This window comes from Sphingosinicella sp. CPCC 101087, assembly GCF_004151485.1.
GTDB lineage: Bacteria > Pseudomonadota > Alphaproteobacteria > Sphingomonadales > Sphingomonadaceae > Allosphingosinicella.
On the sequence record NZ_SBFF01000011.1, the window covers coordinates 8036 to 123378 of the forward strand.

Genomic DNA, 115343 nt, shown 5'->3' on the forward strand with positions numbered 1-115343 from the left:
GCTGGGCTTCGATCTTGCTGCGTCGGGCCCTCCTGAGCCGTGCCGCGGCGCCGCCTCGTGTCCATCCGGTAGACTGGGTGGCGCACCGCGCCGACCTGCTGCTGCGCATGGGGGAAGCGGACGGCGCGCGCCTGCTGGTCCAGTCGATCGACCAGCCATTCTACACGCCTCGCCTGATCGAGGTGGCGGCGCGAACCGCTCTCGCCACGGCCGATCCGGCAGCCTTGTGCCCGTTGGTCGAGCCGGCGGGGGCGTCCGGGACGGTGTGGACGCTGGCCGACGCGATGTGCGCTGCGCTGGAGGGAGAAGCGGCGCGGGCATCCGCCTTGGTCGACGATGCGCGCCGCGAGGGCGATATTCGGGGAATCGACTTGGCTTTGGCCGAGAGGGTGATCGGCGCCGGCGCCGAAGCTCGCCGCTCCGCAACTCTCGACTGGGAGCCGGTGGTCACGCTGAATGCGTGGCGTGTCGGCCTCGCGAGCGCCACCGGCGCCCCGATCCCCGATCGATTGCTTGACGCGAGCGCACCGGCGATGCGGGCCTGGCGGGCCCGGGCGCCGATGGTGCCGCTCGAGCAAAGGCTCGGCGCCGCCTCGGTCGCCGCCTCGCTCGGCGTCTTCTCGTCGCGATCCCTGGTTGAGATATATAGTTTGATGCTCGATCGGACCGACCCTGCCGAGGCGGCCGGAACCGTGGGCGCGCGGCTTCGCACAGCCTGGGCGGGGACCGATACGGGCGAGAAGATGGAGGCGATGCGAAGCCTCTGGCAGGAAGCGGACGGGCCTCACGAACAGCATGCGCGGCTGATCCTCACGGCCCGGGCGGCCGCGCGGATCCAGCCCTCGGCCGAGCACGGCGCCGATACCGCGAGGCTGATCGCCTCGATGCTGACGGCCGGACTTGATCGCGCCGCCGCGCGTTGGAGTGCGGTCGTAGAGGAAAGCGGCGATAGCCAGGCTTGGGCGCTGCTTGCCGTCGGCGCCCCCGATGGCTCGGTCGAGGTCGGCACCGGCTCCATCGAGACGTTCATCGAGGCCGATGAGGCCGACCGCCGGCGGGCGCAGATGCTGGTGGCGGCGCTCGCGGGCCTCGGCCGCTTGAACGAAGGCGACGCTTCCCGGCTCGCTTCGAATTTGGGACTCGCACTCGGGGGCACCGGTGGACGCTGGGCGCAGTCGCTCGATCGCGCTGCGCGCAATCGCGAGACCGGCACAGTGGCCCTCCTCGCCGCCGTCGGGATGCAGACCGCCGGCTGGCACGGCGTGCCCCCGGACCACTTGTTCCGCATCGTCCGCGCGTTGCGCACGGCGGGGCTCGAATATGAGGCGAGGATGATCGCCGCCGAGGCGATCGCGCGGTCGTGAGCGCGTCGGCGGACCGCCGGCTGGTCGATGCTTTTCTTGAAATGCTTGCGGCCGAAGCGGGCGCGGCGCGCAACACCTTGCTCGCCTACGAGCGCGACCTGATCGGCGCTTCCGAGCTGCTCGGGGGTGAATTGGGCGAGGCCTCTCCCGAAGCGCTTCGAAGGCTCGCGGAGGCCTGGATGCCGCTCAAGCGCTCGACGGTTGCCCGAAAGTCGGCGGCGCTTCGGCGCTTCTTCGGCTTCCTGCAGGACGAAGGTATTCGACCCGACGATCCCTCGCCCGCGCTGCCGCGGCCGGGCGCCGATCGCCCGCTGCCGAAGATCCTCGATCACCGGGCCGTCGACGCACTTTTCGCCGAGGTCGAACGCCGTAAGGCGGAGGGCGGTATCGCGGCCTTGCGACTGTCTGCACTGGTCGAACTGCTCTATGGCTCCGGCCTGCGCGCGACCGAGCTCGTCTCGCTTCCGCGCAACGCGGTCTCTCCCGACAAGCCCTTCCTGATCCTCAAGGGCAAAGGCGGTCGCGAGCGCCTGGTGCCGATCTCCGACCGCGCCCGCGCCGCTGTGTCCTCCTGGCTGGCCCAGGTTCCGCGCGATTCACCTTTCCTCTTCCCCTCCGGCCGCAAGCACCTCAGCAGGGTGCGGCTCCACCAGCTGATCAAGGCGCTCGCCGCCGATGCCGGCATTCCGCCCGAGCGGATCAGCCCGCACGTGCTGCGCCACGCCTTTGCGACCCATCTCCTCGAAGGCGGCGCCGATCTGCGCGCCGTACAGATGCTGCTCGGCCACGCCGACATAGCCACGACGCAGATTTACACCCACGTCGATTCACGGCGCCTGATCGACCTGGTGAACAGCCGTCACCCCTTGGCGGATTCCCGCTCCGTTGACGCGCGCCGGAAGCCGGCCTAACCCGCCCGGCTCATGCCGACCTTTCTCGATTTCGAAAAGCCGATAGCGGAGCTCGAAGCGCGGGTTGCAGAGCTGCGCGAGACCGCCTCGGCCGGCGAGCTCAACATCGAAGCTGAGATCCAGCGGCTCGAAGAGCGCGCCCAGCGCCTGCTGCGCGAGACCTATGCCAGGCTGACGCCCTGGCAGAAGACCCAGGTCGCGCGGCACCCCGAACGTCCGCACTTCAAGGATTACGTCGCCGCCCTCGTGGACGACTTCGTGCCGCTGGCCGGCGATCGCCATTTCGGCGAAGACCAGGCGATCGTCGGCGGCCTCGGCCGCTGGCGCGGCCGCAAGGTCGTTCTGATCGGCCATGAGAAAGGCGACGACACCGCCAGCCGGCTCAAGCACAATTTCGGGATGGCGCGGCCGGAAGGCTATCGAAAGGCGATCCGGTTGATGGACCTCGCCGACCGATTCGGCCTGCCTGTGGTGACCCTGGTCGATACGCCAGGCGCCTTTCCCGGCGTGCAGGCCGAAGAACGCGGCCAGGCGGAGGCGATCGCCCGCGCGACCGAACAATGCCTCGCTCTCGGCGTGCCGCTCGTCGCCGCCGTGGCCGGCGAAGGTGGCTCCGGCGGCGCGATCGCCATCGCCGCCGCCAATCGTGTGCTGATGCTCGAGAACAGCGTCTATTCGGTCATCTCGCCGGAAGGCTGCGCCTCGATCCTATGGCGCACCGCCGAGAAGGCGGCCGATGCAGCCGAAGCGATGCGAATCACCGCCGGGGATCTGCAGCAGCTCGGTCTCGTCGAACGGGTCATCCCTGAGCCGGTCGGCGGTGCCCACCGCAATCCCGCCGAAGCGATCGAGACGCTGGGCGCCGCCATTTCCGAGGAGCTCGAAGCCCTGGCGCCGCTTTCGCGGGAGGAGATACGCGCTCAGCGGCGGGCGAAGTTCCTGGCGGTCGGATAGCCGAGCCTTCCCCCGCCGCACGACGCGGGGAGAACGATCCTTATCCTCGTCCCAGCAGGTGATCGACGAGCTGCCCGAGCGTCCGAAAGCCGGACAGCCTCATCGCGCCCTTCTCTCCAGCCACGGCAGCCGGGACGAAGGCGTTGCCGAATCCGAGCTTGGCGGACTCCTTGAGACGCAGCGGGGCATGCGCCACGGGGCGCAGCTCGCCGGACAGAGCGACCTCGCCGAACGCAACCGTTTCCGCCGGCACGGGCCGCTCGGCCAGTGCCGAGACCAGGGCGGCCGCCACGGCAAGATCGGCGGCGGGGTCGGTGACGCGATAGCCGCCGGCGACGTTGAGATAGACTTCGGCGGTCGAGAAGCTCAAGCCGCAGCGTGCCTCGAGGACCGCGAGGATCATCGCCAGCCGCCCGGAATCCCAGCCGACCGCTGCACGGCGCGGCGTTGCGCCGCTGGCCAGGCGGACGGTCAGCGCCTGGATCTCGACGAGCACCGGCCGCGTGCCCTCCAGCGCCGGGAAGACCACGGCTCCCGGAACCGGCTCGCCACGATCGGTGAGGAACAGGGCGGACGGGTTGGCGACTTCCTCCAGCCCTTCCTCCGCCATGGCGAACACCCCGATCTCGTCGGTGCCGCCGAACCGGTTCTTGGCGGCACGAAGGATCCGGTACTGATGGCTGCGCTCGCCTTCAAAGCTCAGCACCGTATCGACCATATGCTCGAGGACGCGCGGCCCCGCGATCGCGCCGTCCTTGGTGACATGGCCCACCAAAACGATTGCCGCGCCGCTCTCCTTGGCGAAACGGATCAGCTCATGCGCCGAGGCACGAACCTGGCTCACGGTTCCGGGCGCGCCTTCGATCAGGTCGGAATACATGGTCTGGATCGAATCGATCACCACCATGGCGGGCGGCGCGGAGTCGGCCAAAGTGGTCAATATGTCACGGACCGAGGTCGCGGCGGCGAGACGCAGCGGAGCCGCGGCAAGACCCAGGCGGCGGGCGCGCAGGCGCACCTGATCGGCCGCTTCCTCGCCTGATATATAAGCAACGGCAAGTCCTTGCGACGCAACCTTCGCAGCCGCCTGGAGGAGCAACGTCGACTTGCCGATTCCAGGATCGCCGCCGATCAGGGTCGCCGACCCGGCGACAAGACCGCCGCCCAGCGCGCGGTCGAACTCGGCGATCCCGGTGCCGATCCGATCCGGCAGCCTGGTTTCCGCGTCGAGCCCGACCAGCTCGATCCGCCGTCCGCCGCCGCGAAGGTCGTGGCGCGCCGAAAAGGGGGTCACTACGCCCGCCTGGTCTTCCACCAGGCTGTTCCACTCGCCGCAGTCTGCGCACTGGCCGACCCAGCGGCTGCTCACCGATCCGCACAGCTGACAGACATATCGCTTCTTCGGCTTCGCCATAGCCGCGGAGGCTAGCGAAACGAAGCGTGAACATCCAGCGGAAATCGCGCATCGGGAACGACCGTCCCTTCCGCGGCATTATCGCTTCATCCAATCAAGCGAGGAGGCCGCCTTGTACGTCCAGATCAATACCGACAATCAGATCAAGAGCGACGCGGAGGCGAACGAGCGGCTGGAGCAGCGCATCCGCTCGCGGCTGCGCCGGTTCGAAAGGCGGCTGACCCATGTCGAGCTGCACGTCTCCGATATCAACGGCACCAAGGGCGGCGACGACAAGAGGGTGAGCCTGGAGGTTCGCCCGACGGGACACGACCCCATCGCCGTCCATGCGGATGCGCACCGCGTCGAGGACGCCGTATCGGTCGCGGCGGAAAAGGCGGCCCGCGCCCTCGATCACGCGCTGGGGCGGATCGCCGACGTGAGGGGGCGCTGATCTCCGCGGGCAGATCCGAGGTATCGCGACTTGGAGCAGCCCCGGCGTCGCTATAGCCCGGCGCCTCGCCGTCGGCTTGCCCTGCGCCATCCCGTTGGGCACAGCCGCCGGCGATGATCCGGGTTGCGAGCTACAACATGCGCAAGGCTATCGGCACCGATCGAAAGCGGCGGCCGGAGCGGACGATCGAGGTCCTCAACGAGCTCGATGCGGACGTCGTTGCCCTGCAGGAGGCCGACCGGCGGTTCGGCTCGCGCGCCAGCGCCGTGCCTCTCCACCTGATGGAAGAGCATAGCGACTACCGGCCGGTGCCCCTCGATATCCGAGCCGGCAGCATCGGCTGGCACGGCAATGCGCTGCTCGTGCGCAAGGGAGTCGAGGTGCTCGAGCGGCACCTCTTCCACCTGCCCTCGCTCGAGCCCCGTGGCGCGGTGCTGGCGGAGGTAGCGTTCGGCGGGATGCGGCTGCGCGTCGTCGGAATGCACCTCGACCTGTCCGGACTCTGGCGCCGCCGGCAGGCCCATGCCATCCTCGCCCACCTCGCCGAGCGCGAAGACAGGCTGCCGACGGTCCTGATGGGCGACCTCAACGAATGGAGCAGCCGAGGCGGCTGCCTGCGCGACTTCGCGACGCATCACCAGTTCGCCCCTTGCGGGCGCAGCTTCCACGCCCGCCGGCCGATCGCCCAACTGGACCGCATCATGGTGTCGCCGGACCTGGAGATCGTCGACAGCGGGGCGCATGACAGCGCGACCGCCCGGCGCGCCTCCGACCACCTTCCGGTATGGGCCCAGCTTCGGCCCGCGGCGGAGATTCAGCCGTTGCCGCCCTCGTCCGCCGGGACGTCCTCCGGCACGGGTTGGGCCGCAAGGCTGCGATCCTCGATCGCGAGCCAGTCGCGGAAAGGCAGGCGATAGATCATGTCCATCACCTCATATTCGATTCCGTTCGGTCGCGACGTCGCGCTGTTCCACAAAGCGACGATCCCGGCCCGCCGCTCGGGATCGAACATCATCATCGAACGATAGCCGCGCACGCCGCCATGGTGGCCGATGACGTTGCGGCCGGAATAATCGAGCACGCGCCAGCCGAGGCCATATGCCGAGCTCGTGGTCCGCTCTCGATACTTCCGGCGCCGTGAAGTCTCGCGCGGCGTGTTGACTCGCGGGGTCTGCACCGCCGCGATGACGGGTTCCGGCAGCACCTCTTGCGCCTGGCCCATCTGCGCCATCATCCAGAAAGCGAGATCCTCGATCGAGCCGTTGACTCCGCCTGCCGCCGGCACGCGATAATAGGAATCGGTGACCTCGACCGGGCGCGAATTGCGTCCGCCGACATGTGGGCGCGCCCAGCTGCGGGCGCGGAACAGGTCCTCTCGCGTGACGCTGGCGGTTCGCATCCCCAAGGGACCGAACAAACGCTCGCGCACCGCCTCCCCATAGCTTCGGCCGGTGACCCGCTCGACGATCTCGGAGGCGGCGTCATATGCGACGTTCTGATAGGCATGGCAGCTGCCGGGCGGGCAGATGCTGTCGAGGGTCGCGAGCGTTCCGCGCAGGTAGCGCGGGTCCCAGCCATCCTCCAGCTTGAGGTCGTAAGCATGGGCGAACAGGCCGAGCTGATGGGACAGCAGGTCCGAAACCGTCGCCGCCCTTTCGCTGCCGCCGGGAAGGCGCAGCGAGACGGCGTGAAGGCCTACCGGCTCCATCAGCGAGAGACGCTTCTCGTGGGCCAGGAGGGCGACCATGTCGGCGGCCACGCCCTTGGAAAGCGACGCCCAGCGGAAGACGGTCGACGTGGTCACCGGATCGCCGCTCCCGGCGATGGTCTCGCCATAGCCCTTGGCGAACCTGATCTCGCCATCCTCGACCACGGCGACGGCGAGCCCGACCATGGCCGGATCCTCCATCAGGGCCTGTAGCCGCAGGTCCAGCCTTCTATAGTCGACCAGGCTGGGGCGCTTCGCCTTGGCCTCGCCGACCACCAGCTCGAAGCGGGGCGGTCCGTCCTCGCGGGGGATCGGCGCAGCGCGGGTGAAGATCAGAGTGGCCGCCAAGGCCAGGCCGAGCAGACCGAGCCCGACCAGCATGAATGTGAACAGACGCCTCAGATACACGACACCGGTAGTCCAGCTCCTCCCCCGGCAGTTCCAATGCGGCTCCGGTTGTGCCGCTTTATCGCGGCCCGGCGGCGAATGACAGCGATTCGAACGTGTTCCGTCCTTCGCTCGACATCGACTCGGCTTGCTGTCAGGTTCCGCACCGATGCGGGAGAAAGAGCTTCGAATTGCGCTGGTCTGCTACGGGGGTATCAGCCTCGCCGTCTACATGCATGGTGTCACCAAGGAGATCTGGCGCCTCGCCAAGGCGAGCCGCGCCTTCACCGGCGGGGACGCTCGCGGGCCGGACAGCGAAGGAGTCTATCATGACCTGCTTCGCCGCATGGCCGAGCATGGCGAGACCGAGCTTCGCGTCCTCGTCGACATTCTCGCCGGGGCCAGTGCCGGAGGGATCAATGCCATCTTCCTCGCCCATGCCATTGCCGGCGGCCACTCGCTCGATCCCCTGACCGACCTCTGGCTCGAATCCGCCGATATCGACCGGCTGCTCGATCCCGAAGTGAGCTCCGTCTCGCGCTTCGCCAAATCGGCGGCGGTTCCCTTCGCCTGGGCCTTTTCGGCCCGCTCGGGGACGGTCGAGGAGACGGTCGAGCCGGCCCATCGCGCCGAGGTTCGCAGCAAGCTCGCCAATTTCGTCCGCGCTCGCTGGTTCGCGCCGCCGTTCGGCGGCCCGGCCTTCACCAACCTCATTCTCGACGCGTTCGACGCGATGGAGGCCGAGCCGAACGAAAGGCCCCTGCTCCCGGCTTCCCAGCCGCTCGACCTGTTCGTCACCGTCACCGACTTTCGCGGCCATCCAGTGCAATTGCGGCTGAACTCGCCGTCCGAAGTCACCGAGCGCGAGCATCGGATCACGCTCGCCTTCCATGACGCGCCGGGCGACGAACGGCAGCTCGGCGACGCGGTCGAGCTGACCTATGCCGCCCGCGCCACCGCCAGCTTCCCGGGCGCTTTCCCGCCCTTCACCGTCGGAGAGCTCGACGAGGTGCTGAAGCAGCGCGGCCGCAGCTGGCCGGGTCGCGACGCCTTCCTCGCCCGGGCGCTGCCGCGCCACGCCGCCCTCGGCGACGCCGAGGATGCGGTCCTGATCGACGGCTCCGTCCTTGCCAATGCGCCGTTCGGACCGGCGATCCGCGCGCTGGACCAGAGGCCGGCGCGACGCGAGGTGGATCGCCGTTTCGTCTATATCGATCCCAAGCCGGGCCTGAAGAGCGTGCGTCTGACCGGCGGAGGCGCGTCCGAACCGCCCGGCTTCTTTTCGACCATCATCGGCGCGCTTTCCGACATCCCGCGCGAGCAGCCGATCCGCGACAATCTCGAGGTGATCGAGCGGCTGTCCGGCCGAATCCGGCGCCTACGGCGGATCGTCGGAGCCATGCAGCCGGAGGTCGAGGCGGCGATCGAGGATGCCTTCGGCTCCACCTTCTTCCTGGTGCGGCCGACGCCGAAGCGGCTCGCGGCCTGGCGTGCCCGCGCCAACGAACTGGCGGCGAAGTCGGCCGGCTATGCCTACGCTTCCTACGCCCATCTCAAGATCGCGACGGTGGTGGAGGAAGCGGCCGACAGCGTCCTTCGCCTTGGCGGCCGCGAAAGCGGCGACCGGGTCGGGCGCGAGCAGGTCCGCGGGGCGATCTGGGCCTATGTCCGCAATCTCGGCCTGGTCGAACCCGGCGCGGTGTCGGCGCGAGGCGCGAGCCCCGAGGTGATCCGCTTCCTTCGCGACTTCGACGTCGGCTTCCGCACGCGGCGGCTTCGCTTCATCGCCAAGGGGGCAGCGCAGCTCATCGAGGATCGCGACGCGGCGGCGAAAGTGGGCGCGCTGCTCAACGATCTGCTCGAACGCTATCAGCGCCGCACCCCGGATCAGGTGGATGAACGGATCCGCCAGGCGCTCGCCGCCGCCGCGACCGAGCCGGCCGCCGCGATGGAGGCGCTGGCACGCCTGTGGGACCTGCGTCCGCTCGACGAGTTGACCGATCTTCAGCTGACCGAGACCATTTCCACGCTCGACAAGCCGGAGCGGCGGCGGCTGATCCTCTCCTATCTCGGCTACCCCTTCTACGACGTCGCCACGCTGCCGCTGCTGCAGGGCGAAGGACTGGACGAATTCGATCCGATCAAGGTCGACAGGATCTCGCCCGACGACGCGGTTGCGATCCGGGCCGGCGGGACGGCGGCGACCCTGAAGGGGATTCAGCTGAACAGCTTCGGTGCCTTCTTCAGCCGCGCCTATCGTGAGAATGACTATCTCTGGGGCCGCCTGCACGGTGCCGACCGGCTGGTGGACATCCTCCTGTCGACGCTGCCGGAGCCGAAGCGGCTCCCGCAGATCGAGGTGGCCGCGCTCAAGCGGCAGGCCTTCCGCGCCATCCTCGCCGATGAGAAGTCGCGCCTCGGCTGCATCGCCTCCCTGTTCGAGACGCTGGAGCGCGAGGTCGGCTGAACGCAATGCCCGCGACATGGCGGCAGGTCTGGACCTGCGCGGTTTTTTGAGAGAGGGAGGCGGGAACGTGGGAAAGGGCCTTTCATGCAGTTCCTGAAGACCCTGTTCTGGGTGATCCTAGCGGTGGTGCTGGTCCTGTTCGCCCATGCCAATTGGAACGTGGTGACGATCAGGCTCTGGGGCGGCCTCGCTGCGGACGTGAAGCTGCCGGTGCTGGTGATCGGCGCCTTCCTGCTTGGCTTCCTGCCCACACTCGTCCTCTATCGCGCCAGGATCTGGTCGCTGAAGCGCCGACTCGAGGCGCCGTCGCACGCCCATGTCGCCAACGCGCCCGGGCCGGTGGCGGCACGGCCTCCCGCGCCGGAGGCGGAGCGGCCGGACGCATGAGGGGACCCATCTTCGTCGCTCTCGATACCACCGATCCCGAACAGGCCCGGCGAATCGCCGGCGCGGTGCGCAACCATGTCGGCGGGATCAAGCTCGGCCTGGAATATTTCTGCGCCAACGGGCCCGAAGGCGTGCTGGCGATGGCGGACCTGGGGCTGCCGCTTTTCCTGGATCTCAAGCTGCACGACATACCCAATACGGTCGCCAAGGCGGTGCAGGCGCTGCATCCGCTCGCGCCGGCGGTGCTCACCGTCCACGCCGCCGGGGGCCGGGCGATGATGGAGGACGCCAAGGCGGCGGCGCCATCCGGCACGAAGGTGATCGGGGTATCGGTGCTCACCAGCCTGGATGCGCAGGATCTGGACACGGTCGGCGTGCGGCCGGACGTGCACGCTCAGGTCGAGCGGCTGACCGGGCTGGCGCGCGAGTCCGGCCTCGACGGGGTCGTCTGCTCGGGACGCGAGGTCGCCGCGGCGAAAGCGCTCTGGCCGGACGGCTTCTTCGTCGTGCCGGGGGTCCGCCCGGCCGATGGCGATCAGGCCGATCAGAAAAGGATCATCACCCCGCGCGAGGCGCTGGACAATGGCGCGTCGATCCTCGTCATCGGTCGGCCGATCACCCGGGCGGCCGCTCCGGACGAAGCGGCGCGAGCCATCGAAGCGACGCTCTAGCTCCGTTCCACGGGGAGGATTCTGGACTTCCCTCCGCCCGCGGCCTATCCGCCCCGCCAAGGAGCATGAGATGAGTTGGCTCAACCGGGTTCGCAACAAGATCCCCTTCCTTCCGAAGCGCGAGACTCCGGAAACGCTCTGGCACAAATGCCCGGAATGCGGCGCGATGGTCTTCCTCAAGGAATATGAGGAGAATCTGTTCGTCTGCCCGCGCTGCGAGCATCACGGCCGGATCGGTCCCCGCCTGCGTTTCGAGATGCTGATGGACCCGGGCTATACGGTCCTGCCGCCGCCGCAGGTCAGGGAAGACCCGCTCAAGTTCCGCGATTCAAAGCGCTATAGCGACCGTCTGAAAGCGGCACGCCAGTCGACCGGGGAGCCGGACGCCCTGCTCAACGCCCGCGGCGCGATCGACGGCAGGCGCGCGGTGGTGGGCGTCCAGGATTTCGCCTTCATGGGTGGGTCGATGGGCATGGCGGTCGGGGCGGCCTTCGTCGCCGGCGCGCGTGACGCCATCGCGAACAGGTGCCCCTACATCATCGTCACCGCCGCCGGCGGGGCGCGGATGCAGGAAGGCATATTGTCGCTGATGCAGATGCCGAAGACGACGGTGGCGATCGCGGAGCTCAGGGAAGCCGGCCTGCCCTACATCGTCATCCTGACCGATCCGACCACCGGGGGAGTCACGGCTTCCTACGCGATGCTCGGCGACGTCCACATCGCCGAGCCCGGCGCGTTGATCGGATTCGCCGGACAGCGGGTCATCGAATCGACGATCCGGGAGAAGCTGCCCGAGGGCTTTCAGCGCGCCGAATATCTGCTCGAGCACGGCATGGTCGACATGGTCGTCCACCGCCGGGACCTGCGAACGCGGGTGACGCTGCTGCTCGACTATCTGGCGCCCCAGCAGCAAGAGGCGGCGTGACGAGCCCCTCTCCCCTCCAGGGGAGAGGGTCGCCAGCAGGGACGTCGGGCGTCGCAAGCCTCGTCCCGGACCCCTCTTCCTGCCCCTCCCCTTTTCCGCGTCCCGGCGACGACGGCGGAAGGAACTGATCATGGACTCCGCCGTCTCCGCGGATCCCGAGGTCCAGCGTCAGCTCGACCGCCTGTCCCGGCTCGCGCCGGTCGTCGACGGGCTCGGCCTCGAACGCATCTCGATCCTGCTCGGCCGGCTCGGCCATCCCGAGCGTTCGCTGCCGCCCGTCCTCCACGTCGCCGGCACCAACGGCAAGGGCTCCACCTGCGCCTTCCTGCGCGCCGCGATCGAGGCGGCAGGCCTTACCGCCCATGTCTATACCAGCCCCCATCTCGTCCGCTTCAACGAGCGGATCCGGCTGTCCGGGCGCCTCATCGACGACCCCGCTCTCGCGGCCTATCTCGGCGAAACGCTCGACGCCGCGGCCGACATGGAACTGAGCTTCTTCGAGGCGACCACGGCCGCCGCCTTTCTCGCCTTTGCCCGCACTCCCGCCGATGCCCTGGTGCTCGAGGTCGGACTGGGCGGCCGGCTCGACGCGACCAACGTCGTCGAAGCCCCACTGGTGTGCGCAATCGCCCAGCTCGGGCTCGACCATGCCGCCTTCCTCGGCGACCGTCTCGAGCAGATCGCCGCCGAGAAAGCCGGGATCGCCAAGGCACGCGTGCCGCTGGTCACTCAGCACTATCCCGCGCGCGTTGCCGAGCAGGTGGCCCGAGCCGCCGCGGCGGCCGACGCCCCTTGGCTGCCGCGTGGCAGTCGGTGGGACGCGACCCTTCGGAGTGGGCGGATCCATTATGTCGACGCGCGCGGGGAGCTCGACCTGCCCGCCCCGCGCCTCCCCGGCGCGCACCAGGCGACAAACGCGGCACTCGCCGTGGCGATGCTCCGCCACCAGGACGTCCTCGCCATACCCGACTCGGCGCTCAAGGCGGCGATGGGCTGGACCGACTGGCCGGCGCGACTGCAGCTTCTCGCCCCCGGGCCGCTGCGAAGCCGGTTGCCTGCCGGCGCCGAACTCTGGCTCGACGGCGCCCACAACCCTTCCGCCGCGCGCGTGGTCGCCGATTTCTTCCGCGGCCGCCTGCCCCCGGGCCGTCCGTTCCACATCGTCCTCGGCCTGCTGTCCAACCGCGACGTCTCGGGCTTGCTGCGGCCGTTCCGCGGCCGCGCGATCATGCTCCACCCCGTCCCCGTGCCGGGTCACGACCATCACTCGCCGGAAGCCTTCGCCGCAGCCGCGCGCGAAGCGGGGTTCAGCGCGATGCCGGCCACCGGCGTCGAGGGGGCGCTGGATTGGATCGGCCGTCATACCGACCGGGAGCATCCGCCCGTCGTGCTGATCCTCGGCTCCCTCTACCTGGCGGGCGACGCGCTCCGGCGGAACGATCAGCTGCCGAATTGACTTCTATTCTGCGGGAAGGCCTTGGGCGTGCTCCGGCGCCACTACGCCCGACGCACGACCTTGGCGAATTTCGCGAATCCATTCGAGCACACACAGCACGACCGCGATCACGCCGATCAAGGCGGTGAAGACGAACACGAAATAGTATCCGCGCTCCTCGATCATCTGGCCGAGCGCGCCGCGACCCAGCGTTCCGACCAGCAGAGTCAGCGAGGCGAGCAGCGCATATTGCACCGCGCTGTACCCCTTGGCGACGATCGAGGAGAGCCAGGCGATATAGGCCGCGCCCGCAATTCCGATGGCGAGGTTCTCGCCGCCGATCGTGATCATCAGCCGGGCCAATCTCTCGCTGCCGCCGAACTGCTCGACCGCCCAGGTGAAGCCGATCGCATTGCTGACCGCGGACATGGTCGCCCCGCCCACGGCCAGGTCCGCGTAGAGCAGGTTGGTGGCCGCCGAGAGCGCTGCGCCCAGCGTCAAGGTCAGCATGCGACCGAGCACGACGATCAACCAGCCGCCCACCGCCAGCCCGAGGATGATCGCGCCGATGCCGAAGAACTTGGAGGCCAATGCGACCTCGTCGTTCGTGTAGCCGAGCTCGCCGAGGTAGAACGGATAGGCGAAGGTCCCCCAGATCGAATCGCAGATGCGATAAGTCAGCACCAGGGCGAGGATCAGCACCAACGACCAGCCCATCCGGCCGACGAACTCGACCAGCGGCAGCACCAGAGCGCGGTAGAAATGATCGGTCACCTGACCGGCGCGCGACTCCGGTCCGCCCCCCGCCGGGATCACGTGGCGCCCTTCGCGACGAAGCTTCACCAGCCAGGCGGCAACGAAGGCCGGCAGGACGATCGTGGCGATGACGATCAACGGCCCATAGGTGGCGGTGAACTCGGTCGGGTTGGGACGGTCCTCGGGCAGCGCGGTCATCGAGCGCACCATGAACACGAGAACGGTGCCGATCGCCCAGGCCCACAGCAGGCCCACGGCCAGAAGACCCCATTTGCGGATGTTCGGCAGCAATTCGCCGGGCTGGTAAAGCTCGTCGATATCGTCGCCCGCGGCGATGATCGTCCGAAACTTCCCGGCATCGGGCGCAAATAGCCCCACGATTCCGATCGCCAGCAGGATCATTCCCAGCATGACGTAGGTCTGCGGCCAGCCGATCCGCGCGGCGATGATCAGGCCGAGCGCCCCTCCGACGAGGGAGGAGAGGCGGAAACCCATCTGATACACCGTAGAGAGAATGTCGATCGTCGCCTCTTCGTCGGCGATGTCGATGCGCCAGGCGTTGATGGCGATGTCCTGGGTGGCGCTGGCGAAGGCTCCGATGCCCGCGAGCAGGCTGAACAGGCCGATCGCGCTCCTCGGGTCGAGCAGGCTCATCGTCATCAAGATGATTCCGAGCAGGAGCTGCGCGGGCGCGATCCACTGCTTGCGCTTCCCCAGCCGCCGCAGGACCGGAATGTCCACCTTGTCAACCAACGGCGACCATAGGAACTGGAACGAATAAGCGAGGCCAATGAGCGAGAAGACGCCCATCGTCTCGAGATCCACCTCGGCCTCGGTGAACCAGGCGTAGAGCGTGCCGAGGAACAGCGCGAAGGGCAGCCCCGAAGCGAATCCAAAAAGCGCCATGAAACCCGACTTCGGATTGCGCAGCGACCGCGCCAGGGTGCGCCAGCCGGGCCTCTTCGCTGCTGTCGTGACCATGGGTCGTTTCTCCTGCTCGCCTGGCCGCGAACCTAGCGCCTCATCGCGCCATTGCTAGGCCGATGAACGAAGCCGCGGTGGCTCGACGCGATCCCCTGGCGCGAGCGAAGGCCCGCGGCCAACGGGTTGATCATGTCGCTGCGAGACTCCAGTCATGCCGGGGGTGGCCGGCACTGAACCTCGGCACGCTCGAATCCGGCATCCGGCATTTCCATGACCAGGTCGAGTGAGCGCTGGCCTGAGCGAGTGGCGCCGGGGCGCCATGGCGCCATCACATGCCGCGATGCTTTCCCCCTCGGTGAAGGGCGGGCGTACGGCGCCGCCACCCGTTCACCAGAAGGGCCAACCGGAAGCCTTTTCCGGACATCCAGCTTTCCTCCGCATCCTGCTCCCGCCCGCCGCCGAGCGGGAGGTGCCGTGGAAGGCCGTGGGGGGACCGCCGCGGACGATGTCCTCTCCCAAATCCGGCCCCTTCGTTCGGGTGAGATCGTCAAAGCCTTTCTCTTCTTCTTGGGCGCAACGATAAAGGGTGGCCTTCGACGAGCTCAGGTCAAACGGGGAGAAGACCAGACAGACGCCGCTCGAAACCTGCCCGCCTCGCCTAGAACGGGTTGCCTTCGCCTTTTCCCCGGCACATCTTCTAGGCCGTAGACTCATTAGCTCGGAGCCACAGGCGTATTGAAGCGAGTTGGACCATGGCAAGGAAGTTGGCTGCGAGCTTGTCGTAGCGCGTAGCGACCCTGCGGAAGTGCTTCAGCTTGGAGAAGAACCGCTCGATCAGGTTGCGTTCGCGGTATAGGCGCTTGCTGAAGCACGATTTCCAGCGCCGGTTGCTCTTGGGCGGGATGTTGGGCGTGGCGCCCTGGTTCTGGATCAGCTCGCGGATGCGGTCGGCGTCGTAGGCTTTGTCAGCCAGCACGATGGTGCGCGGGCCGAGTTGGTCGAGCAGAGTATCCGCGATCTGCCCGTCGTGCGTCTGTCCTGCCGTCAGGCCGAGCCGGATCGGGAGGCCCTGCGCGTCGACGACGACGTGGATCTTGGTCGTGAGGCCGCCCCGTGATCGACCGAGACAGTGATCTGCACCCCCTTTTTTGCCGTCGCAGCCTGCCTGCTGGGCGCGAACGGAGGTGCTGTCAATCATCTGGATCTCGCCGTCGCGCGCGGCGGTGATGGCGTCCATCAGCCGGTCCCACACACCTGCCTTCCGCCATCGAACGAAGCGGTTGTAGCAGGTGGTGCGTGGGCCATAGCGCTCGGGCAGGTCTCGCCACGGCGCGCCAGACCGCAGAACCCAAAATATGCCGTTCAGCACGCGGCGGTCATCAACACGCGGCACGCCTCGCAGCTTGTTGGGCAGCAGCGGCTCGATCACGCGCCACTCGAAGTTTGTCAGATCGTATCGGCTCATGGCGAGCCCGAATCACACTCGAGCCCTTCGCGAAAGCGACTACTTGATGTAGCCTCGCGCCATGGCCTTCATGCGCATCGTTCTTGTAAGCGTCCTTGCTGCTGTTGCGGCTTGTGCTGTCGCGTCGCTGATCCTCTTCGGAAGCATTGAGCGAGCAAGCTTCATCCCCTTGATGTTCGCTGTGCCCGGTTCGCTTCTGCTCCTCGCGACTGCAGACGGGGCTCTGGCAGAACAAGGCCGTCCACTGATCTGGCGCTATGCCGCACTGGTTGCCATCGGCGTCGTCGGTGGCGGTCTGATGCTCGGCTTCATCTCCAGCGGCGACGGGAAGAATATTGCAATCGGCAGCTTCTATGGTCTGACCACCGCCCTGTGCTGGATCGCCTTGCACGTACTCACGCGCTCAAACGTGCGTTCCACCGTTAATGAGTTCACGACTTAGTCATGGACATGCCAACGCGGCAGCGCCCCACCGAGGGCCAGCTCCAGCTTGCCCGGCTGCTCGCCGGGGGTGAAGGCACGAAGGGCGATCGCGTCACCACCGTCCCGGCGAGCGTCTACACCGATCCGGTCCGCTTCGAGGCCGAGAAGGCAAGGCTGTTCGAGCGGATCCCGCAGGTGATCGCCCCGTCGGCGCTGCTGCCGGAGCCGAGCATGGCGGTGACGCATGACGGCTTCGGCCTGCCGCTGCTGCTGACCCGCGACAAGGAAGGGCGCGCCCACGTCTTCTGGAACGTCTGCCGCCATCGCGGTACCCGCCTGGTCGAGGCCGAGGACGTGCAACGCGCGGCCCGAATCACCTGTCCCTACCATGCCTGGACCTACAAGGCGGACGGAATGCTGGCGGCATTGCCGCGGCCCGATTCCTTCCCCGGGCTAGACAAGCAGGGGCATGGCCTGCGTGCCCTGCCCTCGCACGAGGCGGGCGGCCTTATCTGGTTCGCGCACGAGGGCGGCGACGACGCGGGCTTCGCCGACGCCGCGATGCTGGCGCCCGAGTTCGACGCTTTCGGCCTCGCCGGCCACCATCTCTACCGGCGCCGGCTCCACGATGTCGCCGCCAACTGGAAGCTGATCATGGATGCCTTCCTGGAAAGCTACCATGTCCAGCGCCTCCACGCATCGACCATCGCCCGCTTCTTCACCGACGGGATCACCGTCGCCGACATGATCGGCCGGCACCAGCGCTCGGCGGTCGGCCGCACCGATTATCTTGCGCGGATCGATCATGGCGACTGGCCGGCGCTTCGCTCGGCGATCACCTTCGCCTACCAGCTCTTCCCGGCGTCGATCCTGATAATGAGTCCGGATTATGTGAACCTGATGGTGCTGATGCCCCGGGGGGTAGGCCGAACCCTGGTCGAGGATTTCATGCTGATCCCCCAGGCGCCGCGCGATGCCGACGAGATCGAGCATTGGGACCGGAGCTGGACGTTGCTCGACGAGGGCGTGTTCGCCGGCGAGGATTATCGCGCCGCCGCGCTCGGACAGGAGGGCCTGTCTTCCGGCGCCCTCGACGAAGTTACCCTCGGCACGCTGGAAGCCGGCATCCGCCATTTCCACGACCAGGTGGAGCGGGCGCTGGCCGGACCCTGAGCGCCGAATCGAGCCTTTACGCCGGATGAATGGCCCCTCCGGCGGTGCGTTTCGTCTCATCGTCGGCCTCGTTTCGCCGCTGCGGCTGGAACGACCCGGCCCGCTTCCCGTCCTTGCCACGGTCATCCGCAGCCAAGACCAGACTGCGGACATTTTCCCCGGAAGGAAGGGAGTTGAGTCATGATCAAGAGTAAGAAACGGCGCCTGCTGGCGGCCGCCTTTGGGGGAGCCCTGATGATTGCCGGAGCGGCCGCGCCCGCGGCAGCGGCCGACTTCAGGGCGATGCTGAACGGAGACAATCTGCTGCCCGCCGGCGATTCCGATGGCTGGGGCCGGGCGAACATCGACATAGACGATGCCTTCGACCGGCTCTGCGTCGACCTCGAGGTGCGAAGCGTTGCCGACGTCACGTCCGTGCAGCTCCTGCGCGGCAAACCGGGCGAGGGCTCGCCGGTGCTCAATCTCGATACGCCGGACGACGATAATGACGAGGACGATTGCGACCGGATCGGCGACACGCTCGCCGACGAGATCCGCGCCAATCCCGGTGAATTCTACGTCGAGGTGAAAACGGCCGAGCATCCGCACGGGGCGATACGCGGCCAGCTCGTGCCGAGCGCCAGCTGATCCGGCGGGTCGGGCATCCGCCCGTCGCACGAAGATCCCTCTCCCCCGCCTCGGGGGAGGGGGATCAGGCCGCTTCGAACAGGGCCAGTTGCGACGGCAATTTCTTCAGCCGCTTGCCCTGCAGATGGGCGTCGAGCGCATCGAGCGCTCCCTTGAGCACCTTGTCCGAATAGGGCTTTGACAGGCAGCCGAGGCCGAGCGGCCTGGCCTCGTCGGTGCAATGGGCCGTGACGAACAGGACCGGCACGCCGCGCTCGCGGGCGACCCGCGCGACGTCGGTGCCGTCCCCTTCCCCGGCCAGCCTGATATCGGTGAGGACGAGGTCGAGCGGCTCCGTCTCGATGACCTCACGTGCGGCAGCCAGCGTGTCGACCGTTGCGGCTACCTCATAGCCGGCATCCTTGAGCATATACTCATTGTCGAACGCGACCAGCGGCTCGTCCTCGACCACCAGGATCCGCTTTATGATCCTGTTGCGCTTGCCGAAGATCATGTTCGTTCCGATCCTCCCCTTTTCCGTCGATCCGAATGCGTAACGAAGCAGCGGCTCGCCGGTGCCGTTGCCCCGTGCGCCCGGGCGCGAATAAACTTCAGGCCGTCCATCCTGACCGGGCCGCCGCCTGCCGCCTTTGCGAACCGGGCCGCGCGCCGTAAGGGACGCGGGCGGCCGGCGGATCGTCGGCGGCCGCCGGATTCGACGGAGAATCGACCTGCCGCCTTCCAGCGACACGCAGCGTATCGCCAAGCTGCTCGCCCGTGCCGGCATCGCCTCGCGTCGCGAGGTGGAACGGATGATCGCCGACGGCCGGGTGGCGATCGGCGGGCAGATTGTCGAAACGCCGGCGACCCTGATCGCCTCGCTCCACGGCGTGACGGTCGACGGAAAGCCGGTGAGCGCGCCCTCGCCTGCCAGGCTGTTCCGGTTCCACAAGCCGGCCGGACTGCTCACCACCGAGCGCGACCCCAAGGGGCGGCCGACCATCTACGACCGATTGCCGCAGGGCCTGCCGCGGCTGATGCCGGTCGGGCGGCTGGACATGAACACCGAGGGGCTGCTGCTCCTTACCACCGACGGCGGCCTGAAGCGCCAGCTCGAACTGCCCGCGACGGGGGTCGAGCGCACCTACCGCGCCCGCGCCTTCGGCGACATCAGCCAGGAACGGCTCGAGGAGCTCATCGAGGGTATCGAGATCGAAGGGGTCCGATACGGCCCGATCGACGCCAATCTGGAACGGCGGACCGGCCGTAACCAATGGATCGAGCTCAGGCTCAGAGAGGGAAAGAATCGCGAGGTGCGCAGGGTGCTTGAGCATCTCGGGCTCCAGGTCTCGCGCCTGATCCGCACCGCCTACGGTCCCTTCGCCCTTGCGGACCTCCCGCCCGGGGCCGTCGACGAGGTCCGCCAGCACGATCTGGTGGCGTTCAAGAAGACGCTGTCCAGTTCCTCTCCAACCATGGCCGCCGACGCGACGCGCCCCTCCTCGCCTCTCAGAGGACCGACCCGAACGCCGAATTCCGCTGCGCATCAGCCGCCGGCGAAGCGTGGCGGCGGAGCCGCGCGACCAGCCTCTCGCCGGCCTCCCGAGGCCGGCCGCAATCCTGCCGACCGGCATGATCGCTCGAAACCGTCGACCGCCCGGCAAAGTGCCGGCGCAGGTTCGGCCGTTTCTCCCCGGCCGGCTCGGCGAAAGGGTGCGCCCGCCGGTTCGGACGCCGCACGTTCGGGTCCTGAGCCGGGGCGGACCGCACGGCGCGTCGTCGCGGGGCCGGCCGCGCGACGGTCCGATGAGCAGGCGCGCTCCGCCCAGCGGACTGCCGTCGGGTCCGGGCAAGGACGGCCAGGCAAGCGCACGCACGCCGCGCAGGGGGCCGCCGCCGGTTCCGGGGAGCGTCGGGCGGACAAGGAGAACCGCGCCGCCCAGCGGCTCGAGCCTGGATCCGGGCAGCGACGGCCCGACAAGCAAGGCCGCGCCGGCCCCCGTTCTGCGGCCGGACCTCGGCAGCGTGACGAGCAGGCGCGAGCCGCCCCGCGGCCCGCGGCCGGGTCCCGGCGACCTGATGAGCAGGCGCGAGCCGCCCCGCGGCCCGCGGCCGGGTCCCGGCGACCTGATGAGCAGGCGCGAGCCGCCCCGCGGCCCGCGGCCGGGTCCCGGCGACCTGCTCATCCCGGGCGAAGGCCGGGGAGGAAGGGGAAGTGAGAATCATCGCCGGCGCGTGGCGCGGGCGGGTGATCGAAGCGCCGCTCGGCCAGGCCACCCGCCCGACCAGCGATCGCGCCCGCGAAGGGCTCTTCTCGATGCTGCTCAGCCGGATCGGCAGCTTCGAGGGCCTCCAGGTAGCGGACCTGTTCGCCGGAACCGGCGCGCTCGGCCTCGAGGCGCTGTCCCGCGGCGCTGAATCCTGCCTCTTCGTCGAGAAGGATCGCGCCGCCGTCGACACGATCCGACGCAATGCGTCGCGGCTCGGGGCGGAAGGCCGTGCCGAGTTGCGGGCGCAAGCGGTCGAACATGCCGCGCCACCGGCCCGTCCCCGCGACCTCGTCTTCATGGACCCGCCTTACGGCACCGGCCTCGCCCAATCGGCGCTCGACACGATCGCCGGCGGCGGCTGGCTGGCCGGGGGCGCCTGGGTCAGCCTCGAGATCGCGCGGGAGGAAATCGTTGTCCCGCAACCGTTGGCCATCGAAGCCGACCGCCGCTTCGGCAAGGCGCGGATATTGCTGCTGAGGGCTCAGCCGGGATAGCGCTCGAATTCCGGCAGCGCGTGCAGGCTCGTCACCCAGCCGATCCGTTCCGCGACCTGGACGTGGAGTTGCGGCGCCAGCGCCTCCGGATCGTCAAGCGTCGCGGTCTGCACGTCGACCAGCCCCGGCAGCACCGCCTCGTTGACATAGTATAGGCCGGTTCCGCACCGGCCGCAGAAGGCGCGCGTCGCATGCTCCGACGATCGATAGGTTTGCGGCTCGCCCGTCACCTTGAAGTCCTCGCGCTTCACCGCCGCCCAGGCGACCATCGGCGCGCCGGCGCAGGTCCGGCAGTCCCGACAATGGCAGAGGCTGTGATGAACCACTTGCGAAGGCATTTCGTAGCGCACTCCGCCGCAATGGCAGCCACCCTGCAGCATCTTGTGGTCTCCTTTCGTTCCGGGACCATTTCTGCCATGGTCCCGCATCGCGTTCAAGCGCGAACGTTCAGGCGAGCGCCGGCCGCGATCTCAGCAGCGCCATCGCGGTGGCACTGATCGCGGCCGCCCCCGCAAGGTAGAGGCCGACATAGAAAAGACCGCCTTGGGTAACGAGCGCCTGCGCCGCGATCGGTGCCAGCGCGCCGCCCATGATCCCGCCGACGTTGAACGAGATGGACGCGCCGGAATAGCGCACCCGCGCCGGAAACAGGTCGGGCAGATAGGTGCCGAGCGGGCCGTAAAGGATGCCGGCGGTGAATTGCGACAGGATCAGGTAGAGCCAGATCAGAGCGATCGAGCCGCTGTCGAACAACGGCGCCATCAGCAGGCCGACGATGGCGGCGAGCCCGCAGCCGCCGATCAGCACCGATTTGGCGCTGCTGGCGTCGGACGCCCAGCCGGCGAGCAGGATGGCAAAGGCGAAGAACAAGGCGGCGACGAGCTGGGCCTGAAGGAAGGCGTCGCGGTCGATGCCGAGCGCGGTCGTGCCATGGCCGAGGGCGAAGGCGGTCGAGAGATAGAAGACGGCGAAGCAGGCGATGACCGCGAACATGCCGGCGATCGTCGGGCCGGCATGGCGCGCGAACAGCTCGCCGAGCGGCACCCGGGGCGGGGGTGCTTCCTCCAGCGCGGCGGCGAAGGCGGGGGTCTCGCTGAGCTTCAGGCGCACCCACAGCCCCACAGCGACCAGGACGATGCTGAGCAGGAACGGGATCCGCCAACCCCAGGCGACGAACTGCGTTTCGGTGAGCAGCCCGTCGAGCAGCAGGAACAGGCCGTTGGCCGCGAGGAATCCGATCGGCGCGCCGAGCTGCGGGAACATGCCGAAGCGCGCGCGATGGCCGGGCGGCGCATTTTCCACCGCCAGCAAGGCCGCGCCGCCCCATTCGCCGCCCAGGCCGAGTCCCTGGCCGAAGCGCAGGATGCACAGCAGCAGCGGCGCGACCCAGCCGGCCGTCTCGTAGGTCGGCAGGAAGGCGATCAGCAGGGTCGATCCGCCCATCAGCATCAGCGAGGCGACGAGGGTCGACTTGCGGCCGATCCGGTCGCCGAAATGACCGAAGACGGCGGCGCCGATCGGCCGCGCGATGAACGCCACGCCCAGGCTGGCATAAGCGGCGAGCAGCTGCGCCGATGCCGATTCCGCGGGGAAGAAGAGCGGTCCGAACACCAAGGCGGCGGCGGTCGCGTAGATGTAGAAATCGTAGAACTCGACCGACGTGCCCACCAGGCTCGCCGTCAGCACCCGCGCATTCGACCGGTAGGCGTTGGCCATGACTCCTCCCCTGCCGCTTGGGTGGCTTAGGCCGCCAGCATGGTCAAGCCACGACGACGCCCTCTTCCCGGCTGCGAGAGCGGGGGAGAATGATTCCATAAGTGATTGAGTCTGCGCCGCACGTTCCCTAACTGTTCGCTGTGACCGATCCCGCCCCCGCCCCTGCCGCCGATCCCCCTTATCTCGCCGGCCTGAACCCGCCGCAGCGCGAGGCGGTGCTGACCACCGAGGGGCCGGTCCTGGTCCTCGCCGGCGCGGGCACCGGCAAGACCGCCGCGCTCACCGCGCGCCTCGCCCATCTCCTCTTCACGCGTCGCGCCTGGCCTTCGGAGATCCTCTCCGTCACCTTCACCAACAAGGCCGCGCGCGAGATGCGCGAGCGCGTCGGGCGGCTGGTCGGCGAGGCGGTCGAGGGCATGCCCTGGCTCGGAACCTTCCACTCGATCGGCGCGAAGATGCTGCGCCGCCATGCCGAGCTGGTCGGCCTCAAGAGCAATTTCACCATCCTCGACACGGACGACCAGCTGCGCCTGCTCAAGCAACTCATCGCGGCCGCCGACATCGACGAGAAAAGGTGGCCGGCGCGGATGCTCGCGGGCATGATCGATCGGTGGAAGAACAAGGGCTGGACGCCCGGCCAGGTCGACGCCGGGGAAGCCGAAGGCTTCGCCAACGGCCAGGGAGCCAATCTCTACCTCGTCTACCAGGAGCGGCTGAAGCAGCTGAACGCCTGCGATTTCGGCGACCTCCTGCTCCACATGCTGGTGATCCTGCGCACCCATCGCGACGTGCTGGAGCTCTATCAGCAGCGCTTCCGCTACATTCTGGTCGACGAGTATCAGGACACCAACCAATCCCAATATCTGTGGCTCCGGCTGCTCGCTCAGGAGCGCAAGAACATCTGCTGCGTGGGCGACGACGATCAGTCCATCTATTCGTGGCGCGGCGCCGAGGTCAGCAACATCCTTCGCTTCGAGAAGGATTTCCCGGGCGCGAAGATCATTCGCCTCGAGCAGAATTACCGCTCCACCCCGAACATCCTCGCCGCCGCCTCGGGACTGATCGCCCAGAATGCCGGGCGCCTCGGCAAGACCTTGTGGACCGAGGCGCCGGAGGGCGAGAAGCTCCAGGTGATCGGCGTGTGGGATGGTCCCGAGGAGGCGCGGCGGGTCGGCGAGGAGTTGGAGGCGATCCAGCGCAAGGGTGGCCGCCTCGACCAATGCGCGATCCTCGTGCGCGCCCAGTTCCAGACTCGGGAGCTGGAGGACCGGTTCATCGCGATCGGCCTCCCCTATCGGATCGTCGGGGGCTTCCGCTTCTACGAGCGCGCCGAGATCCGGGACGCGCTGGCTTATCTGCGCGTCATTCACCAGAGCGCCGACGATCTCGCCTTCGAACGGATCGTCAACGTGCCCAAGCGCGGCCTGGGCGACAAGGCGGTGGCGAGGATCCACGCACTGGCGCGGGCACAGGACGTCCCGCTGAGCCAGGCGGCGGCGCAGATCCTCGACACGGACGAGCTGACCGCGCAGGCCCGCCGCTCGCTGGGCAATCTGGTCGGCGACTTCGCCCGCTGGCGCGCGAAGCTGGACGAGCTTCCCCATCCCGAGCTGGCGCGGCTGATGCTCGACGAATCCGGCTATACCGCGATGCTCCAGGCCGACCGTTCGGCCGAGAGCGCCGGCCGTCTCGAGAATCTCTCGGAGCTCACCCGGGCGATGGAGGAGTATGAGACGCTGGGCGCCTTTCTCGAACATGTCAGCCTCGTCATGGACAATGACGCCGATGCGGAGACGGACAAGGTCACGATCATGACCATCCATGCCGCCAAGGGGCTCGAATTCGACACCGTCTTCCTCGCCGGCTGGGAGGAAGGCGTCTTCCCCTCGCAGCGGGCGCTCGACGAAGGCGGGACCGCGGCCCTCGAGGAGGAACGCCGGCTCGCTTATGTCGCGATCACCCGCGCGCGGCGGCGCTGCATCATCATGCACGCGGCCAACCGCCGCATCTATGGCCAATGGACCTCCTCCATTCCCTCGCGCTTCGTCACCGAACTGCCGGACGAGCATGTCGAGCAGGAGACGACGATGAGCGGCGGCGAGTCGCTTTGGCGCGCCAACTGGTCGGAACGGGCCGATCCGTTCGCCGACCTCGCCCGCGGCACAGGCCGCGGTCCCGGCTGGCAGCGCGCCGCCGCCGGCGGCGGCTTCGAGCGTACCCCGCCCAGGGTGATCGAGGCACGGGCGAGCGCGGTCAGCTTCGGCAATCCCGGCCGTTCCGACATTTCGGTCGGCCAGCGCGTCTTCCACACCAAGTTCGGCTACGGCCAGGTCGCCGAGGTCGAGGGCAACAAGCTCGAGATCGACTTTGAGCATAGTGGCCGCAAGCGGGTCCTCGACAGCTTCGTGACGATCGCCTGAGCCCGCCCTCGCCAGCTCGGGTGATTGATCTCATTCGCCCGCGCGGCACCGATCCAGCTTTGTCTCGTGCGAAGACGCGAAGCAAAGCTCGCCCTCACTCACGAGAGGGGATAGCCGCGCCCTTGGCTTCTTTGCGTCTTGCGCCTTTGCGTGAGATCGGCGCGAGTTCCTAAACGCGCCGGCCGCCGCGCCGAGGCTGAGAAGGATATGCGCGAACACGGCTCGCCGACGAATGATCTTCCGCGTCCGCCCCGGCTCTCGCCAAATCGTCCCTTTCCACACGGCCGCATTGCCCGCCGCACCGCCGGCTCCTAAGTCCGCTCCCGATGCCGCTCCCCTCGCCCTTCGCCATCGCCAATTTCCGCTATTATTGGGTGGCGCGCCTGACGACGATGCTGGGCCAGTCCGCGATGCTGCTGATCGTCGGCTGGCAGGTCTACAATATCGCCCGGCTGACGATGAGCCCCGCCGCCTCGGCGGCGCAGATCGGCTTCATCGGCCTCATCCAGTTCGTGCCGTTGTTCCTTCTCACGCCGGTGACCGGCTGGCTCGCCGACCATGTCGACCGGCGCCACATCGCCCGCGCCACGACCGGCTTGCTCGTCCTGAGCGCGGTGGTGCTCGGCGCCTTCACCTGGGCGGACGCGATGACCCTGCCGGTCCTGTTCGTCGTCGCCGGCCTGCTGGGAATAGCGCGCGCCTTTTCCGGCCCCGCGCTCGGAGCTCTCGCACCCAACCTGGTGCCGCGCGAGATCCTTCCCAACGCCATCGCCCTGAGTTCGATCGCCTGGCAGGCCGGCATGATCGCCGGCCCGGCGATCGGCGGCTATCTCTACGCCTGGATTCCCGCCGCCGCTTACGGCGCGAGCGCCGCCTTGTTCCTCTTGTCCCTGCTCTGTCTGCTGCTGATCGGGCCCGTGCCGCGTCCGGAGCGGGATCGCGAGCGCCATCCGGTCCGGCAGATGGTCGACGGCCTCTCTTACGTTCGCACCAACCGGCTGGTGCTCGGCGCGATCACTTTGGACCTGTTCGCCGTCTTCCTCGCCGGTGCGACCGCCTTGCTGCCCGTCTATGCGCGCGACATACTCGAGGTGGGGCCGGAAGGCCTCGCTCAGCTCGGCGCCGCGCCCGCCGTCGGTGCTGCGCTCACCGCCCTCTTCTTCACCTTCCGGCCGCTGCGCAGCGATGTCGGCATGAAGATGCTCGGGGCGGTGGTCGTCTTCGGCGCCGCCACCGTCGCCTTCGGCCTGTCGCGCTGGATGCCGCTTTCGCTGGCGGCCTTGTTCGTGATCGGCAGCGCCGACATGTTCTCGGTCTACGTCCGCCAGTCGCTGATCCAGCTCCACACTCCCGACGCGATGCGCGGGCGCGTGGGCGCGGTGTCGCAGCTCACCATATCCGCCTCGAATGAGCTGGGCGATGCCCAGTCGGGCTTTCTTGCCGCCCTGATCGGGCCGGTCGCCGCGGTCGTCGCCGGCGGCGCCGGTGCGGTCGCGGTCACCCTCTTGTACGCCGCCCGCTTCCCGGAGCTGCGCCGCGCCCGCAGCTTCGACGAGCCGACGTACGAGGAGAAGGATTCCCAAGGAAGAGCGGCCGCATGATGCCTTGCGGCTCGTTCCCCGTCCTGCGGGGCGCCCGTCCAGGCGACCGGCGACCAGCGTGGTCCCCGCGTCACCGGACTCGCGCGGCGCAGCCTCGGCGGCGCAAGGCGTTGGGCCGCGCCGCGCGGCGGCACACGCGTCCGGCCGATCGAGCCCGGCGCCGGTACGGAGGGACGCCGGCGGTCGTGACGGTCGAGGTCCGCATCTATATGCCCGGTGCGGAGATGACAGCGGACGTCGCAGCAAAGGGTCTGGATACCCTCCTTCGCGGGGCGCCCCGGCAGGCCGAAGGCCTTCGCCGCGCCCGTAAAGAGGGTGTAGAGCCGGCCGAACGGTCGGCGCCGCGGGTGCGGTCTGCCCGCTCGTGCGTTGCCGCTCGACGCCCGAATTCATCCGCATTGGACAATGAAGGAGAAATGCCATGAAGGCCGCGAATATCCTCGAGACGATCGGCGGCACGCCGCATGTCCGGGTCAACCGCCTGTTCGGCGATGCCGAAGTGTGGATCAAGCAGGAGCGCGCCAATCCCGGCGCCTCGATCAAGGATCGCATCGCCTTGGCGATGGTCGAGGATGCTGAAAAATCGGGCAGGCTCAAACCCGGCGGCGTGATCATCGAGCCGACCAGCGGCAACACCGGGATCGGCCTTGCGATGGTGGCGGCCGTCAAGGGCTACAAGCTCGTCCTGGTCATGCCGGAAAGCATGAGCCTCGAACGGCGGCGGCTGATGCTCGCTTATGGCGCGAGCTTCGATCTCACCCCCAAGGAAAAGGGCATGAAGGGCGCGATCGAGCGAGCCAATCAGCTCATTTCCGAGACCCCGAACAGCTGGATGCCCCAGCAGTTCGAAAATCCCGCCAATCTGGAAGTGCATCGCCGCACGACCGCACGCGAGATACTCGACGATTTCCGCGACACGCCGCCCGACCTCCTGATCACCGGCGTCGGCACCGGTGGCCACATCACCGCCTGCGCCGACGTCCTGAAGAAGGAATGGCCGGGCCTGCAAGTCTTCGCGGTCGAGCCCACTTTGTCGCCGGTCCTGTCGGGCGGCCAGCCCGGCCCGCATCCGATCCAGGGGATCGGCGCCGGCTTCGTCCCGGCGATCATGGACACCGGCCTGCTCGACGGGATCATCCAGGTCGATCCCGCCGATGCCAAGGAGATGGCCCGCCGCGCCGCGCGCGAGGAAGGCATGCTGGTCGGCGTCAGCTCCGGCGCGACGCTCGCCGCCATCGCTCAGAAGCTCGCCGAGACCGGCAGCGGCAAGCGCGTCCTCGGCTTCAACTACGACACGGGCGAGCGCTATCTCTCAGTGCCCGATTTTCTGCCGGAGGAATGAGGCGATGACGGATTCCGGCGGTGCAAGGGTCGACTCGGCCTCGCGGCTGGTTCTCGCGCCGCCGGACGCAATCTATCGGGCCTTCATCGACCCGGAGGCGCTCGTCCGCTGGCTGCCGCCCGCAAGCATGACCGGCCGCATCGACCGGTTCGAACCGCGGCCCGGCGGCCGCTTTGACATGACCCTGACCTATGACGAGCCCGGAGCCGCTACGCACGGCAAGTCCTCGGAAGATTCGGACATCGTGCGCGGCCGCTTCGTCGAACTGGATCCAGGGCGGCGGATCGTCCAAATTTTCGCCTTCGACTCGCCCGACCCGGCTTTTGCCGGCGAGATGCGGATGACCTGGGCGTTCGAGGCCGAAGCCGCGGGGACAAGGGTGACCGTCCATGCGCAAGACGTGCCTTCCGGGATCGGTCCGAAGGACCACGAGCTCGGCATGCGCTCCTCGCTCGAGAATCTGGCCGCCTTCGTCGAGCGGCGCGACCTTTAGCGGATCCTCCCCCGGCGCCCGCCGGGGGACCGAACGGGCGCGAAGCGGGTCCGGGCCATCACCGGACAGGATTTGAGGAGGCGAAACTTGATCGAACGAATCTGGCGCGGCTGGATCGCGCCCGAAAAGGCCGAGCGATACGCGCAATTCCTTCGCGACGAATTCCTCCCCGGCGCCCATTCCATCCCCGGCTATCGCGGGGCGCGCGTGCTTCGGCGGGAGCGTGGCGGAGAGGTCGAGTTCCTCGTCGTCACCCATTTCGACTCGCTCGATGCGATCCGCGCCTTCGCCGGCGAGGACCTCGAAAAGGCCCACCTTGCAGAGCCGGCGCGCGCCCTGCTCCACCGCTGGGAGGCGCGCGTCGCCCATTACGAGATCGCATTCGAGGATGTGACCGGGCAGGAAGCGGGAACGGTGCGTTAATTTGGACTCGCCACGCCCCCTGCGCTCACGGGGAAATTCGAACCCTTCCCGTCAGATCGTCGCCATCTCGTAGAGGAAATCGACATAACCCATCGTCGCCTCGTTGAGGCCCCCGACCGCCGGGTCGCGGCTTTCGATGAGGAAATATTCGTTCGGCGCATGGGCTCCGCTGCCATGGCCGAGGCCGAACTGGCCGGCGGGCTTGCGCAGCGGGTCGCCGGTGAAGACGAAGCCGGGCCAGGAGCCGGCGCTGCGCGGGAATAGATTGTAGGGGATTCCGGATCGGGTCAGCACCGCCTGCTGGGCCCGGACGACATTGCTGTCTTCCGCCGTCTCGGTCGGATCGTAGCCGCCCGACATGTTGACCTCGATGTCGCCGAAACCGCGGGCGGCGAGATGCGCGCGCATCTTGGTCAGGCATTCTTCGACGGTCATGTTCGGAACGAGCCTCAGGTCGAGCTTGGCGACGCCGCGCGCCGGCAGAACGGTCTTGCCCCCCGGCCCGGTATAGCCCGCGACCAGCCCCTCGATGTTCACCGTCGGCTGCGACACCAGACGCTCCAGCGATTCGCGCCACGGCAGGTCATCGATCCACCGTTGCACGCCGAGCAGCCGTTTCGCCTCCTCTTCGCTTCGATTGCGTGCGCTCTCGGCGACCAGAGCGCGTTCGCGTTCCGTGAGCGGACGGACATTGTCGAACCATCCGTCGATGGCCGGCGTGTTGCCTTCGTCGCGCACCAGCGTCGTCAGCGCGTGGACGAGATGCCAGACCGGGCTGTCCACCTGCGCCTTCAGGCTCGAATGGACGTCGCGCGCCGGCCCCCTCCCCCAGCGTTCGCCGCTTGCCACGAGCTCGCATTCGATGATGCCCTTGGCGCCGAGCGTGATGGTGACCGAGCCGTTCGCCCCCTGCGAGGCGGACGGGATGATGACGCCGTCGGCGCGCCGCATCGCCGCCAGCACCTCGGCGTCGCGGAACACGTTCTTGAAGTTGGGCGAGCCGATCTCCTCCTCGCCCTCGGCGAGCAGCACGATGTTGACCGGCGGCCGTCGCCCGGCCGCGCGCATCGCGTGCAGGGCGGCGAGAAAGGCGCCTTCCGGGCCCTTCTGGTTGACCGCGCCCCGGCCGCGTATCGCTCGGCCCTGGGCCACGTCGACGAACTGCCCTTCGAGCGGCGGCGACGACCATTCCGCCGGGTCGAACTGCTTGACGTCGTACATGAAATAGATGCCCACCGTGCGGCGCGCGCCGGCGTCGAGCACGCCGAACACCGCCGGAACGCCGCCGGTCGGCACCTTGCGGACGCCGGTAAAGCCCGCATCCGTGGCCAGGCGCGCCATGTGGTCGGCGCCCTCCTCGATGTTCAGGCCTTCGGCCGCGATCGTCGGCAGGGCGATCCACTCGCGGATCCGGCGGACAGACTCCTCATGGCCGGCCTCCACCGCGCGGCGGATCGCCTCCCGGTCGCTGTCACGGCTGGATTGGGCCAGACCGGCGCCCGGGGCCAAGAGTGCAGCGGAGGCTGCAGCGGCCTGGATGAGGCTGCGGCGATCGGTTGAGAATCGTTCGGACATGCTGTTCCCCCTTGCTCGTTCCGACCGCATTAAACCGCGCGGGCCGCGGCCCGTCCAGACCGTTGCCGAACGCGGACGCGCATTCCTTCTGCGTCGGCCGCGCTCGAGAGGAACCGCCAGCGCTGCCGCCGCGTTGCGCACCCGTAACAGAGGGAGTACCTGCCATGGACGAGCGTGACAGGGAGCGGCGCGATCCGGATCCCGCGGAGCCGCGTGTGGAGCGAGAGACGACGGTCATTCATACCGGCGACCGTGGCGGCGGAGGAGGCACGGGCCTGATCGTCGCCATCGTGCTGCTCATGATCCTCGCGGCCGTCCTGTTCTTCGTCTTCGGCGGCGGACTTGAACGCGCCGCCGACGAGACCGACGTGAACGTCAATATCGACACTCCGGAGATCAATCTGCCGGATATGGACGTCGATTTGCCCCAGGGGCCGTCGGAGCCGACCGAGCCGGCCGGAAACGGCCAGTAGGCTCGCCGGACGACCTGCCCGACATCGGACGGTGAGGGCGCGCAGCCCTGCACCGGCCCGATGTCCGGCACGGCGAGGTAGGGCATCGGCGCGTGGTTCGCCGCGCCCGTCTCCGTCGAGACTTGAACCCGGCCCCGCACGGCGGGCGCGCCCTGCTGCCCGCGCCCATCCGTTAGTCTTGACTTACCGTAAGTGATTACTTACCAGTCTTCCGAAGCCATCGGGAGAGACCATGACCCTTCATGCGACCGCGGCCGTCACTTTGCTCGCGCTGCTCGTCTATTTCGGAATGGCGGTGCAGGTCGCCCGGACCCGAACCATGCTCGGAATCCTCCCTCCGGCCATGACCGGCGATGCGCGACTCGAGCGCACCCTGCGCGCGCATGCCAACACGCTCGAGTGGCTGGCCATCTTCCTGCCCTCGCTCTGGCTGTTCGCCGTCTATTGGGGCGATCTCCCGGCGGCGCTGATCGGGCTGGTCTGGATCGCCGGCCGTATCGCCTATTTCCTCGGCTATGTCGGTGCGGTGCACCGGCGCTTTCCCGGCTTCTTCATTCAGTCCATCGCCTCGGCCGTGCTCCTGTTCGGTGCCCTCGGCCGCGCAATCTTCCTGGCGGTGACGCAGGGATGAGCGCAGGCGGGCCGCGGCGCGCGCCTTGCGACGACGCGCTTTCGGCTTTGGCCGACCCGATGCGCCGGCGCATCTTCGAATCGCTCCGGCAGGGGCCGGCGCCGGTCGGCGAGATCGCCCAGCGGCTTCCGGTCAGCCGCCCCGCCGTGTCGCAGCATCTCAAGGTGCTCCGCCAGGCCGGTTTGGTGAACGATCGCGCCGTAGGCACGCGCCGGATCTATGCGATCGATCCGGCAGGGCTCGGGCCGCTCAGGGCGTGGCTCGATCAATTCTGGGACCAGGCGCTCGCCGCCTTTGCGGCCGAGGCCGATCGGCAGGACGAGGAAGAGAGGGAGGCATGAATATGAGCAGGACCATCCATGTCGCCCCGGTGCGGCGGCGCATTCGCGTGGGCTCCGCCCCCGAGCGCGCCTTTCATGTCTTCACCAAGAGCATGGGCCGCTGGTGGCCGAAGCAGCACAGCATCAACAATTCGCCGATCCGGGAGATTGTGGTCGAACCGCAGGTCGGCGGCCGTTGGTTCGAGCGCGGCGAGGACGGCAGCGAGTGCCAATGGGGAAAGGTGCTCGCCTGGGATCCGCCGGCACACATCATGCTCGCCTGGCAGATCGGCCCCGAGTGGCGCTATGACGGCGATCTCGTCACCGAGCTTGAGATCCGCTTCTCGCCCGACGGCGACGGCACGCTGGTCGAACTCGAGCATCGCCTGGACGGCTATGGTGACGCCGCCGGAACGATGCGCGAAATATTCGAAGGGCCCGACGCTTGGGAAGCCACGCTGGCTGCCTTTGCCGCAGAGGCGGGTTGAGGAGACGGCGCTGGAGCTGCGGGATACGCTCTTGGCTTGGCGGCCCCGGCCGCCTGTAGCTCGGCGCCTCCGCAATGGACCGGCCCTACCCCGCCGCGTTCCGCCGATCGCCCTGTTCCGCCGCTGCATGCGCCGCGGCCCGGCCTACCATGCGCCCCGCTCGCCGGGCCACACCGGCTCGAAATCCACGCCTTGCAGGCCCGACGTGCGGATTCTCTCAGCAACCCGTCCGCTGACATAAACGGGTGAAGCTCGGATCGGCAGTTTGAAGATCTCGGCATCGCCGATCGCGTGTGGATTGAACACGTGCCGCTCGATGGTCATGATCGTTCCATCGTCGAAAGGCACGATTGTGGAATTGTCCAAATCGAGCGCGTCTACGACTTTGGTGACGTTGAAAAGCCAGACGGGCTCGGCGCAATCCAGCGGCAGGAACTCGCCATACTGCTCCAGATCGGGTTTGAGGACACCTACTGCATGCTCCCTCAGAACGGGCGTGTCCGACCCAAGCCACGGAAAATCTGAATGAAGCAGCGGCCGGCCATCGTCGCCGGTCTTGAGAATCTTCATCTCCGGCGGCTGCCAAGCGGACTGCCGTTGCCCATCGAGGGAGAAGAAGGTCTGGAAGGCGTCGTCTCTAGTCGGGAGGATCCATTCAAAAGCGCCCGGGACCGTGAAAACGAATATCTCCATCGCCGACGTTCCTCCTCGAATGCGCAGCGCGACATCTTCCAAGGGCCCGAGGCCTGGTAGCCACTCTGGCCGCCTTCGCCTCCGAGGCGCCTGAAGCGCCGGCGCTGGAGCTGCGGGGTACCCTCCTCCATTCCGCGGCGCCAGACGCCGTTCGCGCGACCCGCATCGTGGTGCGCGTGTCACAAGCCCAACAGCCAGAAACTCGCGGGCGATCCGAAATTCGGAGGCTCGAACGAACTGAGCGGGCAGCACCTTCTGGCCGGCAGTGATGGACTCGCCGCTCACGTCTGCTCTCGCTCATGAGGTCGCACGCGATTCACCTTCGCCCACTCGGACTTGGGCCCAATGACCGGCCGCCGGCTCTTGCGCGAATCTGGCTAATCATTTGCACCAAAGGCGATGGTGAGCACCGCTCGCACCGTTCGCGGGGCCACCGGCGACAGGAGCCCGGACGACGCGACGAGATAGCCCTCCTCACCGAGGAGGTTCGAGCCTAGGACGCGCACGTCGGCCGGACGGCCGCCGAGCATGAAGCGGTGGCGTAGGCCCAGGCTGAGCGTCGTGACGGCGGGCGCCTTGAAGGTGTTGGCCGTGTCGACCCAGCGCTCCCCCAGGTAGCTGAGTGTCGCATCCAGCGACCAATTCGGTCCGAACCGGCGTACGATCGTGGCATTCGCGACGATCTGGGAGACGCCCACGTCATGAGTTCCGACCAGGCCGGCATCCACAAGTGCGCCGGTGAGCTTGGAGTCGAAGGCGACGAAGCCCGCGAGGAGGCCGATGTTGGGAGTGAGCTCCCCCGCGATCGAGGTCTCGAAGCCGCGATGCCGAACCTCCCCGACGACGCCGAACGACTGGTCGAGACGAAATCCCTGGCTGGGCTTCGAAACGTCGAAGAGCGCGGCGATCAGGGTCAGCCGCGGGGAAAGGGTGTAGCGCGCGCCCAGTTCGAATTGCTCGGCTTCCACCGGCGGCAGGACTTCCTCGCGGTTGGTCGCCGTCGCGGGCGCCGACCCGCTTTCTTCCAGGCCCGTCACCCAGCTCCCGAACAGCGCGAGGCGGTCGGTCAGATTGACGACGGCGGAAACATTGTAGTTGGTCGTGTTGCTGATTCGCTCGCTCGTCACGCCGGACGTCGAGTGCACTGTCTTGTCATAGCGCGTCCGGTGCGCTCCGAAGCGCAGCTGCACGCGATCGCGCCAGGTCAGGCCATAGCCCGCGGAGATCGTATATTGCTTGACGATGTCTTCGCCGCGCGTGCCGGCCCACGGGCGTTCGGGCACCTCCGGCGGGTCACCGGTGGTCAGGTCGAACCTGCCCAGCGGGATGGCGAGGGCGGAGGCGAGCTCGGTGGTGGTGTGGCGGCCGCGCAACGACAGGGTGATGTGGTTCTCGAAATCGCCCGCATCGAACGCGCGCCCCAGCCGGATTTCGCCGGTATTCGAGACCTTCCAGTCCCGCTCCGGGGTACGCAGCGTGGTGGCGGTAGCGTTCCCCAGCGCGTCCGACGAGATCAGCGTGTTGTCCGCATTGTGGATGGCCCAGAACGAGCGAAAGGCCGAGGCGTCGACGGTGAAACCGTGAAGCTCGCCGCGGTAGAGAAGACCGAGGTTGGTGGTCGTGGCTGCAGTCCACGCCCAGGCCGGCGAATATTGGTGCAGCTTCCGCAGGTTCGGCGGCATGGCCCCCGCGCTGGCGATAACCGCATAGTCACCGTCATATTTGCGGTCATTGACCGACGCGAACGCCCGCAGCCGGTGACCGGGCGCGACGTTCCAGCCGACGACCGCGCCCGCGGTGATGCTCGAGCCGTTATAGCCTTGCGCATATTGCCGCACCGGGCTCCATACGAAACCACCGGCGAGGCTGAGCGCCCCGTCGCGCAACGAGACGTCGCCCTGAACCACGCTCGTGCCGAAATCGCGAAGGCCGGCGCCCAGTCGCAGTTCGTTCGTCGGCCCGGCTTCGCGCAGCCGATAGTTCACGACGCCCGAGGGCGCCGGGTAAGGGAGGCGCGCGGCGTTCACGCCGACGCGCACGCTCACGCCCGACAGCACCGTGTCGTCCAGCGCTCCGCCGCGACTGAAATAGGCGTCGTCTATGCGATAGGCGCCGCTGTCGTTGAGGTCGAAGCCGCGAACCTGGCTCTCGGTATAGAGACCCGATTGCTCGATCCCGGCACGCTCGCCGAACGCGTCGGCAGCGCTGCTGACGGCATTGTCCTGAGCGGCCGCCGGCGCGGCGGCGGCGTAGGTCAAGGCGATCCCGCTGACGCGTGAAAGGAGCGCGAGGCCGTTCATGAAATGCTTCCCCTGCCATTGCCGCGCCAAGCCTACGGGCGCCGGTCACAGGGAAGAAGGCAGCTCGCTGCAGCCATCCGGCGGTTCGCTGCATCGATGAGGCGTTTTCCGCGACTTGGACTAAGGTTGCCGGCATGACCTACGCAGCCGCCCCTCCCGCGCCGATGATCAGCTGGCGATGGGTCGCCATCTTCTGGTTCGCCGCCGCTATGTTCGAGGCCACCCAGTCCATCTTCATCCAGCACGCCATCGGGCGGCGTGGCGGCGAAGTCCTGCTCTTCGCGATCGAGCTGGCGGGTTGGCTGCCCTGGGCGCTTGCCACGCCCTTCGTCATCGAGCTGGCACAGCGTCATCCGGTCATCCCTGCGCCGACGGCGCGCGGCATCGCGGCGCATCTCATGACGTTCTTCGCCATCACCCTGATGGCGGAGGGGTGGTCCGCGGCCCTCCACATGCTGTTCAATCCCTGGGCCCATCGCCAGGCCCCGACCTTCTGGGACACGTTGAGCGCAACACTCATCTTTCACGGGCTGATCTGCGTGTTCGCCTATGCGCTGATCCTGGCCGTCACCTATCTGGTGGACTCCAGGGACAAGGTCGCACGCAAGGTGACCGAGACCGCACAGCTCAACGAAGACCTTTCGAAAGCCCAGCTCGCGGCGCTGCTTCGCCAGATGGAGCCGCACTTCATGTTCAACACGCTCAATTCCATCGCCGGGCTGGTGCGCGACGATCGCAAGGCGGCGGCAGTCGACATGATCGTCGGCCTCAGCGAAATCCTTCGCCGCGCGTCCCAGGATCACAAACCGGAGGTGACGCTCGCGGAGGAGGTCGAATATCTTCAGCGCTACATCGACATCCAGAAGCTCCGCTTCGGGGAGCGCCTTGGCTGCAGCGTGGAGATTCCGGAGCCGCTGATGCACGCACGGGTCCCGAGCCTCCTGCTTCAGCCACTGGTGGAGAATGCCATCAAGCACGGGCTCGCCGACCGGGTGGCGGGCGGAGAGATACGCGTCGCGGCGGCGAGACAGGGTGCGGCCCTGTGCCTCAGCGTCTATAATGACGGCCCGGATTTCGCGTCCGATTGGGAGTCGAACGGCGCCGGCGTCGGCCTCGCCAATCTGCGTTCGCGGCTGCGGATCATGCACGGCGACGCGGCCGATCTCCTGGTGAAGAAAGCGCAGGGCGGCGGCGTGGAAGTGGTCGTGATCCTTCCGCTGGCGGAGGCCGGATGATGTCGTCCGATCGGCGCGCTGCCGCGATCAGCACGCTCGTCGTCGACGACGAGCCGCTCGCCCGGCGCAATCTCACGATCCTGCTGGGCCGCGAGCCGGGCGTCGGATCGATCGGGGAATGCGCCTCGGGGGCCGAGGCCGTCGAGGCCATTCGGCGCCGCAAGCCCGATCTCCTGTTTCTCGACGTGCAGATGCCCGAATGCGGCGGCTTCGATGTCCTGGAATTGCTCGGCACCGATTGTCCGCAGACGATCATCTTCGTCACGGCGCACGACGAATATGCCCTGCGTGCCTTCGAGGCCGGCGCACTCGATTATCTGCTGAAGCCGTTCGATGACGCACGTTTCACGAGGGCGCTGACCCGCGCCAGGGAAAAGATCGCTTATCTCGCGTCGCATCGCCAGGCGCCGCCCCGGCTCGTCGTCAAGGCGCCCGGCCGGCTGCTTTTCATCCAGGTGCCGGACGTGGATTGGGTGGAAGCCGCGAGCTATTATTCCTGCCTGCACGTCGGCCGGGAGACGCATGCGATCCGCCGCACCATGGAGGAGCTCGAACGGGATCTCGGCGACGCCTTCGTCCGCATCCACCGCTCGACCATCGTCAACCTCGAGCGAGTCGTCGGGCTCGAGCTTCAAAGCTCGGGCGATTATGCGGTCTTCCTGCGCTGCGGCGTCCGGCTGCGTTTGAGCCGGCGCTACAGAAAGGCGCTGCAATCGCGCTTGATCGCAAGCCGGCAGCGGCCGGCGGCCGGTGCGGGACGATCTTCGACCGACTGGCGCGTTGGCTGAAAAGCGGCCGCCGGCGATCCATCTACCTCTGGACAGGGCTGGGGATGAGGCGTTTTCAAGGCCCGCGCGGCCGTCGTCGAGCCTGCGCTGCTTCAAGAGCCGTCGAGATGCGCCGGGAACCGATCGGCAACGAGCCCGAGTCCGGGGCCGTGCTCGACATAGGCTTCAGGCCGGCGAGGGTCCGAGGCGAAACCGCCCGTGGACTCGCACACGAACCTCAAGAATGCGCGTCGCCGTGCGCGACCGGAACGTTGGTAAGCGCCTTGCCGCGTGCGATGATGCATTCGGTCTCGAACCGGATATCCGCATTTGTTGCGATCCCGGTCCACAGCGCGATGCAGGCGGCCTTGCCTTCATGGCGGGAGCCGTCGGGCGCGGGCTGGGTATTCTCGATCACGCAATCGTCGGCAACCAGATCCTGCAGCGCCGTCGGATCGTGGCTCAGGAACAGCTGGTTGAAGCGCGTCAGGATCTCGGCGGTCCGCACGCTTTCCGGATCGTCGAAACGGTCTTTCGTCATCATGGGCTCCATCGCGAAGCCCCTGCCGCGGTCGGGCGACCGCTGGGAGGCCGCGGGGTGCGGGGGCCGCAGGAACCTTCCTGCAGCCCCCGGGGTGTGTCGCTCTACGGGTTGATCTCCGGCTCGACGAGCCTGGCGAGCTTGTGCAGGGATTCCTGCCATCCGAGGTAGCAGGCCTCGGCCGGAATGACGTCCGGCACGCCTTCCTGGACGATCTCGACTTCGGTGCCCACCGAAACGGCCTTCAGGGTCACGGTGACGCGCATCTCGCCCGGCAGGTTCGGGTCGTCGAACTTGTCGGTATAGACGAGGCGCTCCCCCGGCACGAGCTCGACATAGGTGCCGCCGAAGGCGTGGCCATTGCCGGTCGTGAAATTGCGGAAGGACATCCTGTGGGTGCCGCCCACCTTCGCCTCCAGCTCGTGGACCGTGCAGACGAAACCGTAGGGCGGGAGCCAGCTCGCGACGGCGTCGGGCTCCAGGAAGGCGCGATACACCTTCTCCGGCTTGGTCGCGAACACGCGGTGGAGTTTGATCGTATTAGGCATTTTACGCTCCTTTTGCTGCGTTGGGATTGCTGACGTTCAGGACTTTGCCGGGCGGAACAGCTGCTCCAGGTACCGGGTGAGATGATCGATGCTGTCGGCGGCGATCTCCGCCCCGCCTTTCGCCTTGGCGAGGATGAAGGCGCCCTGGAGGACCGCCTGGATATGAAGCGCAAGCGACTTGGCTGTCCATTCGGATGACAGGCCGCGACCCCGCATCGCCGCTTCGATATCCGCTTCCAGCGTCTCGGCATGGCCGCTGATGCTGCGATCGCAAGCCTCGCGGATGGTCGGAACGGTCTCGTAGGTCTCCTGGACCAGCGTGCCGATCAGGCAGGTGAACTCCGGAACGCCGCCCTGCAGCAGCGCCTTGCGGAACGCGACATAAGCGAGCAGGCGATCGAGCGGATCGGCATGGTCGTGGTACGGAGCGGCGGCAAACTTAGCACCGGTCGTCTCCGACCAATGCTCCGCAGCGGCGACGCCGAGCTCGTCCTTGCTTTTGAAATGATGGAAGAAGGCGCCCTTGGTGACGCCGGCGGTCGCGCAAAGCTCGTCGACCGTGGTCGCCGAATAGCCTTTGGCCCGGATTACGGACAGGGCCGCGTCCAGGATCTTGAGCTTTGCGTTCGGCTTTGCGGTGGGGCTGGGCATTCCTTCCTCCTTGCGTGCTGGATACCGACTGGTTGGTATGGTGTCAAGCCATGAAAAGCTTGCTTTCCGAAACTGGCGGACCGCTCGATCTGCACGTTGATCTCAGCTTTGCTGTCGGACTGCTTGCGGCGGTTGCAAGGCCACTCTGCACGGCAGGCTTTGAGCCCAATGCGGCGACCTGCAGAGCCTGCCGCGCGTCTCCGTGATGAACGGCAGCCGAATTGCCTTCGCCGCGGCGAAGCCCGTTGACGCACTCCGACACGCCCTGCGCTTGATACGGTCGCACTCCGTGCCGGAGGCGAGCGGCATCTCCGGATTGCCTAACGGGCGCGCGTCCGAGGCTGGCCTGCAAACGTCATCGAGCCGCAGCTGGGGCCGTGGATCGAACGAAGTACGGAGGAACCGAGCGTCAGCCGAGGGCGCTGGTTACGGAGCTACCACACTCAATTCCGAGGCGCCTGCCGCCTGTAGCTCAGCGCCTCCGCTACATGGACCCGCCCCACCCCCTCGCTGCCCGACAGGTCGGCGATCGTCCGCGCCACCCGCATCACCCGGTGATAGCCGCGCGCCGACAGGCGCATCGCCTCGGCGGCCTGGGCGAGGAGTTGCCGGCCGGGATCGTCGGGCGTGGCCACCGCGTCGAGCAGCTCGCCATCCGCCTCCGCATTGGTGCGGGCCGCATGCCCGTCGTACCGCTCCGTCTGTATCGCGCGCGCCGCCGCCACCCGGCCCGCCACCTCGGCCGAGCCCTCGGCTGGCGGCGGCAGGGCCAGGTCGGCGGCGGCGACCGCCTGCACCTCGACATGAAGGTCGATGCGATCGAGCAGCGGCCCCGATACGCGCGCCTGATAGTCGGCGGCGCAGCGCGGCGCCCGCGAGCAGGCGAGCGCCGGATCGCCGAGATGGCCGCAGCGGCACGGGTTCATCGCCGCGACGAGCTGGACCCGGGCGGGAAAGGTGACATGGGCGTTGGCGCGCGCGACCTGGACGGTTCCCGCCTCGAGCGGCTGACGCAGCGAATCGAGCGCCTGCCGCTGAAATTCCGGCAGTTCGTCCAGGAACAGCACCCCCAGATGGGCAAGGCTGGCCTCGCCCGGCCGAACCTTGAGTCCTCCGCCTACCAGGGCCGGCATCGACGCGCTGTGGTGCGGCGCGCGGAACGGCCGCGTCCGGATCAGCCGGCCGTCCTTCAATTCGCCGGCAACGCTCGCGATCATCGAGACTTCGAGCGCCTCGGCCGGCGTGAGCTCGGGAAGAATTCCGGGCAGGCAGGCCGCGAGCAGCGACTTGCCGGCGCCAGGCGGGCCGATCATCAGCAAATTGTGGCCGCCCGCCGCGGCGATCTCGAGAGCGCGCTTGGCGCTCTCCTGGCCCTTGACCTGCCTCATATCCGGCCCGGTCCCGACAGGCTCGGCTTCGCCGGGACTCGGCGGCACCAGCACCGACCGGCCGCGCAAATGGTTGATCAAAGCGATGAGGTCGGGTGCCGCGATGAGTTCGACATCGCCCGCCCAGGCCGCTTCCGGCCCCTGCGCGGCCGGACAGATCAGGCCGAGCCCCTTGCCGGAAGCGTGGAGCGCCGCGAGCAGGACGCCCGGCGACGGCGCGATCCGCCCGTCGAGGCTCAATTCGCCGATCGCCGCATAGCCGGCCAGGGTCTCGCGGTCGATCGCGCCCATGGCGGCGAGCAGGCCGAGCGCGATCGGCAGGTCGTAATGCGAGCCTTCCTTGGGGAGATCGGCGGGGGACAGGTTGACCGTGATCCGCTTGGGCGGAAGCGCAAGTCCGATCGCGGCGAGCGCCGCATGGACCCGCTCGCGGCTCTCGCCGACCGCTTTGTCGGGAAGTCCGACGACGAGGAACTTGGGCAGCCCGCTGGCGATCTGCACCTGTACCTCGACCGCACGTGCCTCCACACCCAGAAATGCCACAGTGGCGACATGCGCGACCATTCGGAACTTTCCCCCCGCACCTTCGTCCTCATCGTGGGACTCCCTTTTCCAAATGTCGAGGCGATGGGCAATCCGGCCGTGCCCGACGTCGATGTTCACCTTTTGTCTTGACAATCCGGCCGCCTTCGGCTAGACAACCGGACACGGATCCGTTCGGACGCGGAAGGGCCCGATGCTCCTTGAAATCGTGAACGAACCTCGTTGAGGGCGCCGCGGCGGCATGGCTTCACCTGTGGCCTCGCCGCGCATTTCGGCTGCGAGGAGGCGTGGCCGGGCTCCTCGCGCGTGTGCGCGAGCGCTCGCGCGCGATACGGTGTCAATTTCGTCAAGTTCGGCAGGAAAAGGATGCCTCGGATGAACGAGCGCGGGAAGCGCAAGGACCGAGGTCGGGCGTTCGGTGACACGGCTCGGCTAGGGGTTTAGGGCAGCTCCATGAGCAGGATCCGCCCCGAGCGGCCGGGCGACGAAGCCGCCATCGCCTCCGTGATCGAACGCGCTTTCGGACGGCCGGACGAGGCACGGCTGGTCGAGCGGCTTCGCGCCGACGGAGATTCGGTCGTCTCGCTTGTCGCGGAAGCGGAGGGGGAACTTGCCGGCCATGTCCTCCTTTCGCGCATGTCCGCCCCGTTCCGCGCGCTCGGATTGGGGCCGGTCTCAGTCGCGCCGGAGCGGCAGCGAAGCGGTGTCGGCGCCGCTCTGATCGGGGATGCGCTCGCGCTCGCCCGGTCCGGCGGATGGGACGCGGCATTCGTGCTCGGCGATCCCGCTTATTATGGCCGCTTCGGCTTCCGCGCCGATCTCGCCGCTTGCTTCGCCTCGCCTTATGCGGGTCCTTACCTGATGCTCCTCCCGCTCGCCCCACCGCTCCCGGCAGCCGGGGGCAGAATCGACTATCCGCCGGCTTTCGCCGGTCTGGAATGAGCAAAAGTCTATATCATGGGTTCTTGCATTAGGACTTGTGCGCGTCTGCGACCGGCTTAGGGATTCTTTATGGGCATTTACCAATCCGCATTGATCATTGCCCTCGTGATTGCGGGGCTGGCGGTAGCACTCGCCCTGATCCCGGAACTTCTCCAACGATTGCCGCACCGGTATCGGAGGCGCCCCCGGGAGGAGTATCACGTGAAGTTGCGCGAGGAGGAGCTTCAGGTTCGCGCGCGGCCCAACCTGAAGCGGGAGTCCCGCCCCGATGGCGCCCCGCCGGCGGATCCCTCCTGAAGTCCGTCCGCACGCCGCTCACTTCACATCACGCGCTTATTGCCTATATAGGGAGGTGCCGGCTTCGGCCGGCTATGGCGATAAAGTGCAGCGTATAATAGACGCAGCGGACCCGGGGGCAGTACCCGGCGGCTCCACCAAAAGCGGCCCTGTACAAGGGCCGGTTCTGACGGGGCCGAACCAGGATCGACGTGTGTTCAAAAGCGCTGTTTTCGCCCGGGCTGAGTAACCCGTAAAAGGCTCAAAACCACAAGTGCCAACGACAACGAGGCGCTCGCGATTGCTGCGTAACAAGGTCCTCACGGACTGAGTTACAAAGACAAAAGCGCGGTTCGGGCCCAACCGGGCAACAGAATGGGACACCAGCGGTACGGGGAGCACCGGGCAACAGAAGCTCCCCACTTCCCTTCCCCCCCCTCCCCTTTCCTCTCCCTCCCCCCTTGCCTCTTCGCCTCGACGGCCCGAAAATGGTTCCGAGGAGACGAATATGCGCCTTGCCATCCTGATCCTGCCGGCTGCCGCGGCCGTGTTGCTCTCGGCATGCAGCCGTGAGGAGGAGCCGGTCGCCAACAGGTTCGAGCGCCAGGCCGCCGAAATCCAGGACAAGGCCCGCGCCTTCGAGGCGCAGGTCGAAAACGAAGTCGGCGCCGCCGAAGCGAGGCTGGAGAACGAGGTCGACACGCTGATGAACAGCCTGGACCAGGGCAATGCAGGCGAAGCGGACGCAGAGGCGAATGCGGAGGAGAATTCCGGCGAATGATCGTCGGCGCGACCGCTAGGCCTTGAGAAAGTCGGAACCGATCGGGCGCAGTCTCAGACACCTTCTTCCCGTCGAAGTGCGACCGGACCGGCGACCGGGCTGCCATCCCTCGGCGCCAGGCAGCGCCGCTACAGCGCCAGCCGCATGACGTGGCGGCGGCTGCCGGCGCGTCCCACCTCGCGAAAACCCGCCGCTTCGAAGGCGCTCACGAAACCCATGAAGCGGTAGCTCGGGGAATCCGGGTCGACCGGATAGGCTTCGATCACCTTCGCGCCCTCGGCGCGGGCATGAGCGATCGCCGCCTCGAGCAGACGGTGGCCCATTCCTTGGCCGCGCAGCCCCCGCTTCACGTAGAAGCAAACCAGGGACCAGACCGCTTCGTCCGCTTCGCCGGCCACGACCGGGCCGCCGAGCGGTCGATAGGTCGGGCGCGGGGCGATCGAGCACCAGGCCACCGGCTCATCGTGGAGATAGCCGATGATCCCGATCGGCACGCCGTCGCGGACCAGCCGCTCGAGCGCGGCCTTGCGCTCCGGGCCCTTCATGCGCGCCGCTTCGGCGCCTTTCGCGCGCCAGGCCATGCACCAGCAATAGCTCGGACCGCCGCGACCTTCGAACAGAGACTCCAGGTCCGCCCAGCGAACACGGTCGACCTCGTGAAAGACGAAGTCGGCCTGCCGCACTCCGCTCAAACTCTCACTTGCGTCCGAACAGTTTCTCGATGTCGCCATGGGCAAGCTTCACCCAGGTCGGGCGGCCGTGATTGCACTGGCCGCTATGTGGGGTGACCTCCATCTCGCGCAACAGGGCGTTCATCTCGGCGACCGAAAGGATGCGGCCGGCGCGGACCGAGCCGTGGCAGGCCATCGTCGCGGCGACATGGTCGATCCTCTCCTTCAGGCTCAGCGCCTCGTCGAAGGCGGCGAGCTCGTCGGCCAGGTCGGTGATCAGGCCCTTCACGTCGCCGGCGCCGAGCAGGGCCGGAGTCGCTCGGACGAGGACCGCGCGCGGGCCGAAGCGCTCGACCTCGAGGCCCATCTCGGCAAGCTCGGGAATCCGCGCCTCGATCCGGTCGCACCCCGGCTCGTCCAGCTCCACCACCTCGGGCAGCAGCAGGGCTTGGCGAGCGACTCCGCCATTCGCCATCGCCTTGCGCATACGCTCGAGCACCAGCCGCTCGTGGGCGGCATGCTGGTCGACCAGCACCAGCCCGTCCTCTGCCTCTGCGACGATATAGGTGGCGGCAACCTGGCCGCGGGCCACGCCGAGAGGATAGGTGCGCGCCTCGGGCGGAGCCTCGGTGGCCCTCTCGGCGCGTGCTTGGGGGGCGTAGGAATCACGAGGGTCGTTGACCCTCGGCCCCTCCCCTTCGGAACCGGGGTAACGGGGTGGGGCCGGTACGTGTGAGGCGAACAGATTATGTGCGTTCCTGCTCCCCCACCCCAGATCCTCTCCCGAAGGGACGGCACCTTCGCTCTGCCACGCTCCAAGCGCCGCCGCGCTCGGGCGCTGCGCGCTGCGGTGGCCGGCGGCGTCGAGCGCGTGCCGCAGACCACCGACGATCAAACCGCGAATCCCGGCCGGATTCCTGAAGCGGACCTCGGTCTTGGCGGGATGGACGTTGACGTCGACCTCCTCGCCGGGAAGGTCGATGAACAGGGCCAGCACCGGGTGGCGATCGCGCGCGAGCAGGTCCTGATAGGCCGCCCGCACCGCGCCGATCAGCAGCCGGTCCTTCACCGGCCGGCCATTGACGAACAGATATTGATGGTCGGCGACGCCGCGATTGAAGGTCGGCAGGCCGGCGACGCCGCCGAGCCGCGCCGGCCCGCGGGCATAATCGATGGCGAGGCTGTTGTCGGCGAGCGCCCGGTCGGTCAGCGCCGCCACCCGCGCCGGGCGGTCCTCGCCCGGCTGGGCCGAGACGATTCGGCGGCCATCATGGTCGAGGCTGAAGCCGATGTCGGGCCGCGCCATGGCGAGCCGTTTCACGACGTCGAGGCAGGCGGCATATTCGGACCGCGTGCTGCGCAGGAACTTGCGCCTCGCCGGGACCTTGCCGAACAGGTCCTCGACGGTGACCCGGGTACCGGGCGGCAGCGCCGCAGGCCCCTCCCCGACCCGCCGTCCGTTGTCGACGATGCGCGACCAGCCGTCGGCCCCGCGCACCCGGCTCTCGATCGTGAGCCGGGCGACGCTGGCGATCGACGGCAGCGCCTCGCCCCGGAAGCCGAGTGTCTCGACCCGGTCGATTTCATCGCCCGGAAGCTTGGACGTAGCGTGGCGCTCGAGCGCGAGCGCGAGGTCGTCCGGAGTCATGCCGCAACCGTCGTCGGCAACCTCGATCCGGGTGATCCCGCCGCCGGCCAGCGAGACGGCGACGCGCGCCGCGCCGGCGTCGATCGCATTCTCGACCAGTTCCTTCAAGGCGCTGGCCGGCCTTTCGACCACCTCACCGGCGGCAATTCGATTGACGAGCTGTTCGGGCAGGCGCCTTATTGACATCGATCCTGCTCTATACGAAGCCGCGCCGGCCCGCGAGACCGCGCCGCACTTCCTATGGACCGGGTACGGCGACTTCGACTAGGGGAATATTAGGGTTGTCCGGTCATTAACGGGTCGACCGCCACTCCAGGCACGAGAGCTCAACCAAGCATGTCCCTTTTCAACATATTCCGCTTCCCTTCGCACGACATGGCGATCGACCTCGGGACCGCCAATACGGTGGTCTACGTCCGCGGTCGTGGCGTCGTCCTCAACGAGCCCTCGGTCGTGGCGATCGAGACGATCAACGGCGTCAAGCGGGTCAAGGCGGTCGGCGACGACGCCAAGCTGATGATGGGCAAGACGCCTGATCAGATCGAAGCGATCCGGCCCTTGCGCGACGGCGTCATTGCCGACATCGACGTCGCCGAGCAGATGATCAAGCACTTCATCCAGAAGGTGCACGGCCGCCGCCGCTTCCCGCGCTGGCCCGAGATCGTCATCTGCGTGCCCTCTGGCTCGACCTCGGTCGAGCGGCGCGCGATCCGCGACGCGGCCTCCAATGCGGGCGCCCGCCAGGTCTATCTGATCGAGGAGCCGATGGCCGCTGCGATCGGCGCCGACATGCCGGTCACCGAACCGATCGGATCGATGGTCGTCGACATTGGCGGCGGCACCACCGAAGTGGCGGTGCTTTCGCTGCGCGGCCTCGCCTACACAACGTCGGTCCGCGTCGGCGGCGACAAGATGGACGAGGCGATCTCCTCCTACGTCCGGCGCAACCACAATCTGCTGATCGGCGAGGCTACCGCCGAGCGGATCAAGAAGCAGGTCGGAATCGCCAAACCGCCGCCCAACGGCAGCGATGGCGAGACGGTCCACATCAAGGGCCGCGACCTGGTCAACGGCGTGCCCAAGGAGATCACGATCAACCAGCGCCAGATCGCGGAGGCTTTGTCCGAGCCTGTCGGCACGATCGTCGAGGGTGTCCGGATCGCGCTCGAGAATACCGCGCCCGAGCTCGCGGCCGACATCGTCGACCAGGGTATCGTCCTGACTGGTGGCGGCGCGCTCCTGAAGGGCCTCGACGAGGTGCTTCGCGACGAGACGGGCCTTCCGGTCACCGTCGCCGACGACCCGCCCACCTGCGTCGCCCTGGGCACCGGCCGGGCGATGGAGGAGGAAGTCTTCCGCGGCGTGCTCCAGACGGCCTAGGGTCTTGGGCGAGTTGGCCGGAACGGCGTATCGGCAATGGCGGCCGGCGAGCTCGGCAGGAACCGATAGCCCGGTCTGGCCCGTCCGCCTGCCGCCCAGCCGTCTTCACCGTCGTTCCGCCATCCCGGCTTTTCCCCATCGCGGGGAGAGGCTCGCCGCCCTCCTGAAGGTCTGACCGCCATGCCGCCGCCCCCGCACCGGCGCACCGGCTTCTCGCGCAAGGCGCAATATGGGCTGCTGTTCGGCTATGCCGTCGCCGTCGCCGGGATCCTCGTCGCCCTGCTGCTGCTCGCGATCGCTGTCGTCGATCCGCGGGGCTTCTCGGCGATAAAGGGCGCGGCACTCGACGCGACGGCCCCGGTAAGCGCCGGCGGGCGCAGCGTCACCCAATTCTTCAGCGGCATTGGCGAAGGCGTGTCCGCTTACTTCCGGGCCGGATCGCAAAATGCGAGTCTCCGGCGCGAGCTCGAGCAAACGCGGCGCGATCTGGTCGCAGCTCAGACCGCCCGAGCCGAAAATGCGCAGCTTCGCGCGCTGCTCGGCCTCGCCCGCCAGACCGAGGACGAGATCACCGTCGCGCGCATCGTCGGGTCGAGCTACGGCAGCGCCCGGCGCCTCGCCACTTTGTCCGCCGGCGCCGGCGACGGCGTGCGGGTCGGTCAGCCGGTCCGGTCGGCCGATGGGCTGATCGGCCGGGTGCTTGAGGCCGGCCGCTGGGCGTCGCGCGTGCTTCTGGTCAGCGACGGAGCGAGCAGCGTGCCGGTCCGGTCGCTGCGCAACAACGTGCCGGCGCTCGCCGTCGGCCGGGGCGACGGCACGATCGAGCTGCGCACGCTCGAGGTGGGGGTCAATCCGTTCCGAGGCGGCGACATCGTGGTGACGTCGGGCATCGGCGGCATCTTCCCGCCCGGTGTCCCGGTGGCGCGAGTGGTGCGGCTCGAAGGCGACACGGCGATCGCCCGCCCGCTCGCCGACCCGGCCCGGACGGAGGCCGCGATCGTCCAGCCGATCTACCAGCCGGCGGCGGCCGGCGAGCTCGAGGACGCGCAGCCGGCCAATCCCAGCGGCCCGGTTTCCGGCCCGCCCCCGGGCGCGCCGGCCCTCGAAACCACCCCGGAACCGCTGCAGCGCAATCCCAACTACCAGCCTGCGCTCCAGGACCCACAGCCGGGCCAGTTCGTCCGACCGCCGGCAGTGCCCGCCCAGCCGCCGGCGCGACCGGAGCCGCAAGGATGAAGCCGCGGGCGATTGCCACCCGCCCTCCGGCTCTCGGGAAGATGGACCGATGAACCGCATTGCCGGATCCGAGGCCGAGGTTGCCGTCTTCGACCTGCGGCGGCGACACGTGCCGCTGCTCTCGACCATCGCGGCGATCCTGCTCGCGCTGCTGCCGATCGTTTCGACCTCGCCGCTCCTTCCCGATTTCGGATTCCTGCTACTGATCACCTGGCGCCTGCTTCGGCCGGAGATCTGGACGGCACGCATGGCGCTCGGCCTTGGGCTGATCGCCGACCTCGTCGTCGGCCACCCGCTCGGCCAGTCCATGCTGCTGTGGACCAGCCTTTTCCTGGTCTTCGATCTTATCGATACCCGATTGGGATTCCGCGATTATATGATGGATTGGCTGATCGCGGCGGGAGCGATTCTCTTCCACTCGATCGGCGCCTGGTACATCGCTTTGATCATGGGCAGCGACATCGCCTTCACCATCATGGTACCCCAGATCGTTCTCACCATCCTCGCTTATCCGCTTGCGGCGCGCGTCGTACTGGCGCTCGACCGGTGGCGGCTGATGCGATGAGCGGGACGAACGCGCGGTGAAACGCCCCAAGCTTCCCCTGGTCACCGAAACCTCGCAGGCGGCGATGTTCTCGCGCCGGGCGGTCGTGATCGGCGCCGCGCAGGCCGGGCTCGCCGCCGTCTTGGTGGGCCGCCAAGGTTATATCGCCATCGCCCAGAACCAGCGCTACGCCGACATGGCCGAGGAGAACCGCATCCAGATGCGGCTGATCCCGCCGCGTCGGGGCTGGATCGTCGACCGCCACGGCCATCCGATGGCGGTCAACCGAAGCGACTACCGGGTCGACCTCATCCCCGACCGTCTCGAGGATCCGGAGCGGGTGATTGCCGAACTCACGCGCCTGCTCGAGCTCACCCCCGAGGACATCGATCGGATCCGGCGCGGCCTCGAGGCGGCGGCCGGATTCCAGCCGGTGCCCGTCGTCGAGCATCTCAGCTTCGAGAAGTTCGCGGCGGTGAGCCTGCGTCTTCCCGAACTGCCCGGCGTGTCGCCGCTGCGCGCCTTCTCCCGCTACTATCCCGAAGGCGCGGCGGTCGGTCACCTGATCGGCTATGTCGGCACGCCCAATCGGGAGGAATATGAAGCGGAGGACAAGAACCCACTGCTGATCGCGCCCGGCTTCAAGATCGGCAAGGAGGGGCTCGAGCAGGTGATGGAGCAGAGGCTGCGCGGGCGCCCCGGCGCGGCGCGGGTCGAGGTCACCGCGCGGGGCCGGCTGGTGCGGGAGCTTCGCACCCTGCCCGACGTCAGCGGCCCGCCGCTCCGCACGACGATCGATGCCGGCCTGCAGAGCTTCGCGGCGCGCCGGCTGGGAGAAGAATCCGGCGCCTGCGTCGTGATGGACTGCCATAGCGGCAATCTGCTCGCCATGGCCTCGATGCCCGCCTACGATCCCAACAGCTTCTCGGACGGCATCGGCCATAACGAATGGGAGATGTTCCGCGCCGACGAGCGCAAGCCCCTGCTCAACAAGGTGCTGAACGCCCTCTATCCGCCCGGGTCGACGATGAAGCCGTCCGTGGCGCTGGCCCTGCTCGAGGCCGGGGTGGACCCTGAAGAACGGGTCAACTGCCCGGGTGGTTACCAGCTCGGCAACCGCTTCTTCCGCTGCCTGGGCCGGCACGGCGGGATGACCCTGCACACCGCCATCGCGCGCAGCTGCAACACCTATTTCTACGCGATGGGCCGGCGCATCGGCTTCGATCGGATCGCGCCTGTCGCGCGGAGCCTGGGCCTCGGCGAGAAGTTCGACTTGCCAGTCGTCTCGCAAAGCTACGGCACCATTCCCGACAGCGAATGGAAACGGCGGCGGCACGGCCAGAATCCGGAGCTCTTCCTGCGCGCCGACTGGACCGACTCCGACACGCTGAACGCGTCCATCGGCCAGGGCTATGTGATCCTGAACCCGCTGCAGCTGGCGACGATGTCCGCTTGCATCGCCTCGGGCAAGCGCGTCCGGCCGCGGCTCGTCGAGGGCGAGGGAACGCCGCCGCAGGACCTGCCCTACGATCCGGAATATTTCGCGACGGTCCGGGCCGGCATGGACGAAGTGGTGAACGGCCATGGGACTGCCGGGCGCAGCCGCCTCCCCTTCCCCGACATAAGAATGGCCGGCAAGACCGGAACGGCGCAGGTGCGGCGGATCGCCGCCGGCCAGCGCGGCCAGGGCGGGGAGCGGCGTTTCCGCGACCACGGCCTGTTCGTCTTCTTCGCGCCCGCGGACCGGCCGATCTATGCCGGCGCCGTGGTGATCGAGCACGGCATGGGCGGATCGCGGGCCGCCGCGCCCGTGGCGAAGGACGTGATGACCTACCTGTTCGACAAGGACAAGGCGATGACCGCGCTCCACGCGCTCGAGGCGCAATGGGGCGGCAACATCGCCCAGCGGATGGAACGCCGGGCGCAGGCCTGGGCGGCGCGCAGTGCGACCCAGGCCGAGGATTCGGAGGCGGCAGGGTGAGAGGCCTCCACATTCCCTCGCCCCTCACCACCTTGCCGTGGAAGATGCTGCTCGTCGTTTGCGGCCTGACCGGCTTCGGCCTGCTCGTCCTCTATTCTGCGGCCGGCGGCGCGATGACCTGGGCGATGCCGCAGGGAATTCGCTTCGTCGTCTTCCTCGGCATGGCGATCGGCATGTCCTATTTTCGTCCGACCTTCTACAAGGAGTGGACGTTCCTCGCTTATGCGGGCGTGCTCGTCCTCCTGATGCTGGTCGAGGCGATGGGCGCGATGGGCGGCGGCGCCCAGCGCTGGCTCGACCTGGGGCCGATCCGGCTGCAGCCGTCGGAGTTGATGAAGCCGGCGGTGGTGCTGGCCGTAGCGCGCTTCTACGACATGCTTCCGGCGCGCGAGATCAACAAATGGATGGCGGTGTGGCCGGCGTTGGTGCTGATCGGCCTCCCGGCGGCCCTCGTCATGCTTCAGCCGGACCTCGGCACCGCCATTGCGGTCACGACGGGCGGGGTGACCGTGATGTTCCTCGCCGGCCTGCCGCTGCGCTATTTCATCGGCGCTGGCGCAGCCACCGCGGTAGCGGTGCCGCTCGCCTACAATTTCGTGCTTCACGACTATCAGCGCAACCGGATCATGATCTTCCTCGATCCGGAGGCCGATCCGCTCGGCACCGGCTATCACATCACCCAGTCCAAGATCGCGATCGGGTCCGGCGGGCTCACCGGCAACGGTTTCCTCCAGGGCACCCAAAGCCATTTCGCCTTCCTGCCCGAGCCCCACACGGACTTCATCTTCGCCACCATGGCCGAGGAATGGGGCCTTCTCGGCGGACTGATCGTCATCTTCGGCTTCGCCCTCCTGCTCAAGTGGGGAACCAGCGTGGCGCTGGCGTCGCGAGGGCGGTTCGAGCGGCTGACCGCCGCGGGGCTCACCATGACGATCTTCTTCTACGTCGCGATCAATCTGATGATGGTGATGGGGCTCGCACCCGTCGTCGGCATCCCGCTGCCGCTCATCTCTTATGGCGGGTCGGCGATGATGACGATCATGATCTGCCTCGGGATCATGATGTCGATCGACCGGCAGAACCGCCTCGACCCGCGCCGCCGTCAGCCGGACTGAGCTCACGGCTCCTCAGGCCCGCCGCGGCCCGCTGGAGAGGCTTCCTCTCGCCCGCTCATATGGTAACGCTCACGCCAGCGATAACGGGATAGGGCGCAGGGGATGAGGGACGAGGCGGTGGAGCGGCCGAAGCATCGGAAGCCGGCACAGAGCGAAAAGCTGGTGATCACCGCTTCCTCGCTCGGCACCGTGTTCGAATGGTACGATTTCTACCTGTACGGGCTGCTCGCCGCGATCATCTCCGCCCAGTTCTTCTCGGGCGTCAACGAGACGACCGGCTTCATCTTCGCGCTGGCGGCCTTCGCCGCCGGCTTCGCGGTGCGGCCATTCGGCGCGATATTGTTCGGGCGGATCGGCGACCTGGTCGGGCGCAAGAACACTTTCCTCGTCACGATGGGCCTGATGGGCCTCTCGACTTTCGCCGTCGGACTGCTGCCGAGCTATGCCTCGATCGGAGTCGCCGCGCCGGTGATGCTGGTCGTGCTGCGGCTCATTCAGGGGCTGGCGCTCGGCGGCGAATATGGCGGCGCCGCCACTTATGTCGCCGAGCATGCGCCCAACCACCGGCGCGGCCTCTATACGAGCTTCATCCAGACGACCGCGACCCTAGGGCTTTTCGCGGCACTCCTGGTCGTGATCGGCATCCGCACCTGGCTCGGCGAGGAAGCCTTCGCCGCGTGGGGCTGGCGCCTGCCCTTCCTGATCTCGCTGGGTTTGCTCGCCGTGTCGCTATGGATCCGGCTGCAGCTCGAGGAGAGCCCGGTATTCCGCCGGATGAAGGCGGAAGGCACGACATCCAAGGCTCCGCTGACGGAGGCCTTCGCCCGCTGGGGGAACCTGCGATGGGTGCTGATCGCCCTGTTCGGCGCCGTCGCGGGCCAGGCGGTGGTCTGGTATGCGGGCCAGTTCTACGCGCTCTTCTTCCTCGAGCGGATGATGCGGGTCGATGGCGCGACGGCGAACATCATGATCGCGATCGCGCTGGCCATCGGCACGCCCGCCTTCATCCTGTTCGGCTGGCTCTCCGACAAGATCGGACGCAAGCCGATCATCCTGACCGGCTGCGCGCTCGCCGCCTTGACCTACTTTCCACTGTTCCACGCTCTCGCCGATGCCGCCAACCCGGCGCTCAGCGCCGCCCAGGCGCGGGCGCCGGTCACGGTGATCGCCAACGCGGACGACTGCTCCGTGCAGTTCGACCCGATCGGGCGCAACCGCTTCGACCGCCGCAGCTGCGATATCGTGAAATCCTGGCTCGCCCGTGCCGGCGTGCCGTATGAGAATGTCGCCGCCCCTGCGGGAACAGTCGCGCGACTTCGGATCGGCGGCGTCGAGATAGCGGCGCCCGATCCCGCCCGGATGACCAACGAAGCCCGAGCGGCGGCAATCGGAGCCTTCCAGAACGAAGGCCAGACGGCGCTGACGGCAGCCGGCTACCCGAGCGAAGCGGACCCCGACTCGATCGACAAACCGAGGGTCGTGCTGATCCTCACCATCCTCGTCCTCTATGTGACCATGGTCTACGGCCCGATCGCGGCGATGCTCGTGGAGCTGTTTCCGGCTCGGATCCGCTACACCTCCATGTCGCTGCCCTACCATATCGGCAACGGCTGGTTCGGCGGCTTCCTTCCGACCACCGCCTTCGCCATGGTGGCCGCGACGGGGGACATCTATTACGGCCTCTGGTATCCTGTCGCGATCGCGGCGGCGACGGTGCTGATCGGCGCCCTTTTCCTGCCGGAGACCCGAAAGCGGGAGATCGACCGCTAGCGAGCCCAGCCGCTCCTCCAAGCCGCCTTCCGGCATGGGGCGCCCGTCCCCCTCTCCGCCGCTCGACAACCTCGTTGACTGATCAACGGCATTTGGTAAGACGTCTGAACAAAATCGACGGCCGGCCAAGCGGCCCGTTGGACAGGGAGAGTCGATCGATGAACAGGCGGACCTTTGGCGCGCGAAGCCGTTCGCGCTTGCAGCTCGCGGCGCATGTCTGCGCCTTCGCCCTGATCGCGACGCCGGCAGCGGCCGGAGCGCAGGCGACGAGTTCCGCCCCTGGTCAGCCGGTTGCGCCGAGCAGCGAAGCCGAGGATGCCGGATCGGATGTGACGGGAGCCGGGACGCAGACGCCCGCCGGCAGCGATGCCGAAGCGGCGGCAGCTTCGGAAAATATCGTCGTCACCGGATCGCGCATCGCGCGCAGCGGCTTCTCGGCGCCGACGCCCGTGACCGTGGTTGGGGCTTCGCGCTTCGAGGAACTGGCAGCGACCAATGCCGGCGAAGTGCTCGCCCAGCTCCCCTCCTTCCGGCCGACCACGTCGCCCACGACCCAGGGCGTCTCGATCGGCACCGGCGGCGCCCGTACCGTGGACCTTCGCGGGCTCGGTGCGCCGCGCTCGCTCGTCCTGGTCGACGGCCGGCGCTTCATCGCAAGCACGGCGAACGGAAGCGTCGACACCAACCTCATCCCGAGCATCCTGATCGACCGGGTCGAACTGGTCACCGGCGGCGCCTCGGCCGCCTACGGCTCGGACGCCGTCGCCGGCGTCGTCAACTTCATCCTCAACAACCGGTTGCAGGGCGTGCGCGCCAACGTGCAGGCCGGGATCTCCGAGCGTGGGGACGATGGCGAACGCCTGTTCGCGCTTGCCGCCGGCACCAGCTTTGCCGGCGGACGTGGCCATGTCGTCGTCGGCGGCGAATATAACGACAGCGACGGAATCGGCGGCTGCTACGGCTATTCGCTCTGCGCCCAGGAATGGCAGGTGCTGACCAATTCCGGCTTCGCCACCAACGGCCAGCCGGCGCGCATCATCGCCAATGACGTCCACACCGCGACCCAGACCTACGGGGGCCTCATCAACAGCCCCGGCCCGCTTCGCGGTATCCAGTTCGCGCCGGACGGCACGCCGATCCCCTTCGTCTACGGTCAGTTTGCCGGTTTGTTCATGCAAGGCGGAAGCGGCCATGGTCAGAATGCCTTCCGCTCCGGCGGCGTCATCGAAGTGCCGGTCGAGCGTTACGCGCTCTACGGCCATGCCGAATATGAAGCGGGCCCGGCCACGTTCTTCACCGACCTCTCCTTCGGCCGGGTGAAGGTGGTCACCCCCGGATCCCAGACCCGCGACACCAATCTCGTCATGCGCGTCGACAATCCGTACATTCCCCAGTCGATCCGGGACCAGATGGTTGCGCTCGCCATCCCGTCGATCACGATCGGGCGTGTCGGCCAGGATCTCGGCCTCGCCATGGGGCTCAACACGACCGAGACCTTCCGCGGCGCCGCCGGCGTGGATGTCGAGCTCGGCAACGACTGGAGCGCCGACGCTTATTACCAATATGGCCGCACCGACGCGAAGCAGGTCGTCAGCAACAACCGCATCACGGCCAACTTCAACCGGGCGATCGACGCGGTGCGGGGTCCGGACGGAAACATCGTCTGCCGCGCCACCTTGAGTCCCGATCCGGCGGTCAGGGCGGCTGCGGCGGGCTGCGTCCCGCTCAACCTGTTCGGCCAGTACCAATGGTCCCAGGGCGCGAAGGACTATACGTTCGGTACCTCGATCCAGGACACGACCCTCGAGCAGCACGTCGTCGCCGCGAACGTGCAGGGCAATCTGGTCGATTTCGGCTCCGGTCCGGTCTCGGTCGCCTTTGGCGGCGAGTATCGGCGCGAGCAGATCAGCGGCACGGCCGACCCGATCTCGCTGCAGAACGGCTTCTTCGTCAGCAACGCTTCGGCTTTCGATCCATCCCCGGTCGAGGTGGTCGAGGGCTATGCCGAAACGATCGTCCCGCTGCTGCGCGACCTGCCCATGGCCAGGCGGCTGGAGCTCAACGCCGCCGCCCGCGTCACCAACTACAGCACCAGCGGGACCGTCTGGACGTGGAAGGTCGGCGGCGTCTACGAGCCGGTGGCCGGGCTTCGCCTCCGCGCCACCCGCTCGCGCGACATCCGCGCCCCCAATCCAAGCGAATTGTTCAGCCCGCTCGCCGGCCTTCAGACCTCGGTCTTCGACGTCGTCACGAACACGCAGGTGCTGACGCGGATCTTCCGGGGCGGCAATCCGGACCTCGACCCCGAGATCGCCGACACCTTCACCGTCGGCGCCGTCCTTCAGCCCAGCTTCCTTCCGCGCCTGCGGCTTTCGGTCGACTATTACGACATCAAGATCGAGGACGCGATCGACCTCGTCGGCGCGCAGACGATCGCGGACCGCTGCGCTGCCGGCGGCCAGGAATATTGCGCCTTGATCGCGCGCGACCCGGTGACGAACCTGATCGTGTCGGTGACCGACCAGTTCCTCAACGTGAACCAGGTCAAGACCCGGGGCATAGACATCGAGCTCGACTATGTTCACCGTTTCGACAGCGGCGGAACCCTCGCCTTCCGGACCCTTGCCAATCGCACCTTCGATCTGATCCAGGTCGACAGCACCGGCGCGATCGACCGCGCGGGCCAGACGGGGCGCCAGGTCAGCGGCCCGATCGGCGTTCCCAAATATACGATCGATTCCACCTTGAGCTACGACCAGGGACCTTATGGCGTCACCCTGCAGGGCCGCTACATCCCCTCCGGAAGCTATGACGCGTCGCTCATCGGTCCGGACGATCCGGACTATTCGCCGACGCTTCCGAACAGCATCAACGACAATACGGTGGACGATTTCCTCACCTTCAATCTCACCGCCCGCTTCACCGTCGGTTCCGAGGACAGCCGCAAGATCCAGTTCTTCATGGCGGTCACCAACCTGTTCGATGTGGATCCGCCGCTCGCGCCGGGCAACGCCTATACGAACCCGATCTTCTTCGACCAGACGGGCCGGGGCTATCGCGCGGGGGCGAGGCTGACCTTCTGACCCGGGAAAGGCGGCCGTGAACGGGCGCGATTCGACCGAGCCCCGGACCCCCCCGCCGCGCACGATCGGCGCCGGCGAGGCCGACGTCATCATCGTCGGTGCCGGTCCGGTAGGCATGACCCTGGGGATGGATCTCGCCGACCGCGGGGTCCATGTCGTGGTCGTCGAGACGCGGGCGCGGCGCGAACCCCCATCGGTCAAATGCAACCATATCTCGGCGCGGACGATGGAGACGTTCCGGCGCCTCGGAGTCGCCGATGCGCTGCGCGACACACGAGGCCTGCCATTCGACCATCCGAACGACGTCGCATTCCGGACGGCGATGGTGGCGGAATATGAGCTGGCGCGGATCGTCATTCCCTGCCGCCGCGATCGTCTCACCGCGACCGGCGGGCCAGACACCTGGTGGCCGACGCCCGAGCCTCCGCACCGCCTCAACCAGATCGACATGGAGCCGGTGTTGTTCGATCATCTCGAACGGCGACGCCGAGTGACCATCCTCAACCGTACCCGCGTCGAGTCGATCGAGGAGGACGACCAGGGGATCGATGCCGTCGCGACGGATCTCGAAACCGGGGACCGGAAGCGCCTCCGTGCCCGGTTTCTGATCGGCTGCGACGGCGCGCGCTCATTGGTGCGCAAGCATATCGGCGCCGCCTTCGAAGGCACGCCACGGCTGTACGACGTCCAGTCGACCTTCATCCGCGCGCCCACCTTGCGGGGGCTCCTCCGCCACGATCCGGCCTGGATGACGATCGCCAACAATCCTCGACGATGCGGCTCCGTGCTCGCGATCGACGGACAGGAGACGTGGCTGGTGCACAACAGCCTTCTACCCGGCGAGACCTATGCTTCGGTCGATCGCGACCGAGCGATCCGCGATATTCTCGGCGTAGGATCGGACTTCGACTATGAAGTGATCGCCCACGAAGACTGGACGGCTAGGCGGCTCGTCGCCGATCGCTTCCGGAAGGGACGCGTCTTCATCTGCGGCGACGCGGCGCAATTGTGGGTGCCGATGGCCGGCTATGGCATGAATGCCGGCATCGCCTCGGCGATGGACCTTTCATGGATGCTCGCCGCCCATCTTCATGGCTGGGCGGGACCCGCGATCCTGGACGCCTACGAGGCCGAGCGCCGCCCGATCAGCGACCAGGTCTCACGCTTCGCAATGGATCACGCCTTCCGGGTCATGGCCGACCGCAAGCATGTTCCCGCGGAGATCGAGCAGCCGGGCAGTCCGGGGGAGGAAGTACGGGCAGCGGCCGGCAAGGCGCTCTACGAGCTCAACGTCCAGCAATTCTGCTGCGGCGGGCTCAACTTCGGCTATTATTACGATCGCTCGCCCATCATCGTCTATGATGGCGAGGCCCCGCCGGACTATTCGATGTACGATTTCACGCCATCGACCGCGCCGGGCTGCCGGCTTCCCCACTTCACGCTGTCCGACGGACGGTCGCTTTACGACGCGCTAGGCGCCGACTTCACCCTGATCCGAATGGACCGCGACGTTGTCGCCGATGGCGTGCTGAAAGCGGCTTCGGAGCGCGGCGTTCCGATCACGCTTCTCGACCTCGACCAGTCGGCGGCGCCCGCCGAATATCGCCACCCGCTGCTGCTCGTCCGCCCGGATCGCCACATCGCGTGGCGCGGCCACCATCTTCCGGGCGATCCGGAGAAAATCGTGAAGCTGGTGAGCGCCGGCGACTAGGCGTCATCCTCTCCTATCCCGAACAGTCCGGCGGCGTTCTCAGAAAAGATCGGCGCCTGCGCTTCCGGCGCGAGCGCGGACACGCGCCTCGTGACGCCCTCGGCGTCGGCGATCAGGAACGGGTAATCGGACCCGAACATGATGCGATCGGCGCCGACCTGCTTTACCAGGAGGTCGAGCGCATTCTGGTCGTAGACGATGGCGTCGAACCAGAATCGGCGCAGATAGGTGCTTGGCGGCGAAAAGACCTTCCGAACGCTCCGGGATCGGTGCCACATCTGGTCGAAGCGGCCGATCAGGTAGGGCAAGGTGCCGCCACCGTGACAGGCGATGAGGTCCAGCTTCGGATGTCGATCGACGAAGCCGTCGAGGATCATGCGCGCGAAACAGGCGGTCGTGTCCATCATGAAGCCCACCGTGTTGGACAGGCCGAAGCCTTCGAGACCAAGCGTGGCGGCGTCGATGAACGGCGTGGTCGGATGGATGAAGGCCGGAAGCCCGCTCGCCTCGATCGCCGTCCAGATCGGCTCGAAATCCGGATCGGTCAGGTGCCGGCCAAGGATGTTGGTGAGAAGGCACACGCCGACCGCCCCCATCCCTTTAGCGCGTTCCAGCTCCGCGACCGCATCTTCGGGATATTCCCACGGCAAGGAGGCCATCCAGCGGATCCTCTTGCCATATTTGCGCTCGGCTGCGGCGAAATCGTCATTCACCTGCCGCGCAGCGGCGATGCTGAGCTCGCGGCTTCCCCAATAGACGTTGGGGCAGGTCAGGCTGATGATCGAAACGTCGATCGAATCGCGATCCATCGCCTCCATGCGCAGATCGAAATCGGTCATCTCCGGCGACAGGCGAACGATCGGGGCGCCGCGATAGTCGACGATCTCGTGGGGAGTGCCCGGAACGATGCGGACGTTCGGGTCCGGATTCTCCTTCAGCAGCCGCACCCATTCGGGCGTGAACATGTGGGTATGAACGTCGATGATCCTGCGGTCCTGCACCATATTTCCTCTCCGTCCCGGGCCTCGGCCCCTTCGGCCTTCCGGCATATTGCAAAATTTGTAAGATGTCTTACCAATACGCGCCTTGCTGTCAACGCGAGCGCCACGCCGGGAGGAAAGTTGAGCATGAACGGGGAAAGCTGGCGCCGAATCGCCACCGAGGAAGCGTTCGCGACCCGCGAGCTGGCGGGCGCGATGCGCCGCCTCGTCGACGCCGGCGGCAGCAGCGTCGACCTCATGTTCTGGCGCGGGCTTCTGTTCCGGGAGGATGACGACCGGCTGGCGAACCTGCTCGATCTCGATGAGCGCCGCCTGGCGACGATGGACGCGAACGGCGTGGACATGCACGTGCTGTCGCTCACCTCTCCAGGCGTCCAGATGCTGGATCCCGCTGAAGCAGCGGAGATTGCGGCAGACGCCAACGACCAGCTCGCCGCCGCCATTGCACGCCACCCGGGCCGCTATGCCGGCCTTGCCGCCTTCGCGCCGCAGGACCCCGAGGAGGCGGTTCGCGAAATGGAGCGCTCCGTCACGCGGCTCGGCCTCAACGGCTTCATCGTCAACAGCCATACCGACGGCGAATATCTGGACCAGCCGAAATATTGGCCGATCCTGGAAGCGGCCGAGGCGCTCGGTGCGCCGATCTACATCCATCCACGCTCGCTCCCCGACGAGGCGGTCGGCCCCTATCGCGACCACAGCCTGTGGACCGCCATGTGGGGGTTCGCCGCGGAGACCGGGCTTCACGGAATGCGGCTGATCGTCTCGGGCGTCCTGGACCGCTTTCCGAAGCTGAAGATCGTCCTCGGCCATCTGGGCGAGGGCATTCCCTACTGGGTCTATCGGATCGACCACATGTATCCGAAGATGGCCCGCCGCCACCCGGTGCGGATCGAGCTTGCCCCGAGCGAGTATCTGAAGCGCAACTTCGTGATCACGACCAGCGGAATGAACCATCATCCCGCGCTCGAATACTGCCTACAAGTTCTCGGGCCCGACAATATCATGTGGGCGATCGATTATCCCTACCAGGCGATGGACGAAGCCGTCGCCTTCATGGACGGCGCGCCCATCAGCGACGCGGACAGGCGCAAGATCTATTCGCTCAATGCCCTGCGCGAATTCCGAATTACCGGCTGACATCCTCGAGCGCAGGCCTTGCGTCATTCCTGTCCGCGGCTCAATGAAGGTCCAGGAGAGGGAATTTCATGGCTAAGGATCGGACGGAGGTCGCGCGGGAGATATTGCGGGTCCTCTATGCGCGTCCCGGTTTTCTTATCCGCCGGGCGCATCAAATCACCGAAGGCCTGTTCGCCGACATGGCGGGAAGCCTCAACATCACGCCGACCCAATTCGGCGCCCTCACCGTGGTCAGCGCGCTCGAACCGATCGACCAGATCAGTCTCGCGCGCGCGCTCGGTCTCGATCGCTCGACGACCGGCCTGGTCGTCGCCAATCTCGAAAGCCGCGGCCTGATCACGCGCACGACCGATCCCGGCGACCGGCGCCGAAGGGTGCTTGCCACCACGGCGGAGGGCCGCGACATGCTCCAACGGATTACCGTCGTCGCTCGCGAGGTCCAGGACGTCACGCTGGAGATATTCGACGAGCAGGAGCGCCGGACCTTCCTCGCCCTGCTGGCCAAGCTGGTCGATCGTTTCAACGCCAGCGTCCGCACGCCGCTGATCACGGATCCCGCCGAGCTGAGCTGACCGAAGCGGGCGGCGACCGCGGTTTCAACCTTGCAGATCATCAGATGTCTGATTACTCTCGGCCCCGCTGGCGTGAGCACGCCAGGGCGGAAAGCGAAGGGAGTTGATGGATATCCGGCCAGCCAGTGTCCTCATCGCCGGAGGCGGGCCCGTCGGCCTCGGCCTCGCCATCGAGCTCGGCCAGCGCGGAACCCGGACGCTGGTCGTGGAGCGGAACCCGCAGGTCCACCGCGTCCCGAAGGGACAGAACCTCACCCAGCGGAGCATGGAGCATTTTCGCGCCTGGGGCTGCGAGTCCGAACTGCGCGCCGCCCGCCCGATTCCGCCGGAATATGGGATTGGCGGCCTGACCGCCTACGGCACCCTGCTCGGCCAATATCATTATGACTGGCTCCAGAGGGAGCTCGTTCGCCCCTTTTATGCAACCGACAACGAGCGACTTCCGCAGTATGAGACCGAGCGGGTCCTTCGCGAGCGGGCGGCGCAGCTGGAGGCGGTCGAGATCCTTTATGGCTGGACCGCGTCGGATGCGGAGCAGAATGGCGACGGGGTCCGCCTGCGCGTGCGGCGGGAGGAGGATGGCGAAGCGCACTGGCTGACGGCCGACTATCTGGTCGGATGCGACGGAAGCCGGTCTGCCGTGCGGGAAAGCGCCGGTATCGGCCAGACCGTCCTCGACCATGACAAGCGCATGGTGCTGCTCGTCCTTCGCTCACAGCAGCTCCACGAATTGCTCGGCCGCTTTGCGGGCAAGTCTTTCTTCAACATCCTTCCTCCCCGGCTTCAGGGCTATTGGCAGTTTCTGGGCCGGGTCGATCTCGGCACCCGCTGGTTCTTCCATGCGCCGGTACCGCCCCAGGCCGCGCACGAGGATTTCGATTTCGCCGCCTGTCTCCACGAGGCCGTCGGCGCGCCGTTCGATTTCGAGCTGGAACATATCGGGTTCTGGGACCTGCGGTTCGCCAATGCCGAGGCTTATTCGAGCGGCCGCGTCTTCATTGCCGGTGATGCCGCGCACAGCCACCCGCCATATGGCGGCTATGGAATCAATCTGGGGTTCGAGGATGCCCGAAATCTCGGATGGAAGCTCGCCGCGACGATCGAGGGATGGGGCGGGCCGTCGCTGCTCGACAGCTACGGCGAGGAACGGCGCGCTATCTTCGCGTCGACGGCGACGGACTTCATCAACCGGCTGATCAACGATGATCGGCGCTTCCTCGAGGCCTTCGATCCCGAGGTGGATCGCGCGGCCTTCGAACAGGAATGGGCCCGCCGCGCCGGCGGCGCCCGCACCGACGTGGGCGCCTACGCGCCGCATTATTCCGGATCGCCGGTCGTCTGGAGCGCGCAAGGGAGCAAGTCGGACGCCAAAGGCGGCCACGACTTCCGGGCACGGGCCGGTCATCATCTGGCGCCGCTTCCCTCGTCCGGCGAAACGACGACCCTGGATTCGCTCGGCTCCGGCTTCACCTTGCTGAACGTGGATGGCGATCCGCAATGGATCGACGCCTTTGCCGCCGCCGCGTCGTCGCTCGGCATTCCGCTCGACATAGCGGACCTGGGCGAGGCCGGCTCTTCCTATCGGGCCGCGATGATCCTCGTTCGCCCGGACGGCTTCGTCGCCTGGGCCGCGGACGGGCGGATCGAGGAACCTGTCGAGGTCCTCCTGCGCGCGACGGGCGGCGGAAGCGCGAATGCCTCGTCGGCGCGTGCCGCATGAGTCGCTTCGCGCAAGCAACCCTCCCCGCGCCGAACCGAGTCCCGCGCGCGGTGCGGCACCTCGTTGACAGGCCACCTGCCAGCGCGGATATGTTCACACGTCTGATTAACAGCTTCGATGGCGGTGAAGAGCGGGCGACGAGAGGCCCCGGCGCCGCCATGTCGATGAGGATGGCCGGATCATGAAGAAGGTGAACGTTCAGGAGGCGATCGACGAGGCGAAGCTCTCGTCGCTGCAGATCTTCCTGCTTTCCGCCTGCACGGCGATCATGCTGTTCGACGGGCTCGACATGTACATGCTCGGCAAGCTCGCCCCGGCGGTAGCCGAGTCGTTCGGGCAGCCGACCAGCTCGATGGCGACGGTCTTCTTCTTTCAGCAGATCGGGCTTGCCGCCGGCGCCTTTCTCATCAGTCCGCTCGCCGATCGCTACGGCCGCAAGCCAATGCTGCTGTGGAGCACGTTCGCATTCGGCCTGCTCACCCTCGCCGCGGTGTGGGCGCAGAGCATCTACCAAGTCGCCGTGCTCCGCGGGCTGGCCGGGCTCTTCCTGGCCTCCATCATTCCCAATGTGGTGGCCCTGCTCACCGAATATGCGCCGTCGAGGAACCGCTCCACATTCGTGACGATCGCCTTCACCGGATTCTCCAGCGGCGGCGCGGTCGCTTCCGGAATCGTGATCTGGCTGCTCGACAGCCACGGATGGCAGAGCGCGTTCTGGATCGGCGGCCTCACGCCGCTGCTGCTGCTCCCGATCCTCAATTTCTGCATTCCCGAGTCGATCCAGTTCAGGGTCCAGCGCAACCCTCGCGATCCGAGCATCGGGAGGACTCTCGCGCGGATCAATCCGGCGCTCGCGCTCGCCCCCGATGCCGAGTTCGTGAGCAGCGCGAGGAAGTCCGACGATCGCAAGGGGCGCCTCATCGACGTCTTCACCGAGGGCCGCGGCGCCGTCACCGCGATCCTGTGGATGGTCTATTTCATCGCTCTGTCCTCCATCGCCTTGTTCACCTCCTTCGTCCCGACCTTTTTCTACGAACTGGGCGGCGTGACCCTCCAGGCCTATGCCGCCGTGTCGCTCATCTCGCTCGTGGTCGGCCTGGTCGGCTCGTCGACCATCGGGACGCTGATGGATCGCTTTCGGCCGATACCGGTCATTGCCGGCCTCTACTTCATCGATTCGATCCTGCTCGTCCTGATGGGCTGGCTTCCGTTCGGAAGCGCCGCCTCCCTGGTCGTCTTTGCCGGCTGGGGCTATTGCAAGGGCGCCGGCCAGGCGGGGATCAACGCCATCTGCGCCCAAGTCTATCCGGCCAAGATCCGCACGACCGGCGTCGGCTGGGCGTTCGGGATCGGCCGGTTCGGAGGCATCTTCGCTCCGCTGGTCGGAGGGCTGATGCTGAGCGCGTCCCTGTCTTTGGTCCAGGTCTTCATCGTGCTCGCGCTGATGCCGCTCGCCCTCACCTTCCTGCTCCTCGCGCTCGGCTTCGTCCTGGCGCGGCAGCAGAAAGCGGAGGAAGACGCGGATCGACTTCCGCTCGTCGGCGAGACGAAGCCCGCCTGACCGGTCCGTCAACGTCACGGCCGCTGCGGCCCGAACTGGAGAGAATATGGCTCGATATCATGCCAGCGTGGGCGGCATGGACGGCATCGAAGGTCAGTCGACGTCGGCCCTGAAGCTGCCGCACCGCGAGATCGACCGCAACCCGGCCTATAAGCGGATCGCGACCGAGGAGGCCTGGAGCATCCCGGAGATCGTCGAGGCGCAGATGGACTGGCTGAAATCGGCCTGCCCGCCCGACGACACTTCTCTTCGAATGGCCGGCCTGTTCGCCGGCTTCGACCAGCTTCAGCACGAATTGTGCGAAGTCGGACCGGAGCGGATTTCGCGGATGGACGAGCTCGGGATCGACCATCAGCTGCTGCTCCTGACTGCACCTGGCGTGCAGGTCCTCGACCCGGCGCGCGGCCGGGAACTGGCGGCGCTCTCCAACGACCGGCTGGCCGAGGCATGCCGCAAATATCCCGACCGCTTCTCCGGTCTGCTGGCTTTCGCGCCTCAGGACGTGCCCGGCGCCGTCGCCGAGATCGAGCGCGGAATGACGAAGCTGGGGCTCAAGGGCGCGGTGGTGAACAGCCATACGCAGGGACGCTATCTGGACGAGCCGCAGTTCCTGCCCATCCTCGAAGCGCTCGAAGCGCATGATGCGGCGCTGTACATTCACCCCACGGTGCCGCCACGGCAGATGGCGCAACCCTACGAGTATCGCGGAATGGCCGGAGCGCTTTCCGGCTTCACCCACGAAGTGTGGGTGCACACGATGGGCCTGATCCTTTCGGGCGCCTTCGACCGATTCCCGAAGCTGAGGCTCGTCATCGGCCATATGGGCGAGGCCATGCCGCTCCACCTCTATCGTTTCGACTGGATGCAGAACAATGCGGACGGCAAGCCCGGACTTCGCGGCGGGCAGCCCCCGATCCGGCTTCGCCACAAGATCTCCCATTACTTCCGCAACAATATTTGGATCACCACCAGCGGCGTAGCCTGGGAGCCCGCGATCAAATTCTGCCAGGAAGTGCTGGGCCCGGAGCGCGTGCTCTACGCGACGGACTTTCCCTATCAGGTCTCAGCGGACGAGGTCGCGTCCTACGATGCGCTCGATATCCCGCCGGAACACAAGAAGATGCTCATGGAGACGAATGCGACCGACGTATTCCGGCTCGAACTCTAGGTTCCAGGCTTCGCATCGTTGAGACGAACCCCGTTCCCAACCTTCTTCGAACGATGCTGCAGGAAGCCCCTGCCCCTTTCAGGCGCGCTCCATTTCGAGTTCGTCCGCAAGAGGCGCGATGTTGAAGATGCGCTCGGCATTGCCGGCGTAGATCTTCGTGCGATCCTCGTCGCTGAGCGGCGCCCGGTCCATGAATTCGACCGCCTCCGGCGTGGTCTGATAGGGATAATCTATCGCCCACATGATGTTGTCGATGCCGACCGCCTCGATGCAGAAAGCGAGCGCCTTGTCCCAGTTCATGCCGCTGGTGGTGATCGCCATGTTGCGCCGCATATATTCGCCCGGGAGCAGCTCGAGCTTCGGCCGGTTGGAGCCGCTGGCGAACATGTAGTCGAGCCGCCACTGCCAGAAGGGCAGGCCCTCGCCCATGTGACCCAGCACGAGGCGCAAGCCGGGGAAGCGATCGAAGACGCCCGACATGATCAGCCGGACGGCGTGGAGCCCGGTCTCGGCGCCATAGCCCCACATCGCCGTTTCGAGACCATATTTGAGATAGGGACCGGCCATGCCGCGCGAAGGGGCGCGCGGATGGAGGTAGATCGGCGCTCCGCTCGCGGCCGCGGCTTCGAAGATCGGGAGATATTTCTCCTCGTCCAGATATTCGTCATTGGTATGCGAGTTGATCATCACTCCGTTGAGGCCGAGCTTTCCCATGGCGCGCTCCACCTCCAGCGCGGCCGCCTCCGGGTCCTGCGGCGCGATCGTCGCGAGCCCGGCGAACCGGCGGGGATGCCGCGCGACCAGCTCCGCCAGCCGGTCGTTGCTGTCGCGCGCCATCGCCGCCGCACGGTCCGGCGCGAACATCTGCACCCCCGGTGAGGTCAAGGCCAGCACATGCATGTCGACACCCTCGGCATCCATGATCGCGAGACGCTCGTCGTCGAGATCGAGCAGCTGCCGCTTCACCCGCTGGGCGAAGGGGTTGGCCGACCCAGCCATCATTCCCCAGAAGGGCGCGTCGGCACTGTCGTCGCCGGCGGCAATCCGGTCGGCGAGCGCCTCGAGCTGTTCCGGGGTGGCAAAGGCTTCTTCGGTGGCAATGCGGCGCTGACGTTGCATGGTCTCCTCCTGCGCGAGGCGTGACATTGGTAAGACGTCTTAGCAAGTGGCTCGCGCGCGATGCCTTGGCGCCGATCCCTCAGTCCGGGCCTATCCACCACCGCTGTACCCAGCCGCTGACGTCCGCCACCCGGTTGCCCTGCGCGTCACGCGCCGGCTCGTAGCGGAATCGCTGCATGATCAGGCGGCAGGTCGTCTCGTCCAGCTCCGGATGCCCGCTCGATTGCTCGACCCTGCAGCCGATGACCCTCCCGTCGGCCGCAACCTGAACCCGAGCGAACACCTGCCCTTCCGCTCCGGATCGGAGCGCGCCACGCGGATAGTCCCGGTTCCGAATCCGCCCGCGGAGCAGGCGCGGGCGTGTCGCCGCGCCCCCCGCGCCGACGCCGGTGCCCGATCCGCCGGCGCCGGTCCCCGTTCCGCTTCCGCCCGCGCCGGTGCCCGGCCCCGGCACGGGCGCGGCGCCGGCGAAGGGCCTGGTCCCCTGCCCCGCCACGGACGCGGCAGGAACATGCGGCCTTTCGATCGGCACGACCGGCTCGGGCGCGACCACCGGCGTAGGATCGGCCTTCAGCGCCGGCGGCGCGGCCGCGCCCTCCTCCGCTTCGCTCGGTATCTCGGCCGGTGCCTTCTCTTCCGCGGGCGGAGGCGGCGGTTCGATGACCTCGAACAGCTGGAGTTCCTCGGCGACGCGCACGGGCAGGTCGAAACGCAAGCCAGAGACGATCAGCCACGCGAGCAGGACGTGGACCAGCATCACGGCCACGGCAGGCTTCAGCCGGTTGCCGGTCTCGTAGCGACGGGTACGGACAAGCTCGGTCACCTGACAAATATAGGGCTGCGCCTGCGTGAGGCGAGACCTCCCGACCGGTCACGCCGGCCGGGCGCATCCGGGCATTGCATTCCCGGGAGTGTCTCCCTAAATGGCGCCTCTCGCGGTCGGGCCGTCAGGCCTCCGCGCCTCGCCAGGCGGCGATGGACGCATAGCTCAGTTGGTAGAGCAGCTGACTCTTAATCAGCGGGTCCTAGGTTCGAGCCCTAGTGCGTCCACCACCTTTTCAAGCCCATAGCAGCCCCCACCCTCCTTCTCGAAATGAAAAGGTAGCAGGCTAGGTAGTGAGCGCCCGGTGGCTAAATCGCTCGTCTACCTTGACGAGTTGCGATCCTGTTACCGGGTCGGCGGCATGCTCTCGGGAATGGCGTGAACGCGGCGGCGATTGGCATCGATCAGCTCGAACTCCGGCGAGCCCCTAAACGTTGTGAGCCTTGCCCCCGCGCCATTGCGGTGCATGACGAACAGGCTTGCTCCGGCATCGGGGTTGGCCACGACTTTGAACACCTCGCCGCCTTCGGCGCCGTCCAAGGTCAGGAGGGCCTCACCTCCGACGTCGGTCGTGCCGTAGCCACCGCGTTCGTTGCCGTCTGGTCCATTCAGGATGATCCCCGAGATCGCGCCGGCCCGTGGTTGGCGAGAGCCGCGGGACACCGGGTCAGGAACCGGCGCGCCGATGATTACCCGCTCCACTCCCCTCTCATCGACCACGGTGAGGCTTCGAACACGAAGATTTTCATTCTGCGGCAGCGCAGTAGCCGCCACCAGGAACAGGCTAACAACGCCGATCGAGCCGGCCCCCAACCAACGCACCGCTCGGCGCAGGCGGCGAACCTCATCCCTCATCTGCTCTTCCATCACGTCCTCCCGGCAAAAGCCAATCACGTTGCCCCGCCCGGCTTATGATGTCTGAGATCGACTTTTCCGCTACATTTGTAGCACCCACATTGGGCATGGGCGTCGCTACTCCCGGCCTGATAGCTCCGCAATCGAGCCGCGCTGGCTGGCGGCGGATGCGCCAAGGAGGCTTATTCGTTGACGGCCGCGAGAAATGATCGTGCTGATCAGCGCTGCGACGAGGTCTTCAGGCAGCGCGGCACGGGTTCATGGATGGCGGCTGCACTGCCAGACCCGACGCGACAGCACCGGCCAGATCAAGGCTTTCCAACATGCGCCTGGCCGAGGAACGCTCGGAGTCGCTGGAGGCATCCGTTCAAATAGGCCGCGCGCTTTCGGAAGCTCCTTCTCATGATCGGCGGGAGGAAGGTTGCAGGCTGACCGCGCCAGCATAGCCGGTCGCAGTGCCAGCTATCCGGGGGCCGCTCAGTAATCGTGGCAGAGCGCCAGCAGCCTATAGCAACCGCTACTGCTTCCCAACCTCACACTCGGCAGGTCGCGAGGTTCAATTCCTCGCGCGTCCCCATCAGCGGAATACGGGCGAGGCCTCGAGCGCCTCAAACCGGCCTTAGCGCAAGTGCCGCCGTACCGATCCCTCATCACGTCGCGGCACTCAACGATTGATGCTTTTGAGAGACGGCGCAACGTCGGACACGTCCCGCCACTTCGTAAATATGGTTCGCAAGCCTCTTGCTTCAAGGCCCCGGCCGTCCCGTAGAAGGCAGGCCCCTTACTGATTGCGCGAGGTGGCATATGCAAATGTCCAAACATGAGGTCGCCATTGCCGGAGGCGGCCCGACCGGCTTGATGCTGGCAGGTGAATTGGCTCTGGCGGGCGTCGATGTCGCAATAATCGAGCGGCGCGTGAACCAAGACGTCGAGGGCTCTCGCGCAGGCGGACTGCATCCCCGATCGATCGAAGTCCTCGACCAGCGTGGCATCGCCGAACGCTTCGTGTCGCAAGGCGAAAAGCACCACGTCGTGCTGTTTGCCGGAACCGTTCTCGATGCCAGCGATCGCCCGACCCGCCACAACTACACGCTCGCCTTGTGGCAGGAAAAGATCGAGCGCATCCTGGCCGATTGGGTTTCAGCCCTGGCGGTGAAGACTTATCGCGGTTGTGCGGTAACGAGTTTCGTGCAGGCCGATGAGCACGTTAATATCGAGTTGAGCGATGGCCGGATGCTCCAGTCGAAATATCTCGTCGGGTGCGACGGCGGCCGCAGCCTGGTCCGCAAGGCAGCCGGTATCGATTTCACAGGATGGGAGCCTGCCCTCAGCTATCTGATCTTCGAGGCCAGCATGGCAGACGAGCCGGCACTGGGCATGCGCCATGGCGAGAGAGGCGTCTATGCCCTCGGCAAGCTGGACGACGGGGATCGCGTCCGCGGCGTCGTGACCGAGCAGCGCCTCGAACGAGACGACAGTCCAACCGGCGACCAGCTTCGCGAGGCGCTCACTGCCGCTTACGGAACGGACTTCGGCGTCCATGACATCACCTGGCTCTCGCGATTCACCGATGCGGCGCGACAGGCCGCCTCCTACCGCAAAGGGCGGGTGCTGCTGGCCGGAGACGCCGCCCACGTGCACTCGCCGGTCGGCGGACAAGGCCTCAACATCGGCTTGCAGGATGCGGTCAACCTGGGATGGAAGCTGTCGCAGGTGATCAAGGGCATTTCTCCGGACCGCCTGCTCGACACCTATCATGCGGAGCGGCACCCGGTCGGAGCGGCCTTGCTCAAGCACACCCTGGCGCTCACGGCGCTCAGCCGCGGCGACGACCGAACCAATGCCCTGCGCGACCTCATGGCCACAGCGATGCAGATGGACGAACCGCGCAAATGGTATTCGGCCATGATGTCCGGCCTCGACATTCGCTACGACCTTGGCGAGGGGCACCCGTTGCTCGGCCGCCGCATGCCCGACCTGGATATCGCTACCGCCGCCGGGCCCATGCGGATCTTCGAGCTCCTGCATGATGGGCGACCGGTGCTGCTCAACTTCGGGAAACCCGGCGGGCTCGCCAACGAAGGATGGACAGATCGCGTCAAGCTGGTCGACGCAAGTTTCGACGGCGTGTGCGAGCTTCCCGTCATCGGCCCGGTCTCGGCCCCAACTTCTGTGCTGATCCGGCCGGACGGGCACGTGGCATGGGTCGGAGACGGAGACTCCGAAGGCCTCTTCGATGCCCTCGAAACCTGGTTCGGCGGTCACAGCGTTTAGCGAGCCGCCGCGAAGAGAAGCCGCGGCTGCAGGTGGCAGCGATCCGCCAAGCGCCCGCCTCGGTCGATCGACAAGCTCGCCCCGGATCCGGAAATCAGATCCGGATCCGGTGGCGATGCTCGGGCTTGCGACGGCGAAAGAAACGAGAATAAGAGAAAAAGCTCGGAGCGGTGAGCGCGCCTGACGCAGATGGACGCCCGACATGAGCTCGACCAATCGCCGCACCACTGGCCTGCGCCTATTTCTGGATCTCGATCAGCAGCGCGACTGGATAGAAAGTAATACGACCCTGCACGACGCCGACGAGCGCTCGGAGTCGCTGGAGCATCGGTTCAAATATCTCGCGCGCTTTCAGAAGCTCCTTCTCCGCCCGCAGGCACAAGAGGTTCTGGAGATCCTCAGCCTCTACGGCCAATCCTGTATTCCGATCCCGCGCAGGACCGAGCGCGATTATTGGTCGGTTTCCTGTCTGCCGTCGACTTCCGACAAGCCGCTGGTGCGGGTCAATGCGAGCTGGATGGAGCTTTTCACACTCTACGCGAACGGAGAAGGCATTCGCTCCAGATTCATCCTGCATCTTTCGGATTTCACCGCGGACCATTCGTCCGCGCGGGATCGCCTGGACGAATCGCTTCTCGAGCAATGCGTCACGACCCCAGAAGACGTCGGCTATTTCTTTCCGCGTGGGGACGACATTTTCGGGGTCAATGTGCGGGGCTGCGCTTCGATCCGCAAATTCCTCGCGACCCCCCACGCCTTGCGCGCCATTCGGACCTTCAATCTGACGCACATGAACCGAGGCCGGAACGCCTACCAGACCAGCCACTGCTACAGCCTGGCGGATTACATGCTGGCGGGTTGAGCGGCTCCCAGGCACGCGGCACCTTGACGACGCGCCGGGGGCGCCGAAGTCGCGGCCACGATCTGAAACGGACGCCGGCGACGGACCCGCCCGCCCCGATGACCATCTCCTGGCGGTCGCCGGCCATGAGCCGGGGCACTCCACCCCTTCTGGGAGGTGCTTCGAAGCTGCCCTTGGCTTTCCCGCATCCGGCATATACGTTACGTATACGGCTCGTATATGGAGACCCCGATGGGCATCGTGAACATAGATGATGATTTGCACGATCAGGTGCGCAGGGCGAGCAGGGTATCGTGTCGTTCGATCAACGCGCAGGCAGCCTATTGGATCAAGGTCGGCATGCTGTGCGAGACCAATCCCACGCTGAGTTTCACCGACATCATCGAGCGCGAGCTCAGGTCCGCGGGTGTTTCAGCTCGCCCCCTGGCCGTGAGCGACGCATGACGAAGCAGCCAGAAGAGCTGGCGTTGCTGGCCGAATCCGGCCGACTCCTGGCGTCGGTATTCGGACTGCTGGATGGAATCACACTTGCCGGCATGTCGACACTCCAGGTCGATGAAATGGTCGAGCGATTCATCGTCCACGAACTTCAGGCCCGTCCCGCGAGCAAAGGCCAGTATGGCTATGGGTTCGTGCTGAATTCTTCGGTAAACGATGTGGTCTGCCACGGAGTCCCATCGGCATCGAACGTGCTTCGGGACGGCGATATCGTCAATTTCGACATCACGCTCGAGAAGAACGGTTACATCGCGGATTCCAGCAAAACCTATCTCGTGGGCGAGGTCGATCCAGCCGCCAGGAGACTCGTCCGGACCACCTATGAAGCCATGTGGATGGGTATCCGGGCGGTTCGCCCGGGCGCGCGTCTGGGAGATATTGGCTGGGCGATCGAACGACATGCCAAGCGAAACGGCTATTCCGTGGTTCGTGAATATTGCGGCCACGGCATCGGCCGGCAGATGCACGAGGAGCCGCAGATCCTGCACTTCGGAAAGCCGGGTACTGGCCTCGTCCTTCGTGAGGGGATGGTTTTCACGATCGAGCCGATGCTCAATCGAGGCCGACGCAGCGTAAGAACCGAAGCCGACGGGTGGACCGTCGTGACGAGAGACGGGTCGCTCTCCGCTCAGTTCGAGCACACCGTCGCCGTTACAGCTTCCGGCGTGTCGGTGCTGACGCTGCGTCCCGACGAAATCGATATGATCGGCAAGATGAAGGCTGCAGCCTGACCGCGCCGGATCGCCCATCGGGAATGCCGCTACCACCCAATTCGCTCGAGCGGCAGGTGCAAAACGTCGACACGACGCTCCTGAGATAGCGCCCGCCTCCCCTGCTTGGCGCGGCCTCGGACTCAGAAGGTTCGCGGGAGATCGTTCGGCCTAGCCGGTCGAGGATCAGTACCGGCAGGAATGCCGATGGGGCCGGCAGGACGAGGATCACGCCACCGACCTTGCCGAACGCCTGAAAGGTGCGCGCGTCATATTCGCCCGAGAGCGTCCGCACGCTTTCGCGGGCAATGGAACGAGAATCGGACCTTCTCATTCAGCTTTGACCAGCCGGCTCGAACGAGCCCCTCGACGGGACCGCACCATTGGCACCCAGCAACATCGTCGCGCGCTTCGATCCCGGACGTGATTTCTACATCGGCCCCACCAATCCCCGCGTCGTGATGATCGAATATGGGGATTATCTCGACCCGATCACCGGGAGGGCCAGGGACATCCTCCTGCGAACGGCCGAACGGCTGCCGGAGGCGACGGTATTCGCCTACCGCCAGTTGCCATCCGATCGTCCAGAGGCCCTGCTTGCCGCCCGGGCCGCCGTGGCGGCCGGACGGCAAGGCGCCTTCTGGAAGATGCACGACGCCCTCTTCCGATCGTGCGAGGAGATCAACGTAACGACGCTTTCGTCGCTGGCGGCCGGGCTAGACCTCGACCTTCCGCGGTTCGAGCACGACCTCGGCTCGGCCGAGACGCTCCGCCAGATCGAAGAGGATCGCGTATCCGCCAACGCTGCGGGCGTCACCCAAGCCCCTGCGCTGTTCATCGACGGGCGGCGCTATCGCGGCGTGTGGGACGAGCTTGCGCTGCTCGAGGCGATCGAACGCCCGCTGGGCCTGCGCCTGAGGCTCGCGGGCCAAGCCTTCTTCGATTGGGCGGCGTCGGCGGGGGTGGTGCTGGTCGCCGCCACTTTACTGGCTTTGCTGGTGGCCAACAGCGAGTGGCGCGAAGGATACGAGCGGTTCCGGGAAATGCCGCTCGGACTGACGTTCGGCGCTTCCGACTTTTCGCTCCCCCTCCACGCATGGGTCAATGATGGCCTCATGGCCCTGTTCTTCCTGCTGGTCGGCCTCGAGATCAAGCGCGAGCTCGTGAGCGGGGAGTTGTCCAACCTGGATCGGGCGAAGCTACCCCTTATCGGCGCATTGGGCGGAATGGCCGTACCCGCGCTGATCTACGCGACTTTGAATTTCGGGACGCCCGAGATCATCGGGTGGGGGATCCCGATGGCCACCGATATCGCCTTCACCCTCGGCATCATGGCCCTCCTTGGAAACCGTGTCCCCAATGCCCTCGTCGTCTTTATTTCGGCCCTGGCGATAGCCGACGATCTCGGCGCGGTCCTCGTGATTGCGATCTTCTATTCGAGCGGGATCGCGCTCGGTCCCTTGCTGGTTGCGGCGGGGCTGTTCGGGGCAATGCTCCTGCTCAACCGCAGCAGCATCTATTCGCGGACGCCGTACCTCCTCCTGGGTGCCGCGCTCTGGGTCAATATTCATGAATCGGGTCTCCACGCGACGCTTGCCGGCGTGCTGACCGCGATCGCCATCCCGTCACGGCCGGCAGCCAATCTCGCGGGCGTCGCTGCACAGACGACCGCCATCTTCCGGTCCGAAGTGCGCCGCCGCGAGCAGGACGCGGAAGAGCCGACGGAGATCGGGCCGGGTGCCCTGAAGGCGCTGCAGCGTGCCGTGGAACGGCTGCGGGAGCCGGGATATCACCTGCAGAACAGGCTGGAGAATTGGACGCGCTTTCTCGTCCTTCCCCTGTTCGCTTTCGTCAACACCGGCATCAGCATCGAGTCATCCACCTTCGCGCCGCTTTCGGGACCCGGCGCCGGCGTCATCCTCGGGCTCGTGATCGGCAAGCCGCTGGGCATTGTCGGCCTGTGCTGGCTCGCCGTGCGCCTGCGCGTCGCCGAGCTCTCGGCCGAGATCAGCTGGAGTCAGCTGGTCGGGGCCGGGATTCTCGCGGGCGTGGGCTTCACCATGTCGATCTTCATTGCAGGTGCAGGCTTCGACGGGCCGGAGCTGCAAGCGATCAAGCTCAGCATCCTGCTGGCGTCCATCGTCGCGGGGGGAATCGGAAGCCTCGTCCTGGCAAAGGCCGCCTGGCGCGGCCGAGCGGCCTGAACCCAGTCCGGAACCAGGCTTTCGGCAACGCCCGCCGCGCCTCAGGTGAAATAGGTCCACACCTGTTGAGCGCAAAGGACGACGAACAGGATGGCGGACGCGGCGAGGATCGTGTTCGAGATCCAGCCATTGCGGTGCTCGGCCGCGATGCGCCTCGAGTTCAGCAGCAGGAGGAGGGTCAGCGCCAGGAACGGCATGAAGAAGGCGCCGACCACGCCGTAGATGATGACGAGGAGGAACGGGCGCTCGAAGAAGAGCAGCAACATCGGCGGGAAGGTGAGCCAGGCGAGATAGGCGCGAAACGGCCACTGGCGCTCGGGATTGTCGCCACGCTCCGGTCGGCCACGGACATGTCCGACGAAATCCGAGAAGAGCAGGCTGACGCCGTGCCACACGCCGAACAATGACGAGAGCGCGGTCGCCGCAAATCCGACCAGGAAGGTTACCGCGATCGGCCGGCCGAACCGGTCTTCGAGCACCCCGCTCAGATTCAGCAGTCCCCGGTCGTCCGACGCGAGCGCGATCTGGGCGCTGTGCAGAAGCTCGGCCCCGACGATCAGCATCGCCACGACGAAGATGCCGGTGACGGCATAAGCCGTATAATTGTCGAGGCGCATCATCGGGATCCAGGCCGGGCCGCGCCAACCCTTGGTGTTGACCCAATAGCCATAGGCCGCCGTCGTGATCGTGCCGCCGACACCGCCTATCAGGCCGAGGGTGAAGAAGGCGGAGCCTTCGGGAAGCGACGGCACAAGGCCGCCGAGGACGTCGCCGAGACGCGGCGCGACCAGGATCGCGAGGCCCGTCATCACCACGAACATGACGGCGACCAGCACCTTCATCACGCGCTCGAACGTCTCGTACCGGTTCAGCGCAACGAACAGAAAGCTGGTGACCCCCGCAATGACGGCCCAGGCGGGAAGCGGCAGGACAGGGAACAGGGCCGCGAGCGGAAGCGCCGTCGCGCTCATCGCCGTGGCCCCGTAGATGAAGCCCCAGATGACGATGTAGATACCGAAATACCAGCTCGTCCACGTGCCCAGCGAGCGCCAGCCGTCGAAGATGGTGGAGCCGGTGGAGAGATGGTAGCGCGCGGCGCCCTCCGAGAGAGCGATTTTCACGAAACATCCGAGGACGGCGGCCCAGAGCAAAGCGAAGCCGAACCTCGATCCCGCCACGAGCGTGGCGACCAGATCCCCGGCGCCCACGCCGGTCGCCGCCGCGACGATCCCCGGCCCGATCAGCTTCCACCGGCCGGAGATGGGCGGCGCCGTCTCGATCTCGATTCGTCCATCCCCAGGTTCGGCGCTCGGGGGCAAAGCTGATTCCATCATCGTGAAGTGATTGGCGGCGTCTGCGTTATCCGAAACGGCGGTTTCAGGCACTCAAATGTGGAAGTCCCCTGTTCGAACGCACGCTGCAGCGCGCGACCCGCGATGCCCGCCCGCAACGCTTGGTCACGCAGCCGCGGATACCGGACGCGCCTCTGCACCGGCGGATCGAAGTCGAGGTCGTCCTGCGGGGCGGTGAACGACCCTGACGGAGCATTTGGTCGCCGCTCATTCGATCGCCTCCAGGCAGTCCGAAAAGGTCGGCCAAATTTCATTGGACGACAAATCGAGGCGTGGGAAAAGCGACCGCGGCAATCCGCAATGGATTGACGGTCACAGGAGGCTGAGCTGTTCGGACTTACGATTTTGCCGAAGGGGTTCCCGATGCGCTTGCTTATTTTCGTCGCGCTTCTGCTTTGCGTGCTTTGCGGGCCACTGAGGGCCGAGCAGCAGGTCGCACCCGCCGACGTCACCGAGATCGTCGTCCTTGGCGTCGACCATTCCGCGCAGCTCATCAATCGGCGTCAGCAGCCGGCAGCGATGCGGGCCTTCTTCGAAGCGGTGGCGCCAAGCGCGATCTGCATCGAGCGTTCGCCCGAACGCGTAGCTCGCAACGATCATTACGAGTTTACCTACGAGATCCAGGACATCATCATCCCATGGGCGCGCGACAAAGGCTTGCCGCTGTGTCCGTTCGACTGGGTGCCCGCATCGGAAGACAGCGCGTTGGCGCTCGGCATTGCGGACCTGGAAGCGCCGCCCTTCGTCCGCCGCGACGCCGGGTTCCAGGGCTTTCTCTCCTTTCCCGATCCGCGCTCCCGCACGCTCGGTCTGTTCTTTGCGGACAGTGCGGAGGAGCGGGCGCGGCATCGCGAATTCTATGCCGACTATCCGCAAACTCCGGCGCGCGACTTCCCGCGGCGGCTCTTCCTCTACCGTACCTTCATGCAGGCTCGGCGGATCGCCTCCGCCGCGCGCAACTATCCGGGACGGCGCGTGTTGGTCGTCGTCGGCGTCATGCACAAGGATGACATCGAATCCATTCTCGCCTCCTATTCCTACATCCGCGTCGTCCAGCCCTCTGCCATCGCATCCGAGCCGGACGAGGCCGCTATCGCCCGGCACACGCGCCCCGAAGACCTGGCTGCGATCGCCGTCTTCAACCTTCTCGGCACGCAGTGGCGCGACCAGAATCTCGATCGCGCATGGCTCGGCGAGGTCGTGGCGGAGCTCCAGCGGCAAAAGCCGGGTCCGGAGAGCGAACTCCTGGCGGCGCGGCTTGCCGAGCTGGAAGGGACGCCCGCCCGCGCATCATTGGCGGAATATTCGCGCATCGCCGGGACGGCCGGTGACGCACCCTTCAGCTGGACCGGCGTGCGGGACAGATCTCGACTCGATTCCTTTTTCGACCCGTTCGGCAATCTCACCGTCGCGCAGCGTGCGTCGGTCGAGGCGGCGCGGGTCCATCATGCGCTGGACGAGCAGGAGGCGGCCGAGACGTTGCGGCTGGGCCTCAGACAGGCGCTCGACAGCGATCTCAAGCGCCTTCAACTCGACGCATACTGGGCGCGTTACGTCATTCCCGTCGATCGGCGATGATGTCTCGCGAACAGATCCCCGCGCCTCGCAGACGAGGCTGGGCGCCCGCTCATTTGCGCCTTCGCCGGAAATGCCCTTGACCCTCACGCTACGTAAGGCCTCATTCGAGCGCCCATGCAGAAACGCCGCACGAGAATAGGATATACGGTCGGCGAGGTGGCCAAGGTTTCCGGTGTGTCTATCCGGACCCTGCATCATTACGATGAGCTTGGCCTCCTCAAGCCGGCATTGGTCGGGGAGAACGGCTACCGCTTCTACGGTCGTCAGGAGCTGCAGCGTTTGCAGCAGATCATGTTCCACCGGGAACTGGGCCTGTCTCTGGCCGAGATACGGAGAATCCTCGAAGAGCCGGAATATGACCGGTTGGCGGCGCTGCGGAACCTTCGCGAGCGCATGATCGAGGAAAGGCGGCGCTCGAAGCGGCTCCTCCAAACCCTCGAAAATACGATCGCCGAACTCGAAGGAAGCAAAGTCATGGACGCGAAGAAGCTATTCGACGGTTTCGATCCGGCTCGCCAGGCGGAGTATGAAGAATGGATCATAGATCGTTTCGGGGAATGTGCCCGAGGTGCCGTCGAAGCCAATCGCCGCCGGTGGTCGGAGATGAACGCAGACGAACGACAGACCTTCATGGCTGAGATGAACGAGATCGTGGAAGGGTTGGCGAAAGGCTATGCCTCGGGCGTCGCCCCTGACGATCCGTTGCTGGATCCCTTACTGTCGAGGCATTATGCCTTGGTCGCGCTGTCGTGGGCGAGACAGCCCACGGCCGAAGCCTATGCGAGGCTCGGCCAACTCTTCGCTTCGAATCCCGAATATCTTGGCCAACATGCCGTCCAGAATCCCGGCTTACCCGAATGGGTCGCGGCCGCCATGGCGGCCTATGGGCCAAGAGGATGCGACCCGACGGCCCCGGCTTGATGGGTGGAGGCACGGAATCCCCGCGATCCGGCGAGTTGGAGCAGGCCATGGATCGGGGAGAGCGTCCAGTGAATTCCCGGCCGGGAACGCTTGCAACGCTCTTGCGCAACATGCGCCGCGCGGCTGGCATCTCGCAGCTCGAGCTGGCCTTCAGAGTAGGCATGTCGCAGCGGCACGTCAGTTTCGTTGAGCTCGGTCGCGCCAGGCCGAGCCGGGACCTGATCCTGAGCTGGACGCGTGAAACCGGGAGCTCGGTCGAGGAACGGAATGCGGCGCTCCTGCGCGCGGGCTACTCGCCCGGCCTTCAGGACCTGGGACCGTGCCAATCCCGCACCTCATCTGAGCTCGACGCGCTCTCAGGCATGCTCGACGCGCATGAGCCATATCCGGGAATGGTGTTCGACGCCGATTGGATGATCTGTGCCATGAACCAAGGCGGGCAGTGGCTGTGCAAGCTCACCATGGCCGACTTCCTCGCCGGCATGGATGGGCCATCGACCCGGATGGACATGATTGCGGCGGCTACCCACCCGGGAGGACTCCTTTCCACGGTCCGGAATGCGGCTGAGGCCGGCTTCGCGCTTCTTGCCCAGCTTCGAGCGGAGGAACTCACCCGCCCTGCCCTCGGCCCGCGAATCGATGAGTATGAAAGGTCGCTGAGGCAGCGTTTCGGGTGCAGGACGGGCCAAGGTCGCGCTGCCGGCGACCCTCAGCTCAGCATCGTCATGGACACGCCGTTCGGGGCCCTGTCGTTCTTGCTCGTCCAAACGATCTACGGTTTACCGCAGAACGTAACTCACGCATCGTTGCGGACGGAACTCTGGTTTGCGGTCGATGGCCTCACGCGTCGCACGATGATGACGCAGGCGGGCGGGACACGCACTTGCCCCCACGATACAGGAGTCTGCGCGAAGTGAGCTACGACAACCAGATGCGGAACTGGCCTGCCGAAGGGTTCGGGCCGAGGATCAGGCGGCGAGAGTTCGTTGCCGGCGCATTGGCCATGACCCTTGCACAAGAAGCACGCGCGGGGCGCGCACCCCAAGCGGGTGAAATGTGGAGCCGGACCGAGGGCGAAGGTCGTGACCTCATCTTCGTTCACGGCTGGACGATGGATCACCGGGATGAGGCTCGCACGTACGAACCGATCTTCGCGAACCGCCCCGGCTGGAGACGCCATTACCTGGACCTGCCGGGGATGGGCCGGTCTCCAAGACGCGAGAACATCGTGAATCTCGACGGCATGCTGGAGGCCCTGCTCGATTTCATCCAGGACCGGGTGGAGGGCACGTTCGCGATCGCTGGCACTTCGACAGGCGCGTATCTCGCGCGAGGCGTGATTGCGAGGATGGGCGATCGGGTACGTGGGGCCATTCTCCGGGCCCCGATGATAATTCCGGACGACAGCCGGCGCGACGTGGATCCGATCGAGCCGGTCCTGCGAGACCCGTCCGTTCTCGCGGAAATGTCCGCCGGCGACCGAGAGCGCCTCGGCGAGTTGCTCGTGCAGACGCCTTCGTACGCCGCTGCCAAACGCCGCAAGCTGGACGAAGCCGTTGCACCGGCAATCGCCGCGGCAGACCAGGCTTTCCTTGCGGCAATACGACAACAGCCGAGCCGCTATCGGCTGTCCTTCGATCCCGACGCGGCCATCGGCCGCTTCGACCAGCCGGCGCTCATCATCACCGGCCGCCACGACGAGTCGGTAGGCTATCGGGACGCTTGGCCTCTGGCACGCGTCTTTGCGCGATCGACATTCGTGGTCCTCGATCGCGCCGAGCACGGCCTCCCGATAGATCAGCAACGTGTCTTCACCGCTCTCGTCAATGACTGGCTGGACCGATTGGACGAGGCAAGCGCGTTCGATCCAGGGGCTCGGAGCCGCCCCGGCTGACAGCTTGCGAACCCATTGCTCGGCCGGCCTCCACGGCGGCAGGCCTGCATCATGAGGTGACCGACGCCGAGACATAACGAGCAGCTGCAACGCTCAAGCGCGGATCCCAAGCGCGAGCGTGACGGCGAGCGCACATTGCTGCATCGCCGGTGGAGCGTGGTTCCCGTTCGATCGAGTGCGACGAACGCCACCTTACCTTCCAGGTAGTTGCGGCTTAGCCAAATCCGACGGAGATGCGCCGCCGGCAGCAATATTGACGAACGCGCGTCGGCAGGAGGCAGCGATGAAGGTTCAAAGTTACTATCCGGTCGTAATGACGGACGCCGTGTCCGGCACGGCTCAGTTCTACGAATCCTATTTCGGCTTCAAACCCCTGTTCGTCTCCGACTGGTATGTGCATCTCCAAGCACAGGATGATCCCAATGTGAATCTCGCAATTCTGGACGGAATGCACGCGACGGTGCCCAAGGTTGCGCGCGGAAAGGTTTCCGGGTTGATCCTGAACTTCGAAGTCGATGACGTAGACGCCGAGTATGAACGGATCCGTCGTGCAGGGCTTCCAATCCTGCTCGAAATTCGTGACGAGGATTTCGGGCAACGTCATTTCATTACGTCTGACCCGAACGGCGTGCTGATCGACATCATAAAGCCCATTGCGCCCTCCGCAGAGTTCGCGACACAATATGTCCCGGCCGACTGAATCTTCCCGCGGGCCGAATTGCCACCGGCCCGGGCGCGTTCAGTAAGTCTTCGACCAGGACCATCGGGAAGCGTCATTCACCGCGGCTCGTGCCTGACCGCCACATTTTGAATGGAGGAGATGGAATGAAGGCATTTCGGGCGACGCAATGGAAGGCAGCGGCAGCGCTGGTCGCTGCCAGCATGGCGGGCGCTTCGCCGACTACAGCCGCAGAAACCCGGGGGCTGAGCTTCGAGCAAGTGCTGCAGATCCATCTCGAAGCCATTCGCAGCCGCGACCTTTCCGCCATCGAGCGAACGCTGACCTCTGGCGAGCGCCTGGACCTGCTATTGCCGGACGGGCGTCACCTGCGGACGCGCGACGAGTTCATCAGGCTGCACGTCGACTGGTTTGCCGACCAGAGCTGGACCTGGCGCTATGAGCCGGTCGCTCGACATGTCGGCACCGACCTGGCGACAGCCACGATCAAGACCCGTTCCGAAAGCCGCGACCCCGACGGAAAGGTCACGCGCTGGAGCGAGAATTGGCTGACCCTGACTTTCCGGAAAGAAGCGGGCGGATGGGCTCTCGTCCTGGACCAGAACACGCCGATCGCGCGAGGCCCCTGAGACCGCGCGACGCTCGACATCGTCCTCGCCTCGAGGGGAGGCCTCGGAAGCTGGTGGGTCCGGCGGCTGGCGCAGCCGCACGGGGGTATTGCGCCGACTGCCGGACATATCGAGCCACATCGACATGGCGACCTGGTGCCTCCGGCTTCCCTGATCGGGGCAACCACAAAACGGACCACCGGCGGGGATCGTCCTGCACCGCCGGGTGAGGACCAGCTCCAGGCAGTCAGCCGGCTTTTTCAGAACCGCCAGCTGAACGAGCCGTGCGCTCCGTGGTCGGTGGAACGATCGCCATAATTGCCGGAGTAGCTGACGCCAAAGGTAATGTTGCGGCCGAGATCGGCCTCAAGCCCGGCATCGACCGTGATGCTGTTCCGCTCGATCGCGGTGCCGGAAACGATGAACGCCGGGCCGCTGGCAAAGGCCAGGTCGATCGTCGGGGCGCGGTCCCCGAAGGCGTGCCGCACCGCAGCCGAGCCGGCAAAGCGCAGGCCGAGTGCGCCCACGTCGAGGTTCGCCCTGGTTCTTACGCCCAGCGTACCATAGGAAATGCTTTCATTTCCGTTGCCGCCCTGCAGCGCGGCGCTGCCTCCAAGCTCGTTGACCTCGCCATCGGACAAGGTGAGATGCGCTAACGCGGCGAAGGGCTGGAGAATCACGCCCCCCAGCTCACCCTTCAATGCGACTTCGCCGAAAGCCTGGAAGGTCCGCGCGGAATAGTCGCCCGAGAGCGTCTGATCGAGCGTGCCAAACGCCACCCGCCGCGAGGCATGGACGTCATTCCAGGTATAAGCGCCGCCCAGCTGGACCGAGACCATGCCGTAGCTACCGATCATGTAGCCGCCGGCATGATAAGCGTCGATGTCGTGCTCGGCCCGTGCCGACCTGAGGTCGGTGGAGCCGTAGCCGAGCGCCACGCCCGCGCGGATATGCTCGCCCAGCGAGCTATCGAAGCCGGTGAGCAATCCCTTCAGGTCACGGTCGTAGCCTTCCCCATTCGGGTCGCGGTCCTTGCTGCCCCAGCTGCCGATCACGCGGCCCCACACCGACATGCCGGTGGTGCCAGCCGTCTCGCCCCGCGCCAGCATCGCGTCGCGCACGAAGCGGCCATCCTCGAGCAGCTGCCCGCGCACACTGGCATAATCGGAGCCCGCCAGTTGGTCGAAGGCATTGCGTGCCTCGGGGGCGGTGAGCGCCACGACTGCATCGTACACGTCATTGCCCGCCCCCAGGACTTCGATCGACGGGGCGACCGCGCGCTGGTTGACCGTCTCGCCCACCGTGCCGAACTCGACCGTGTTGCGGCGCAGGTTCAGCATCACCGCATTGGCGGCATAGGTGAGCGTCGGGGTGAGAAAAGCGAGGTTCGAGGTCACCGTGGCGAACGTGCCGGTGACGCCGCCCGCCGCGGTCAGGATCGTATAGCTTGTGTTGGCGGCATAATTGCCATTCACCGCCAGCACGTTCACCTCGACATGGCTTTCGATCGTGGCAGCGCCGCCCACGATGATCCTGTCGCTGCTGCCTGCCGGATCGGCCTCCACCTCGTAGCTGCTGCCCGAGGCGAGCGCGAGGTTGCCGGTGAAGGTTAGCGTACCGATCGAATTGCCCGGTGCGATCGTGCCGGCGACGTTGCCCGAATCGACCTTGCCGGTGCCCTGGAGGCGACCGCCCGCCGCCACGTCAAGCGTGCCGCCCAGCGCTCCGTTGACGGCGAGCGTCTGTCCCTGGCCCACGCTGGTGGTGCCGCGGAAACCGGAGCCGTCGCCCTCGAACCGTATCGCCCCGCCGCCCCGCACGATCATCGCGCCACTGCCCGTGATAGTCCCGGCATAGGCGCCCTCGCCCGCCTGATCGAACACGAAGCTCGTGTCCCGCGCAAGGTCGACGTCGCCCGTGAACAGCGCGGAGGTCGAGACCAGGCTCCCGTTTGCGACCTCCCAGTCGGTGGCGTTCGCACCGGTGAGCGTCAGTACCCCGCCGCCCGACTTGATCGTCTTGCCGGTGCCGGTGACGGTGCCGCTATAGGTGCCGCCGGTGGCCAGGTCGAAGATCAGGGTGCCATTGTTCGCGAAGTTGCGGCGCAGGGCTTCGGTGTCGCCGACCAGGGTGCCGGCTTCGACGACCGTGCCGCCGCTGTAGGTGTTGGAGCCGGTCAGGACGAGCGTGCCGAGGTCGGTCTTCACCAAGGTTGCCGAACCTGTGAGGGACGCGCCGATCCTAGCGGTGAACGCCGCACCCGCGGCAGTGCCGTCGCCGACGCGGATCGCGGCACGGTCGCCGGACAGTGCCAGATCGCCTCCGCTGACGGTGTAGCCGTCGACCGCGAACTGCATGCCGGTGACGGAGGCCTGGCCCGCTTCATTGTCGATCGTGACCATGCCGCCGCTTCCCTGGAACACGGCGAAGCCCGGCTGCGGCGACATGACGCCGTTCACTCCACCGTCCGCCGTGGTCCACGCGGTACCACCCGCGCCCCAGGTTCCGCTGCCGCCGTCGACCGCGCCATTGTTGTGGAGCCCCGGATCGCCGCCGTCCCAGAAGGTCAGTGTCGCCCCGGCCGTTTCGACCAGATTGACCTGACCTGCCGCGCTCGTCTGGATCGACAGGCTGTCGGCGGATGCGCCGGCAATCGTGCCGAGTTCCATCCCGTTGTCGGTGAGCGTGCCGCCATAATCGAACAGACGATAGACGCCCGCGCCGAAGGCGGAGGTGGCGGTGACGTCGAGCGTACCGTCGAGCGTGAAGTCCCCGCCGACATCGAACAGCGCAAGGCTCGAGGGCGCGCCGAGGGTCACATCGACCTGCGATTCCGCGCCCAGCACCAGGGAGCCCATGGACAGGGTCCTACCCTGCGCGCCTACCAGACGCGCTCCATCGGCGACGGTCACGGCTGCGTCGATCGTGCCGCTACCCTGGAAACTGCCGCCGGCAATCATTACCGCGCCGCTCCCGGCGATCGTGCCGTCGAAGGCAGAGGTACTGCCCGGCTTGCCAATCGCAAGCGTGCCGCCACCGAGCACGATGCTGCCCGCGCCATGGAGCGTGCCGACTGTCATCTCGAACCCGGCAAGGTCGAAGCTGGCGCCCGCCGCCTGGTCGAGGCGAGTGACCCCGGATAGGGCATCGGTGAGCGCGATCGTGCCACCATCGTTGGCAATCGTGCCGTCGACCTGACCGGCAAGGGTGGCGGTGCCGCGGTTGACGAGTCCACCGTTCAGTGTGCCGGTGGAGGCGAGGGTTCCGTCGTTGGTCACCAGTCCGCTCACCGTACCGGCATTGGCGAAGGCGGCGTCGTTCTGCACCGGGCCGGCGATGGAGCCGCCCGCGGCCAGCGACAGCGTTCCTGCGCCAACGGTGGTGAGGCCGGCATAGCTGTTCGCACCGCTCAAGGTGAGCGTGCCCGCGCCGGTCTTGGTGAGGCCGGCGCTGCCGGTGATCGCGGAACCGATCGTCGCCTCCGCGGCATTCACCTCGACGATGGAGAAGCCGCCGGTCGTGGCGAGCGCACCGCCCTGCAACGCATAGCCGGCGGTATCGAAACGCAGGAGCTGAAAGCTCTGCATATCCTCCACCGTCACCGTGCCTCCCGCGATGCCGGCGAACACGCCGGCTTGCCCGGCCCAGGCATCGTTGACGCCAAAGCCGGTGGCGGCGGTCCAGTTGGTGCCGCCCGCACGCCACACGCCCGCGCCGCCATCGCCATCCGCCGCGGCGAACCCGCCGGCCGCATCGGCGCCGTCCCAATATTGCACCCGCTGCGCACCGTCGTTGAACAGGATGTTGACCTGTCCGGCGATGCCGGTCTGGATCGTGCCGGTATAGCCGAGCGGCGTCGTGCCGAGCTCCAGCCCATTGTCGGTGAGCGCGCCGGCATAGTCGATCAGGCGAAAATAGCCCGAGCCGAAGTCGGCCAGCGCCGTCACGTTCAGCGTGCCGTCGAGCGTGAGGTCGCCGCCGACGACGACCAGATCGTTGATGCCGCCGCCTACGACGCCGCTCTGGGCGAATTCGTAGTCCAGGACCGAGCCGGCACCGAGCGTGAGGTCGCCCGCGACGTCCAAGCTGCCAGCTCCGTTGCCGGGGCCAAGGATGCCGCCATCGGCGACGCCGACGTCGCCGAGGAAGGTGCCGCTGCCGCCGAGGCGGGCGCCGCTGCCGACACGCAGGTCGGCGCCGTTGCCCGCCCCGTCGCCAAACACTCCGTCCAGCAACAGCGTACCGGCCTCGACCTCGACCCTGCCGGTGAAGCTGGTCCCGCCGCCGCTCAGGACCAGCACGCCCGCGCCGGTCTTGGTCAGTCCCGCGATGCCGGTGATCGCGGAACCGATCGTCGCCTCCGCAGCGTTCACCTCGACGATCGAGAAGCCGCCGGTCGTGGCGAGCGCACCGCCCTGCAGTGCGTAGCCGGCGGTGTCGAAGCGCAGCAGCTGGAAGCTCTGGATCCCTTCGACGGCCACCGTTCCGCCGGCATTGCCCGCGAATATTCCGGCCTGGCCCGCCCAGCCACCGTTGACGCCGAAGCCGCTGCCGGCCGTCCAGTTGGTGCCGCCGGCGCGCCACACGCCCGCCCCGCCGTCACCGTTCGCCGCGGCGGACCCGCCGGCGGCGTCGGCGCCGTCCCAATATTGCACCTGCTGCGCGCCGTCGTTGAACAGGATGTTGACCTGCCCGGCGATCCCGGTCTGGACCGTGCCGGTATAGCCGGGCGGCGTCGCCCCGACCTCCAGCCCGTTGTCGATCAGCGCCCCGCCATAATCGATCAGGCGAAAATAGCCGGCGCCGAATCCGGCGAGCGCCGTCGCATCCAGCCTGCCGTCGAGCGTGAGATCGCCGCCGACGACGACCAGATCGTTGACACCTCCGCCGACCACGCCGCTCTGGGTGAATTCGTAGTCCAGGATCGATCCGGCGCCGAGCGCGAGGTCGCCCGCGATCGTCAGCGTGCCCGGGCTGGCGCCAGGCCCGACGATGCCGCCATCGGCGACGATGACATGGCCGAGGATCGTGCCGCTTCCGCCCAGCCTTGCGCCAGTGCCGACGCGAAAGTCGGCGCTGTTGCCCGTGCCGTCGCCAAGCCTGCCGTTCATCACCAGCGTGCCCGCCTCGATCTCGACCGTTCCGGTGAAGTCGCTGCCCCCCCCGCCGACCTCGACCGTCAGCACGCCCGTGTCGGTCTTGGTCACCGTCCCTGCGCCGGAAATCGTGCCGCCGTAGGTCCCGTCAAAACCCTGGTCGAAAACGATGCTGCGGCTGCCCACGCCGGTGGCGAAGGTCACGTTTCCGGAAAGGCTGTTGGTGTCGCCCCTGAGCGCTCCGCTGGCAACGAACCAGTCCTGGTCCCCGGACCCTGTGAGGGTCCAGCTGCCCGAACCGGTTTTCTCGAACCGGTCGAAGCCGCGATATTGCTGCGCCGATCCGATCAGCGACACGTCGAACGCGGCGTCGGACGCCCCGCCAAGAGCAAGCGCGTTGTCGGACCCGCCCGATGCCACCACGTTGCCGGCGATGACCGAACCCGGCCGCAATTCCAGACGGTTGCCATCACCGAAAAGCGCAATGGCGTCGGACCGCGTCGCGCTTCTGCTGTCGACGCCGCCGACGATCGTCCCGGAATTGACGATGGAGATGTTGCCGGTCGCCGCGCCCACCACGGCCACGCCGCCCACGCCGATCACATTGTCTCCGAACGGGGTCGCGCCGCCCGCGCCGCCTTCGATCGTGCCCGAATTGGTCAGGCCTGCCGCCTGACCATCCCGGAACAGCACGCCCGCGCCGCCGTCACCTGCCCTGAAGAAGGTGCCTGCCGACCTCGTGGCTCCGCCCCGACCGCCGGAGATGGTGCCCGTCGCGGAATTCTCCACGCTCCCACCCCAGGCGACCAGGGCCGCGCCGCCGCGGCCGCCTCCAGTATTGCCATAGCCTCCGGCGCCGCCTTCAATCGCGGCCTCGTTGCCGATCGCTCCGAGATTGCTGAGAACGCCGGCGCCGCCGCCGCCTCCCGTGTTGACCGACAAGCCCGTGCCGCCGCCATTGCCGCCCCGGATATCGCCCGCCTGATTGGACAAGGCGCCGCCGGCGTGGAGAAACAGCCCGGCACCACCGAAGCCGCCGACCGAACCCTGGTTGCCGCCGTTCCCGCCGGCAAGGACGGAACCGCCGGTGACCGTCACCACCCCCGCATCGAGCAGCACCAGACCCGCGCCCCCGCCGCCGCCGGAGCCGGAGATGCCCCCGCCGGCGAGGCCGCTGCCGCCGCTGCCTCCGGTCGCATCATAGCCATTGGTGGTCAAATCGACGGCCGTTCCGGTCAGCACCAGCGCGCCGCTACCGCCGCCACCGCCACCGCCACCGCCAAGGCCCCCAGTGCCGTCGCCGCCCGAGGCGCCGAGATAGTCCGCGGCCAGCGAAAAGGCGCCGCCCGTCGGGTCGAACCTGCCACCGGAGCCGCCCGTGCCTCCGTTGCCGCCAAGCTCGATGCTGCTTCCGCCACCACCGCCTCCGCCGCCGCCACCGCCGGCCGAGATATCGTTCGGGGTTCCCGCCTGCCCGCCCGCGCCGCCCCGTACGACGTTGCTCCCCGCAGCGCCGTCCTGGGCTAATCCACCCGGCGTGGTGGCTCCGGAACCGCCTGTCCCGCCACGGCCAGCGCCGCCGCCCATGCCACTTCCCCCGTTGCCGCCGCCGCCGCCAGCAATACCGCCCGCGGCGCCACCACCGCCCTGGGTGATCTGCTGTGCCTGCGCGGTCGGGGCCGCGACAGTGCCAAGCGCGAGCGCCAGCGCCGCGACCGAGCCCGAGCTACGCGCAGCCCGCGCGTACTTCTGCTTCCGGTATTTGATCTCAGCACGCATAACGGACCTCCCCCCTTGCCGGCGTGCTGCGCGCGACGTTCGACTTTGACCTTCGAACGCCGCGGCGACGGGCCATGAAGTCGCCGGCCCCGTTGCGGACGTCGCCGACCCCTTCGGTCGTACGCCTCGGGCGGCCCGATAGGCCGGGGGCCGGTTGGGCGGCTATGCGATTCCGGCATGGACGCGCCGGCTGTTGCATTTGAATTGGTCGTCAGCCTCCACGCCGCAGCGTCTCGGACGGACGCTCACCGAAACGAAGGCGATAGGCGCCGGCAAAGCGGCCGAGTTCCCAGAATCCATACCGCATCGCCACTGAAGTCACTTGCGTCGTCGTGGGATCCGAAGACAGCAATGTCAGACGCACGAGATCCAGCCGGCGCCCACGCGCGTAGCTGACGGCGCTCTGCCCCAGGAATTGCTGGCAGGCGAGGTTCAGCGTCCGTTCGGCCACGCCCAGGGCGGCGCAGATCGCCGCCAGCGAAAGCATGTCCTCCGGTCGCTCGTGCAACAGCTGCTCGAATCGCGCGACGATCTGCCGGTGCCGCTCGGGCGCCCCCCGGTGGTGCCGCAACTCGCCTTGCGACAGGCCCAGCAGCAGCGCCTCCAGGATCGTGCCCGCCAGGGCGCGGGCCGGCTCTTCCGCCTCGATGATCCAAGGCACGTCCCTCGCGATCCGCGCCGCGTCGTTCATCAGCGCGATCAGGCGCGTCATGGCGTCTGCCGGAACCAGAAACATCCGATCGTTTTGGGACGGGTCTGCCAGGTCGAAGCCGGCAAGGGCCGGAGCATGCGTGGCGAGCACTTCCCCAGGCACCAGAAGGATCCCGAACGCCCACGCCATTCCCGACGGCGATGTCGCGACGGTTTCGGCATAAGGTCGGAAGTGGATGATGCGGTTCCCGCCCAACGTGCGGCCGGAAACTCGTCGTACGAGGCCCGGCTCGGTTGCAAACATGAAGGTGTGGGTATCGCTCAGCTCGGCGCGCTGCGGTGCGCCTTGCGCAAATCGCCCGACGCCCAGGCTCACCTCGCCCAGCATCGCCCGTGCGAGCACGGCGTGAAAATCCGCAGCCCCGCCCCTGACTGACCGAGGTCCCGGTGCGCCCGGGTCCAAACCGCCAATGGCGCGCGCCATGGCCTCGGGATCGGAAAAGACGCCGAAGAAGGATCGTTCGATTCCGTTCTTCAATTGTGACGGCGACGACACGACGGCCAGCCCTCCAGATTGCTCCCGCAGTGCGCGCCCTATCACGAAGACCGGCACTCGGGAGCCGCCATTCGGCGCGCCGCGCCCCTCTGCGGCGGCATCATGCCCGCAGCCGCCTTGTGCGAATGCAGACGGCCGCATTGTCCTATTTCAAGCGGCCGACATCGTCCGGCTCCGCACGAGCCCGCACTCGAGGGATGGGACTAGCGACCGGAGAGGCGGCGGCACATCAGGCGGGTGGCCTCGTCCGCCGGATGCATCGATTCGATGCGTAGCTCATCCGCAACGACGTCCGAGGCCCCGACAAAGGTCGTGAGGGTCGAAAAGAAGCGCAACTCGCCTTCCGGACCGCGGAAGGCCGTAGTCACCACGGGAAGCGGCGATATGCCGGGCTGACGGCGCTTCCAATTGTCGGGGACGCCGGGAAAAGCCGTCAGCTGAGCAAGCAAGCTTCGCGCCCGGGCATCCGTAGGGGAGCGGCGGATCTCGTGGTGAAGGTGACGCAAGAGCTCGCCGGCAGCTTCCTCCCAATTGGCGATCACCGGACGCATGTCGTCCGGGTCGAAGATCTGGTGCAGGATATTGCCATTCTTCGGTCCGCCGGGACGCAAGGCATCAAGCAAGCGGATCATGCCGGCATTGGCCTGGACCAGATCCCAATATCGATTGAACGCGAAGGCCGGATAAGGCTCGTGCTGCTCCAATATGGCCGAGATGGCGACGCGGACCAGTTCCATCTGCGGCGCATCGAGCGGCGATGCAGAGAAGATCGGCGCGTAGCCGGCCGCCACGAGCAGCTCGTTCCGCTCCCTGAGCGGCAAATCGAGCGCATCGGCGAGTGCGACGACCAGCTCGCGGCCAGGCTGCGAGCGCCCGGTTTCGACGTAGCTCAGGTGGCGCAGCGACGTGTCGGCCTCGAGGGCAAGCTCCATCTGGCTCATGCCCCGGCTCGCACGCCACTCGCGCAGGAGGGCACCGAACGGAGTCCACCTGCTCGGGCGCTTCTTCTCCGATCTCGTGTCGATCTGCATCATCGCTGTCGCTCATCCGTCCCGTCCCCGCCTCGATCTTCTTAGCCTGCCGGGGGACGTCTCGATATGACCCGCGGGGTCATAGCCGCACGCCCTTCCGGGCCCGATCCTGAGGCGCTGAAGGAGATGACGATGATCAGACGTACATTTCTTACATCGGCGGCATTCGGGCTGGCTGCGGTCGGGCTGCCGGGACGAGCGACGGCATCGGTGCCGCAGCCGCCGCGGACGGCCCCGGTCGACGAAGCGCTCGATGCGTGCCGGTTCCATCTCGCGCGCCGCACGATCGATATGCGCTTCGGCGCCGTCAGCTATATCGACCGGGGCACCGGACCGGCGGCACTCTTCATCCACGGCTTCCCCTTGAACGGATTCCAGTGGCGAGGCGCGATCGACCGCCTGTCCGACGTCCGTCGCTGCATCGTCCCGGACCTGCTGGGCATGGGGTTCACCGATCCTGCGCCCGACCAGTCTCTCAGTCCGGAAGCGCAGGTCGAGATGCTGCTGGAACTGATGGACCGCCTCGGCGTCGAAAGCGCGGACGTCGTCGGCAACGACAGCGGCGGCGCCGTTGCTCAGTTGCTGGCGGCGCGGGCGCCGGCGCGCGTCCGCAGCCTCCTGCTGACCAACTGCGACTCCGAGATCGACAATCCTCCACCGGCTCTGATGACCGTCATCGAGCTTGCACGGACCGGCCGTTATCCGGATGCATGGCTGGTGCCCTGGTTCCACGACAGGGACCTGGCCCGGCGCGCGGAGCTCAGCGACGGATACAGCCGCGCGGGCTATCCGAGCGATGCCGCACTGGAGGTGTATCTCGGCCCGCTGATCGCAACACCGCGGCGCAAGGCGCTCACCAACGCCTTCACCCTCGCGCTCGAGCCCAATGTCCTGCGCGCCGAGCACGACCGGCTGAAACGATATCCGGGACCCGTTCGGATCCTCTGGGGCGGCGCCGACGGCCTGTTCTCGCGCCAGAGCCCCGGCGTCCTCGACCGGCTCTTCCCGAACTCGAAAGGCGTGCGGGTCGTGGAGGGCGCGCGCTTCTTCTTCCCGGAAGAATATCCCGACCTGCTCGCCGCCGAAGCTCGACGGCTCTGGCGCATCTGAGGACATGTCGACCGACCTCGAACGCTATCGCGCTCCGGTGCCCAGAAGGAGATCGTCTGCAACATTGAGTTGGGCAAGTCGTTCTCCCCGCATGCGCATCCGCTATCTGTCATGTGGAACGGATTGTCCTTTCGGGGGTCCGGTCTTCGACGGCTTCAGCAAGAGCGTCTTCGGAATCATACCCTGTGCCGCCCAGCTCATCGAGACGAACGAGGGCCTGGTGCTTGTGGACACCGGCTATGGATTGGAGGACGTGCGCCATCCGCATCCGCGGCTGAGCAGGTTCTTCCACACATTGCTGAACATCCGATTCCGGATCGAGGACACGGCTCGGCATCAGGTCGAAGCCATGGGCTATTCCCCTCGCGATGTTCGACACATCGTCCTCACCCATCTGGACTTCGACCATGCCGGCGGGATCGAGGACTTTCCCGAGGCCCGGGTGCATGTGATGGAGGCCGAGCGGCGGGCGGCCGAGAAGAAGCGCCGCGGCTTCATCGCTAGACGCCGCTATCGCCCGGCACAGTGGGATGACGTCCGCGATTGGCGGACCTATGCAGGCGGCGGAGACCGCTGGTTCGGCCTCGACAGCGTGCGCTCGCTTGACGGTCTCCCGCCCGAGATCCTGATGATCCCCTTGCCGGGACACACCGAAGGCCATGCTGGGGTGGCGGTTCAGTCGGCGCAGGGCTGGGTCCTCAATGCGGGCGATGCCTATTTCTACCGCCGTGAGCTCGACGCCGATCGGCGGCGGTGCACACCGGGACTGCGACTTTACCAGACGATGATGGACACGCATCGCCGACGCCGTTTCGATAATCAGCGGCGGCTGCGGGAGCTGAAGCACGATAAGGGGTCAGCGGTGACGATCTTCTGCTCGCATGACCAGAAGGAGCTGGAGGCCATGCAGGCGCGCTGAAGCCGCCGCCCCCTTGCCCCGGCGACACCGATGATCGGCTCGCGACGCGCCGGCCGCCGCTTTGAACCGAGATGAAAGGCATCATTATGGATGATCGTCCCGACCCACCCCTTCCCGAACAGAAGGCCACGCGCTTCCCGAAGATCGCCATAGGCGCGGTCATCATTATCGGGCTGGTCCTGCTGGTGCTCGCCTTCCTCTATCCTTGGCCCGCGCGCACATAGGCGCGGACGAATCCACGGACGACGGCTATAACCTTGTTCTGTCTTTGCAGGGGTGGAGCCACTCACGGATAAGCGTCGGCCGCCCGTCTCCGGTCAAGGGCGGCGCCTGCGCCTGATATGGTCACCCGCGGGACGTATTCGCCGCGCAGCGACGCAGCTATCCGGCGTCCGGAGGCCGCCCTTATCGCCAGTCAAGAAATGCGCCCCGCCCCATCCTCAAAGTTGGGAAATCACGCGCGAACGTCTGCCCCTCGATGGATCCACCCGAAGTAACCCGCCACTACGGCCAAGACCACGTGCAGCCAGACATCATGGCCGAAGAGCGGCGCTAGGCCGAACAGGGTGTTCAGGCCGGGAACGAGCCCCATGACGGTAAGGACGGCATAGCTGACCGTCACCGCCTTCCCATAGAAGCGCGAAGCGTGGACGCTTCGATAGGCGATGACGCCCCAAATTCCGAACGCGATATGCACCAGATTGTGAAGGACGTTCACCGGAAAGAGTCCGAGCAACCGGCCGTACATTGCGTCCACGGCTAGATCCGGATGATCCGGATGAGGCGCGTGCAGGAGGCCGGGCACGAATCCCGCCGCGCCCACAGCAAGAAATACTATTCCGAATATGAGGGCGAATGTTCTCACGCTCATCTCTTTTCCTCCCGTTCGATTCTTCTGGTGAACCTTGCGCGACGGAAATCGATCCCCGAATTGTGATTAACCGAGGTAATTGTCAGCATCATTTCTGCTGCTTTACACGGAGTCCTTTGCATGCGCAGGGAGACGAGTCTTCGTGAGCAGGAAAGATGAGGCCGAATATCATTCCGAACGCGCCATGGAGGAGCTCGATCGAGGCCTCACGGCTTCGGGGATGTCCGCGGCGCGATCGCATCTGAAGCTCTCTTCTCTGCACCTGGAGCGCGCGCGCGAACTCTCGGGGACTTCGACGAGTCGAAAACCGCCCTTCACGCTATAGCCATGCCGCCGGAGGCTCGCCCGAAGGTGGGCCTCACGGATCGGATTTCACCGTAGCGGCCAAACCGCCAGGATGAGCGGCACTCCAGTCAGCACCACCAGCAGCGACAGCGGCGCACCGAGCCGGGCGTAATCGGAGAAGCGATAACCCCCGGGGCCCATCACGAGCGTATTGCATTGATGGCCGATCGGCGTGAGGAAGTCGCAGCCGGCGCCGACGGCAACCGCCATCAGGAACGGCTCGGGACGATAACCCAGCTGCGTCGCGAACACCGATGCGACCGGCGCCATCACCAGCACGGTGGCCGCATTGTTGAGGAAAGGGGTCACTCCCATAGCGACCACCATGATCAGCCCGACGGCCGCCCAGGCGGGCAAGGTCGCTGCAGTGGTCGACAGCCAGGCGGCAAGGACGTCGGTTCCGCCAGTGGTGCGGATGGAGTCGCTCACCGGAATCAAGGCGGCGATCATGATCAGGATCGGCCAATCGATCTGCCGATAGACGTCGCGGGCCGGAAGGCCGCCGGTCAGAACGACCAGTGCGGCGGCGGCGAAGAAGGCCATGGCGACAGTGAGGACACCGGCGGCAGTGAGCGCCATCGCCGCCCCCAGAATGATGAGCGGCAGCCATCCGCGCCCATGCTCCCCGAGCCGCACGCTGCGCTCGGCGAGCGGCATACAGCCGAGGTCCCGCAGCCGCTCCGGTAGCTGCTGCAGCGGTCCCTGCAGGACGATGACGTCGCCAGGCGCAAGGACGATATCGCGGAGCCGTTCGGTGATCCGCTCGCCCTGACGCGAGACGGCGATGAGATTGACTCCGTAGCGGGCGTGCAGAGCCATCCGCCCCGCGGCCTCCCCGACCAACATCGAGTTGAGGCCGACTACGGCCTCGATGACGCCGGTCTCGCCGGTGCCGCTGCTCGCTTCGCGATCCTCTCCCTCGAGCTTGAGGCCGCCGGCGGCGATCACCCGCTCGAGGGCCTCGGGATCCCCGCGCAGGGCCAGGACGTCGCCGGCGGCGATCACCGCGTCGGGAAGAGGCATGGTCGAGCTGCGGTCGCCGCGGTGCAGTCGGGTAACCTCGACCTTGTCACCGACATTGGCGAGGAATTCGGCGAGCGTCTGCCCTTCCGCCGGCGAATTGGCCGGCACCTCCGCCTCGGTCGCGTAATCGGTGATGTCGACGGCCTCCCCGAGGGTCGGCGCGGCTCGTCGCCCGGCCGGAAGCAGCCGGTAGCCGAAGCGCAGGAAGAGGAGGCCGACCACCGAAAGTCCGAGACCGACCGGCGCGAAATCGAACATGCGGAACGGCTCGCCGGTCATGTCCGCGCGGACTCGCGACACGATGATGTTCGGGGAGGTGCCGATCAGGGTGATCAGTCCGCCAAGCAGCGAGCCGAACGCCATCGGCATGAGCAAGCAGGATGGCGACGTGCCCGAACGCTTCGCCATCTGGAAAGCGGACGGCATCAGCATGGCGAGTGCGCCGATATTCTTCACGAAGGCTGAAAGGTAGGTGGTCGCACCGACCAGTATGAGCAGCTGCGAGCCGACCTGATCGAAACGCCGGGTAACGCGCCCGATCAGCGCCTCGACGACACCGCTGCGCGCTACCGCGGCGCTGATCACGAGAGCCGATCCGATGATGATGACGATGTCGTCGGAAAAGCCGGCAAATGCCTCGTCCGCGGGCACCAGACCCAGACCCACCATCGCGAGCAGGGCGAGCACGGCGACAAGATCGTAGCGGATACGCCCCCAGATGAAGAACAACATCATCAGGCCGAGCACGGCGAAGGCGAGAATCTGTTGCGTTGTCATGGTGATACCGGCTGGAGGAGCGGGCACAACGCCGGTACGATCGGTTCGATCCATCGCTGCGCCGAGGATTGTCGAACAGCGAGATGAATGCCTCGATCCCCTCGCCTCGGCCAGCGATGCGACCGGCGTGCCGAGCTGCATGTCGATAGCACGTCCGGCGCCGCCGGCTGGTCGATCATCAACGCGCTCGTGCTCCGCGTCGAGACGAGGATCAGGGGCGAGCTATCGCCGCGAATGCGGATTGGTCGATACGATCCACCCGATCATGTGACCCACGCGAATCCGACCTGCTCCCGGCACGCCCATCGCTCATGACCGGGCACTAAGGACATCCGTGATCGCGCGCCGTAGATCGGCGAGCGCAAACGGCTTGGCGAGGACCCGCCGATCCTGGAGATCTTCCGGTAGGCCGCCGCGACCATAGCCGGTGCTGAAAATGAAGGGGATGTCGCGTTTCATCAGCGTTCGGGCAAGGTCGAAGGACGGTTCGCCGGCGACGTTCACGTCGAGCACGGCGAAGTCCAGTTGCCCGGCCTCCACCGCCTCACGAGCCCGCGAGAGGCGCGCGGCGGAAGCCGCCACATGGCATCCCAGTTCCTCCAGCATGTCCTCGAGCAAGAGCGCCACACCACCTTCATCCTCGACGAGGAGCACCCGTACGCCCGCAAATTCAGCCACGCGTGCTGACCCGCGCAAGCGGTACGCTCATGCGGCAATGCACCCCCGAACTTTCGAATCGCAGGTCCAGCTGGCCGTCGAGATCCTGTTCGACGCAACGCCGGATGAGCCGCGTCCCGAAGCCCTTGCGTGTGGGCGCGCTCACCGGGGGGCCGCCCTGCTCCGTCCAGTCGAGTCGAAGGATGCGCTTCGGGCCGGCGGAAAGTTCCCAGCTTACCGAGAGCATACCCGAGCCGGTGCTGAGGGCGCCGTATTTGGCGGCGTTGGTCGCCATCTCGTTCAGCACCATCGTGAGCGACAAGGCGGCGCGTGGATCGAGATCGATCGCGGGCCCGTCGATCCGTAGCCGGTCTTCATCGCCGCTATACGGCGCGACGATGTTGTTCAGGAGGCTCTCCAGCGGCGCACTCACCCAGCTGCGTTCGGTCAGCAGGTCGTGTGCCCTTGCAAGTGCAACGACGCGCGCTTCGAAGGTCGCTGCGAAATCCTCGAGACCATCTGCGTGCTTGATGGTCTGGAGTGCCAGCGATTGCACGGTCGCAAGCGTGTTCTTCACTCGGTGGTTCAGTTCGTCGATCAGCACCTTCTGCCGCGCCTCGGCTTCCTTGCGCTCGGTGATGTCGACCAGCATGTTGATCGCGCCCACGAGCCGCCCTTCGGCATCGCGAAGCGGCGTCGGGTAGGGAATGAAGGGAACGCGGCTACCGTCCGGCCGCTCGGCGACCGCCTCGCCGCCGCGGACGGCGCGATTCTCTCGCAAGGCCACCGCCATCGGGCATTGATCGTGCGGCAACGGCTTGCCGTCCGGATGGTAGAGCTTCCACGTGACGCACCATTCGTCGCTGCCCAGGACCGGCTCCCGCCCCGCCATCTCCACCGCCGCCTGATTGTAGAAGGTGATTCGTCCTTCGGCGTCGGTCGTGTAGACGGCGGCAGGGAGTGCCTCCAGCAGCTCCCGCAGTCGGCGCTCATTGGCCCGAATTTCGTCTTGCATCCGCTTCCGATCGGTCACGTCCTGCATGACCCGCACGCCGTACCGGAAGCGCCCGTCGGCGTCCCGAACTGACGAGCTGGAAACCTCGAGATGAACCACGCTGCCGTCGGGGCGGAGCGCGCGCTTCTCGGTCGAATAGCTCGCAATCTCGCCGCGAACCTGTCGAGCATATTGCTCGGCCTCCGTATCGCGGTCGTCCGAGTGCGTGACCTTGATCAGGTCGCAGGCGAGCGCCTCCTCGCGCGAACGGCCCAGTATCGAACAGAATGCATCGTTGACGCGGACGTATCGACCCGCCTCGTCGACCTCAGCTATTCCGACGGTTGCGGCTTCATAGGTGGCCGCCAGGCGCTCGTCGCTTTCACGGCGAGCCTCCTCCGCTTCGCGGAGCCCGGTTACATCCATCGTGAAGCAGCGCGTGTTCACGAACTCGCCATGATCGAATCGGCTGTTCGACGTGATCAGCACGTGGCGAATCGTACCGTCCTTGGCACGCAATCGGGCCGGATAGCGGTCCAACCCGTCGCCGCAGGCGAGGCGGCGGAGAATGTCGTCAATCACCGGCCGATCGGCGTGGAAGGCAGCGATGGGCTGGCCGATATACTCTTCGGCGGAATATCCCAGCAGGTCCAGCTCCGCACGGTTCGCCCGCAGAATTATGCCGTCACCACTGACGATATGAAGCCCGACCGCACTATTCTCGAAGAAGTCCTCAAGATCGTTGCTCTTGCGGAGCATTTCTTCCTCGATCGTCTTATGGGCGCTGATGTCCTGAAAGCAGTTGATCGCGCCCTCGATCCTCCCCTCCTGGTCGCGAAGGGCGCGTATATTCACAAGGGCCGTGATACGGGTGCCGTCCGGTCGTTCGATGACCACCTCCGCATTGCGCGTCTCCCTCCCCTCGTGCACCGCGTCCGCCATCGGGCACCCCTCATGCGGAAGAGGAGTCCCATCGAGCAGGAAGAGCTTGTGCGATCCGCAGAAACGCTCCCTCGTCGCGCTCAGCCGCGGGTCCCGTCCCCACAGAGCGACGGCCTCCGCGTTGCAGCGAACGAGCCAGCCTTCGGCGTCGCAGATGTAAACGGCGCCGGGAATCGCCTCCAGGACACCCGGTGCGGCGGAGACGAGAGCCTCGTACTCGCTCAGGCCGTGAAGCGTCGAGGAGAACGAATGTACCGAAGACATGCAAAAGCTCCTACGTTGGCCCGCCCGGCGGCCGAATAAGGCGCTGTTACCACGAAATAATTCGCGCGTCCGCTCATTTCGGGATCGCAAACATGGGGTGAGAGTTGCCGTCGGCTCGACAAATGGATGGGACGCTCGGCCAGCGGATACATGGCCCTCGCGGATTTATCGCATACCGTATACTTTTTCTTGACGGGTCACGCGCCGGCATGCCAGCCTCGTGACGACCGAAGAAGGCCCGCAACGTTCATCACCGAGAGCCTCGGCACGAAATCGTGAGGCGGCGGAAGAACCGTCACACGGCGGTCGGAGGGACGTCGGCCGGAGCGCGTGGCGTCGGAACTGGGGGATTGTACATGAAAAGATTCGGATATGCGGCAGCGATGGTGATCCTGCTGTCGCTTCAGGCCCCGGCTTTGTCGCAGGTCACGGCCGAACGATATCAGCAGTCGATCGACCTGCGCGATGACTGGATGTATCTTACCGAGAACGTTGCCGACACGCCCCGCTGGATCGAGAACACCAGCCGCTTCGTCTACCGCAAGACCGTTCCCGGCGGATTCAGCTTCGTGACGATGGACGCGCGCACGGGCGAAAAACGGCCGGCCTTCGACCAGGCGCGGCTGGCCCAAGGACTCGGCGCGGCCATGAGCACCCGGTACGAGCCGCTGCGCCTGCCCTTCAACGCCGTCGACCTCGTCGACGGCGAAAGCGCGATCCGTTTCCGCATTCCCCTGTCCGACCTCGCCTTCCAGTGCAGCCTTTCGGACTATGCGTGCGAGCCCTACAGCTACGACAAAGGGCAGCCGCGCGGCTTCGGTGTCGTCCGCGACCTCACCGTGCCGGCGGACAACAGCCCGAAGCCGTCGCCCGACGGCCGCTGGGAAGCCCTCGTCAGCAATCACAACATCATCGTCCGACCGGCCGGTGGGGGGCCCGTCACCGTGCTCAGCACGGACGGCTCGGAAGGCGACTTCTACGATCCCGAGTCGATCACCTGGTCACCTGATTCGACCAAGCTCGCCGCCTATCGCGTCCGACCGGGTTTTCGGCGCGAGATCACCCGGGTCGCCTCCTCGCCGCCGGACCAGGTGCAGCCGAGGGTGATCGTGCAGCTTTATCCGAAGCCCGGCGACCCCGTCGACATCGACCGCCCCGTCCTCTTTCACATTGAGAGCCGGCGGCAATTCAGGATCGACCATGACCTTTTTCCCAACCCCTACAGGATGACGGAAATCGAATGGCGGGCGGACAGCCGGTCGATCCGCTTCGAATATGACGAGCGAGGCCACCAGGTCTGGCGCCTCATCGAGGTCGACGCCGAAACCGGCATCCCGCGCGCCGTCGTTTCGGAGGAGCCCGAGACCTTCGTGAACACCCATTCGCAAGGCCGTCGCTACAGCCACGACGTGGCGGGGCTCGGCCGCGAAGTGATCTGGATGTCGGAGCGCGACGGCTGGAACCATCTCTATCTGATCGACGGCCGCACCGGACGGGTTCGCAACCAGATCACGCGAGGCCCATGGGTCGTTCGCGAGGTGGTGAAGGTCGACGCCGACAAGCGCCAGATCTGGTTCGCCGCCAACGGCATGCGCCCGAACGAGGACCCCTATCTGCAGCACTATTACCGGATCGATTTCGACGGACGCAACCTGACGCCGCTCACCACGGCGGAAGCGTATCACGACGTCGTCTTTTCCACCGACATGGAATTCTACGTCGACAATTATTCCCGGACCGACATGCCCAACGTCCTCGAGCTGCGCCGGACCAGCGACGGCTCGCTGGTGAGCGAAGTCGAGCGCGGAGATATTTCACGCCTGGTCGCGGCCGGTTTCCGGCCGCCGGAGACCTTTGTCGCCAAGGGACGCGACGGCGAGACCGACATCTGGGGCGTAATCGTCCGGCCGCGCGATTTCGATCCGACCCGGCAATATCCGGTGATCGAGAATATCTATGCGGGTCCGCACAGCTCGTTCGTGCCCAAGACCTTCTGGCCGTTCGGCTACCATTCGAGCGGCGACAAGGTCGTCGGCATGCAGGCGCTGGCCGACCTCGGGTTCATCGTCGTCCAGATCGACGGAATGGGTACGCTCAACCGTTCCAAAGCCTTCCATGACGTCGCCTGGCGGAACCTCGCCGACAACGGCTTCCCGGACCGCATCGCGTGGCACCGGACGGCGGCAGAACGCTTTCCCGGGTACGACATCAGCCGCGTCGGCATCTACGGCGGCTCGGCCGGCGGGCAGAACGCGCTGAACGGCCTGCTCTTCCACCCCGAATTCTACAAGGTCGGCGTCGCTTATGCCGGTTGCTTCGACAACCGCATGGACAAGATCGGCTGGAACGAGGCGTGGCTGGGTTGGCCGATCGACGAGGCCTATTCGCACTCGTCCGGGGTCGACAATGCCTGGCGTCTTCAGGGTCAGCTGCTGATGGTCGTCGGCGAACTCGACATGAACGTCGACCCGGCATCGACGATGCAAGTCGCCGACGCGCTCATCAAAGCGCGCAAGGACTTCGACCTGCTGGTCGTGCCGGGCGACGGCCATGGCGCGCTGCGCTCCACCGGCGCCATCGACTACGGATTGCGGCGCCAGTTCGACTTCTTCGTGCGCCACCTCGCGGGAGAATCCACGCCCAATTGGAACGCGGTTCCCGCCAGCCCGCCGCCAGCCGAATAGAAGCCGTGGACCGGCCGCGGCTCCATACCGGCGACGAGCCTTAGCCTAGCGGCTCGCCTGAACCCTTGATGCCTATCACAGAGCGGCGCGACGCTACCGCTCCACGGGCGCGCCGTCAGACACGTGCCGGCTCTTCCAAGTCGGCATTGCCGGCATAGGCGGCCGACAATTGGCGGTAATATTTGGAGTTGAAGGCCACGAGAGTCACCAGCACGCCGATCGCGCCGGTGATCGTGAAGACGAGCGCCATGCCGCGGTCCGGTCCGCGGCCGAACCAGTCGCCGATCGCGTCCGCGCCCGCACCGTCAGTCATGAAGGGGATGAAGACGAACTGGGTCACAGGTGCGATCATGAAGGCCGTCAATGGGGAGGCCGCCTGCTCGACCGACTGGGCGAAGCCGAAGACGCGGCCTTGACGCTCATAGGGCACGACCTTCTGCAACGTCGTCTGCTCCGCGGCCTCGGCATAGGGGCCGAGAAACAGCCAGATGAAGCATCCCGCCGCCAGCAGGACGACCGAAGGCTGGATGGTGAAGACGCCGGCGACCGACCAGACGATCAGGTTGACCGTAAGCAGGGTGCGAAGCGGATTCTTTCCCAGTCCGGTCCTCGCGATGACCAGGCCGCTCAGGATGAAGGCGCATGACGTGAACGCCCACAGAAGGCCCCATTGCTGCACCTCCATGAGCGAGAGGCCGTAGGCGTCCATCAGCGCCATGAAGACGCCGCCCAGGAAGTTGTTGAGCGTGGCGAAGAAGATGAGCGCGAATAGGCCAGGCACGGCCGAAATCACGCGGACCGTTCCGGCAATGTCGACGCGTCGGGGCTCGCGCGGCACGCCAGGCTCGGCCTGAGGCCGCGGCTCGTCGAGATGCACGAACAGAAGGTGCAGGAAGGCGACCAGGGTGAATGCCAGCGCGAAAGCGAGCGTCGCCACCATGCCGCCCCAGGCAACCAGGAAGCCGCTGACCGCCGACGTCGTGAGGAAGCCGATTCCCGTTACCATCCCGACCAGACCGTTGGCCTTGTCGCGGCGATCCTCGGGAACGAGGAGCGTGACAAGCGTCGGCAAGGCGATGTTGCGCACGTTACCGGCAATGACGCCGAGCATGACGAGCAGGACGAACAGCCAGAGCGGCGCGCCCGCGACTTCGGCGAGAGTTCCCTCGGGTGCGAGGAAATAGGCCGCCAACGAAGCCGCGAAGAGCAGGAAGGACGCCGCGCTCGAGCAGAGCATAACGACCTTCTTGCGGTGATGGTCCACCAGGCTCCCGAACCAGATTGCGAGCCCCGCCGTCAGGACGAGGTAGAAGCCCGCGATCATGCCCGTGGCAAATACCGACCGCGTCTCCAGGAAGATCCAGAAGGTCAGCGCGAACCAGACGGTAAAGTTGGTGATGTTGGCGACGAGATTGTTGCCGAGAAGGTGGTGGAAGGGGTTCATTGGGTCGCGCCTCGAAGGGCAGCCTGAATGGCGGCGTTCGGCGTGGCTGACAACTAGGCAACCGGAAATTGGCCATTCCGTTCGCCGGCTCCTCGGTAATAACCCCGATGTCCGGGCATCACGGGCGAGGCTAGGTCAGAGGCTCACCGGCTCTCCCCTGGCAGAGTAAGCGGTATGACGGACCGTTCCGCGCCGAAGCTCTCGCTCTTCACGCTCTCGGCGCTGGTCATCGGATCGATGATCGGCGCCGGGATCTTCTCGCTCCCGAGCACCTTTGCCGGCGCGACCGGTCCGTTCGGTGCGATCATCGCCTGGACCATCGCCGCCTGCGGAATGTTCACGCTGGCGCGCGTCTTCCAGATTCTCGCCGAACGAAAGCCCGATCTCGACGCCGGCGTCTATGCCTATGCCAAAGCCGGCTTCGGCCATTATGCCGGCTTCCTGTCCGCCTTCGGCTACTGGATCGGCTCCTGCATCGGCAACGTCTCCTACTGGGTGCTGATCAAGGCGACCCTCGGTACCTTCTTTCCGGTCTTCGGCGACGGCAATACGGTGACGGCGATCCTCGTCGCCTCGTTGGGCATCTGGCTGTTCCACTTCATGATCCTGCGCGGCGTCCAGCAGGCCACCTTCATCAACACGGTGGTCACGGTCGCCAAGATCGTCCCGATCATCATCTTCATCCTGATCCTGGTCTTCGCGTTCAGGACCGGTCTCTTCTCGGCCAATTTCTGGGGCGGCGAGGGCATATCCGGGGCCGGACTGTTCGAGCAGGTCCGGGCCACCATGCTGGTTACCGTGTTCGTGTTCCTCGGGATCGAAGGTGCAAGCGTCTACTCACGCTACGCGCGAACCCGCAAGGACGTGGGACGCGCGACCTTGATCGGGTTCGCCAGCGTGACCACCTTGATGGTGCTCGTCACCCTGCTCCCCTTCGCGGCGCTGCAGCGCGCCGAAGTCGCCAGCATGCGGCAGCCCTCGATGGGCGCCGTCCTGGAGGCCTTGGTCGGCCCATGGGGCGCGATGTTCGTCGCGGCAGGGCTCCTCGTGTCGGTGCTGGGGGCCTATCTCGCCTGGTCGCTGATCTGCGCCGAAGTGCTTTCCGCGGCCGCCAGGACGCGGGACGTGCCGGCCATGTTCGCGCGCGAGAATGCGAACAAGGTGCCCGCCGCCGCGCTGTGGCTCACCAACTTCGTCGTCCAGCTGTTCGTCATCAGCACCTACTGGTCCACCGACGCCTTCGCCCTGATGCTGAGCCTCACCAGCGCGATGTCGTTGATCCCTTTCATGCTCGTCGCGGCCTACGGCTTGCTCCTCGCCCGACGCGGGGAGACCTATGAGGCGCGCCCGGAGGAACGGCGGCGGGACCTTGCATTCGCCGTCGCGGCGACCGTCTACACGATTTTCCTGGTCTATGCCGGGGGCCTGAAGTTCGTTCTCCTGTCGGCCATTCTCTACGGCCCCGGTACCATCCTCTACGTGTGGGCGCGTCGCGAGCTGGGGGCACGCGTCTTCGCGCCCGCCGAGTGGTTCATCCTCGCCGCTGCTTTGATCGGATGCATCGCCGGAGCCTACGGCCTCGCGACGGGGACAATCGTGATCTGACCGGACTATTCGGCGTCGAAGGAGACGGGACATGTCAAACATGGCGTTCGGCGTACATTCGGAGGTCGGCCAGCTACGCAAGGTGATGGTGTGCGCGCCGGGACGGGCCCATATGAGGCTCACGCCGAGCAACTGCGATGCCCTGCTGTTCGACGACGTCCTGTGGGTCGAGGTCGCAAGACGCGACCATCTCGATTTCGTCGCGAAGATGAAGGACCGCGGCATCGACGTCGTCGAGATGCACGACCTGCTCGCCGAGACGGTCGCCATCCCGGAGGCGAGGGCGTGGATCCTCGACCATGAGGTCGTCCCGAACGAAGTGGGACTCGAGCTCCTCCAAGAGATCAGGTCCTATCTCGACGAGCTTCCGCCCCGCGAGCTGGCCGAGACGCTGATCGGCGGCCTTTCCACCGAGGAGTTCCCGGAAGAGTTGGGTGGCGAGGCGCTCAAGCTGGTGCGCGAGGCGGCCGGCGTCTCCGAATATCTGCTGCCGCCGCTTCCCAACACGCTCTACACCCGCGACACGACCTGCTGGATCTACGGCGGGGTCACGCTGAACCCGCTCTACTGGCCGGCGCGCCACGAGGAGACGATCCTCGCCGCGGCGATCTACCGTTTCCACCCGGACTTTGCCGGAAAGGTGAACATCTGGTGGGGCGATCCGATGGAAAGTCATGGCCTGGCGACGCTCGAGGGCGGTGACGTCATGCCGATCGGCAAGGGCAACGTCCTGATCGGCATGAGCGAGCGGACTTCGCGCCAGGCGATCGGACAGCTTGCGGCTACCTTGTTCGCGAAGGGGGCGGCCGAGCGGGTGATCGTCGCGGCGATGCCGAAGCTCCGGGCGGCCATGCACCTGGATACCGTCTTTACCTTCGCCGATCGCGATTGCGTCCTGCTCTATCCCGACATCGTCAATGGCATCACGGCCTTTTCCTATCGCCCCGGAAATCAAGCGGGCACGCTGGACTTCCGCAGGGACGAGGGCTCGTTCGTGGAGACGGTGGCTGCCAGCCTCGGGATCAGGAACATGCGCGTCGTCGAAACCGGCGGCAATGCCTATATGCGCGAGCGCACCCAATGGGACAGCGGCGCAAATCTCGTCTGCACGTCGCCTGGGACTGTCTTCGCCTATGACCGCAACACCTACACCAACACTCAGTTGCGCGAGGCCGGCATAGAGGTGATCACCATCGCCGGCGCCGAACTTGGCCGCGGCCGCGGCGGCGGCCATTGCATGACTTGTCCGATCATCCGAGACCCGCTGGACGGTTGACGCGGCTATAAGCGCAATGCGCGGCGTACGGGGGAAGATGCCGCCTTGTTCTTCAGCGCCGCCCAACCGTCGGTCATGCTCCGGAGCCGGCAGGCCGAAAGCCTCATCTCGGCCCCCTGCCCACTTCGTGGACCTGCTTGCATCCGTCGGTAACCTCGCGCGTGCAGGGCGGGTAATCGCCCGAACTGGGGCGCGGTGCGAAGACGGTCCGCGGGTCCGGGGCGGGGCTCGTGACGGTGCCGCGGTTCGCCCCCTGGGGAACCTCAGCCGGATTGGAAACGACCGGAATCCCTCGCGAATCCTTCGCCACGGGGCGATCAGGGGACGAGCTTTCCTGGTAAGCGAGAAATGATGCGACCAGAATGGCCGCTGTGGCGAAACTCGCGTTCATATCTTCCTCCTTCTCCTTCGGCGCTGCCCAGTTCGGGTGCCGGCGCCGGCGGCACCGCTCGACGATCAGAGATCGGGCGTTAGCCTCGGGCCCGATGTCGCGGCTCCCGGCGAGGGCGGGCGCGAAAGGCTGGCGAGTTGCCCGGCGGCCAACAGAACGGCCACCGCCACGACAATGGTCAGGAACGGCAGGACGTCGCGGCTGTACCCGAGAATGGCGACGACGAGCGAAATGACGGGTACCTTGGCGATCAGCACCGCGAAGAGCGCAGCCGTGCCCACGGCGGTGGCCCAAAGGGCGATGCCGCTGCCGCGGTGAACGACACAATAAGCGAGCTGGACGACCCCGCGGACCAGAAGCCACAATGTTATGATCGAATATGCCGGCATCCTTCCCAGAAGGAGAAGGGAAAATCGCCGCACCTCCGGGTCGCCCTGGCTCGCCAATGCCAGTCCTGTGAGAAGCGTAAGGCTTCCGGTGAGGGCCAGCGAAACTCCGCCGGTGGCGCGCTTCAGCACAAGGCCCGCGACTATCTCGGCGGCGCCGGCCAGCACCAGCGCCTGGCCGAGCCGAACCACGTCCGGCGTGCGCCCGAGCGAGGCGAGGATCAACCCATTGACGCCAAGGACGAACAGCAGAAGCGCGATCGCGGCGACCGCAAGCAGAAACGGGCTGCCGCGCGCGACCTCGCCCGGCCTCGCGGTCAGGGGAAGCCCGTTTCCCATCATCTGCCCTTCCAGGACGACGGCGATCGACAGGCGCTAGATATTGGGCTGCGCATTGGAGGACGGAACCTCGTGCTGGCGATTGGCCGGAGCGCTGCTCTCCCGAGGCGAGCGGCCCGATATGCCGATCGAGACGAAAGCTACTCCCTCGAAGAGCAGCGCGATGCCGAGGAATATTCCCGGGGCGAAGAAGCCAGCGAGCGGCATGCGCATGAGCAGCCACAAACCGCCGACGAGCGCCACCAGGCCAGAGGCGATCAGCCAGGTCCATCCGGCTCCTGGGCGCAGCTTGAAGCCGAGAACGATCTCGCCGACGCCGGCGGCGATCAGGAAAACGGCGATCACCATTGCGATCGCCAGCGCCCCGGCCAGGGGATTCAGCCAGAGAAGGACGCCGCATCCGGCGTAGAGGAGCCCGAGAAGCAGACTCAGGAAGAAGCCGCGCCACGCCTTCGCCCCGAATGCGTGGACGATCTGGGCCAGGCCGGCCACGCCCGCCGCACCGCCCAGCACAAGAGCCAGTGCGAGGGTGGACGCGAAGGGCACGAGCAGGGCGAAAAGGCCGCACAGGACCAGGATCACGCCGGGGATGACGAACCAGATTCCCTTTGCCCCGCCGGGCTGCACCGTCTGAAGTTCGTTCGAGTTGGTGGCGTCCATGTCGGCTCTCCAAATTCCGGTGTCTCAGCGGAGGGAAAACGCGGTCGTGGCTATCGTCTCCGGATTTCACGACAGCGAAGCGGCATTCCGAATCCGCGGGTCCAGCTCATCTCGCGCCCGCTGCCGCGGATCGAATTCTGGTTCGATGCGAACCAGAAGCCCGTGCGGGTGCGACGCCGGTCCATCACGACAGGCGGGTCGGTCGAGATGATCCGAGCGGTGTTCGGCTGAAACACGACTGTGACCCGTTCGCCGCCCTGGCAGATGAATTCGGCCCGCCGCGTCTGCGGACCGCCGGACAGGCAGGCAGCAAGGATCAGCGTGGCCGCGCCGAGCGACATCAATTTCGCGGCCGTCCCAGGCGCGCGGACACTCGCCAGGCGGTCAGGCATGGATTCCTCCCGTCGAATATGGGCTTGGGGCTGGTGCGATCGACAGGGCCGCAAAGTTTCGAGCGGACAGTGTCGACTTCGCACTCGGGTCGGGGGCGCCGGTGCGCGTGGCGGCGCCTTCGATCCGCAACATTCGGGAACCGCCGGTCACGCCTGGTCGCATATGACCTCCATGCGCGCCCGGACTGACGGAACTGTACCGTCCCAGGCCGACCCGCGCTCAGGGGCCCCTCCTGACTCTCTCAATAGGATGAGCGCAGGCGGCGATGGATCGGGAAAAGCCCTGAGATTCGGCCTAATTCAGACTAGCTGGCGGCGCGCCGTGTCCAGGCCAGCGCGTCGTGCTAAATAGTCGAATGACGACACCCTGTCGTCAGACCGAGACCACCCGGCTGCGCACGGTCCGCGCGGCATATTCGCGAAGCCCTTCGAAAAAGCGGGAGAGGCCGAATTCGAGCACCTCCGGTGCATGCGCGAAGCCGATTCGCACATGTCCCGCAGCACCGAAGAATTCGCCGGGCGCCACGATCACGCCGTAGCGATCGGCGAGCCAGCCGGAGAAATCGAGCGTGTCGGCGACGCCGGTCAGGCGCGGAAAGAAGATGCAACCGAAATCGGGCAGGCGGCCCGACACCAGGCCCGCTTCCTGCCACGCGCGGAAATGTCGCTCGATGATGGGCCGGGCGAGATCGAGGACGGCATCGGAATAAGCGTGGAAACGCTGCCCTTCCTCGAGCACCAGCGCCGCGACCGCATGGGAGAGCTTCGACACGCCGAACTCGAAATGGTCGCTGACCTGCCGGATCGGCCCGATATTCTCCGGCGCGGCGATGATCCAGCCACAGCGCAGGGTCGACAGGCCGAATATCTTGGTGAGGCTGCTTACGGCGATGACGTTCGGCGAGAGGTGCGCCGCCGATCCCGCCCGCGCGGCGCGGCTGGCATAATCGCCATAGACCTCGTCGACCACGACGCGCACGTTCCGTTCGGCGGCCATGCGGGCGACGCGAGCGATCACGTCCGGGCGCAGCAGCATTCCACTGGGATTGTGCAGGTCGGACAGGACTATCAGGCGGGTACGATCCGTGATGTTCGCCGCGATATCGAATTCGTCGACCGCGAAATCGTCGCCTCCGCGGTGAAAATGGTCGACCTCGGCGCCGAGCGACCGGCCGATATCCCCGAACAGATCGAAGCCGGGGGTCTCGACGAGGACCCGGTCGCCCGGCGTCAGAAAGGTGCGATAGATGAGCGACAGGCCGCTCGTGGCCCCCGTCGTCGTCAGGATCCTGTCGGCGGGCACGCCGTAGCGCTCGGACAGGGATTCCAGGACGAACGGATTGCCGTTGACGAAGACGCTCTGATACTTCTGCGTGATCGGGTCACGGAACCCCTCGGCGACGATCTCCCGGAGCAGCTCCACGGGCTCCTCGACCGAGCTGTCGAACAAGGGGATGACCTCCGTTCCGGCCGAGCGGGCGTGGCCGATCGCCCGCCGGACCCATTGAGCATAAGCTTCGCCGCCCATGCTCGTCGTCACGAAGGTCGATTTCGCGTCCACGCTTGCACTTCCCTTTACATGTTCGGACGGGATGGCGAATTCGGCCCCGCTGTCTCTCCCATGCGCCGAAGTTTATGAGTGGGCGGGCGAATTTGTTACCCTAACTTGGGCGGATGCAGTTGAGCCGCCGCATAATTCTCGCCCGCCTCGATCCGGATTTCGTCGGCCGCTATGCGCTCGGCACGCGATCGGCGGCCGGAAGCGTCGGGCGGCGAACCAGCCAGTAGAGATAGCCCACCAGCCCCCAAGCTCCCACCAGGACGTAGGGCCGCCAGTCTGCCCCCAGGCCGGCCAGGATCACGACGACGGCGGCGATCACGCCGGCAATGGAGGCCGTTTCCACCGAGCGCCGCGACCACCGCAGCGAAGCGCCGGCATGAAGCTCCGGATGTCGGCGCACCAGGCCGATCGCCGAAAGGCATGAGCATAGATATTTGAGCATGGTCGGGATGTTCACCGCGAGCAGAAGGAAGACGAGGTTCGACGGGAGCAGTAGTGCCGCCATCGTTCCCAGATAGGCCACGCCCAACGCGACGTGGGGCGTTCCGAAGCGGGCGTTCACCACGCCCATGGCGGGCGGAAGCACGAGCGACCGGCCCATCGCGAACAAATAGCGCGAGAAGATCAGCACGATCGCGTTCATCGTCTTGAGGATCGAGACGACCGCCGCGGTGACGATTACCGGTGTCGCCCAATTGCCCATGCCGACCCGAGCCGCTTCGAGCAAAGGCGCGTCGCTGCCGGCGAGCGCGCCCGGGCCGAGCAGGCCAAGCGCCACGATCGACACCGCGAAATAGACGGCAGCGGTAAGCAGCACGGCCAGCGTGATTCCGCGCGGGATCGTCCGGCGCGCGTCGCGCACCTCCTCGCCGATCTCGGTGGCGGATTCGATTCCCAGGAAGAGGGTGATCATCAGCGGTACTGCGGCGACGATCGCGGGCCACCCGGCGGCGAACGGATCGCCAGCCCTGGCGCCGGAAAAGTCACCCACACCGGTGCCGACGAACAGCGCCATCGCAGCCAACAGCACCAGCATCATCAGCGTCTGGACACGCGCGGCCACCGAGACGCCGAGGAGGTTGACCAGGAAGATCGCGCTGATCACGGCCGCCATGGCCGCCTTGTCCGGCACGGCCTCCATCCAGCCGATCCCGGCCATCTGGAGATAATTCACCAGCACCGTGGCGAGCACGATCACCGCCCCGATGCTTCCCAGGATGCGCAGCCACGCGACGAGGAAGCCGACCAGGGGATGAACGAAGCGGCTCGGCCATTCGAACGATGCCCCGGAACGTGGCAGCGCCGAGCTCATGAAGGCGTAGACCAGAGCGAACAGGATCATCGGCACGGCCGCGATCACGACCGCCGGCAGCAGGCCCGCACCGGCGATCGCCGCGGCCGGCTGCAGCACCGTGAAGATGGACACGCCGATCGCCGTGCCCGCGCCGAACATGACGACCCCGACGAGGCCGACGCGCCGCTTGAGGCCGGAACCGTCTTCGCGCTCGTCCGCGGATCCGACGCCCGCGCCGTTCATCGCGGCGCCGCCGGCTCGTCGTCCGGAACGACGGCCTGGCACTCCACCTCGACAAGAGCGCCGAGCGCGAGTCCGTCGACTCCGAAGGCGCTGCGCGCCGGCAGACGTTCCCGCTCGAAATAATCGACATAGACGCGGTTGAAGGCAGGCCAGTCGGCCATGTCCTCCAGCATCACCGTGCAGCGCACGACATCGGCGAAGGTTCGGCCCGCCATGGTCAGCACCGCAGCGATATTGTCCATCGCCTGGCGCGTCTGCGCCTCGATCCCTTCCGGCAGCGTTCCGTCGGGCCGGGCGCCGATCATTCCCGACAGATAGAGCGTGTCGCCGACGCGGACGGCGGGGGAGAAAGGCGCGGTCGATCCCGGACGGCGGAAATGCTCGACCTGGGCGCGCTGCGCCGGCTCGGCCGCCGCGGTCGCGCCGGCGAGCAGGAGCGCGAGGGCGGCGAATGCGCGCCTCACGATGCGCCCCCCGAAGCCGCCTGGATGGTCGGCGGCTCGGTGAAGGGACGGATGCCGAGCGCGTCGTAAATCTCGTTGGGAAGATAGGCCACGCCGCCGCGCATCACCAGGCGCGGCCGGCGGATCGCGGAGACGTCGCGAGTCGGATCCCCGGCGATGAGGAAGAAGTCCGCGAGCTTCCCTTCCTCGATCGAACCAAGCTCGTCGGCGCGGCCGAGATATTCCTCCATGCCGAGCGTGGCGATACGCAGCACCTCGGCCGGCGGAATGCCCGCCGCCTGATAGAGCTCGAGCTCGCGCTGCACGGTGAAGCCGGTGCCGTCGTCGGTGCCGGGCAGCAGCTTGATTCCGCGGCCGTGCAGTAAGGCGATCGTGTCGAGGATGCGCTGGAAGCCCTCGCGGTAGCGGGCGTCGTCCTCCGGCGATTCCAGCGGCACGAAGGTGCGGCGGCGGTAGCGCTGATAGCCGATCGGCATATGGTCCAGATAAAAGGCATCGCCGGGCTGGACCGTTCCGGCCCGGCTCAGCATCAGACGCTCCAGGATCACTGCGGTCGTGTCCAGCGCGATATTGCGTTCCGCCATAAGGTCGACGGTCTGCTGTACCTTCGGCGAATCGAGATCGAGATCGGCGCCGCGCGCCATGGCGGTAAGGCGCAGCGGCGTGCGGGTATCCTCCCCTTCCTCGATCAGCCAGCCCAGCATTAGCTGGTTGATGTGGGCGATCTCCTGATAGCCGGCGCGGATCATGGCGTCGGGTGTGGTGAAGGCGGGCACATGGCCGGTGACCCCGAGCCCGCGCCGGCGCGCCTCGGCGGCGATGGCGGGCACCCAGGCCGGATTCATCGAGTTGTAGATCTTGACCTGCCAGTAGCCGTGATCGGCATACCAGCGCACCGCCTCCACCGCTTCCGCCTCGCTCTCGACGACGAAGCCGTTGCGCGCGGAGAAGGGGCTGCGCCCCTCGACGAAGCCGTTGCGGACGATTCGAGGACCGGCCACCTCGCCCGCTTCGATGCGCCGCACGAGATCGAGCAGGCTGTCATTGTCGTTGCCCATGTCGCGCACGGAGGTGACGCCGGCGGCGAGATAGAAGAGCCCGCTTTGCATCCTGTTGTGCGAATGCATGTCGTGCAGCCCGGAAACGAGCGTTCCGCCCTCCCCGTCGATCACTGTCTGTCCGGCCGGCGCGCTGCCGGTCTCGATTCCCGCGACGACCCCGGTGATCCGATCGCCCTCGACGACCACTGTCGAGATGTCGGAGAGGCGTCCCGCGACGGGATCGAAGATACGCACGTTGCGGATCCGGACGGGGCCGGCGAAGCGATGTGCCAGCTGCCGTTGAAGCGTCATGGCACGCTCGGCGCTCAGGGTCTCGGCCAAGGCCTCGATTGCCGGCACATGGCTCTCATAGCCCTCCCGGATAGCAGCCGAGCCGCCGACCGTGGCGAACAGCCGATTCTCGCTGTCGAGCATCAGATAATCGGGCGACATGTCGTTGCCGTCGATCCGGTAGATGGTGACGGGGACGGCCGCCTCTCCCTCGCCGATCCGCATGTCGCGCACCTTTTCGATCCGCAACTGCCCGCCCGGCAGCACGTCGATGGCATGGTCGGGATCCGCCAGGAGCGCTCTCGCATAGACGCCCAAGGTGAAGGGGCTGCCGTCATTGACCACGTACAGGCGCGGCTCGGCAGCTTCGACGTCGCCGCTATCAGCCTGGCTCCGCCACACGGCGCGACCATTTTCCCAGCGATAGGATTCACTGACCTGCCCCCCCATGAGCGAGCGGCCTTCGATCGAATAGACGATTGGAATGTCGCCGGGGCCGAGCACGATCTCCTCGCGGTGCCGCGGGCCGCGACCATTATTATCGACCAGATAATCGACGGTGACCCTGTTGCCTTCCGCTTCGGAGCGGACATGGCCGACGACCTCGCCATTCGACACGATGGACAGCGAGTCCGCTGCGCCGGCTGCCGCGGGGGCCATGACGAGGCCGAGCAATGCCCCGAGGCAGGCCAACCAACCATTGCGCGTCCATTGCATTCCCTGCTCCTTCACTCGGGATTCGCTCTTTCCAGCAGATAGCGGACCGCCGCCAGATCCTGGGCGATGTGGCCCAGCGACTTGTAGAATGTGATATCGCCCGAAGTTCGCCGACCCTCGACCCGCCCCGAAAGAACCTCCCCGATCTCGCCGCGTATGTGGGCGTCGGTGACGACGCCTTCCTCGCGCGCCACGAGGAACTCGGCCGCGGCCGCAAGTGCCGATCGCCGATAATCCACGAAGTACCGGCTCACCGCGACGAGATGCGTGTCGACCTCGCGCGGGCCGGCATGGCTGGATCCCACGGCATTGATATGGGTGCCCGGACGGACCCAGCGGCCCTTCAGGATCGGCGCCGCCGAGGAGGTGACCGTGCAGATGACGTCCGCTTGCTCGGCGAGCGTCTCGCCCTCTTCGAACACGCGCGCGGCGATTCCGACCGTCTCTTCGGTCCAGAGCGCCAACCGCCTGGCCGACATCGCGTCGCGGCCCCAAATCCCGATCCGCGTGAACCGGCGGACGCGAGTCAGCGCCTCGATGTGCGACCGCGCCTGGGTGCCGCAGCCGTAAATGGCGAGGCTCGAAGCGTCGGGGCGGGCCAGCGCATCGGCGGCGACCGCGCTCGCGCAGCCGGTGCGGATTTGGGTGATCGCGCCGGCATCGGCAACGCACCTTACCTCGCCCTTCTCGCCTTCGAAAAGGATGACGAGCCCCCGATGCGCGCCTCGTCCCGGTCTGACGGGATCGGGGAACACGCTGATCAGCTTGGCGCCGAACGCGGTCGATCCCGCCATCATTCCGGGCATCAGGCCGAAAAGGCGGGATTCGCCAAGATCGACGATGGATCGGAGCGGCTGCTCGCGTGCATCGGCGGACAGGCTGGTCATCGCCTCGCGCATCGCGGCAATGCAGCCGTCATAGTCGAGCCGGCGATAGACCTCGGCCTCGTCGAAATAGGCCGGGACGTTCATTGCCCCGGCCGCATGAAGATGCGCATGTCCCGCATCAGCTTCTGCAAGCTGGCCTCATCGCTATAGGCCATGTGGCCGCCGCCATAATAAGCGATTCCGGCCCGCTCGCGGGGCCAGCCGGACTGCGCCAGAGCATATTCCGAAGCGCCCGTCGTCGTCGACGTGTCGTATATCCCCACCCCGACGAGCACGCGAAAATGGGGCACGCGTTCCATCACCTCGGAAACAAGCTGCATATAGGGCCAGTCGGAAAAGGGACTGGTCGCGCCCCAGTCCCAGCCTTCGAGCCCGCCTTCGGGAAATTCGGCGAAGCGATATTCGTCCTGCCAGTCGACTCGAAGGTTGTCGCGCAGATGCTCCTTGAAGCCGCGCTGCACCGCATCGGCGATCACGTTGGAAGGATCGCCGCCACCCGGTGCCTCGCTCGGCGGACCGGCATAGCGCCCGTCGTTGCGGCCGAGGATCAGCCCCTGGTCCTTCAGGAGCTCGCGCCGATAGGCTTCCTTGGTGATGCGCAGGTTATGGGCGAGATAATAGTTGGCGGAAAGTCCCGTGAGCGCTTCGAGCCCCTCAGCGAT

96 protein-coding genes, 1 tRNA gene, 1 other RNA gene and 1 pseudogene (1 of these 99 cut by a window edge) are annotated in these 115343 nt (G+C 66.8%); 61 read left to right on the forward strand and 38 right to left on the reverse strand.

Annotated features, from left to right (window positions below):
* The 3 genes from EKM57_RS16975 to EKM57_RS16985 form a co-directional block, all read left to right on the forward strand.
* A partial coding sequence (locus EKM57_RS16975; RefSeq protein ID WP_243451107.1) for a hypothetical protein occupies positions 1-1364 on the forward strand: 1364 nt, incomplete at its 5' end.
* Positions 1361-2275: a tyrosine recombinase gene (locus EKM57_RS16980; RefSeq protein WP_256386911.1), complete on the forward strand. Its 915-nt coding sequence runs from the start codon at positions 1361-1363 to the stop codon at positions 2273-2275. The genes EKM57_RS16975 and EKM57_RS16980, both read left to right, overlap by 4 nt.
* 12 nt (positions 2276-2287) lie before the next feature.
* Positions 2288-3229, forward strand: coding sequence for an acetyl-CoA carboxylase carboxyltransferase subunit alpha (locus EKM57_RS16985; protein WP_129793723.1), 942 nt, complete (start codon positions 2288-2290; stop codon positions 3227-3229).
* Between the two features lie 40 nt (positions 3230-3269).
* Here the strand turns inward: EKM57_RS16985 and radA are convergent, their stop codons facing one another.
* Positions 3270-4643 (reverse strand): DNA repair protein RadA, encoded by a 1374-nt coding sequence (gene radA / locus EKM57_RS16990; RefSeq protein WP_129793724.1) that lies wholly within the window; start codon positions 4641-4643, stop codon positions 3270-3272.
* A gap of 112 nt (positions 4644-4755) precedes the next feature.
* On the opposite strand from radA, the gene EKM57_RS16995 reads away from it, so the two are divergent.
* On the forward strand, positions 4756-5076 hold the full coding sequence (locus tag EKM57_RS16995; protein ID WP_165357517.1) for an HPF/RaiA family ribosome-associated protein: 321 nt from the start codon (positions 4756-4758) through the stop codon (positions 5074-5076).
* 113 nt (positions 5077-5189) lie between these two features.
* Positions 5190-5993 carry an endonuclease/exonuclease/phosphatase family protein gene (locus tag EKM57_RS17000; protein WP_129793726.1) on the forward strand — a complete coding sequence of 268 codons (804 nt, stop codon included), beginning with the start codon at positions 5190-5192 and terminating at the stop codon, positions 5991-5993.
* Here the strand turns inward: EKM57_RS17000 and EKM57_RS17005 are convergent.
* A complete protein-coding gene (locus EKM57_RS17005; protein ID WP_206185479.1) occupies positions 5891-7165 on the reverse strand; it encodes a serine hydrolase in 1275 nt (424 codons plus the stop codon). The two genes, EKM57_RS17000 and EKM57_RS17005, sit on opposite strands and share 103 nt — an antisense overlap.
* Positions 7166-7340: 175 nt before the next feature.
* On the opposite strand from EKM57_RS17005, the gene EKM57_RS17010 reads away from it, so the two are divergent.
* The 5 genes from EKM57_RS17010 (at position 7341) to EKM57_RS17030 (ending at position 13077) form a co-directional block, all read left to right on the forward strand.
* Positions 7341-9638 carry a patatin-like protein gene (locus EKM57_RS17010; protein WP_129793728.1) on the forward strand — a complete coding sequence of 766 codons (2298 nt, stop codon included), beginning with the start codon at positions 7341-7343 and terminating at the stop codon, positions 9636-9638.
* Between the two features lie 84 nt (positions 9639-9722).
* A complete protein-coding gene (locus tag EKM57_RS17015) occupies positions 9723-10025 on the forward strand; it encodes a hypothetical protein (protein ID WP_129793729.1) in 303 nt (100 codons plus the stop codon).
* Positions 10022-10696 carry an orotidine-5'-phosphate decarboxylase gene (pyrF, locus tag EKM57_RS17020; RefSeq protein ID WP_129793730.1) on the forward strand — a complete coding sequence of 225 codons (675 nt, stop codon included), beginning with the start codon at positions 10022-10024 and terminating at the stop codon, positions 10694-10696. Before EKM57_RS17015 ends, pyrF begins: the two co-directional genes overlap by 4 nt.
* Before the next feature lie 70 nt (positions 10697-10766).
* Positions 10767-11621, forward strand: a complete 855-nt coding sequence (accD, locus tag EKM57_RS17025) for an acetyl-CoA carboxylase, carboxyltransferase subunit beta (protein ID WP_129793731.1) — start codon at positions 10767-10769, stop codon at positions 11619-11621.
* Between the two features lie 127 nt (positions 11622-11748).
* Positions 11749-13077, forward strand: coding sequence for a folylpolyglutamate synthase/dihydrofolate synthase family protein (locus tag EKM57_RS17030; RefSeq protein ID WP_206185487.1), 1329 nt, complete (start codon positions 11749-11751; stop codon positions 13075-13077).
* Between the two features lie 3 nt (positions 13078-13080).
* Here EKM57_RS17030 and EKM57_RS17035 read toward each other — a convergent pair whose 3' ends face one another.
* Together EKM57_RS17035 and EKM57_RS17040 are read right to left on the reverse strand one after the other, a co-directional pair.
* The gene (locus tag EKM57_RS17035) at positions 13081-14793 is read right to left on the reverse strand and encodes an MFS transporter (RefSeq protein ID WP_129793733.1); all 1713 of its coding nucleotides are present in this window, start codon (positions 14791-14793) and stop codon (positions 13081-13083) included.
* A 640-nt stretch (positions 14794-15433) separates the two neighbouring features.
* Positions 15434-16201 carry an IS5 family transposase gene (locus EKM57_RS17040; RefSeq protein ID WP_129793734.1) on the reverse strand — a complete coding sequence of 256 codons (768 nt, stop codon included), beginning with the start codon at positions 16199-16201 and terminating at the stop codon, positions 15434-15436.
* Positions 16202-16262: 61 nt separating this feature from the next.
* Here EKM57_RS17040 and EKM57_RS17045 point away from each other — a divergent pair, with 61 nt between their 5' ends.
* From EKM57_RS17045 to EKM57_RS17055, 3 genes are all read left to right on the forward strand, one after another.
* On the forward strand, positions 16263-16643 hold the full coding sequence (locus EKM57_RS17045) for a hypothetical protein (RefSeq protein WP_165357518.1): 381 nt from the start codon (positions 16263-16265) through the stop codon (positions 16641-16643).
* A gap of 2 nt (positions 16644-16645) precedes the next feature.
* Positions 16646-17797: an aromatic ring-hydroxylating dioxygenase subunit alpha gene (locus tag EKM57_RS17050; protein WP_129793736.1), complete on the forward strand. Its 1152-nt coding sequence runs from the start codon at positions 16646-16648 to the stop codon at positions 17795-17797.
* A 180-nt stretch (positions 17798-17977) separates the two neighbouring features.
* Entirely contained in the window at positions 17978-18424 is a 447-nt protein-coding gene (locus EKM57_RS17055) for a CHRD domain-containing protein (protein WP_129793737.1), read from the forward strand.
* Between the two features lie 64 nt (positions 18425-18488).
* On the opposite strand, the gene EKM57_RS17060 is transcribed toward EKM57_RS17055, so the two are convergent.
* On the reverse strand, positions 18489-18917 hold the full coding sequence (locus tag EKM57_RS17060) for a response regulator (protein WP_129793853.1): 429 nt from the start codon (positions 18915-18917) through the stop codon (positions 18489-18491).
* 90 nt (positions 18918-19007) lie between these two features.
* On the opposite strand from EKM57_RS17060, the pseudogene EKM57_RS22805 reads away from it, so the two are divergent.
* Together EKM57_RS22805 and rsmD are read left to right on the forward strand one after the other, a co-directional pair.
* Positions 19008-19869: pseudogene (locus EKM57_RS22805) on the forward strand (pseudouridine synthase); the annotation flags it as partial.
* Positions 19870-20618: 749 nt separating this feature from the next.
* The gene (gene rsmD, locus EKM57_RS17070; RefSeq protein WP_129793738.1) at positions 20619-21167 is read left to right on the forward strand and encodes a 16S rRNA (guanine(966)-N(2))-methyltransferase RsmD; all 549 of its coding nucleotides are present in this window, start codon (positions 20619-20621) and stop codon (positions 21165-21167) included.
* Here the strand turns inward: rsmD and EKM57_RS17075 are convergent.
* Both EKM57_RS17075 and EKM57_RS17080 read right to left on the reverse strand, forming a co-directional pair.
* Positions 21155-21547, reverse strand: coding sequence for a GFA family protein (locus EKM57_RS17075; RefSeq protein WP_129793739.1), 393 nt, complete (start codon positions 21545-21547; stop codon positions 21155-21157). The genes rsmD and EKM57_RS17075 overlap by 13 nt on opposite strands.
* Positions 21548-21614: 67 nt before the next feature.
* Positions 21615-22883 carry an MFS transporter gene (locus tag EKM57_RS17080; RefSeq protein ID WP_129793740.1) on the reverse strand — a complete coding sequence of 423 codons (1269 nt, stop codon included), beginning with the start codon at positions 22881-22883 and terminating at the stop codon, positions 21615-21617.
* Positions 22884-23023: 140 nt separating this feature from the next.
* Here EKM57_RS17080 and EKM57_RS17085 point away from each other — a divergent pair, with 140 nt between their 5' ends.
* The 5 genes from EKM57_RS17085 to EKM57_RS17105 all read left to right on the forward strand — a co-directional run bounded on the left by EKM57_RS17085 (position 23024) and on the right by EKM57_RS17105 (position 29162).
* Positions 23024-25303 carry an ATP-dependent helicase gene (locus EKM57_RS17085; protein ID WP_129793741.1) on the forward strand — a complete coding sequence of 760 codons (2280 nt, stop codon included), beginning with the start codon at positions 23024-23026 and terminating at the stop codon, positions 25301-25303.
* A gap of 326 nt (positions 25304-25629) precedes the next feature.
* On the forward strand, positions 25630-26904 hold the full coding sequence (locus EKM57_RS17090) for an MFS transporter (protein WP_129793742.1): 1275 nt from the start codon (positions 25630-25632) through the stop codon (positions 26902-26904).
* 421 nt (positions 26905-27325) lie between these two features.
* Positions 27326-28246 carry a cysteine synthase A gene (gene cysK / locus EKM57_RS17095; RefSeq protein ID WP_129793743.1) on the forward strand — a complete coding sequence of 307 codons (921 nt, stop codon included), beginning with the start codon at positions 27326-27328 and terminating at the stop codon, positions 28244-28246.
* Between the two features lie 4 nt (positions 28247-28250).
* Positions 28251-28739: an SRPBCC family protein gene (locus tag EKM57_RS17100; RefSeq protein ID WP_129793744.1), complete on the forward strand. Its 489-nt coding sequence runs from the start codon at positions 28251-28253 to the stop codon at positions 28737-28739.
* An 87-nt stretch (positions 28740-28826) separates the two neighbouring features.
* A complete protein-coding gene (locus tag EKM57_RS17105; protein WP_129793745.1) occupies positions 28827-29162 on the forward strand; it encodes an antibiotic biosynthesis monooxygenase in 336 nt (111 codons plus the stop codon).
* 51 nt (positions 29163-29213) lie between these two features.
* On the opposite strand, the gene EKM57_RS17110 is transcribed toward EKM57_RS17105, so the two are convergent.
* Positions 29214-30737 (reverse strand): M20/M25/M40 family metallo-hydrolase, encoded by a 1524-nt coding sequence (locus tag EKM57_RS17110; protein ID WP_129793746.1) that lies wholly within the window; start codon positions 30735-30737, stop codon positions 29214-29216.
* Positions 30738-30901: 164 nt separating this feature from the next.
* Here EKM57_RS17110 and EKM57_RS17115 point away from each other — a divergent pair, with 164 nt between their 5' ends.
* From EKM57_RS17115 to EKM57_RS17130, 4 genes are all read left to right on the forward strand, one after another.
* Positions 30902-31210 carry a type II secretion system protein gene (locus EKM57_RS17115; RefSeq protein WP_129793747.1) on the forward strand — a complete coding sequence of 103 codons (309 nt, stop codon included), beginning with the start codon at positions 30902-30904 and terminating at the stop codon, positions 31208-31210.
* A gap of 232 nt (positions 31211-31442) precedes the next feature.
* A complete protein-coding gene (locus EKM57_RS17120) occupies positions 31443-31841 on the forward strand; it encodes an MAPEG family protein (RefSeq protein WP_129793748.1) in 399 nt (132 codons plus the stop codon).
* Positions 31838-32182: a helix-turn-helix transcriptional regulator gene (locus tag EKM57_RS17125; protein ID WP_129793749.1), complete on the forward strand. Its 345-nt coding sequence runs from the start codon at positions 31838-31840 to the stop codon at positions 32180-32182. The genes EKM57_RS17120 and EKM57_RS17125 overlap by 4 nt, the downstream gene beginning before the upstream one ends.
* A gap of 2 nt (positions 32183-32184) precedes the next feature.
* Complete coding sequence (locus EKM57_RS17130; RefSeq protein ID WP_129793750.1) at positions 32185-32649, forward strand: SRPBCC family protein; 465 nt, start codon at positions 32185-32187, stop codon at positions 32647-32649.
* Positions 32650-32793: 144 nt separating this feature from the next.
* Here EKM57_RS17130 and EKM57_RS17135 read toward each other — a convergent pair whose 3' ends face one another.
* Positions 32794-33342 carry an imm11 family protein gene (locus EKM57_RS17135; protein WP_129793751.1) on the reverse strand — a complete coding sequence of 183 codons (549 nt, stop codon included), beginning with the start codon at positions 33340-33342 and terminating at the stop codon, positions 32794-32796.
* A gap of 377 nt (positions 33343-33719) precedes the next feature.
* On the reverse strand, positions 33720-35642 hold the full coding sequence (locus EKM57_RS17140; protein WP_129793752.1) for a TonB-dependent receptor domain-containing protein: 1923 nt from the start codon (positions 35640-35642) through the stop codon (positions 33720-33722).
* A gap of 134 nt (positions 35643-35776) precedes the next feature.
* Between EKM57_RS17140 and EKM57_RS17145 the strand changes: the two genes are divergently transcribed.
* Both EKM57_RS17145 and EKM57_RS17150 read left to right on the forward strand, forming a co-directional pair.
* Complete coding sequence (locus EKM57_RS17145) at positions 35777-36877, forward strand: sensor histidine kinase (RefSeq protein ID WP_129793753.1); 1101 nt, start codon at positions 35777-35779, stop codon at positions 36875-36877.
* Complete coding sequence (locus tag EKM57_RS17150; protein ID WP_206185480.1) at positions 36874-37665, forward strand: LytTR family DNA-binding domain-containing protein; 792 nt, start codon at positions 36874-36876, stop codon at positions 37663-37665. The genes EKM57_RS17145 and EKM57_RS17150 overlap by 4 nt, the downstream gene beginning before the upstream one ends.
* Before the next feature lie 217 nt (positions 37666-37882).
* Here EKM57_RS17150 and EKM57_RS17155 read toward each other — a convergent pair whose 3' ends face one another.
* The 4 genes from EKM57_RS17155 to EKM57_RS17170 all read right to left on the reverse strand — a co-directional run bounded on the left by EKM57_RS17155 (position 37883) and on the right by EKM57_RS17170 (position 41336).
* Positions 37883-38185, reverse strand: a complete 303-nt coding sequence (locus EKM57_RS17155; protein ID WP_206185481.1) for a nuclear transport factor 2 family protein — start codon at positions 38183-38185, stop codon at positions 37883-37885.
* A 104-nt stretch (positions 38186-38289) separates the two neighbouring features.
* Complete coding sequence (locus EKM57_RS17160; RefSeq protein ID WP_129793755.1) at positions 38290-38733, reverse strand: SRPBCC family protein; 444 nt, start codon at positions 38731-38733, stop codon at positions 38290-38292.
* Positions 38734-38769: 36 nt separating this feature from the next.
* Positions 38770-39384: a TetR/AcrR family transcriptional regulator gene (locus EKM57_RS17165; protein WP_129793756.1), complete on the reverse strand. Its 615-nt coding sequence runs from the start codon at positions 39382-39384 to the stop codon at positions 38770-38772.
* Between the two features lie 443 nt (positions 39385-39827).
* Positions 39828-41336 carry a YifB family Mg chelatase-like AAA ATPase gene (locus EKM57_RS17170; RefSeq protein WP_129793855.1) on the reverse strand — a complete coding sequence of 503 codons (1509 nt, stop codon included), beginning with the start codon at positions 41334-41336 and terminating at the stop codon, positions 39828-39830.
* Positions 41337-41768: 432 nt separating this feature from the next.
* Here EKM57_RS17170 and EKM57_RS17175 point away from each other — a divergent pair, with 432 nt between their 5' ends.
* The 3 genes from EKM57_RS17175 to EKM57_RS17185 all read left to right on the forward strand — a co-directional run bounded on the left by EKM57_RS17175 (position 41769) and on the right by EKM57_RS17185 (position 43314).
* Positions 41769-42257: a GNAT family N-acetyltransferase gene (locus EKM57_RS17175; RefSeq protein WP_129793757.1), complete on the forward strand. Its 489-nt coding sequence runs from the start codon at positions 41769-41771 to the stop codon at positions 42255-42257.
* Positions 42258-42572: 315 nt separating this feature from the next.
* Positions 42573-42919, forward strand: a transfer-messenger RNA (tmRNA) gene (gene ssrA / locus EKM57_RS17180).
* Between the two features lie 122 nt (positions 42920-43041).
* Positions 43042-43314: a hypothetical protein gene (locus EKM57_RS17185; protein ID WP_129793758.1), complete on the forward strand. Its 273-nt coding sequence runs from the start codon at positions 43042-43044 to the stop codon at positions 43312-43314.
* 128 nt (positions 43315-43442) lie between these two features.
* On the opposite strand, the gene EKM57_RS17190 is transcribed toward EKM57_RS17185, so the two are convergent.
* Both EKM57_RS17190 and mutL read right to left on the reverse strand, forming a co-directional pair.
* Positions 43443-43997: a GNAT family N-acetyltransferase gene (locus tag EKM57_RS17190; RefSeq protein WP_243451123.1), complete on the reverse strand. Its 555-nt coding sequence runs from the start codon at positions 43995-43997 to the stop codon at positions 43443-43445.
* A 13-nt stretch (positions 43998-44010) separates the two neighbouring features.
* Entirely contained in the window at positions 44011-45819 is a 1809-nt protein-coding gene (gene mutL / locus EKM57_RS17195; protein WP_129793760.1) for a DNA mismatch repair endonuclease MutL, read from the reverse strand.
* Positions 45820-45969: 150 nt separating this feature from the next.
* Between mutL and EKM57_RS17200 the strand changes: the two genes are divergently transcribed.
* The 8 genes from EKM57_RS17200 to EKM57_RS17235 all read left to right on the forward strand — a co-directional run bounded on the left by EKM57_RS17200 (position 45970) and on the right by EKM57_RS17235 (position 58453).
* Positions 45970-47013, forward strand: a complete 1044-nt coding sequence (locus tag EKM57_RS17200) for a rod shape-determining protein (RefSeq protein ID WP_129793761.1) — start codon at positions 45970-45972, stop codon at positions 47011-47013.
* 180 nt (positions 47014-47193) lie between these two features.
* Positions 47194-48249 (forward strand): rod shape-determining protein MreC, encoded by a 1056-nt coding sequence (gene mreC, locus EKM57_RS17205; protein ID WP_129793762.1) that lies wholly within the window; start codon positions 47194-47196, stop codon positions 48247-48249.
* A gap of 49 nt (positions 48250-48298) precedes the next feature.
* On the forward strand, positions 48299-48814 hold the full coding sequence (mreD, locus tag EKM57_RS17210; RefSeq protein ID WP_129793763.1) for a rod shape-determining protein MreD: 516 nt from the start codon (positions 48299-48301) through the stop codon (positions 48812-48814).
* Between the two features lie 16 nt (positions 48815-48830).
* Entirely contained in the window at positions 48831-50774 is a 1944-nt protein-coding gene (mrdA, locus tag EKM57_RS17215) for a penicillin-binding protein 2 (RefSeq protein WP_243451110.1), read from the forward strand.
* A gap of 44 nt (positions 50775-50818) precedes the next feature.
* Positions 50819-51889 (forward strand): rod shape-determining protein RodA, encoded by a 1071-nt coding sequence (gene rodA, locus EKM57_RS17220; RefSeq protein WP_243451124.1) that lies wholly within the window; start codon positions 50819-50821, stop codon positions 51887-51889.
* Between the two features lie 102 nt (positions 51890-51991).
* On the forward strand, positions 51992-53659 hold the full coding sequence (locus tag EKM57_RS17225) for an MFS transporter (protein ID WP_129793765.1): 1668 nt from the start codon (positions 51992-51994) through the stop codon (positions 53657-53659).
* Between the two features lie 158 nt (positions 53660-53817).
* Positions 53818-56742: a TonB-dependent receptor domain-containing protein gene (locus tag EKM57_RS17230; protein WP_129793766.1), complete on the forward strand. Its 2925-nt coding sequence runs from the start codon at positions 53818-53820 to the stop codon at positions 56740-56742.
* 16 nt (positions 56743-56758) lie between these two features.
* The gene (locus EKM57_RS17235) at positions 56759-58453 is read left to right on the forward strand and encodes an FAD-dependent oxidoreductase (RefSeq protein WP_206185483.1); all 1695 of its coding nucleotides are present in this window, start codon (positions 56759-56761) and stop codon (positions 58451-58453) included.
* On the opposite strand, the gene EKM57_RS17240 is transcribed toward EKM57_RS17235, so the two are convergent.
* Positions 58450-59457 (reverse strand): amidohydrolase family protein, encoded by a 1008-nt coding sequence (locus EKM57_RS17240; RefSeq protein ID WP_129793767.1) that lies wholly within the window; start codon positions 59455-59457, stop codon positions 58450-58452. The genes EKM57_RS17235 and EKM57_RS17240 overlap by 4 nt on opposite strands.
* 123 nt (positions 59458-59580) lie before the next feature.
* On the opposite strand from EKM57_RS17240, the gene EKM57_RS17245 reads away from it, so the two are divergent.
* The 5 genes from EKM57_RS17245 to EKM57_RS17265 all read left to right on the forward strand — a co-directional run bounded on the left by EKM57_RS17245 (position 59581) and on the right by EKM57_RS17265 (position 65615).
* Positions 59581-60594: an amidohydrolase family protein gene (locus EKM57_RS17245; RefSeq protein WP_129793768.1), complete on the forward strand. Its 1014-nt coding sequence runs from the start codon at positions 59581-59583 to the stop codon at positions 60592-60594.
* A gap of 68 nt (positions 60595-60662) precedes the next feature.
* Positions 60663-61166 (forward strand): MarR family winged helix-turn-helix transcriptional regulator, encoded by a 504-nt coding sequence (locus EKM57_RS17250; protein ID WP_129793769.1) that lies wholly within the window; start codon positions 60663-60665, stop codon positions 61164-61166.
* Between the two features lie 106 nt (positions 61167-61272).
* Complete coding sequence (locus tag EKM57_RS17255; RefSeq protein ID WP_129793770.1) at positions 61273-62886, forward strand: FAD-dependent monooxygenase; 1614 nt, start codon at positions 61273-61275, stop codon at positions 62884-62886.
* 181 nt (positions 62887-63067) lie between these two features.
* Entirely contained in the window at positions 63068-64447 is a 1380-nt protein-coding gene (locus tag EKM57_RS17260) for an MFS transporter (RefSeq protein ID WP_129793771.1), read from the forward strand.
* A 46-nt stretch (positions 64448-64493) separates the two neighbouring features.
* Positions 64494-65615: an amidohydrolase family protein gene (locus EKM57_RS17265; protein ID WP_129793772.1), complete on the forward strand. Its 1122-nt coding sequence runs from the start codon at positions 64494-64496 to the stop codon at positions 65613-65615.
* A gap of 78 nt (positions 65616-65693) precedes the next feature.
* Here the strand turns inward: EKM57_RS17265 and EKM57_RS17270 are convergent, their stop codons facing one another.
* On the reverse strand, positions 65694-66734 hold the full coding sequence (locus tag EKM57_RS17270; RefSeq protein WP_129793773.1) for an amidohydrolase family protein: 1041 nt from the start codon (positions 66732-66734) through the stop codon (positions 65694-65696).
* Positions 66735-66813: 79 nt separating this feature from the next.
* Entirely contained in the window at positions 66814-67557 is a 744-nt protein-coding gene (locus EKM57_RS17275; protein WP_129793774.1) for an energy transducer TonB, read from the reverse strand.
* A 154-nt stretch (positions 67558-67711) separates the two neighbouring features.
* Between EKM57_RS17275 and EKM57_RS17280 the strand changes: the two genes are divergently transcribed.
* Positions 67712-67787, forward strand: a tRNA-Lys gene (locus tag EKM57_RS17280).
* 115 nt (positions 67788-67902) lie between these two features.
* Here EKM57_RS17280 and EKM57_RS22295 read toward each other — a convergent pair.
* Entirely contained in the window at positions 67903-68424 is a 522-nt protein-coding gene (locus EKM57_RS22295) for a hypothetical protein (protein ID WP_206185484.1), read from the reverse strand.
* Positions 68425-69222: 798 nt separating this feature from the next.
* Here EKM57_RS22295 and EKM57_RS17290 point away from each other — a divergent pair.
* The 5 genes from EKM57_RS17290 to nhaA all read left to right on the forward strand — a co-directional run bounded on the left by EKM57_RS17290 (position 69223) and on the right by nhaA (position 74960).
* Positions 69223-70686, forward strand: a complete 1464-nt coding sequence (locus tag EKM57_RS17290; protein ID WP_129793775.1) for an FAD-dependent monooxygenase — start codon at positions 69223-69225, stop codon at positions 70684-70686.
* Between the two features lie 202 nt (positions 70687-70888).
* On the forward strand, positions 70889-71548 hold the full coding sequence (locus EKM57_RS17295; RefSeq protein WP_129793776.1) for a hypothetical protein: 660 nt from the start codon (positions 70889-70891) through the stop codon (positions 71546-71548).
* A 231-nt stretch (positions 71549-71779) separates the two neighbouring features.
* Complete coding sequence (locus EKM57_RS17300) at positions 71780-71992, forward strand: ParD-like family protein (protein ID WP_129793777.1); 213 nt, start codon at positions 71780-71782, stop codon at positions 71990-71992.
* Entirely contained in the window at positions 71989-72777 is a 789-nt protein-coding gene (map, locus tag EKM57_RS17305; RefSeq protein ID WP_129793778.1) for a type I methionyl aminopeptidase, read from the forward strand. Before EKM57_RS17300 ends, map begins: the two co-directional genes overlap by 4 nt.
* 362 nt (positions 72778-73139) lie before the next feature.
* Positions 73140-74960 carry a Na+/H+ antiporter NhaA gene (gene nhaA / locus EKM57_RS17310; RefSeq protein WP_129793779.1) on the forward strand — a complete coding sequence of 607 codons (1821 nt, stop codon included), beginning with the start codon at positions 73140-73142 and terminating at the stop codon, positions 74958-74960.
* Between the two features lie 41 nt (positions 74961-75001).
* Here nhaA and EKM57_RS17315 read toward each other — a convergent pair whose 3' ends face one another.
* Complete coding sequence (locus EKM57_RS17315; protein WP_129793858.1) at positions 75002-76291, reverse strand: Nramp family divalent metal transporter; 1290 nt, start codon at positions 76289-76291, stop codon at positions 75002-75004.
* Positions 76292-76675: 384 nt separating this feature from the next.
* Here EKM57_RS17315 and EKM57_RS17320 point away from each other — a divergent pair, with 384 nt between their 5' ends.
* From EKM57_RS17320 to EKM57_RS17345, 6 genes are all read left to right on the forward strand, one after another.
* Positions 76676-77890 carry a hypothetical protein gene (locus EKM57_RS17320; RefSeq protein WP_129793780.1) on the forward strand — a complete coding sequence of 405 codons (1215 nt, stop codon included), beginning with the start codon at positions 76676-76678 and terminating at the stop codon, positions 77888-77890.
* Between the two features lie 114 nt (positions 77891-78004).
* A complete protein-coding gene (locus EKM57_RS17325; protein ID WP_129793781.1) occupies positions 78005-78811 on the forward strand; it encodes a MerR family transcriptional regulator in 807 nt (268 codons plus the stop codon).
* A gap of 101 nt (positions 78812-78912) precedes the next feature.
* Positions 78913-79728, forward strand: coding sequence for a helix-turn-helix domain-containing protein (locus EKM57_RS17330; protein WP_165357519.1), 816 nt, complete (start codon positions 78913-78915; stop codon positions 79726-79728).
* A complete protein-coding gene (locus EKM57_RS17335) occupies positions 79725-80705 on the forward strand; it encodes an alpha/beta fold hydrolase (protein ID WP_129793783.1) in 981 nt (326 codons plus the stop codon). The genes EKM57_RS17330 and EKM57_RS17335 overlap by 4 nt, the downstream gene beginning before the upstream one ends.
* Positions 80706-80988: 283 nt before the next feature.
* On the forward strand, positions 80989-81405 hold the full coding sequence (locus tag EKM57_RS17340; protein ID WP_129793784.1) for a VOC family protein: 417 nt from the start codon (positions 80989-80991) through the stop codon (positions 81403-81405).
* A gap of 125 nt (positions 81406-81530) precedes the next feature.
* Entirely contained in the window at positions 81531-82013 is a 483-nt protein-coding gene (locus EKM57_RS17345; protein ID WP_129793785.1) for a nuclear transport factor 2 family protein, read from the forward strand.
* 239 nt (positions 82014-82252) lie between these two features.
* On the opposite strand, the gene EKM57_RS17350 is transcribed toward EKM57_RS17345, so the two are convergent.
* The 3 genes from EKM57_RS17350 to EKM57_RS17370 all read right to left on the reverse strand — a co-directional run bounded on the left by EKM57_RS17350 (position 82253) and on the right by EKM57_RS17370 (position 91108).
* Entirely contained in the window at positions 82253-88867 is a 6615-nt protein-coding gene (locus tag EKM57_RS17350; RefSeq protein ID WP_165357520.1) for an autotransporter outer membrane beta-barrel domain-containing protein, read from the reverse strand.
* Between the two features lie 211 nt (positions 88868-89078).
* Positions 89079-90056, reverse strand: coding sequence for a helix-turn-helix domain-containing protein (locus EKM57_RS17365; protein ID WP_206185485.1), 978 nt, complete (start codon positions 90054-90056; stop codon positions 89079-89081).
* 221 nt (positions 90057-90277) lie between these two features.
* Positions 90278-91108, reverse strand: coding sequence for a helix-turn-helix domain-containing protein (locus tag EKM57_RS17370; RefSeq protein WP_129793788.1), 831 nt, complete (start codon positions 91106-91108; stop codon positions 90278-90280).
* A gap of 129 nt (positions 91109-91237) precedes the next feature.
* Here EKM57_RS17370 and EKM57_RS17375 point away from each other — a divergent pair, with 129 nt between their 5' ends.
* The 3 genes from EKM57_RS17375 (at position 91238) to EKM57_RS21975 (ending at position 93358) form a co-directional block, all read left to right on the forward strand.
* Positions 91238-92215 (forward strand): alpha/beta fold hydrolase, encoded by a 978-nt coding sequence (locus tag EKM57_RS17375; protein WP_129793789.1) that lies wholly within the window; start codon positions 91238-91240, stop codon positions 92213-92215.
* A 91-nt stretch (positions 92216-92306) separates the two neighbouring features.
* The gene (locus EKM57_RS17380) at positions 92307-93134 is read left to right on the forward strand and encodes an MBL fold metallo-hydrolase (protein WP_129793790.1); all 828 of its coding nucleotides are present in this window, start codon (positions 92307-92309) and stop codon (positions 93132-93134) included.
* Positions 93135-93205: 71 nt separating this feature from the next.
* Positions 93206-93358 (forward strand): hypothetical protein, encoded by a 153-nt coding sequence (locus EKM57_RS21975; protein WP_165357522.1) that lies wholly within the window; start codon positions 93206-93208, stop codon positions 93356-93358.
* A gap of 230 nt (positions 93359-93588) precedes the next feature.
* Here EKM57_RS21975 and EKM57_RS17385 read toward each other — a convergent pair whose 3' ends face one another.
* Together EKM57_RS17385 and EKM57_RS17390 are read right to left on the reverse strand one after the other, a co-directional pair.
* A complete protein-coding gene (locus tag EKM57_RS17385) occupies positions 93589-94005 on the reverse strand; it encodes a DUF4383 domain-containing protein (RefSeq protein ID WP_129793791.1) in 417 nt (138 codons plus the stop codon).
* A 372-nt stretch (positions 94006-94377) separates the two neighbouring features.
* Positions 94378-96150 (reverse strand): SLC13 family permease, encoded by a 1773-nt coding sequence (locus EKM57_RS17390; protein WP_243451112.1) that lies wholly within the window; start codon positions 96148-96150, stop codon positions 94378-94380.
* A gap of 87 nt (positions 96151-96237) precedes the next feature.
* Between EKM57_RS17390 and EKM57_RS22300 the strand changes: the two genes are divergently transcribed.
* Positions 96238-96465, forward strand: a complete 228-nt coding sequence (locus tag EKM57_RS22300; protein WP_129793793.1) for a hypothetical protein — start codon at positions 96238-96240, stop codon at positions 96463-96465.
* On the opposite strand, the gene EKM57_RS17400 is transcribed toward EKM57_RS22300, so the two are convergent.
* Complete coding sequence (locus EKM57_RS17400; RefSeq protein WP_243451113.1) at positions 96460-96804, reverse strand: response regulator; 345 nt, start codon at positions 96802-96804, stop codon at positions 96460-96462. The two genes, EKM57_RS22300 and EKM57_RS17400, sit on opposite strands and share 6 nt — an antisense overlap.
* A gap of 16 nt (positions 96805-96820) precedes the next feature.
* Positions 96821-99007, reverse strand: coding sequence for a PAS domain S-box protein (locus EKM57_RS17405; RefSeq protein ID WP_129793795.1), 2187 nt, complete (start codon positions 99005-99007; stop codon positions 96821-96823).
* A 356-nt stretch (positions 99008-99363) separates the two neighbouring features.
* Between EKM57_RS17405 and EKM57_RS17410 the strand changes: the two genes are divergently transcribed.
* The gene (locus EKM57_RS17410; protein WP_129793796.1) at positions 99364-101691 is read left to right on the forward strand and encodes a S9 family peptidase; all 2328 of its coding nucleotides are present in this window, start codon (positions 99364-99366) and stop codon (positions 101689-101691) included.
* Positions 101692-101806: 115 nt separating this feature from the next.
* On the opposite strand, the gene EKM57_RS17415 is transcribed toward EKM57_RS17410, so the two are convergent.
* Entirely contained in the window at positions 101807-103135 is a 1329-nt protein-coding gene (locus EKM57_RS17415) for an MFS transporter (RefSeq protein ID WP_129793797.1), read from the reverse strand.
* A gap of 174 nt (positions 103136-103309) precedes the next feature.
* On the opposite strand from EKM57_RS17415, the gene EKM57_RS17420 reads away from it, so the two are divergent.
* Together EKM57_RS17420 and EKM57_RS17425 are read left to right on the forward strand one after the other, a co-directional pair.
* Positions 103310-104740, forward strand: coding sequence for a basic amino acid/polyamine antiporter (locus EKM57_RS17420; protein WP_129793798.1), 1431 nt, complete (start codon positions 103310-103312; stop codon positions 104738-104740).
* 31 nt (positions 104741-104771) lie between these two features.
* Positions 104772-106016: an arginine deiminase gene (locus tag EKM57_RS17425; RefSeq protein ID WP_129793799.1), complete on the forward strand. Its 1245-nt coding sequence runs from the start codon at positions 104772-104774 to the stop codon at positions 106014-106016.
* A gap of 456 nt (positions 106017-106472) precedes the next feature.
* On the opposite strand, the gene EKM57_RS17430 is transcribed toward EKM57_RS17425, so the two are convergent.
* The 9 genes from EKM57_RS17430 to EKM57_RS17470 form a co-directional block, all read right to left on the reverse strand.
* Positions 106473-107135: a hypothetical protein gene (locus tag EKM57_RS17430; RefSeq protein WP_129793800.1), complete on the reverse strand. Its 663-nt coding sequence runs from the start codon at positions 107133-107135 to the stop codon at positions 106473-106475.
* 33 nt (positions 107136-107168) lie between these two features.
* The gene (locus EKM57_RS17435; RefSeq protein ID WP_129793801.1) at positions 107169-107792 is read right to left on the reverse strand and encodes an HdeD family acid-resistance protein; all 624 of its coding nucleotides are present in this window, start codon (positions 107790-107792) and stop codon (positions 107169-107171) included.
* Between the two features lie 50 nt (positions 107793-107842).
* Positions 107843-108184: a hypothetical protein gene (locus EKM57_RS17440; RefSeq protein ID WP_129793802.1), complete on the reverse strand. Its 342-nt coding sequence runs from the start codon at positions 108182-108184 to the stop codon at positions 107843-107845.
* Between the two features lie 373 nt (positions 108185-108557).
* Positions 108558-109745, reverse strand: coding sequence for a pyridoxal phosphate-dependent aminotransferase (locus EKM57_RS17445; protein WP_243451114.1), 1188 nt, complete (start codon positions 109743-109745; stop codon positions 108558-108560).
* A 169-nt stretch (positions 109746-109914) separates the two neighbouring features.
* Positions 109915-111282: an APC family permease gene (locus EKM57_RS17450; RefSeq protein WP_129793803.1), complete on the reverse strand. Its 1368-nt coding sequence runs from the start codon at positions 111280-111282 to the stop codon at positions 109915-109917.
* Positions 111279-111746: a RidA family protein gene (locus EKM57_RS17455; protein WP_129793804.1), complete on the reverse strand. Its 468-nt coding sequence runs from the start codon at positions 111744-111746 to the stop codon at positions 111279-111281. The genes EKM57_RS17450 and EKM57_RS17455 overlap by 4 nt, the downstream gene beginning before the upstream one ends.
* Positions 111743-113794 carry an amidohydrolase family protein gene (locus EKM57_RS17460; protein ID WP_243451115.1) on the reverse strand — a complete coding sequence of 684 codons (2052 nt, stop codon included), beginning with the start codon at positions 113792-113794 and terminating at the stop codon, positions 111743-111745. Before EKM57_RS17460 ends, EKM57_RS17455 begins: the two co-directional genes overlap by 4 nt.
* Before the next feature lie 11 nt (positions 113795-113805).
* Entirely contained in the window at positions 113806-114765 is a 960-nt protein-coding gene (locus tag EKM57_RS17465; RefSeq protein WP_129793805.1) for an ornithine cyclodeaminase family protein, read from the reverse strand.
* Positions 114762-115343, reverse strand: partial view of a S10 family peptidase gene (locus EKM57_RS17470; RefSeq protein WP_243451116.1) — the end only. Its footprint extends 930 nt past the window's final position; 582 of the gene's 1512 nt are visible here — the last part of the coding sequence; its start codon lies off the right edge, out of view; the stop codon is at positions 114762-114764. The genes EKM57_RS17465 and EKM57_RS17470 overlap by 4 nt, the downstream gene beginning before the upstream one ends.

Excerpts from the sequence above, each read along its gene's own strand:
- EKM57_RS16985 (WP_129793723.1), top strand. The coding sequence starts at position 2,288 with ATGCCGACCTTTCTCGATTTCGAAAAGCCGATAGCGGAGCTCGAAGCG.
- radA (WP_129793724.1), bottom strand. The coding sequence starts at position 4,643 with ATGGCGAAGCCGAAGAAGCGATATGTCTGTCAGCTGTGCGGATCGGTG.
- EKM57_RS17000 (WP_129793726.1), top strand. The coding sequence starts at position 5,190 with ATGATCCGGGTTGCGAGCTACAACATGCGCAAGGCTATCGGCACCGAT.
- EKM57_RS17005 (WP_206185479.1), bottom strand. The coding sequence starts at position 7,165 with ATGCTGGTCGGGCTCGGTCTGCTCGGCCTGGCCTTGGCGGCCACTCTG.
- EKM57_RS17010 (WP_129793728.1), top strand. The coding sequence starts at position 7,341 with ATGCGGGAGAAAGAGCTTCGAATTGCGCTGGTCTGCTACGGGGGTATC.
- EKM57_RS17015 (WP_129793729.1), top strand. The coding sequence starts at position 9,723 with ATGCAGTTCCTGAAGACCCTGTTCTGGGTGATCCTAGCGGTGGTGCTG.
- pyrF (WP_129793730.1), top strand. The coding sequence starts at position 10,022 with ATGAGGGGACCCATCTTCGTCGCTCTCGATACCACCGATCCCGAACAG.
- accD (WP_129793731.1), top strand. The coding sequence starts at position 10,767 with ATGAGTTGGCTCAACCGGGTTCGCAACAAGATCCCCTTCCTTCCGAAG.
- EKM57_RS17035 (WP_129793733.1), bottom strand. The coding sequence starts at position 14,793 with ATGGTCACGACAGCAGCGAAGAGGCCCGGCTGGCGCACCCTGGCGCGG.
- EKM57_RS17040 (WP_129793734.1), bottom strand. The coding sequence starts at position 16,201 with ATGAGCCGATACGATCTGACAAACTTCGAGTGGCGCGTGATCGAGCCG.
- EKM57_RS17045 (WP_165357518.1), top strand. The coding sequence starts at position 16,263 with ATGGCCTTCATGCGCATCGTTCTTGTAAGCGTCCTTGCTGCTGTTGCG.
- EKM57_RS17050 (WP_129793736.1), top strand. The coding sequence starts at position 16,646 with ATGGACATGCCAACGCGGCAGCGCCCCACCGAGGGCCAGCTCCAGCTT.
- EKM57_RS17055 (WP_129793737.1), top strand. The coding sequence starts at position 17,978 with ATGATCAAGAGTAAGAAACGGCGCCTGCTGGCGGCCGCCTTTGGGGGA.
- EKM57_RS17060 (WP_129793853.1), bottom strand. The coding sequence starts at position 18,917 with ATGATCTTCGGCAAGCGCAACAGGATCATAAAGCGGATCCTGGTGGTC.
- EKM57_RS17075 (WP_129793739.1), bottom strand. The coding sequence starts at position 21,547 with ATGCTGCAGGGTGGCTGCCATTGCGGCGGAGTGCGCTACGAAATGCCT.
- EKM57_RS17080 (WP_129793740.1), bottom strand. The coding sequence starts at position 22,883 with ATGGCCAACGCCTACCGGTCGAATGCGCGGGTGCTGACGGCGAGCCTG.
- EKM57_RS17090 (WP_129793742.1), top strand. The coding sequence starts at position 25,630 with ATGCCGCTCCCCTCGCCCTTCGCCATCGCCAATTTCCGCTATTATTGG.
- cysK (WP_129793743.1), top strand. The coding sequence starts at position 27,326 with ATGAAGGCCGCGAATATCCTCGAGACGATCGGCGGCACGCCGCATGTC.
- EKM57_RS17100 (WP_129793744.1), top strand. The coding sequence starts at position 28,251 with ATGACGGATTCCGGCGGTGCAAGGGTCGACTCGGCCTCGCGGCTGGTT.
- EKM57_RS17110 (WP_129793746.1), bottom strand. The coding sequence starts at position 30,737 with ATGTCCGAACGATTCTCAACCGATCGCCGCAGCCTCATCCAGGCCGCT.
- EKM57_RS17115 (WP_129793747.1), top strand. The coding sequence starts at position 30,902 with ATGGACGAGCGTGACAGGGAGCGGCGCGATCCGGATCCCGCGGAGCCG.
- EKM57_RS17120 (WP_129793748.1), top strand. The coding sequence starts at position 31,443 with ATGACCCTTCATGCGACCGCGGCCGTCACTTTGCTCGCGCTGCTCGTC.
- EKM57_RS17125 (WP_129793749.1), top strand. The coding sequence starts at position 31,838 with ATGAGCGCAGGCGGGCCGCGGCGCGCGCCTTGCGACGACGCGCTTTCG.
- EKM57_RS17130 (WP_129793750.1), top strand. The coding sequence starts at position 32,185 with ATGAGCAGGACCATCCATGTCGCCCCGGTGCGGCGGCGCATTCGCGTG.
- EKM57_RS17135 (WP_129793751.1), bottom strand. The coding sequence starts at position 33,342 with ATGGAGATATTCGTTTTCACGGTCCCGGGCGCTTTTGAATGGATCCTC.
- EKM57_RS17140 (WP_129793752.1), bottom strand. The coding sequence starts at position 35,642 with ATGAACGGCCTCGCGCTCCTTTCACGCGTCAGCGGGATCGCCTTGACC.
- EKM57_RS17145 (WP_129793753.1), top strand. The coding sequence starts at position 35,777 with ATGACCTACGCAGCCGCCCCTCCCGCGCCGATGATCAGCTGGCGATGG.
- EKM57_RS17150 (WP_206185480.1), top strand. The coding sequence starts at position 36,874 with ATGATGTCGTCCGATCGGCGCGCTGCCGCGATCAGCACGCTCGTCGTC.
- EKM57_RS17155 (WP_206185481.1), bottom strand. The coding sequence starts at position 38,185 with ATGACGAAAGACCGTTTCGACGATCCGGAAAGCGTGCGGACCGCCGAG.
- EKM57_RS17160 (WP_129793755.1), bottom strand. The coding sequence starts at position 38,733 with ATGCCTAATACGATCAAACTCCACCGCGTGTTCGCGACCAAGCCGGAG.
- EKM57_RS17165 (WP_129793756.1), bottom strand. The coding sequence starts at position 39,384 with ATGCCCAGCCCCACCGCAAAGCCGAACGCAAAGCTCAAGATCCTGGAC.
- EKM57_RS17170 (WP_129793855.1), bottom strand. The coding sequence starts at position 41,336 with ATGGTCGCGCATGTCGCCACTGTGGCATTTCTGGGTGTGGAGGCACGT.
- EKM57_RS17175 (WP_129793757.1), top strand. The coding sequence starts at position 41,769 with ATGAGCAGGATCCGCCCCGAGCGGCCGGGCGACGAAGCCGCCATCGCC.
- EKM57_RS17185 (WP_129793758.1), top strand. The coding sequence starts at position 43,042 with ATGCGCCTTGCCATCCTGATCCTGCCGGCTGCCGCGGCCGTGTTGCTC.
- mutL (WP_129793760.1), bottom strand. The coding sequence starts at position 45,819 with ATGTCAATAAGGCGCCTGCCCGAACAGCTCGTCAATCGAATTGCCGCC.
- EKM57_RS17200 (WP_129793761.1), top strand. The coding sequence starts at position 45,970 with ATGTCCCTTTTCAACATATTCCGCTTCCCTTCGCACGACATGGCGATC.
- mreC (WP_129793762.1), top strand. The coding sequence starts at position 47,194 with ATGCCGCCGCCCCCGCACCGGCGCACCGGCTTCTCGCGCAAGGCGCAA.
- mreD (WP_129793763.1), top strand. The coding sequence starts at position 48,299 with ATGAACCGCATTGCCGGATCCGAGGCCGAGGTTGCCGTCTTCGACCTG.
- rodA (WP_243451124.1), top strand. The coding sequence starts at position 50,819 with ATGCTGCTCGTCGTTTGCGGCCTGACCGGCTTCGGCCTGCTCGTCCTC.
- EKM57_RS17225 (WP_129793765.1), top strand. The coding sequence starts at position 51,992 with ATGAGGGACGAGGCGGTGGAGCGGCCGAAGCATCGGAAGCCGGCACAG.
- EKM57_RS17230 (WP_129793766.1), top strand. The coding sequence starts at position 53,818 with ATGAACAGGCGGACCTTTGGCGCGCGAAGCCGTTCGCGCTTGCAGCTC.
- EKM57_RS17240 (WP_129793767.1), bottom strand. The coding sequence starts at position 59,457 with ATGGTGCAGGACCGCAGGATCATCGACGTTCATACCCACATGTTCACG.
- EKM57_RS17245 (WP_129793768.1), top strand. The coding sequence starts at position 59,581 with ATGAACGGGGAAAGCTGGCGCCGAATCGCCACCGAGGAAGCGTTCGCG.
- EKM57_RS17250 (WP_129793769.1), top strand. The coding sequence starts at position 60,663 with ATGGCTAAGGATCGGACGGAGGTCGCGCGGGAGATATTGCGGGTCCTC.
- EKM57_RS17255 (WP_129793770.1), top strand. The coding sequence starts at position 61,273 with ATGGATATCCGGCCAGCCAGTGTCCTCATCGCCGGAGGCGGGCCCGTC.
- EKM57_RS17260 (WP_129793771.1), top strand. The coding sequence starts at position 63,068 with ATGAAGAAGGTGAACGTTCAGGAGGCGATCGACGAGGCGAAGCTCTCG.
- EKM57_RS17265 (WP_129793772.1), top strand. The coding sequence starts at position 64,494 with ATGGCTCGATATCATGCCAGCGTGGGCGGCATGGACGGCATCGAAGGT.
- EKM57_RS17270 (WP_129793773.1), bottom strand. The coding sequence starts at position 66,734 with ATGCAACGTCAGCGCCGCATTGCCACCGAAGAAGCCTTTGCCACCCCG.
- EKM57_RS22295 (WP_206185484.1), bottom strand. The coding sequence starts at position 68,424 with ATGGAAGAGCAGATGAGGGATGAGGTTCGCCGCCTGCGCCGAGCGGTG.
- EKM57_RS17290 (WP_129793775.1), top strand. The coding sequence starts at position 69,223 with ATGTCCAAACATGAGGTCGCCATTGCCGGAGGCGGCCCGACCGGCTTG.
- EKM57_RS17295 (WP_129793776.1), top strand. The coding sequence starts at position 70,889 with ATGAGCTCGACCAATCGCCGCACCACTGGCCTGCGCCTATTTCTGGAT.
- EKM57_RS17300 (WP_129793777.1), top strand. The coding sequence starts at position 71,780 with ATGGGCATCGTGAACATAGATGATGATTTGCACGATCAGGTGCGCAGG.
- map (WP_129793778.1), top strand. The coding sequence starts at position 71,989 with ATGACGAAGCAGCCAGAAGAGCTGGCGTTGCTGGCCGAATCCGGCCGA.
- EKM57_RS17315 (WP_129793858.1), bottom strand. The coding sequence starts at position 76,291 with ATGGAATCAGCTTTGCCCCCGAGCGCCGAACCTGGGGATGGACGAATC.
- EKM57_RS17320 (WP_129793780.1), top strand. The coding sequence starts at position 76,676 with ATGCGCTTGCTTATTTTCGTCGCGCTTCTGCTTTGCGTGCTTTGCGGG.
- EKM57_RS17325 (WP_129793781.1), top strand. The coding sequence starts at position 78,005 with ATGCAGAAACGCCGCACGAGAATAGGATATACGGTCGGCGAGGTGGCC.
- EKM57_RS17340 (WP_129793784.1), top strand. The coding sequence starts at position 80,989 with ATGAAGGTTCAAAGTTACTATCCGGTCGTAATGACGGACGCCGTGTCC.
- EKM57_RS17345 (WP_129793785.1), top strand. The coding sequence starts at position 81,531 with ATGAAGGCATTTCGGGCGACGCAATGGAAGGCAGCGGCAGCGCTGGTC.
- EKM57_RS17350 (WP_165357520.1), bottom strand. The coding sequence starts at position 88,867 with ATGCGTGCTGAGATCAAATACCGGAAGCAGAAGTACGCGCGGGCTGCG.
- EKM57_RS17370 (WP_129793788.1), bottom strand. The coding sequence starts at position 91,108 with ATGATGCAGATCGACACGAGATCGGAGAAGAAGCGCCCGAGCAGGTGG.
- EKM57_RS17375 (WP_129793789.1), top strand. The coding sequence starts at position 91,238 with ATGATCAGACGTACATTTCTTACATCGGCGGCATTCGGGCTGGCTGCG.
- EKM57_RS17380 (WP_129793790.1), top strand. The coding sequence starts at position 92,307 with ATGCGCATCCGCTATCTGTCATGTGGAACGGATTGTCCTTTCGGGGGT.
- EKM57_RS21975 (WP_165357522.1), top strand. The coding sequence starts at position 93,206 with ATGAAAGGCATCATTATGGATGATCGTCCCGACCCACCCCTTCCCGAA.
- EKM57_RS17385 (WP_129793791.1), bottom strand. The coding sequence starts at position 94,005 with ATGAGCGTGAGAACATTCGCCCTCATATTCGGAATAGTATTTCTTGCT.
- EKM57_RS17390 (WP_243451112.1), bottom strand. The coding sequence starts at position 96,150 with ATGACAACGCAACAGATTCTCGCCTTCGCCGTGCTCGGCCTGATGATG.
- EKM57_RS22300 (WP_129793793.1), top strand. The coding sequence starts at position 96,238 with ATGCCTCGATCCCCTCGCCTCGGCCAGCGATGCGACCGGCGTGCCGAG.
- EKM57_RS17405 (WP_129793795.1), bottom strand. The coding sequence starts at position 99,007 with ATGTCTTCGGTACATTCGTTCTCCTCGACGCTTCACGGCCTGAGCGAG.
- EKM57_RS17410 (WP_129793796.1), top strand. The coding sequence starts at position 99,364 with ATGAAAAGATTCGGATATGCGGCAGCGATGGTGATCCTGCTGTCGCTT.
- EKM57_RS17415 (WP_129793797.1), bottom strand. The coding sequence starts at position 103,135 with ATGAACCCCTTCCACCACCTTCTCGGCAACAATCTCGTCGCCAACATC.
- EKM57_RS17420 (WP_129793798.1), top strand. The coding sequence starts at position 103,310 with ATGACGGACCGTTCCGCGCCGAAGCTCTCGCTCTTCACGCTCTCGGCG.
- EKM57_RS17425 (WP_129793799.1), top strand. The coding sequence starts at position 104,772 with ATGTCAAACATGGCGTTCGGCGTACATTCGGAGGTCGGCCAGCTACGC.
- EKM57_RS17430 (WP_129793800.1), bottom strand. The coding sequence starts at position 107,135 with ATGATGGGAAACGGGCTTCCCCTGACCGCGAGGCCGGGCGAGGTCGCG.
- EKM57_RS17435 (WP_129793801.1), bottom strand. The coding sequence starts at position 107,792 with ATGGACGCCACCAACTCGAACGAACTTCAGACGGTGCAGCCCGGCGGG.
- EKM57_RS17440 (WP_129793802.1), bottom strand. The coding sequence starts at position 108,184 with ATGCCTGACCGCCTGGCGAGTGTCCGCGCGCCTGGGACGGCCGCGAAA.
- EKM57_RS17450 (WP_129793803.1), bottom strand. The coding sequence starts at position 111,282 with ATGAACGGCGCGGGCGTCGGATCCGCGGACGAGCGCGAAGACGGTTCC.
- EKM57_RS17460 (WP_243451115.1), bottom strand. The coding sequence starts at position 113,794 with ATGCAATGGACGCGCAATGGTTGGTTGGCCTGCCTCGGGGCATTGCTC.
- EKM57_RS17465 (WP_129793805.1), bottom strand. The coding sequence starts at position 114,765 with ATGAACGTCCCGGCCTATTTCGACGAGGCCGAGGTCTATCGCCGGCTC.